Below are 113,085 nucleotides of genomic sequence, written 5' to 3'. Positions count from 1 at the left end.
TCGGCGGCTCGGCGGCTCGGCGGCTCGGCGGCTCGGCGGCTCGGCGGCTCGGCGGCTCGGCGGCTCGGCGGCTCGGCGGCTCGGCAGCTCGGCAGCTCGGCAGCTCGGCAGTTCGGCAGCTCGGCAGGTCGACGGCTCGGTACCGAGGAAGCGGCGCGCGGCACGACGACCGCCGCCGCGCCGCTCAGATATCCAGCGGATCGACCTCGACGCTCCACCGCAGCACGCCCTTCAGCGCGCGCAGTTCCGGCTGCCATGCGCGCAGCGCGTGCTGCAGCGCGGCCCGCGATGCGCTTTCGAGCAGCAGCTGCGCGCGGTGGACGTTCGCGACCTTCACGATCGTCATCGGCACCGCGTCGTACACGGTCACGCGATCGGCACCCGGCAGCCCCGGCAACGCAGCCGCGGCCTGCAGCAGGAACGCGAGCGCCGCGTCGAGCGTGCGCCCCTCGGCGCGCAGCAGCGCCTGGTAGACGAACGGCGGCAGGTGCGCGTCGCGGCGCTCGCCGAGCGTCGAATTCGCGAAGCCGACGTAATCCTGCCGGCCGAGCGCGTGATACAGCGCGTGACGCGGATAACGCGTCTGCACCAGCACCTCGCCCGGCAGCCCCGCGCGCCCCGCGCGGCCGCTCACCTGCATCAGCTGCGCGAACAGCCGCTCGCTCGCGCGGAAGTCGTGCGAGAACAGCGCGGTGTCGGCATTGAGCACGCCGACGAGCGACACGCGCTGGAAGTCGTGCCCCTTCGCGATCATCTGCGTGCCGACCAGGATGTCGACTTCACCGGCGTGCACATCCGAGAACAGCGCCTGCGCACTGCCCTTGCGCCGCGTGCTGTCCGCGTCGATCCGCAGGATCCGTGCGCCCGGCACGGCCTCGGCGAGCGCCTCCTCGATGCGCTGCGTGCCGCGCCCGAGCGGCGCGATGTCGACGTTCCCGCATTCCGGGCACGAACGCGGAATGCGCGCTTCCCAGCCGCAGTGATGGCAGCGCAACGCGTGCTCGGGTTTGTGCAGCACGACATAGGCGCTGCAGCGCGGGCAACCGGCGACCCAGCCGCACGCGTCGCACGCAAGCTGCGGTGCGTAGCCGCGCCGGTTCAGGAACACGAGGCTCTGCTCGCCGCGCTCGAGCCGCGCCTTCAGCGCCGCGACGAGCGGCCCCGACAGCCCGCCCATCGACGCGCGCCCGCGCCGCCGCTCCTCTTCGAGATCGATCAGCCGCACGGTCGGCAGCGTCGCGTCGGCCACCGCGCGGCGCGACAGCGTGAGCCGCGTGTAGCGCCCCTGCTCGGCCTGCCACCAGGTCTCGAGCGAGGGCGTCGCCGAACCGAGCACGACCGGAATGCCGAGATGCTTCGCGCGCCACACCGCGAGATCGCGCGCCGAATAGCGCAGCCCTTCCTGCTGCTTGTACGCGGGCTCGTGCTCCTCGTCGACGACGATCAGCGCGAGCGTCGGCAGCGACGCGAGCACCGCGAGCCGCGTGCCGAGCACGATCCGCGCGCGGCCCGTATGTGCGGCGAGCCAGTTGCGCGCCCGTTCGCCTTCGGCGAGCCCGCTGTGCAGCGTGACGATCGCGTCGTCGGCGAGCGTGCCTGCGAAGCGCGCGCGAAACGCGGCCTCGAACTGCGGCGTCAGGTTGATTTCGGGCACGAGCACGAGCGCCTGCGCGTCGGGCCGCGCATCGAGCAGCGCGGCGAGCGCATGCAGATACACCTCGGTCTTGCCGCTGCCGGTCACGCCATGCAGCAGGAACGGCGCGAAGCCCTGCGCGGCGCGGATCGCGTCGAGCGCCTCGACCTGCTGGTCGGTGAGCGCCGGCGGCACAGTTCGTCCACCGGTTGTCGACAGGTTATCCACAGCTTTGGGCACAGGCGCGTCGGCCCAGCCGATTTCCTCGATCGCGACCCAGCCGCGCGCCGCCCAGTCGTCGAGCGTGGCCGCCGCCTTCGGGTGCAATGCGCGCGCATCGGGCAGCGTCAGCGAATCGGTGTCGGCGAGTGCCTGCGCGAGCCGCCGCAGCGCGGCCCCGCGCGCGGGCAGTGCGTCGGGGAGCGCCGCGCGGCCGGCTTCGGTCAGCCGGTGACGCACTTCGGGCGCCAGCAGCCGCCCCCAGCGCTCCGCGTCGCGCAGCGCCTGCGGCAACGCCGGCAGCGCGACTTCACCGCGACCGCGCTGGTAGTAGTCGGCCGCGAAGGAGACGAGCGCAAGCCAGTCCGGCGCCAGCGGCGGCAGCTCGGTACAGATCGCGTCGATTGCCCGCAAGCGGGACGGCGGCACGTCGGTGTGAGTCGTCACTTCGCAGACGAGGCCGACGACCTGCCGCTTGCCGAACGGCACCTGCACCAGGGTGCCTGGCTCGGGCGCCGGCTGGACGTCGCAGCGGTAGTCGAACAGGGTGGCGAGCGGATGGTCGAGGGCGACCCGCAGGTAGGTGCCGTCCATCACCGCGCTCCGGCGGCAGCGCACAGCGCACGGACGACTTGCATCCGAGTCCGCATCACGGTGACGGACTTAAAGTAAAACTTCAGATTCGGCGCTAAGTTTTGGATTCGCATTAGGAATCGCCGTATACCCTGACCAGCCTGTGGATAACTTTGTTGAGAACTCCCCGTCCAATCGCCGCAAAGCGCGCGGGGCCGTGCTTTCCGCTGTTTCCGGCCGCCGTGTGCCGCGCCCCGCGGAGCCTTATTCCATAAGGCTGCTATTCAAATTACCCAACCATAGCGAGACAATTCGACCGATGCAGGGCTCTACCGCGCTGCAACGTGGAAAATGTGCATAAGTCAAGTCTTGACAAGCGATGGATCGGCAACCGGGGCGGGGTTGCGCCCTGTTTAGCGCCGACAGCGAAACGCCGTCATCCCGCAGCGCAGCATGACAACGCTTGCGCTCAGCCCGCCGCTCCGCTACGAATCTTGCGGCTGTGCGTGTGCACTTCGTCGACGAGTTCGGCGACGTGGTCGGGCGACGTGAACTGCGAGATGCCGTGGCCGAGGTTGAATACGTGGCCGGGATGATTGCCGTAGCTGTCGAGTACCGCGCGGGCCTGCTCGCGCACCGCGGCCGGCGGCGCAAACAGGATCGTCGGGTCGAGGTTGCCCTGCAGCGCAACGCGCCCCGCGACACGCTCGCGTGCGGCGCCGAGGTTGACCGTCCAGTCGAGCCCGACCGCGTCGACGCCGGTCGCCGCGATTTCCTCGAGCCACAGCCCGCCGCCCTTCGTGAACGTGATCACCGGCACGCGCTCGCCGTCGTGCTCGCGCTTCAGTTGCGCGACCACCCGGCGGATGTAGTCGAGCGAGAAGCGCTGGTATGCGCCGTCCGCCAGCGCGCCGCCCCACGTATCGAAGATCATCACGGCCTGCGCGCCGGCTTCGATCTGCGCGTTCAGGTATGCGGCCACGGCCTGCGCGTTCACGTCGAGGATGCGGTGCATCAGGTCGGGGCGCGAATACGCCATCGACTTCACCGTGCGGAAGTCGTCCGACCCGCCGCCTTCGACCATGTAGCACGCGAGCGTCCACGGGCTGCCCGAGAAGCCGATCAGCGGCACGCGCTGGCGGCCCTGGCCGTCGGTCAGCGCGCGGCGAATCTCGCGCACGGCGCCCGTCACGTAGCCGAGCGTTTCCTCGATGTCGGGCACCGCGAGCTTCGCGACATCGGCCTCGGTGCGCACCGGATGCGCGAACTTCGGCCCTTCGCCGACCTGGAAGTCGAGGCCGAGGCCCATCGCGTCGGGAATCGTCAGGATGTCCGAGAACAGGATCGCGGCGTCGAGCGGGAAGCGCTCGAGCGGCTGCAGCGTCACTTCGGTCGCGTAATCGGGATTCTTCGCAAGGCCGAGGAAGCTGCCGGCGCGCGCGCGCGTCGCGTTGTACTCGGGCAGGTAGCGGCCAGCCTGGCGCATCAGCCAGATCGGCGTGTAGTCGGTCGGCTCGCGCAGAAGCGCACGCAGGAAGGTGTCGTTGAGCAGGGTATGGGCCACGGTAGGAGCGACGATGCGAAGGCAAAGCGGCATTTTACCGGAGCGGGGCCGCACGGCTGCGTATGTCGATGCGATGGCGGCCATATGACGCGCGCGATGGCTCCGTTATGATCGGACGCTGATATCGAACCGATCCACGGAGGAGACCGATGAAGACATTTGCCACGCGCGCCGCGCTCGCCGCCGCCACCCTGCTTTGCTGCGCCGCCGCGCACGCGCAGGGTACGACCGCACCGTCGTCCGCGGCCGCGGCCGGCTCGCGGCTCGACGACGTGCTCGCACGCGGCACGCTGCGCGTGTGCACGACGGGCGACTACAAGCCGTATTCGTACTACCGGAGCGACAGCCGCTTCGAGGGCATCGACATCGACATGGCCGAGTCGCTCGCGAAATCGCTCGGCGTGAAGGCCGACTTCGTGAAGACGAGCTGGTCGAACCTCACCAACGACTTCGTCGCGAAGTGCGATATCGCGGTCGGCGGCGTATCGACGACGCTCGAGCGCCAGAAGCGCGTGTTCTTCACGCAGCCGTACGTGGTCGACGGCAAGACGCCGATCGTGCGCTGCGCGGACGCCGACAAGTACCAGACCGTCGCACAGATCGACCGACCCGAGACACGCGTGATCGTGAACCCGGGCGGCACCAACGAGCGCTTCGCGAAGCAGTTCTTCACGCACGCGAACCTGACCGTCTACCCTGACAACGTGACGATCTTCAAGCAGATCATCGCGGGCAAGGCGGACGTCATGGTGACGGACGCATCCGAGACGCTGCTGCAGCAAAAGCTGAATCCGGGCCTGTGCTCGGTGCATCCGGACAAGCCGTTCCAGTTCGGCGAAAAGGCGTACATGGTGCCGCGCGGCGACGTCGTGTTCCAGCAGTATGTCGACCAGTGGCTGCACCTCGCGCTGTCGACCGGCGAATACCAGGCGATCGCCGACAAGTGGCTGAAGTAAGCACGATCGCGGCGGCGACGGCGGCCGATAGCAGACACGACCCCGCTATCGCAGCAGGCGAACGGGGCGCGGGCGGCAGCATGGCCGTCCGCCGCCCCCGTTACACACGGCGCAGGGGGCTGAAGACGTAAAACCGCGAAAATTGGCCGAATAGCCGACTACCGCGCGCGCCGATCACGTTTCAAAATCTTTCTGACGAATGAATCGTCATATGCGATATGTGCCGCGCGATGCACATTCGGGCGTGTAAATCGGCCATTCACCGATGTTGATACGCATGAAAAACGCATTATGTGCAACCGCTGAAAACTCTGCGGAAAAGATGGGTAAATATGACCTTTTTCAGGACCCCGAAAACAGCAAAAAATCCCGGAAAGCCTTATCTGGCGGGCGTTACAACCTGAAACACTTTGTTACCGCGAGGGGTGAGCAATTCGCCCACAATGGCCTCAACGGTTTCAACACGGATGCGGTCTCGTGTGCCAAGTGTGAGCGGACGCGAAGCGCTGCGAGCCAGTCGGTCACGTACCGAAGCCCTTCCGAGGGGCATCCCTGTTGGAGTCGTTTCCGGCCCCCCGCCGGATCCGGTTTCATCTTTGGTCTCCTCGCGCTAACCCCGTAGCGTGTGGTTTTTAGCGGGCTAATAAGCCCGCTTTTTTTCGTCCATCGAAAATGCAAGGCCCGCAGGCCGCCGCGTTTTTCCTGCCGCCGGCCAACCGGCCTCTCACGCGGTCTTCTGCACGTCCAGCTTCAGTTCCTCGATCATCCGGTCGCGCATCACGAACTTCTGCACCTTGCCCGTCACCGTCATCGGCAGCTCGTCGACGAAGCGGATGTAGCGCGGAATCTTGTAGTGCGCGATCTGGCCGCTGCAGAACGCGCGCACGTCGTCCTCGGTCATCTGCTCGTCCGCGCGCAGCACGATCCACGCGCACAGCTCCTCGCCGTATTTCGGATCCGGCACGCCGAACACCTGCGCGCTCTGAATCTTCGGATGCCTGAACAGGAATTCCTCGATCTCGCGCGGATACACGTTCTCGCCACCGCGGATCACCATGTCCTTCAGCCGACCGACGATGTTGCAGTAGCCGTCCGCGTCGAGCGTCGCGAGGTCGCCCGTATGCATCCAGCCGTCGACCAGCACCTCGCGCGTCTTCGCGTCGTCGTCCCAATAGCCGAGCATCACCGAATAGCCCTTCGTGCACAGCTCGCCCGTCGCGCCGACCGGCACGATCTCGCCGTTCGGATCGACGATCTTCACCTCCAGGTGCGGCTGGATGCGCCCGACCGTCGTCGTGCGCTTCTCGAGCGGATCGTCGGTCGAACTCTGGAACGACACGGGGCTCGTCTCCGTCATCCCGTACGCGATCGTGATCTCGCGCAAATGCATCTGCGACACGACGCGCTTCATCGTCTCGATCGGGCACGGCGAGCCGGCCATGATGCCGGTGCGCAGCGTCGACAGGTCGAACTTCGAGAAGTCCGGATGATCGAGTTCCGCGATGAACATCGTCGGCACGCCGTGCAGCGCGGTACAGCGTTCGTCGGCCACGGCCGCGAGCGTCGCGACCGGATCGAATGCCTCGCCGGGGAACACCATCGCCGCGCCCTTCGACACGCACGCGAGCACGGCCAGCACCATCCCGAAGCAGTGATACAACGGCACCGGGATGCAGAGCGAATCCTGTTCGGTGAAGCGCATCGCCGCCGCGATCGAGCGTGCGTTGTTGACGACGTTGCGGTGCGTGAGCGTCGCGCCCTTCGGGCTGCCGGTCGTGCCGCTCGTGAACTGGATGTTGATCGGCTCGGTGGCCACGAGCGTCGCGCCGATCGCGTCGAGCCGAGCGACATCGAGCGTGTCGCGGCCGCGCGCCATCACGTCCGCGAAGCGGAACATGCCGGCCGGCGCCGCCTCGCCCATCGAAACGATCGTTCGCAGGCTCGGCACGCGCGCCGCATGCAGGTCGCCCGGCGTCGCGCTCGCGAGCTCAGGCGCGATGGTCTGCAGCATCTCGACGTACGCGGACGTCTTGAAGCGCTCGGCCGCGATCACGGCCTTGCAGCCCACCTTGTTCAGCGCGTATTCGAGTTCCGCGAGCCGGTAGGCCGGGTTGATGTTGACGAGCACCGCGCCGATGCGCGCGGTCGCGAACTGCGTGAGCAGCCATTCGCTGCGGTTCGGCGACCAGATGCCGACGCAGTCGCCCTTCACGATCCCGAGCGCGGCGAGGCCCGCCGCGAGCACGTCGACCTCGCGTGCGAATTCGCGCCAGGTCCAGCGCACCTGCTGTTCGCGGAACACGACGGCCGGACGATCGGGAAAGCGGCCGGCCGTGTCGAGCAGGAACCGGCTGATCGTCGCTTCGGATAGCGGCACGTCGGTCGCGCCGCGCACGTACGACAGTCCGTTTTCGGGCGCGATCAGCGCCCCCTTGCCAAGGTCTGCTGCCATCGATGTCTCCGTCCGTTTTTGTCTGATCGGGCCGGCGCGCGGCTCGCGCGCCTGCCTGCTCCGCCACGATCGCGGCGGACTGCCTCTGCCGGATGATGCCGCGCTCTGCTGACGACACTCTGACATCAAATCGCGGCGGACGGATGAAATAGCACGACCGGACGATACGATCCGGCCCGCAAAAAAAACAGACGAAAAACGACGGGCGAAAAAAAAGCAGCCCGAAGGCTGCTTTCTTTCGCGGGATACGCGCGCGCGGCTCAGTGCCGGCTGCGGATCTTCGCCAGACGCTGGATCGCTTCGAGCTGCGCCATCGCGGTCGCGAGCTCGGATTGCGCCTTTGCGAGGTCGAGGTCCGACTTCGCGTTCTGCAGCGTTTCCTCGGCACGCTTGCGCGCTTCCTCGGCTTTCGCCGCGTCGAGGTCCTTGCCGCGGATCGCGGTATCGGCGAGCACCGTCACGGCGCCCGGCTGCACTTCGAGAATGCCGCCTGCGACGAACACGAATTCGTCGTTGCCGCCCTCGACTTCGATGCGCACCGCACCCGGACGAATCCGGGTGATGAGCGGCGTGTGGCCCGGCAGAATGCCCAGCTCACCCGTTTCGCCCGGCAGCGCGACGAATTTCGCCTCGCCCGAGAAGATCTGCTCTTCCGCGCTGACGACGTCTACTTTGATGGTTGCCATATCGACTCCAATCTCATCCACGGGTTGAGCGTATTGCGTCCGGCGCGAGCAGCCGGAACAAAGTCATCGCTGACTGATTGCTCCGGCCGCCACACGCCGGCTTGCGACTCACTCAAGCCGTTACTGGATCTTCTTGGCCTTTTCGAAGGCTTCGTCGATCGTGCCGACCATGTAGAACGCCTGTTCCGGCAGGTGGTCGCACTCGCCGTCGACGATCATCTTGAAGCCACGGATCGTTTCCTTCAGCGGCACGTACTTGCCCGGCGAGCCCGTGAACACTTCAGCGACGTGGAACGGCTGCGACAGGAAACGCTGGATCTTACGCGCACGTGCGACCGACAGCTTGTCTTCCGGCGACAGTTCGTCCATGCCCAGAATCGCGATGATGTCGCGCAGTTCCTTGTAGCGCTGCAGCGTCTGCTGAACGCGACGGGTGATCGAGTAGTGCTCTTCACCGATCACGTTCGGGTCGATCTGGCGCGACGTCGAGTCGAGCGGGTCGACCGCCGGGTAGATACCCAGCGAAGCGATGTCACGCGACAGAACGACAGTTGCGTCCAGGTGGCCGAAGGTGGTTGCCGGCGACGGGTCGGTCAAGTCGTCCGCAGGGACGTACACGGCCTGGACCGACGTAATCGAGCCCTTCTTGGTCGACGTGATGCGCTCTTGCAGCTTGCCCATTTCTTCAGCCAGCGTCGGCTGATAGCCCACTGCCGACGGCATACGGCCGAGCAGTGCCGACACTTCGGTACCGGCCAGCGTGAAACGGTAGATGTTGTCGACGAAGAACAGCACGTCGAGGCCTTCGTCACGGAAGTGCTCGGCCATCGTCAGGCCGGTCAGCGCGACGCGCAGACGGTTGCCCGGCGGCTCGTTCATCTGGCCGTACACCAGCGCGACCTTGTCGAGAACGTTCGAGTCCTTCATTTCGTGGTAGAAGTCGTTCCCTTCACGGGTACGCTCGCCCACGCCCGCGAACACGGAGTAACCGCCGTGTTCCTTCGCGATGTTGTTGATGAGCTCCATCATGTTGACGGTCTTGCCCACGCCAGCACCGCCGAACAGGCCAACCTTGCCGCCCTTCGCGAACGGGCAGATCAGGTCGATGACCTTGATACCCGTTTCGAGCAGTTCGGTCGACGGCGACAGTTCGTCGAACGCCGGAGCCTTCTGGTGGATCGAACGCGTCGTTTCGCTTTCGATCGGGCCGGCTTCGTCGATCGGACGGCCGAGCACGTCCATGATACGACCGAGGGTCGGCTTGCCGACCGGAACCGAAATCGGCTTGCTCGTGTTCTTCACGGTCAGGCCGCGGCGCAGGCCGTCGGATGCACCCAGACAGATGGTACGGACCACGCCGTCGCCCAGCTGCTGCTGGACTTCGAGCGTCAGTTCCGAGCCATCGAGAATGAGCGCGTCGTAGATCTTCGGCATGCTGTCGCGCGGGAATTCCACGTCGATAACGGCGCCGATGCACTGTACGATCTTGCCTTCTACCAAAGCAGCAGTACTCATCGCTTTTCCTTTAAATACCTGATTCTTTACTCGCGCAAGGGCGCAGTTGTCGTCCGTGGCGCGCGCTTAAACAGCGGCTGCGCCGCCGACGATCTCCGACAGTTCTTTCGTAATCGCGGCCTGGCGGCTCTTGTTGTACACGAGCTGCAGTTCGCTGATCACCGTCTTCGCGTTGTCGGACGCGGCCTTCATCGCGACCATCCGCGCCGATTGCTCGGACGCCATGTTCTCCGCGACGGCCTGGTACACCAGCGCCTCGACGTAACGCACGAGCAGTTCGTCGACGACTGCCTGCGCGTCCGGCTCGTAGATGTAGTCCCACGACGTGGCCGGCGTACCGTCATCGGCTTCGAAGTGTTCCGACGACAGCGGCAGCAGCTGCTCGATCACGGCTTCCTGCTTCATCGTGTTGACGAAGCGCGTGTAAGCGATATAGACCGCCGACAGCTTGCCTTCCGAGTACAGATCGAGCTGCGTCTTCACGGCGCCGATCAGCTTGTCCAGATGCGGGGTGTCGCCGAGGTGCACGACCTGCGACATCACCTTCGCGCCGAAGCGGTTCAGGAACCCGAGGCCCTTGCCGCCGATCGCGGTGGCTTCGACCTTCTGGCCCTTCTCTTCCAGCTCCTTGAACTTCTGCACCGTCGCACGCAGCACGTTGGTGTTCAGACCGCCGCAAAGACCCTTGTCCGTCGTGACGAGGATGATGCCGGCCGTCTGCGCGCCGTCGTTTGCCACCATGAACGGGTGGCGGTACTCCGGGTTCGCACGGCTCATGTGCGCGGCGATGGCACGGACCTTGTCTGCATACGGACGAGCGGCGCGCATGCGTTCCTGCGCGCGACGCATCTTCGATGCAGCCACCATCTCCATCGCCTTCGTGATCTTGCGCGTGTTCTGCACGCTCTTGATCTTGCCGCGAATTTCCTTCATTCCAGCCATAGCTTGCTCCTTGACCGAAGCGGCGCGGGCGCATCAGCACCCGCGCGGCCTCAGTGTGTCACTCGCGGATCAATAGGCACCGGACTTCTTGAAGGATTCGATCGCCGAGCGCAGTGCGCCTTCGTCGTCCTTCGAGAGATCCTTGGTGTCTTCGATGCGCTTGATGAGGTCAGCGTGGCTGGTCTTCAGGTTGTCGCGCAGGCCCTTCTCGAACGACAGCACTTGCTTGACGTCGAGATCGTCGAGGTAGCCGTTGTTCGCGGCGTACAGCGACACGGCCAGTTCCCAGACCTGCAGCGGCTGGTACTGCGGCTGCTTCAGCAGTTCCGTCACGCGGCGGCCGCGCTCGAGCTGCTTGCGGGTCGCTTCGTCGAGGTCCGATGCGAACTGCGCGAATGCAGCCAGTTCACGGTACTGCGCGAGGTCGGTACGGATACCGCCCGACAGCTTCTTCACGACCTTCGTCTGAGCGGCGCCACCGACTCGCGACACCGACACGCCGGCGTTGATTGCCGGGCGGATGCCTGCGTTGAACAGGTCGGTTTCCAGGAAGATCTGGCCGTCGGTAATCGAGATCACGTTCGTCGGAACGAACGCGGTCACGTCGCCAGCCTGCGTTTCGATGACCGGCAGTGCCGTCAGCGAGCCGCTCTTGCCCTTCACTTCGCCGTTCGTGAACTTCTCGACGTACTCTTCCGACACGCGAGCAGCACGCTCGAGCAGACGCGAGTGCAGATAGAACACGTCGCCCGGGTATGCTTCACGGCCCGGCGGGCGGCGCAGCAGCAGCGAGATCTGACGGTATGCCCAAGCCTGCTTGGTCAAGTCGTCATAGATGATCAGCGCGTCTTGGCCGCGGTCGCGGAAGTATTCGCCCATCGTGCAGCCGGCGTACGGCGCGAGGTACTGCATCGCTGCCGAATCCGAAGCCGAAGCGGCGACGACGATCGTGTATTCCATCGCGCCCGTTTCTTCGAGCTTGCGAACCACGTTCATGATCGACGAAGCCTTCTGGCCGATCGCGACGTAGATACAGATCAGGTCCTTGCCCTTCTGGTTGATGATCGCGTCGAGCGCCACGGCGGTCTTGCCGCACTGACGGTCGCCGATGATCAGCTCACGCTGGCCACGGCCGATCGGCACCATCGCGTCGATCGACTTGATGCCCGTCTGCACCGGCTGCGACACCGACTTACGCCAGATCACGCCCGGGGCGATCTTTTCGATCGCGTCGGTCAGCTTCGCGTTGACCGGGCCCTTGCCGTCGATCGGGTTGCCGAGCGCGTCGACCACGCGGCCGACGAGTTCCGGACCAACCGGGACTTCGAGAATGCGGCCCGTCGTCTTGACGATGTCGCCTTCCGAGATGTGTTCGTATTCGCCGAGAATCACCGCGCCGACCGAGTCGCGCTCGAGGTTCAGCGCGAGGCCGAACGTGTTGCCCGGAAACTCGAGCATTTCGCCCTGCATCACGTCCGACAGGCCGTGGATGCGCACGATACCGTCGGTCACGGAGATCACGGTGCCCTGGTTGCGAACGTCTGCGCTCGCTTCAAGGCCCTGGATCCGGCTCTTGATCAGCTCGCTGATCTCAGAGGGATTGAGTTGCATTATTCGCTCCTGATAGTCAATTCTGTTGCGTGCCGGCGTGGCGCTCAGGCGGTCAAGGCAGCCTGCATCGATGCGAGGCGCGCGCGAACCGAGGTGTCGAGCACTTCGTCGCCGACCGTCACGCGCACGCCGCCGATCAGCGACGAATCGACTTCGACCGTCGGCTTCAGCTTGCGCTTGAACTTGCGTTCGAGGCCAGAGACGAGGCTTTCGAGATCCGCGCCGTTCAGCGGGAACGCGCTCACGATCTCGGCGTCGGCTGCACCTTCACGTTCGTTCTTGAGCGCCTCGAACTGCTCGGCGATTTCCGGCAGCAGCGCGATGCGATGATTGTCGACCAGCATCTGCACGAAGTTCTTCGCTTCGGCGCCGGCCGCGACCGGCGACTTCACCGCAGCAAGCAGCAACTCGGCTACTTGCGTGCGCGTCACCTTCGGGCTCGACGCGACCGACAGCACTTCCGGCAGACGCGCAACCTGGGCCAGCTCTTGCACGAGCGTGGACCAGGCGGCGATGTCACCTCCCTCGGCCACGCGGAACAGCGCTTCTGCGTAAGGGCGGGCGATGGTTGCAAGTTCGGCCATGATCAGAGCTCGGCTTTCAGTTGATTCAGCAGTTGGGCGTGGGCCGTTTGATCGACTTCGCGCTTCAGGATCTGCTCGGCGCCCTTCACGGCCAGCGCGGCGACTTCGCCACGCAGCGCTTCGCGCGCCTTCACGATTTGCTGTTCTGCTTCCGCTTTCGCCTGGGCGACGATGCGGGCGGCTTCAGCCTGGGCGTTGGCCTTGATTTCCTCGGCGACCGCCTGGGCACGCTTTTCAGCGTCGGCGATGCGCTGCTGGCCGTCGTTGCGGGCCTGCGCGAGTTCCTGGTCCACGCGCTTGTGCGCTGCGTCGAGTTCCGCCTTGCCCTTCTCCGCGGCTGCGAGGCCGTCGGCGATCTTCTTCGAACGTTCGTCGAGGGCGTTGATCAACGGCGGCCACACGAACTTCATCGTGAACCACGCGAGGACCAGGAACACGACCATTTGCGCAAACAGAGTTGCGTTGAGATTCACGGTGTTTCCTTATCTGCTATTCCGGAAAAATGAAACGGTAAGGCGCTCATCGAGTTGCATTCGATCAGCGCCCCAAGTCTCCGTTCCGCCCTGCGCCGGCTCACGCCGGTCGCATATTTCCGAGGAACCTTAGCCTGCGACGAGCTTCGACAGGAGCGGGTTCGCGAACGCGAACAGCATTGCGACACCAACGCCGATCAGGAATGCAGCGTCGATCAGGCCGGCCAGCAGGAACATCTTCGTTTGCAGCGGGTTGATGAGTTCCGGCTGACGTGCGCAGGCTTCGATGTACTTGCCACCCATCAGCGCGATACCGATACAGGCGCCGATTGCACCCAGGCCGATGATGATGCCGATACCGATGGCGGTCAGACCCTGGATGTTGGCGATGTAAGCTTGCATGATCACTCCTTTGTGAAAAGACTTGGAACTGAGATTTAAAAAACTAAAACGGAAACTCTTTTTTGCACGCCGCGCTTAGTGCTTGTCGTGCGCTTGGCCGAGATACACCAGCGTCAGCATCATGAAGATGAATGCCTGCAACAGAACAATCAGGATGTGGAAGATTGCCCAGACGCTACCCGCGATCACGTGACCAACGAAGCCGAGGAACGTTGCGTCGCCACCGAAGCTCCACATGCTGCCGAGCAGGGCGATCAACAGGAACAACAGCTCACCCGCGTACATGTTGCCGAACAGCCGCATGCCGAGGGAGACGGTCTTCGCGAGATATTCGACGATGTTGAGCGCGAGGTTAGGGATCCACAGCAGCGGGTGGGCACCGAACGGGGCCGACAGCAGCTCATGCACGAAGCCGCCCGCGCCCTTGATCTTGATGCTGTAGTAGATCATCAGGACGAACACGCCGAGCGCGATGCCGAGCGTGCCGTTCAGGTCGGCCGTCGGGACGATGCGATGGTGGGAAATCACGTCCGACAGACCGAGCAGGCCGATCACGCGGCCCGGCAGGTCGACGGGGAGGAAGTCGAGGGAGTTCATCAGCGCGACCCACACGAACACCGTGAGGGCGAGCGGAGCGATGAAGGTGCGGTTGCCGTGGACGATGGCCTTCGATTGATCCTCGACCATTTCGACGAGCATCTCGATCGCGCACTGGAAACGGCCCGGCACGCCCGACGTCGCCTTGCGGGCGGCCAGACGCAGCAGGAGGATCGTCACGATGCCGCACACGATCGACCAGAACAGCGTGTCGAGGTTCCAGACGTGGATGTCGAAAATCGACGTCTGATGCGAGGTGGAGAAATTCTGCAAGTGGTGCGCAATGTACTCGGACGGATCCGGACCGCGCGTGCCTTCGCTAGCTGCCATATCGTTAATGCCACCCAAATTGTCGAAAATCGTTTTGCCCCGTTCCGCAATACGCTATTGCCGCGATTGCGGGAACGGGCCGGTGCGATTCGTTGTCGAAACCGCACGCTGCTTGTTGCTTACCGCCAGGCCAGCGCGATCCAGTACGTCTTCAGCACGACGAGGTAGGTGACGAGGAGTGCCGGCCAGTGCACGCCGGCGTAGCCGTACGCCACTGCGGCGAACATCCCGATCGTCACACCGAGCTTCAGGGCTTCGCCCATCACCCAGCTCATCACGGTGGCCGAGCCACCTGCCTTCAGTCGTGCCACGAACAACGCGCTTGGCACCCAGCCGATCGCCCCGCCCAGAAACGCGGATTGCGCAGCGGCACCCGGCGACTTTGAAAACAGCCACCACGCCAGCGTTGCAACCAGGGACAAGACCACCTGCGCGATCACCACCTTGTAGGGGGTCACGCGCGACGGCTTGCTCACGTCCGGACCGAACAACCTCTCGGCTTCCGTCCGCGTGAGCGGAACGATGTTGTTATCTTGCTGCTCGGCATCCCAGTCGTCGTCGGACTCGCGCCGCTCGCCGGCCGCTGAAGCGGTGCGTTGCGCTCGGTGATCATCGTGCCCGTCGTTCGGCGCCTGACCCGCCATCGCAATCTTCCGCAAAATCCTTGAACCCGGCCCCTGCTTTCCGAAAGCTTTCAGGGGTGCCTAGCTAACAAATCCGGGCGATTGTAAGCGATAGTTGCAAGTGATTCAAGGCTTTAGACGCGACAAAAACCTGCGTAAAACGACGCCTCATCATGTGAAAAACGCGCGAATCCACGACGTACGATGACAGTTGTAAGGTCGCTTTTTTGCACGGGTATTTCTTGCCCGAAAAAGTCCGGCGACGAGGCAATGACGTGGCATCGACGCCTGGTGCGGGCGACACCGGCGCGACGCGTTTGCAACAGGAATTCCGCTGTGACGCGATCACGGAAAATGATCGGGCGCAGCGATGCGAAGGAGAGGAAATACTGTGACCACCGCGACGAGCGCGATGCGCGAAATACGCTCGCACGCGAGCGCGTCGATGCCTGCAATCAGTTGTTGTGCCGCCACAGTCGATCGACTGTGGATCGCCGCACTTATCAACAGCCCCGGCTTCTCACCCACTGCGAATGCTGTGCCCCACCCCGCCAAGCTTGCAGCGCGCCTGCACCGCAGGCGGCCGCATCGCTTAACCGCGCACGAGCAACCATGCACCCAATGCCGCGCTCACGAGCGCGAACGGGATCGACACGAGGTGAAACGGCAGCCACATGCGCGGCTCCTTCGCGAGACGCACCGCGATCAGGTTCGCGAGCGAACCGATCGCGAAACCGAAACCGCCGACCGATACGCCGAACGCGAGCGCCCGCCAGTCGTGCGTGAATTCCGACAGCAGGATCGCCGCCGGCACGTTGCTGATGCCCTGTGACAGCACCGCGCCTGCCGCGAACACGCGCAGCGGCGAATCGAGGTGAGTCCGCGCGATCGCGTCGTGCACGACGGGCAGCGCGGCCGCGCTGCGCAGCACGACGAACATCAGCACGAAGATCAGCAGCAGCAGCCAGTCGATCTTCAGGACTGCATCACGTCTCGCCACCACCAGCGCGATCACGACGGCAATCAGGCCCGGCACGGGATGGTGCGCATCGGCGAGCAGCACGAACGCACCGAACAGCACCGCCGCGAGCAACGCATGCAGGCGCTGGACGGGGACGGCCTGAACGTCTCCCGACAGATCGAGCGGCTTCGCGCGAAACGCACACGCCGTCAGCACGAGCAGCAGCGCCATCAGCGCCAGCGCGAGCGGCCCGAGCGTGACGACGAAGCGGCCGAACGACACGCCGCTCAATTGCCACAGGAACAGGTTCTGGGGATTGCCGAGCGGTGTCGCGACGGACCCCGCATTGACGGCCAGCGCGACCACGATCACGAGCCGCCGGAAAGGCAGCGGCGTCAGCAGGCGCAGCGACACCATCAGCGGCACGACGACGAACAGCGCGACATCGTTGGTGAGCCACATCGCGAGCGCCGCCGCGAACACGACGAGCAGCATCGCCAGCCCGCGCTCGGAATGCACGTGATGCACGATGCGATGCGCGAGCCACATCAGGCACCCGGACAGCTCGAGCGCCTTGGTCAGCATCAGCAGACCCGCGAGCGTCGCGACGGTCTGCCAGTCGACGAGACCGGCCAATGTGGCAATTGGTTGCGGACGCAACCATTGAAGAATAATCAGTGCAAGCGCCAGTACCGCCAGCACCGGCTCCTGCATCAGCCATCCGAGCCATCGGCGCGGCGCTGCCGCGCCCATGTTCTCCGTCAATCGCACCTCGTTACTCTTCCGTCGCGACGTTGCCGCGAAGGCGCGCGAGAATGCCCTCGAGCGCGTCGAGGTTGCCGAAGTCGATCAGCACCTGCCCTCGCCCGCGGCGGCCGAGCTTGATCTTCACCGTCGACGCGAGCAGGTCGGACAACTCCTCCTCGAGACGGCGCGTGTCGCGGCCGCCGTCATCCTTCGCACGCGCCTTCACCGCCGGCGCTTCCTTCGTCGTGTGCGCGACCAGCTTCTCGGTCTCGCGCACCGACATGCGCTTGTTCACGACCTGATGCGCGAGCGTGATCTGCGTCGCGGCGTCGACCGCGAGCAGCGCACGCGCGTGCCCCATGTCGAGATCGCCGGCCAGCAGCATCGTCTGCACCGGCGAAGCAAGGTTCAGCAGGCGCAGCAGGTTCGATACCGCGCTGCGCGAACGGCCGACCGATTCGGCCGCCTGTTCGTGCGTGAAACCGAACTCGTCGAGCAAACGCTGGATGCCGTGCGCCTCTTCCAGCGGGTTCAGGTCCTCGCGCTGGATGTTCTCGATCAGCGCCATCGCCGCGGCGGCCTGATCGGACACGTCCTTCACGAGCACCGGCACTTCGTCGAGGCCAGCCAGGCGTGCCGCGCGGAAACGCCGCTCGCCTGCGATGATCTCGTATTTGTCAGACGAAATGGGCCGTACCAGGATCGGCTGCATCACGCCTTGCGCGCGAATGCTGGCCGCCAGCTCCTGCAGGCTGCCTTCGTCCATCCGCGTCCGCGGCTGGTACTTGCCGGCCTGCAGCTTGCCGAGCGCGAGCGTGTTCGGTGCCCCTTCGATCTTCACCGCTTCGGTGATGTCCGCACTGCCGCCGAGCAGCGCTTCGAGGCCACGTCCCAAGCCCTTCTTCTTTGGTACCGCGTTCATGTCTTTCTTCCTCGCTTCGCTCATGTCCGGATCACGACACCTCGAACGCGCGCACGCGATCGATCATCTCGGCACCGAACTGGAGATACGCCTGCGCACCGCGCGAATTGCGGTCGAACACGACGCCCGGCAACCCGTAACTCGGCGCTTCCGCGAGGCGCACGTTGCGCGGAATCACCGCGTCGAACACCTTGTCGCCGAAGTGCGCTTTCAGTTGATCGGAGACTTGCTGCTGCAGCGTGATGCGCGGATCGAACATCACACGCAACAAGCCGATGATCTTCAGGTCGCGGTTCATGTTCGCGTGAACCTGCTTGATCGTGTTGACGAGATCCGACAACCCTTCCAGCGCGAAGTACTCGCACTGCATCGGGATCACGACGCCATGCGCCGCGCACAGCCCGTTCAGCGTCAGCAGCGACAGCGTCGGCGGGCAATCGATCAGCACGAAGTCGTAGTCGTCGGCCACATGCTCGAGCGCGGCCTTCAACCGACGCTCGCGGTTGTCGATGCTGATCAGTTCGATCTCGGCACCCGACAGCTCGCGGTTGGCCGGCAGCACGTCGTACGTGACACCCTCCGGACGCACGCGTGCGTCCGTCACCGAGACGCCGTCAACCAGCACTTCGTACACAGTCGACTCGCAGGCGGCCTTGTCGATCCCGCTACCCATCGTCGCGTTGCCCTGCGGGTCGAGATCGATCAGCAGGACTCGTTGCTCCTGCGCTGCAAGGCTTGCGGCGAGATTGACCGATGTCGTCGTCTTGCCGACGCCCCCCTTCTGGTTCGCAACGCAGAAGATCTTTGCCATCGTTGGTGTGTTCCCTTTACCTTCAAACAAACAGCGCGCTACCGCGCGCCTTCAATTCGCCTCGTCGACGGTGACCTCGATCAGATGCCGTTCGGCATCGAGCATCGGTACCGCCAGCCGCATCGTCTGCTTTACGCGACTGCCTTCCGGCAGCCGTGCAATTTCGTCGTCCGGGTGGACACCCTTCATCGCCCAGATCGATCCGCCGGGCGCGACGAGATGTCGAGCAAGTTTAACGAAGTCGGATAGATCCGCGAAGGCGCGGGATACGATCATGTCGAATTTTTCCGGCACTTCGACACCCGGCTGCAGCGATTCGACCCGCCCGGTGACGACCGACAGGTTCGCGAGCTTCAGCTCCGCACGCATCTGAGTCTGGAATGCAGACTTCTTCTGCACGATATCGTTCAGCGTCACTTGCCAGTCCGGCCGGACGATCGCCAGCACGATACCGGGCAACCCGCCGCCCGAACCCACGTCGAGCACGCGCGCCGATGCACGGTCGCGCAGATGCGGAACGATGGAGAGTGAATCAAGAATGTGCTGGATCAGCATCTGCTTCGGGTCGCGGATCGCGGTCAGGTTGTAGACCGCGTTCCACTTGCCGAGCAGCGAGACGTAATCGAGCAGCTGGTTGCGTTGCGTATCCGTCAATGCGATGTCGAGCGCAGCCGTGCCGTCGACGAGCATTTGTTCAAGTACGTCCCGATTAACCGCCGGCGCGCGACGCGCCGTCATTGTTGCGTCGGGACGGTGCCGTCCCCCTGCTCGGTCGCCTCTGCGGCAGTGCCATTACGACGGCCGAGGCCACGGCGCTTCAGGTGCACCATCAGCAGCGAGATCGCAGCCGGCGTGACGCCCGAGATCCGCGATGCCTGGCCGATCGTTTCCGGCCGGAACTCGTTGAGCTTCTGGCTCACTTCGAACGACAGGCCGCGCACCTCGCGATAGTCGATACCGTCCGGCAGGCGCGTGTTCTCGTTCGCATCGTTGCGCTCGATCTCGCTCGCCTGGCGTTCGATATAGCCCTGATATTTGATACCGATCTCGACCTGCTCCTTGATCTGCTCGAGCAGCACTGGATCGTCGGCCAACGGCTCCGCCGGACCGCATTCGCCGCCCTTCAGGCCGCACACGCCGTCGTAGCTGATACCCGGGCGACGCAGCAGCTCCGCGAGGCTGTACTCGTGATCGATCGCCTTGCCGAGCAGCGCGGTCGCCTCTTCCGGCGGCAGCGTCTTCGGCGTGACCCATGTCGACTTCAGTCGTTCGGTTTCACGTGAAACAGCGTCGCGCTTCCGGCTGAATGCATCCCAGCGCACATCGTCGACCAGCCCCAGCTCGCGGCCGATCTCGGTCAGGCGCATGTCCGCATTGTCTTCACGCAGGCTCAGACGATACTCCGCACGGCTCGTGAACATCCGGTACGGCTCGGCCACACCACGCGTAACGAGGTCGTCGACTAGAACCCCAAGGTACGCCTGGTCGCGACGCGGGCACCATGCGTCCTTCTCCTGTACGTAACGGCCTGCGTTCAGACCGGCCAGCAGGCCTTGAGCGGCCGCTTCTTCATAGCCCGTCGTGCCGTTGATCTGGCCCGCAAAGAACAGCCCGTTGATCGCCTTCGTCTCGAGCGATGCCTTCAGCGCGCGCGGGTCGAAGTAGTCGTATTCGATCGCATAGCCGGGGCGCAGGATGTGCGCATTCTCGAGGCCGCGCATCGAGTGCACGAGTTCGAGCTGCACGTCGAACGGCAGGCTCGTCGAAATCCCGTTCGGATAGAACTCGTTGGTCGTCAGCCCTTCCGGCTCGAGGAAGATCTGGTGCGATTCCTTCGACGCGAACCGGTGGATCTTGTCCTCGATCGACGGGCAGTAACGCGGGCCGACACCTTCGATCACGCCTGTATACATGGGCGACCGGTCGAGGCCGCCGCGAATGATGTCGTGCGTGCGCTCGTTCGTATGCGTGACCCAGCACGGCAACTGCTGCGGATGTTGCTCCGCACGGCCCAGGAACGAGAACACCGGGATCGGATCGAGGTCGCCCGGCTGCTCGTCCAGCTTCGAAAAGTCGATCGAGCGGCCGTCGATACGCGGCGGCGTACCGGTCTTCAGGCGGCCCTGCGGCAGCTTCAGTTCCTTCAGACGCGCCGACAGCGACACGGCCGCCGGATCGCCCGCGCGACCGCCCGTGTAATTGTTCAGGCCGACGTGGATCTTGCCGTCGAGGAAGGTACCCGCCGTCAGCACCACCGCACGTGCGCGGAATCGGATGCCGATCTGAGTGACGGCGCCCACCACGCGGTCGCCTTCGACCATCAGATCGTCGACGGCCTGCTGGAACAGCCACAGGTTCGGCTGGTTCTCGAGCCGATGGCGGATCGCAGCCTTGTACAGGATACGGTCGGCCTGCGCACGCGTCGCGCGCACGGCCGGGCCTTTCGACGAATTCAGGATCCGGAACTGAATACCGCTCTCGTCCGTCGCAGCGGCCATCGCGCCGCCGAGCGCATCGACTTCCTTGACCAGATGGCCCTTGCCAATACCGCCGATCGACGGATTGCAGCTCATCTGCCCGAGCGTTTCGATGTTATGGGTCAGCAGCAGCGTCTTCGCACCCATACGGGCCGATGCCAACGCGGCCTCCGTGCCGGCGTGCCCGCCGCCGACGACGATGACGTCAAATTCTGTGGGAAAAAGCATGGTGGATTCCGCGCGCAGGACTGCGCACGAACCTATCTGAGAAATGTATGGGCCGAATTATAGCGGGTTCGCTTTTCACCCGAAGGCCGTCCGAATGGTAGGGACCGTTCATTTAGCCGGTTTTTTTCGGCCGATCGGCCGAGCTGTGCCGCCTAGCCGGCCTTGGCGGCGCTGGCGCGACCTCACCGCACATCGCCAAGCTGTGCAAAACCGAGGACCCGGTAGCGGCTCGTGAACCGACATCACCGTGACATCACAGTATTTCCGGTCAATCGCCCGGCACTTATCCCCTGTGGCGACCGACCACCGTCAACGCTCATTCCCTGTGCAACCCGACGCGATGAGCCCGCACTCTCGTCACAGTGCTTCCGCTGGTTGCTCCGGCACTTATCCCCACACTCGATTCACCGTCACGTCGTCCTCCCCCGAAACAAAAACGGCGTGTTTCACGTGAAACACGCCGCCCGTTTCCCGCCAACCGCCTCACCCATCAAGCCGTTTTCTTCGCAAGCCCCAGATACGTTTCGATTACCTGCGGATTCTGTGCCAACTCGGCAGCCGGCCCTTCCAGCGCAAACTCGCCGGTCTCCAGCACATAGCCGTAGTCCGAGATCTGTAGCGCGGCCCGCGCGTTCTGCTCGATCAGCAGCGTCGCGACGCCCGTGCCACGCAACGCGCTGATGATATGAAAAATCTCTTTCACGATCAGCGGCGCCAGCCCGAGGCTCGGCTCGTCCAGCATCAGCAGGTCGGGCTTACCCATCAGCGCGCGGCCCACCGCAAGCATCTGCCGTTCGCCGCCCGACAGCGTGCCGGCCGCCTGCTTGCGCCGCTCCTTGAGCCGCGGAAACAGCGCGAACACATGATCGAGCTGGTCGAGGAAGTTCGACTCACCCGCGACCTTGCGGCGATACGCGCCCAGCACGAGGTTGTCCTCGACGGTCATCGTGCTGAACAGCTCGCGCTTTTCCGGCACAAGGCACATCCCGCGCGCGACGCGCTGCTCGACGGGCAATGCGCCTACGTCGCTACCGCGGTAAACGATCGCGCCCGACGCGTGCCCGGTCACCGGCAACGCGCCCATGATCGCGTTCAGCAGCGTCGACTTACCGGCTCCGTTCGGGCCGATCACGCTGACGATCTGCCCTGCGCCGACCTTGATCGCCGCACCGTGCAGCGCCTCGACCTTTCCGTACCGCACCGCCAGCCCGCGTACCTCGAGAATCGGCATCGTCGTGTCCGTCATCACTCCACCCCGCCCAGATACGCTTCGAGCACCGCCGGATCCTGCTGCACGTCCTGCGGCAGCCCTTCCGCGATCCGCGTGCCGAATTCCATCACCACCAGCCGGTCGGTGAGGTTCATCACGAAATCCATGTCATGTTCCACGAGCAACACGCTCATCCCTTCGGCCTTCAGGCGCCGCAGCAAGTCCGCGAGCTGCTGCTTCTCCTGGTAGCGCAGCCCGGCCGCCGGCTCGTCGAGCAACAGCAGCGTCGGATCGCAGCACAGCGCGCGCGCGATTTCGAGAATCCGCTGCTGGCCAAGCGCGAGGCTGCCCGCTTCGTCGTACATGTGCTTCTCCAGCCCGACGCGGCGGATCTGTCGTGCCGCTTCAGCCAGCAGCTGCGCTTCCTCACGGGCATTGAGCCGCGCGATGCTGCGCCAGACGCCCGTATGGCCGCGCAAATGCGCGCCGATCGCGACGTTCTCGAGCACCGTCATCGTCGGCAGTAGCTTCACGTGCTGGAACGTCCGGCCGATCCCGCGGCGGACGATCTGGCGCGACGTGAGCCCGTTGATCCGCTCGCCGCGGAACGTGATCGTGCCGCCGGTCGGCTGCAGCACGCCGGTCACGAGGTTGAACGTGGTCGACTTGCCCGCGCCGTTCGGGCCGATCAGGCCGACGATCTGCCCCGCTTTCACGTCGAAACTGACGTCGTTGACGGCCACCAGCCCGCCGAACTGCTTGCGCGCGTTGTCGACCACGAGCAGCGGCTCGCCCGCCACCGGCTTCGCGCGCTGCGGCAGCGGGTCGGCATGGCCGGGCACATGTGCGCGCGGCCCGCGTGGAAACAGCTTCGCGACGAACGGCCATACGCCCTGGCGCGCGTACTGCAGCAACAGCACCATCAGCACGCCGAACACGATGATCTCGAAGTTGCCTTCCGAGCCGAGTAGCTTCGGCAACAGCGTCTGCAGGTAGTCCTGCAGCACGGTGAGGATCGCCGCACCGAGCACCGCGCCCCATACGTGCGACACGCCCCCGACCACGGCCATGAACAGGAATTCGATCCCGTGGTTCAGGCCGAACGGGGTCGGGTTCACCGCGCGCTGCAGGTGCGCGTACAGGAAGCCCGATACCGCGGCGAGCACGGCCGCGTAGGTGAAGATCACGACGCGCATCCACGCGGTGTTCACGCCCATCGCTTCGGCCATCACGCCGCCGCCGCGCAGCGCGCGGATCGCGCGGCCGGGCCGGCTGTTGAGCAGGTTCTGCACCGACACGATCGCGGCCAGCACGACGGCCCAGATCAGGAAGTACAGGCTGCGGCCGCTGCCGAGCTCGATGCCGAACAGGTTCAGTGCCGGAATCCCGTTGATCCCGTCGTACTTGCCGAGCAGCTCGAGGTTGCCGAACAGATAGAACAGCGCGAGCCCCCAAGCGATCGTGCCGAGCGGCAGGAAATGCCCGGACAGGCGCATCGTGACCGCGCCCAGTACCAGCGCGACGAGCGCCGTCAGCACGACGCCGACGATCAGCGCGAGCCACGGCGACACGCCGTATCGCGTGGTCAGGAATGCGGTCGCATACGCGCCGATGCCGACGAACGCGGCCTGCCCGAAGCTCGTCATCCCGCCGACGCCCGTCAGCAGCACGAGCCCGATCGCGACAATCGCGTAGAGGCCGATGTAGTTCAGCAGCGTGATCCAGTATTCGGGCACCTGCAGCGCGCCGGGCAGCACCGGCAGCGCGAAGAGCACCACGAGAAACACCCAGAAGGTCTTGTTGCGTACCATCGTCTTCATCGCGTCACTCCTCTTCCTCTTCCGCATGCGGCGCCGCGAAACTGCGCCACAGCAGCACCGGGATGATCAGCGTGAACACGATCACTTCCTTGTACGCGCTCGCCCAGAACGACGAATACGATTCGAGCACGCCGACCAGCAGCGAGCCGGCGGCCGCGAGCGGATAACTGACCAGCCCGCCGATGATCGCGCCCACGAAACCCTTCAGGCCGATCAGGAAGCCGGAGTCGTAATAGATCGTCGTCAACGGACCGACGAGGATGCCGGACAGCACACCGAGCCCGGCCGCCAGCGTGAATGCGAGCCGCCCTGCTTCGGTCGTGCCGATGCCGACCAGCCGCGCGCCGAGCCGGTTCACCGACGTCGCGCGCAGCGCCTTGCCGGCGATCGTGCGGCCGAAGTACACGTAGAGCGCGCCGATCAGCACCAGCGCGGTCACGACCACGAGGATGCTCTGCACCGACACCGTCATGCTGCCGACCGACAGCGACGCATCCGCGAAGCCGTTGGTACGCGAGCCTTCTGCGCCGAACATCACGAGCCCGAGGCCGACCATCGCGAAATGGACGGCGACCGACACGATCAGCAACAGCAGCGTCGTGCCTTCGGCGATCGGCTGGTAGACGAGCCGGTAGACGAACGGCCCCATCGGCACGACGATCGCGAGCGTCAACGCGATCTGCGCAAGCATCGGCAGCGGCTGCGCGGCAAAGCTGCGCGTGATCGCGAACACCGCGAGCGGCAGCAGCACGTAGCGGCTGCCGAGCGTCGCGAGCGTGCGGCCGAGTTGATGGCGGCGTTCGCGATGGCGGACCAGGCCGCCGACTTCCAGCAGGAAGCACGCGATGCCCATCACGAACAGCAGCCAGCAGGTGGCGGGAAATTTCTGCGCCTGCAACGCCGCAAGCGTGAGCGCACCGTAGGCGACGAATTCGCCCTGGGGAATGAAGATCACCCGCGTGACGGAAAACACCAGCACGAGCGCCAGCGACAGCAATGCATAAATGGCGCCGGTCGTGATGCCGTCTTGCGCGAGGATCGCCGCAATCGAGAGATCCATACGTTTCGTGTATCGAGAATGCTGCGGAGAAACGGCGACGGGAACGGCCCGCGCGCGGACGGCAAGACCGGCGGTCAGGCGTCGCGTTGCGGGCTTCCCGGCATTCCATGCGGCGCGAGCACGGATCGCCGCGCCGCCGACGGCGCGCACGGCGCCGTTCGCGCCGCGCCCGCCGGTTTCACGTGGTGCTTACTCGGCCTGCAGCTTCCACTTGCCGTCGACGATCTGCACCATCACGCGCGCCCGCGTGTCGAAGCCGTTGTGATCGGTCGCCGTCGTGTTGATCACGCCGTGCGACACGGGCAGGTCCTTCACGCTCTCGAGCGATGCGCGCAGCGCCTCGCGGAACGCCTCGGTGCCCGGCTGGCCCTTCTTCAGCGCATCGGGAATCGCACGCTGCAGCAGCAGGCCCGCATCCCATGCATGGCCGCCGAAGGTCGCCAGCGAACCGGCCCCGTACGCCTTTTCGTATGCGGCCTTGTAGCCGAGCGCCGGCTTCTTCACCGGATTCGAATCGGGCAGCTGGTCGGTCACGAGCACCGGGCCGGCCGGCAGGATCTCCCCTTCGCAATCCTTGCCGCACACGCGCAGGAAGTCGTTGTTCGCGACGCCGTGCGTCTGGTACACCTTGCCCTTGTAGCCGCGCTCCTTCAGCGTCTTGGCCGGCAGCGCGGCCGGCGTGCCCGAACCGGCGATCAGCACCGCGTCGGGATTCGAGCCCAACAGCTTCAGCACCTGCCCCATCACCGACGCGTCGGTGCGGTTGAAGCGCTCGTTCGACACGAGCTTCAGGCCGCTCTTCTCGGCCGCCGCGCTGAACGTCTTGTACCAGCTGTCGCCGTACGCATCGGCGAAGCCGATGAAGCCGACCGTCTTCACGCCATGCTTCGCCATGTAGCCGGCGATCGCGTCGGCCATCAGCTGGTCGTTCTGCGGCACCTTGAACATCCATGCGCGCTTCGCGTCCATCGGCGAGATGATCTGCGCGCTCGCCGCGAGCGAGATCGTCGGCGTCTTGCCCTGCGACACCGGATCGAGCATCGCGAGCGAGTTCGGCGTGACGGACGAGCCGATGATCGCGTCGACGTGATCCTCGTCGATCAGCTTGCGCACGTTCTGCACCGCGCGGCTCGTGTCGGACGCATCGTCGAGCACGATGTACTGGACACTCTTGCCCGCGATTTCCTTCGGCAGCAGCGCGATCGTGTTCTTTTCCGGAATCCCGAGCGAGGCGGCCGGCCCGGTGGCCGACAGCGTCACGCCGATCTTCACCTGCGCCGACGCCGTGGCCGCCGCACCCACGAGGCCCGCGGCAAGCAGAACCTCCATCCATCGATTCATCTTCATTTACGTTGTCTCCAAACGCTGCTCGAAAAATCCGTGGGTCGCTCGGGCGGCTCCCGGTCCTCAAACAAGTTAATAAATTAACTATCTCGCCGTACCGCGTCTACGCTCGTTTTCCCGTGAAACGCCGGCGTCGCAATCGAGCCCCGGCGATCGCACGCACGCGCCGCGGCGCGTTCCGAAACGGTCGTTCGACCGCCACGATGCGCGGCAGCAATGTCGCCAGGATGAAGGGAACGGAGAAACGCAGCGTTGCGCGAGACGCGATCGATGCGAATGCAACGATCGCGGGAAGGTCGGCCGGCCGAGCCTGGTTCGGCTCCGCAAGCGCGCGGCACACGATCGGAAAACCGGCGGTTCATGCGCATCCGAACGACGCGTCGGATGCGAACGCAACGACCGGAGAAGCCGCCGTGCCGGGCAATCGCTCCAGAACGCGCATACCGTCCGCAGGACGGCTCGTGAAAGCCCGGGCATACCGATGCACCGCCGCCCCCGAACGAGCGGCGCCAGCCGCCCGTCGCACCCCGATCCATCGTCCCGCGCTTCTCATCCAACCGCACTCCCTCTTCTGCATTTTGCTTGTAGGAGAACTGCCGAGTATTTTCCCGACCGCACGGTCGGCGAAAGCTGAGTGTAACGGACGCTTTTTGCGCACGCCAACCGGGTAAGCCCGGACGGCATGCGCGTGGCTGCGCGCCAGCGGCGATCGACCGGCAGGAGTGGACGAAAACGGGGGGACGGGATGAAACGCGAGCGATGCGAGATGAGGTGAGGCAGAAACGGGCGGGAAACGCGGCGCCACTCGCCTGCACCATCAATGGAAATTCGCGCACACAAATGAAAAAGCGCTGTTGGATTCCGTCCAACAGCGCTTTGGGGTCCGGGCACTTTGTGCCTCGATTGTCTCCTCGTTCTCCACCTGCAAATTCGTTTCGCGGTGCATCAGAACTGAAACGAAGATTAAAGGACCTTTCACTCTGCGACAACTTAGCATTTACCCCTATGGTGCATCGCCGCACGAAAATGGGGCACCAGCCTTGCCGCGCGGCACCGTCCCGAGGCCGCCGCGACGCCCTTCCCGGCCGCGCCGGATGGTGCTTCGCATCAACGCGTCGCCACGCCGCGGCGCGCTGCAATCAGGACGGCCTGAGCGTCTTGACCCGTGCGACCATCTCGCCGACGATCCCGCGCCGGAACGCAAGCACGCATGCGATGAAGATCAGCCCGGTGACGATCGTCGCCGATTCGCCGAGCGAGTGGAACCAGCCGATGCCCGTCATCGACGCGAGCCATTCGCCGATGTCGCCGAGCCGGTCCTCCAGCGCGACGATCAGCGCCGCGCCGAGCAGCGGCCCGAACAGCGTGCCCATCCCGCCGACGAGCGTCATCAGCACGACGAGGCCCGACATCGTCCAGTACGCGTCGGACAGCGTCTCGAAGCCGAGCACCAGCACCTTCAGCGAACCGGCCAGCCCCGCGAGCCCGGCCGACAGGATGAACGCGAGCAGCTTGAAACGGTCGGTGTCGTAGCCGAGCGAGATCGCGCGCGCCTCGTTTTCCTTGATCGCGACGAGCACCTGGCCGAACGGCGAGTGCACGATGCGCACGATGAACGCGCACGCCGCGACGATCACCGCGAGCACGACGTAGTAGAGCGCGACGTCGTTGGACAGGTCGACGACCCCGAACAGATGCCCGCGCGGCACGCCCTGCAGGCCGTCCTCGCCGTGCGTGAACGGCGCCTGCAGGTAGATGAAATAGACCATCTGCGCGAACGCGAGCGTGATCATCGCAAAGTAGATGCCCTGCCGGCGGATCGCGAACAGGCCGACGACGAGCCCGAGCAGCGTCGCGGCGAAGGTGCCGACGAGCACGCCGAGCTCCGGCGTGAAGCCGAGCGTCTGGATCGTATAGCCGGTCGCGTAGCCGGCGGTCGCGAGGAACATCGCATGGCCGAACGACAGCAGCCCCGTATAGCCGATCAGCAGGTTGAACGCGGCCGCGAACAGCGCGAACGTGAGCACCTTCATCACGAACACCGGATACGCGCCGATGAAGGGGGCTGCGAGCAGTGCGGCGAGCAGCACGCCGTAGAGCACTTTTCTCTGCATCATTTTTCCTTGCCGAACAGGCCAGCCGGGCGGATCAGCAGCACGATCGCCATGATCACGAACACCACCGTGGCCGACGCTTCCGGATAGAACACGCGCGTGAAGCCCTCGATCACGCCGAGCATCAGCCCGGTGATGATCGAGCCGAGGATCGAGCCCATCCCGCCGATCACGACCACCGCGAACACGGTGATGATCATCGGCTGGCCCATCAGCGGCGACACCTGGATCACCGGCGCCGCGAGCACGCCCGCGAATGCCGCGAGCGCGACGCCGAAGCCGTAGGTGAGCGTGATCATCATCGGCACGTTCACGCCGAACGCCTCGACGAGCTTCGGGTTCTCGGTGCCCGCGCGCAGATAGGCGCCCAGGCGCGTCTTCTCGATCACGAACCAGGTCGCGAGACACACCGCGAGCGACGCGACGACCACCCACGCGCGGTAGTTCGGCAGGAACATGAAGCCGAGATTGGTCGCGCCGGACAGCTGCGACGGCACGTCGTACGGCTGGCCGGACGACCCGTAGATCGAGCGGAACACGCCTTCGACGACGAGCGTGAGGCCGAACGTGAGCAGCAGCCCGTACAGGTGATCGAGCTTGTACAGCCAGCGCAGCATCGAGCGCTCGACCAGGATCCCGAACGCGCCGACGATCAGCGGCGCGAGCGCGAGCATCGCCCAGTACGGCAACCCGAAATACGACAGCCCCATCCACGCGAGCATCGCGCCCAGCATGAACAGCGCGCCGTGCGCGAAGTTGATCACGTTGAGCAGCCCGAAGATCACCGCCAGCCCGAGGCTCAGGATCGCGTAGAACGAGCCGTTGACGAGCCCGAGCAGCAACTGGCTCAGCATCGCCGGCAACGGAATGCCAAAGATTTCCATCGACTTAGCCGTCCGAATGAGTTTCGTTGCGTGCGCAACCGTCATGCCGTCGTGCACGCGGGCGGTGCAGCGGCCACATCGCTGCGGCCGCGCCCGCGCTTACTTCCATGCCGCGCAGCGCGTCTCCTGCTTGGTCGTGAACGCCTGCTCGCCCGGAATCGTCGCGAGCACCTTGTAGTAGTCCCACGGCTCCTTCGATTCCGACGGCTTCTTCACTTCCATCAGGTACATGTCGTGAATCATGCTGCCGTCCTGGCGGATGTAGCCCTTCGCGTAGAAGTCGTTGATCTTCGCCTTCTTCAGCTCGGCCATCACCTTGTCGGAGTCGGTCGTGCCGGCCGCCTGGACCGCCTTCAGGTAGGTCGTCACCGACGAGTAGTCGGCCGCCTGCAGGCTCGACGGCATCTTCTTCATCTTGCCGAAGTAGCGCTGCGCCCACTGGCGCGCCGTCGCGTCGCGGTTCCAGTACCAGCTGTCGGTCAGCACGAGGCCCTGCGTCGTCTCGAGGCCGAGGCTGTGCACGTCGTTGATGAACATCAGCAGCGCGGCGATTTTCATCGTCTTCGTGATGCCGAACTCCTTCGCGGCCTTGATCGAGTTGATCGTGTCGCCGCCCGCGTTCGCGAGGCCGAGGATCTGCGCCTTGGACGACTGCGCCTGCAGCAGGAACGACGAGAAGTCCGACGCCGACAGCGGGTGCCGCACCGTGCCGAGCACCTGGCCGCCGCTCGCCTTCACGACGTCCGACGTGTTCTTCTCGAGCGCCTTGCCGAATGCGTAGTCGGCGGTCAGGAAGAACCAGCTCTTGCCGCCCTGCTTCACCACCGCCGAGCCGGTGCCCTTCGCGAGTGCCATCGTGTCGTATGCGTAGTGGACCGTGTACGGCGTGCACTGCTCGTTGGTCAGCGTGTCGGCGCCCGCGCCGATGTTGATGTAGACCTTCTTCTTCTCGGCCGCGACCTGGTTCATCGACAGCGCGGTCGCGGAGTTCGTGCCGCCGACCAGCAGGTCGAGCCCACCGCGGTCCATCCATTCGCGCGCCTTCGACGCGGCGATGTCCGCCTTGTTCTGGTGATCGGCATAGACGACCTCGATCGGCTTGCCGAGCACCTTGCCGCCAAAGTCGGCGACCGCCATCCGGATCGCCTCGAGGCCGCCCTGCCCGTCGATGTCCGCGTACAGCCCCGACATGTCGGTGATGAAGCCGATCTTCACGCTATCCGCGGCGTGTGCGGCGCCGGCGGTGAACGCTGCGGTCGCGACCGCCAGACACGCGTGTGCGAGGGTCTTCATTTTCATTGACGTCTCCTGTTGTTCTGATGCGTTGTGGTTGTTCGTAGGCCGCCACGGCTAGCGGCAAGGGAAACGGGGCGGCGTCACACCCCGAGCAGGTCGTGAAGGATCGGCATCTTGCCTTCCAGTTCGGATGAGCGGAAATGCTCGACGATGCGGCCATGTTCCATCACGTAGAAGCGGTCGGCGAGCGGCGCGGCGAAGCGGAAATTCTGTTCGACCATCACGACCGTGTAGCCGCGCGCCTTCAGCGCGACGATCATGCGCGCGAGCGCCTGCACGATCACCGGCGCGAGGCCTTCGGAAATTTCATCGAGCAGCAGCAGGTTCGCGCCGGTGCGCAGGATCCGCGCCACCGCGAGCATCTGCTGCTCGCCGCCGGACAGCCGCGTGCCCTGGCTCTGCCGGCGCGACGCGAGGTTCGGGAACATCGTGTAGATCTCGTCGAGCGACATCGCGTGCTCGCGCGGGCCGATCGGCGGCGGCAGCATCAGGTTCTCCTCGCACGACAGGCTCGAGAAGATTCCGCGCTCCTCCGGGCAATAGCCGACGCCGAAATGCGCGATGCGGTGCGTCGCGAGGCCGATCGTCTCGTTGCCCGAAACCTTGATCGAGCCGCTGCGGCGGCCGGTGAGGCCCATGATCGCGCGCAGCGTCGTGGTGCGGCCCGCGCCGTTGCGGCCGAGCAGCGTGACGACCTCGCCGCGATGAACGCTCAGGTCGACACCGTGCAATATGTGGGATTCCCCGTACCAGGCCTCGAGGCCCGTGATCTCCAGCGCGGGCGTGCCGCTCTCGACGCCGCTCAATTCGCGTTCCTCCCGTTCGCTGTGCTTCATGCGTGCGCCCCCGCGAGCGCCGCATCGGCGCTGCCCATGTAGGCCTCGATCACCAGCGGATTCTTCGACACTTCCGCATACGAGCCCTCGGCCAGCACTTCGCCGCGTTGCAGGACGGTGATCGTGTCGGAGATGCCCGCGATCACGTTCATGTTGTGCTCGACCATCAGGATCGTGCGGCCGCTCGCCACCTTCTTGATCAGCGCGGTCACGCGATCGACGTCCTCGTGGCCCATCCCTTGCGTGGGCTCGTCGAGCAGCATCAGTTCGGGTTCCATCGCGAGCGTCGTCGCGATCTCGAGCGCGCGCTTGCGGCCGTATGCGAGTTCGACCGTCGGCACGTGCGCGAAATCGGTGAGGCCGACCTGCGTGAGGAGATCCATCGCGCGATCGTCGAGGCGCCGCAACGTGCGCTCGCTGCGCCAGAAGTGGAATTCAGTCCCGAGCGCGCGCTGCAGACCGATGCGCACGTTCTGCAACGCGGTCAGGTGCGGGAATACCGCCGAGATCTGGAAGGAACGAATGATGCCGCGCCGCGCGACCTGCGCGGGCCGCTCGTCGGTGATGTCGATGCCGTTGAAGACGATCTGGCCGGCCGTCGGTGTCAGGAACTTGGTCAGCAGGTTGAAGCAGGTGGTCTTGCCCGCGCCGTTCGGTCCGATCAACGCATGGATCGCGCCGCGCCGCACACGCAGGTTGACACCGTTCACGGCGGTGAAGCCCCTGAATTCCTTCGTCAGTCCGCGTGTTTCGAGAATCGTGTCGCCGAGAATCATGTTCCCTTCCGTACGAAGTCAGGCGAAGCACCGGGAGGATTCGCGCAAGCGACCGCGAACAAGTCCGCGGATCAGCGGGCTGCCCCCGGGGCGCCGTATTACGCCTCGAGGGTGGTCTCCCGCGCCGACGCGTATGCACACTGCGCAACATTGTCGCGCCGTTGGTGCAGTGCAATCATCGGGATTTGCACTTATAGGGCGGGCTGCCATATCGGGCGCGGCTGAGCGAGAATTTTCGACGCGCTATTTTGACGCGCGCATCATCAAGGTGCGCATGCTCGCATCGGACGTGCCTGATTGAACGCATGCATGTGACGCTGCGCGTCATGTCGTCGCGCAAAAAAAAGCCGCGTGACATAAGCGATAAGCGGGTGCGCGAAGCAATTGCCGTGCGCATCGCCGGCCCGTGTCATTGTGATGCTCGCGCGTCACCTTTGCTTCGCATAGCGAAACAGCGGGCGCTCGGATGACAGCCCGCTGTCGCGCGTGTCAGCGTGGCGTCACGCAGCCGTCATCGTCGCGTCCATTCGCACCTGCGTCGCGTCGTGCGCCGCGCGTCGATCGGCGCGAATCATGTCGCTTGCGCGCTCGGCGATCATCAGCGTCGGCGAATTCGTGTTGCCCGACGTGATGAACGGCATCACCGATGCGTCGACGATCCGCAGCCCGGCGATGCCGCGCACGCGCAGCCGGCTGTCGACGACGGCACGCGCGTCGTCCGCGCGCCCCATCCGGCACGTACCGACCGGATGGAAGATCGTCGTGCCGACCGCGCCCGCCGCTTCGATCAGTTCGGCTTCGGTCCGGTATCGCTCGCCCGGCAGGATCTCCTCCGGACGGTAGCGCGCGAGCGCCGGCGCGGATGCGATGCGGCGCGTGAGGCGCAGCGCGTTCGCGGCGACCTGGCGATCGTGGTCGGTCGACAGATAGTTCGGTGCGATCGACGGCGCCACGCCGGCATCGGGGCTCGCGATATGCACGCTGCCGCGCGAACTCGGCCGCAGATGGCAGACGGACGCCGTAAAGGCGTTGAAGCTGTGCAGCGGCTCGCCGAAGCGCTCGAGCGACAGCGGCTGCACGTGATATTCGAGATCGGGGCGCGTGAGCGCGGGATCGTCGGGATCGGATTTTGCGAACGCGCCGAGCTGGGACGGCGCCATCGACATCGGCCCGCGTTGCAGCAGCGCGTATTCGGCACCGATCATCAGCTTGCCCCACCAGTGCGCGGACAGCGTGTTCAACGTGCGGACGCCTTCGACGCGAAATGCCATCCGCAGCTGCAGGTGATCCTGCAGGTTCTCGCCGACGCCCGGCAGGTCCTGCACGACGTCGATGCCGAGCGCCTGCAGCCGTGCGCCCGCACCGATGCCCGACAGTTCGAGCAGCTGCGGCGAATTCACCGCGCCGGCGGTCAGCAGCACTTCGGCGCGTGCGTGCGCGACGTAGTCGGTGCCGCCGCCGCGATACTCGACGCCGACCGCGCGCCGCCCGTCGACGATCACGCGCTGCGCATGCGCGCCGGTTATCACGGTCAGGTTCGGGCGCGTCATCGCGGGCCGCAGGAACGCCTTCGACGTATTCCAGCGCACGCCGCGCTTCTGGTTCACCTCGAAATAGCCGACCCCGCTGTTGTCGCCGCGGTTGAAATCGTCGGTCGCCGGGATGCCCGTCTGCTGCGCGGCCTGCGCGAACGATTCGAGGATCTCCCAGCGCAGCCGCTGCTTCTCGACGCGCCAGTAGCCGCCTGCGCCGTGTGCGTCGCTCGCACCCGCGTGGTGGTCCTCGCTGCGCTTGAAGATGGGCAGCACGCTGTCCCACGACCAGCCCGCGTCGCCGGTTTCCTGCGCCCAGCTGTCGTAATCCTCGCGCTGGCCGCGCATGTAGATCATCCCGTTGATCGACGAGCAGCCGCCGAGCACGCGACCGCGCGGATACGACAGTGCGCGGCCGTTGAGCGCCGCCTCCGGCTGTGTCTTGTACAGCCAGTCCGTGCGTGGATTGCCGATGCAGTACAGATAGCCGACCGGGATGTGGATCCAGTGATAGTCGTCCTTGCCGCCCGCTTCGAGCAGCAGCACGCGGATCTCGGGATCCTCGGTCAGGCGGTTCGCGAGCACGCAGCCTGCGGTGCCCGCGCCGACGATCACGTAATCGAATTCGTCCTCGAGCGTGCGTTGAGTCGTCACGACGTGTCTCCTGTCGACCCGAGTTAGCGCTTCAGCGCTTACTCGGGTCCCATGGCGTGGCTGGATGGAGTTGGCGCTTCAGCGCTTACTCCATCCCCACGGCGGTCGACTCGAGTTAGCGCTTTAGCGCTTACTCGGGTCCCATGCTTTGCGGTCGACCCGAGTTGGCGCTTTAGCGCTTACTCGTGCCCCGTGCTTTGCGGTCGACCCGAGTTAGCACTTCATCGCTTACTCGTGCCCCATGCAAAGCGCATTGTTGTGTCCCGCGCGGCGCAATCCCGCGCGTCGTTTTCAGCATAGTGCGTCGCAGGCGACGCGATCGATGAAGCGTACTCCGCCTGCCATCCGCCGATCCAATGAGTTATGCTGAACTGCGTTATAAGCTGCGCTCATATCACGACGATGGATCTCACCCTGCTCCGTGCGTTCGCGACGGTCGCCCGCGAAGGCAACCTGACGCGCGCCGCCGTGCAGTTGCACCTGACGCAGCCGGCCGTCAGCCTGCAGATCAAGCATCTGCAGGAAACGCTCGGCGTCACGCTGTTCACGCGCACGTCGCGCGGGCTCGCGCTCACACGCGACGGCCAGACGCTGCTGCCGCATGCGGAGCGCGCGCTGGCCGCAGCCGCCGACGTGCAGCGCGCCGCTGCCGCGCTGCGGCACGAGGTGCGCGGCCAGTTGCGGATCGGCACGATCCTCGACCCCGGTTTCCTGCGGCTCGGCGGCTTCCTGCGCGCGCTGGTCGAAACCCATCCGCAGATAGAAACCGCGCTGCGGCACGGGATGTCCGGCTGGGTGCTCGAGCAGGTGCGCGCGCGGGCGCTCGACGTCGGCTACTACATCGGCCGGCCCGGCGAGGACGAGCCGCGCGACGACACGCTGTTCCACACGGTCACGCTCACGCGTTTCCAGTACCGCGTGCTCGCGCCGGCCGGCTGGAAGGAGCGCGTGCAGCGCGCGCACGACTGGCGCGCGCTCGCCGCGCTGCCGTGGATCTGGACGCCGCCGGCGTCCGCCCATCACCGGCTGCTGTCGCGGCTGTTCGCGGCGGCCGGCGCGCAGCCGGTGAAGGTCGCCGAGGTCGACCAGGAGCAGTCGATGCTCGATCTCGTGAAATCGGGGATCGGGTTGACGCTCGCGCGGGACTCGACCGCGCTGGCCGAAGCGCACGCGCACGCGCTGACGATCGTCGAACGCGTAACGGTGCCGACCGAGCTGACATTCGTGGCGCTCGTCGAACGGCGCGACGAACCGGCAATCGCGGCCGCGCTGCGACTGATCGAGACGCAGTGGGCGATATGAGCGTGGCTGATGTCGGTGTGACGGGTCGTGCAGTGGACTTTTGCGGCTGACTTGCGGATCTTGCGGATCTTGCGGATCTTTCAAATCGCCAACTCGCCCGCGCATGACCGGCGAAAATCACATACGAGCCCCAATCGCCCGCTCCGCGTCGCGTTGCCGCGCGCCGGTCGCTCGTCACGCCACCATCGCAGGCTTTTTGCTAGATTGTCCGTTCGCACACCGCGAGACCCCTGATTGAAGGAGACCCGCATGGCCCGCAACATCGAGATCAAAGCCCGCGCCCGCGAATTCGACCAGCTGCGCGAACGCGCCGCGACGCTCGCAACCGAAGCACCGCTCTTCTACCGCCAGCAGGATTTCTTCTACGACGTGCCGCGCGGCCGGCTGAAGCTGCGCCGCTTCGAAGACGGCACGCCGGCCGAACTGATCTTCTACCAGCGCGACGATCGCGACGGTCCGAAAGCGTCGTACTACACGCGCAGCCCGGTCACGAACCCGGACGCGATGCACTCGCTGCTCGCGACCGCGCTGACCACGCGCGGCATCGTGACGAAGGAACGGCACGTGTACCTCGTCGGCCGCACGCGGATCCACCTCGACCGCGTCGACGGCCTCGGCGACTTCATCGAACTGGAAGTGGTGCTCGGCCCCGACGACGACGAAGCCGGGGGCGAAGCCGAGGCGCATGACGTGTTCGAGAAGCTCGGCGTGGCGCACGAGGATCTCGTCGCGGTCGCGTACGTCGACCTGCTGAACGCCGACGCGCAATCCGCAGCGGCCTGATCGAGCCCTATCCGCGGCGCCGCCTTGCGCCCCGCCGCCAGCCCTGCCGCCGCGTCACGCGGCGCCGGGCGCCAGGTGCGCGAGCGGCAGCGCGCCATTGCGCTTGAACGTCGTCAGTACGATGTTCGAGCGCACGCTGTCGACGCCCGGCACGCGCATCAGCTTCTTCATCACGAACTGCGACAGCGCGTTGAGATCCGGCGCGACGATCCGCAGCAGATAGTCGGCATCGCCAACCACTGCATGGCATTCGAGCACCTCGGGCAGCACGTCGATCTGCTGCTGGAACTGCTCGATGATCGAATCGCCGTGGTGCTTGAGCTTCAGGCTCGTGAACGCGGTGACGCCGAGCCCGAGCTTTTCGGGGCGCAACATCACGCGATAGCCTTCGATCACGCCGGCCGCCTCGAGCCGCTGCAGCCGACGGCCGATCTGCGACGGCGACAGCGGCACCTCCTCGCCGAGCTGCTGGTGCGTCGCGCGGCCGAAGCGCTGCAGCACGTCGAGAAGCGCGAGATCGAAGTGATCGAGTTCCAGCATGAGCATTCTCCGCATTGATTCCTGTTTTGATGCGCGATTATCGCATCATCAAGCGAATCAACGCCATCTTTGCGCCCATTCCGCATGTCCCCCGCTCTACACTTGCATGGTTCCCATCACAGCGTGCAGAGCCTCACCATGTCCACCGTCGTCACCGCGAAACTGCAGGAGCAGTTCGATGCGGGCCTCGAAACCCGCGCCGATTTCACCATCGACCAGCCGCTCGAACGTTACGGCCAGGTCGACCACGCGGTGTGGCAGCAGCTCTATGCGCGCCAGTCGGCGCTGCTGCGCGGTCGCGCGTGCGACGCGTTCGTCGCCGGGCTCGGGAAGATCGACCTGCCGGCCGATCGCGTGCCGTCGTTCGCCGACGTGAATCGCCAGCTGAAGCCGGTCACCGGCTGGGAAATCGTCGCGGTGCCGGGCCTCGTGCCCGATCGCGTGTTCTTCGAGCACCTCGCGAACCGGCGGTTTCCGGTCACCTGGTGGATGCGCCGCCCGGACCAGCTCGACTACCTGCAGGAACCCGACTGCTTCCACGACCTGTTCGGCCACGTGCCGTTGCTGATCGAGCAAGTGTTCGCCGACTACATGCAGGCCTACGGCCGCACCGCGCTCGCGGTCGCGGACGACGAAGCGGCGCTCGCGCGCCTGGCACGCCTCTACTGGTATACGGTGGAATTCGGCCTGATCCGCGACCCGCACGGCATGAACGGGCTGTCGATCTATGGCGCCGGGATCGTGTCGAGCAAGGGCGAGAGCCTCTACAGTCTCGAAAGCGCGGCGCCGAACCGGCTCGGTTTCGACCTCGAGCGCGTGATGCGCACGCGGTACCGGATCGACACGTTCCAGAAGACCTACTTCGTGATCGACGATTTCGCGCAGCTGTTCGCGCTGGCCGACGTCGACGGCCGCGCGCTGGCCGACCGGCTGGCCGCGCTGCCCGAATTCGCGGCCGGCGCGGTATGCGATGGCGATCTCGTGCTGCATCGCGGCACGGGAGAAGGCTGGCCGGACGACGCGGACGCGTAAGGCCGCGGGCCACGCCGGCGTGATTCGTGCACCGGCGCCCGCCTTCCGATGCCCGTCACCGAATGCCCGTCGCCCAACTATGAAACAATGACCGGTACCGGCTTTGCCGCGTGGCCTTTGCCCGCGTGCGGGCGCCGTTACCGAACGAGGTGCAACATGATCCACAAGCTCACATCAGAAGAACGCAAGACCCGGCTCGAAGGCCTGCCGCACTGGACGGCCGTGCCGGGCCGCGACGCGATCCAGCGCAGCCTGCGCTTCGCCGATTTCAACGAGGCCTTCGGCTTCATGACGCGCGTCGCGATCAAGGCGCAGGAAATGAACCACCATCCGGAATGGTTCAACGTATACAACCGCGTCGACGTGACGCTGTCGACCCACGATGCGGACGGCCTGACCGAGCGCGACATCGCGCTCGCGACGTTCATCGACCAGGTGTGCGCACATACCCAACCGGCCGCCTGAGGTCGTCCTCTACCGCCGCGCGTCTTTCGACGCGCGGCGCGTCAACTTTTCATTTCGATGAACGTTTTCTAGGATGTACTCAGCGAAAGCCTTCAACTTTCCAAGCCATCCTTAAGGCGCACGTAAGTCTCGTACGCTTTCCGCGCCCTGGGGTCCAAACCTTCCAGTTGCAGCGCGCTTGCGCGCTGTACAATCAGCAGCGCATACGGCTTGGAGAGCGCGCTGGCCTCTTCGCAGAGTTTGAGTTCGTCGCCGCTCGACGGCGAGCGGGCGCGCCAGAAATTGATCGCGGCTTCGAGGTCGTGGATCGAAATATCGGACATGATTGGATTTAATCGTTCGCTGGCCGCCATGCTTGATGTCAGGCGATGCGGCGCCCCTGTGGAAACGGCGTCGTGCTGTCCGCGTGCCTGAACCGCCAACCCATTGTACTTGAGCGAACTTCATGCGACTCCTTCTGATCGAAGACGACCGCCCCATCGCACGCGGTATCCAGAGCAGCCTCGAGCAGGCTGGCTTCACCGTCGACATGGTGCATGACGGCATCTTTGCCGAACAGGCGCTGGCACAGAACCGCCACGAACTCGTGATCCTCGACCTCGGCCTGCCGGGCATCGACGGGATGACGCTGCTCACGCGTTTCCGCCAGACCAACCGCCACACGCCGGTCATCGTGCTGACCGCGCGCGACGAACTGAACGACCGGATCCAGGGCCTGAACTCCGGCGCCGACGACTACATGCTCAAGCCGTTCGAGCCGGCCGAGCTCGAAGCGCGCATCCGCGCGGTGATGCGCCGCAGCGGCCCGCACAGCGACATGCCGCGTCCGGAAGTGTCGCTCGGCGGCGTCCGCCTGTCGGGCGTCGATCGCCGCATCTTCAACGACGACAAGCCGCTCGAACTGTCGCCGCGCGAATTCGCGGTGCTGGAAATGCTGCTGCTGCGTCACGGCCGCGTCGTCAGCAAGGCCCAGCTGCAGGATCACCTCACGCACTTCGGCGGCGATCTCGGCGACACCGCAATCGAAGTCTACGTGCATCGCGTGCGCAAGAAACTCGAGCAGTGCCGCGTCGAAATCGTCACGGTGCGCGGCTTCGGCTATCTGCTGCAGGAAATCCGCCAGACCGCGAGCGTCTGAGCGGCGCCGCACGCCGGCCGGCCGCGTGCCGCCGGCGAGCCGCCCTGCCCGCGTCGCCGTCCGGCGCACGTCCGCGCCGCTCCCCGTGAGCGGCGCTTATCCATTTGCCCGTCGAAATGTCTTCTGATCCGGCTGTGACCACCAGCCTGCGCCGCTCGCTGCTTCGGCGCCTCGCCGCGCCGCTGTCGATGCTCGCGCTGATGAGCGGCCTGATCGCCTACTGGCTCGCGTGGCAATACACGCAACACGTGATCGACCGCTCGCTCGCCGACCTCGCGACCGCCATCTCCAAACAGATCCAGATCGCCGGCCCCGACGCGCCGTTCACGGTGCCGCCGCTCGCGCAGGCGATGTTCTCCGATCCGGCCGAGGCGCTGATCTACCGGATCAGCGACGGCGAGCAGGAACTCGCCGGCGATCCGAAACTGCCGCTGCGGGGCATCAACGTGCGCCGCATGCATCACGCGTACGTGTTCGAGGCCGAGTACGACAACCGCGCGGTGCGGGTCGCGCAGGTGCGCGTCGAGGAAGTCGACGGCGGCCGGCCGATGGTGGTCGAGGTCGCGCAGCCGGTGCGGCACCGTTACCGGATCGCGGCCGAATTCCTCGTCGCGATCATGATGCCGCTGCTGCTGCTGCTGCTCGCGGGCTGGGGCATCGTGTGGCGCGTCGTCAACCAGCAGCTCGGCCCGCTCACGCATCTCGCCGATTCGCTGAACCGGCAGACCCACACGTCGCTGGAGCCGGTCGACGAAACCGACGTGCCGCTCGAGATCCGGCCGCTGACGAGCGCGATGAACGCGCTGCTCGGCCGCCTGAAGACCGCGCTCGACGCGCAGCGCAAGTTCATCGCCGATGCCGCGCACCAGCTGCGCACGCCGCTCACGGCCGTGAAGCTGCATGCCGAGCAGGCCGCCGTCGCGCGCGACCCGCAGCAGACCTATGCCGCGGTGCGCGAACTGCGCGCGGCCGCCGACCGCGCGGTGCGGCTGTCGAACCAGCTGCTGTCGCTCGCACGCGCGGAGCCGGGCGAACAGGCCGCGCGTTTCGTCGACGTCGACCTGGCCGCGATGGCGTTCGAGACGGGTGCCGAATGGGTGCCGCGCGCGCTCGCGTCGCATGTCGACCTCGGCTTCCAGCGCAGCGACGATCCCGGCGAAGACGAAACGCTGAACGTGCGCGGCAACCCCGTGCTGCTGCGCGAGGTGATCGCGAACCTGCTCGACAATGCGTTGAAATACGTGCCGCTCGCCCGGCCGCACGGGGCGCGGATCACGGTGAACGTCGCCCGCGGCGCGCTCGAGACCGGCGAACCGGCCGCCGAGATCGTCGTCGAGGACAACGGCCCGGGCGTGCCGGCCAATCAGCAGGCCGACCTGTTCAAGCGCTTCTTCCGTGGCGACGCGCAAAGCGGCAACGGCGTCGAGACGGGCGCCGGGCTCGGGCTCGCGATCGTGCACGACATCATCGCGATGCACGGCGGCACGGTGTCGTACGAGGATGCATCGGAAGGCGGTTCGCGCTTCGTGGTGCGGGTGCCGCTCGCCAGGCGCACCGGGAAGCCGGCGAGCGAGACGCCGGCCGCCGCGCCGACTCACTGAGGCGCGCGCGGCGAACCCTCATCAGGCTGGATGGACGGCCGCGCGGCGGCCGTCCGGCGGTGAAGCAGCCGCGCGCGATGCGCGGCCTCACCGGTCACTTCTTCTTTTTCTTGTCCTTCGCGCCGGACTCGGACTTGCCGTCCTTCCTGTCCTTCTTCTTTTTCTTCTTGCCGTCGTCGTCCGGCGTGGCGAGCAGCGTGCCGCGGCATGCGGTCGCGCCGCAATGGCACGCGTATTCCCGCTTGAGTTTCTTCGTCAGCTTCTCGTCGATCACGAGGCCGTAGTCGTAGAACAGCTCTTCTTCCGGCCCGATGTCGCGCAGTGCGTGGATGAACACGCGGCCCTTGATCTCCTCGGCCTCACAGTTCGGCGCGCACGAATGATTGATCCAGCGCGCGCTGTTGCCGTCGATCTTGCCGTCGATCACCCCGCCCTCTTCCAGTGCGAAGTAGAACGTATGGTTCGGCTCGTTCGGGTCGTGCGGATGGCGGCGCAGCGCTTCCTTCCACGAAATTCGCTCGCCCTTGTATTCCACTACGCGTTCGCCGGCCTTGATCGGCTCCACCGCGAACACGCCCTTGCCGTGAACTCCCGAGCGGCGTACCGCGATCCTGCGTGAACTCATCGAACGAATCCTTTGAAGACGACTTGAATGGAAGACGGCCGCGCTGTCGTTTTGCGCGGCCCTGCGTCGCGCAAAACGAAAACGCGGCACCGGTCGGTGCCGCGTCGGGACATGCGGCGAATCACCCGCATCCTACACGTTCAAGATTGCTTCGCTCAACATCGCGCGCAATATTGCGCGCATGACGCTCAGCGCTGGCCGAATGCGATGTCGCCGAACAACGCCTTGTGCTCGCGCGGCTGCGAACGCCAGTACTGCGGCGGCGCCGACACCTGCGCGCCGAGCTCGGCAGCCGCATGCCACGGCCAGCGCGGGTCGTACAGCATCGCGCGCGCCATCGCGACGAAATCGGCGTCGCCCGACTCGATCAGCCGGTTCGCATGCGCGGGATCGTTGATCAGGCCGACCGCGATCGTCGGCATCCCGACCGCCCGCTTCACCGCCTGCGCGAACGGCACCTGGTAACCGGGCGACAGCGGAATCTTCTGTAGCGGCGACACGCCGCCGGACGACACGTCGATCCAGTCGCAGCCGCGCTGCTTCAGCTCGTGCGCAAACGCGATCGTGTCCTCGAGTTCCCAGCCGCCCTCGACCCAGTCGGTCGCCGACACGCGCACGCCGACCGGCCGGTCCGCCGGAAACGCCGCGCGCACGATCTCGAAGATCTCGAGCGGAAAGCGCATCCGGTTTTCGCGCGAGCCGCCGTATTCGTCGGTACGCTGGTTCGCAAGCGGCGACAGGAACTGATGCAGCAGGTAGCCGTGCGCCGCGTGCACCTCGATCGCATCGATGCCGAGGCGCGCGGCACGCTTCGCGCTCGCCGCGAACGCGTCGCGGATCCGGTTCAGGCCGGCCGCGTCGAGCGCGAGCGGCGGCGTCTCGCCGTCCTTGTGCGGCAGGGCCGACGGCGCATGCGGCAGCCAGCCGCCATCGGCGACGGACACGAGCTGGCCGCCCTTCCACGGCACCTCGCTCGACGCCTTGCGCCCCGCGTGCGACAGCTGCATCGCGATGCGGACCGGCGAATGCTTGCGGATCGCCGCCAGCACGGGCTTGAGCGCTGCTTCGGTCGCGTCGTCCCACAAACCGAGGTCGCCGGCCGTGATGCGCCCGTCGGGTTCGACCGCGGTCGCTTCGATGCAGAGCAGGCCCGCGCCGGACAGCGCGAGATGGCCCAGGTGAATCATGTGCCAGTCGGTCGCCTCGCCGCGCTCGGCCGAGTACTGGCACATCGGGGAGATCACGATCCGGTTCGGAAGGGTCACGCCGCGCAGCGTGAACGGGGAAAACAGCGCAGTCATGGAGGCCGCTCGCCAGGAAAGGGAAACAGCGGACGAGCGTAGCATGCGGGCTCGAAGCCTGCTGGCGGCCGGTTCGGCAGTAAGCGGATGGTCAGGTACCGCCGGCAGCGATGCCGCGCGCACACGGCATGCAGCGGTGCGCCGGCCGGCAAGGCCTGCGGGCCGGTCACGCGCGGTGCCGCTCGCTCGGGATCAAAGCCCGACGCTGTCGAGCCACTCCGCGAACATGCGTCGCGCGGCCGCCTCCAGCGCGGGACCGTGCTGCACGGTGTCGGCGCGCAGCTGGCGTGCGTCGATGCCGGGCGTCGACGCGATTTCGCCGGCGTTGCCGATCAGCCAGGGTTCGAAGCGGTCGGCACGGATTTCGGGATGGCATTGCAGCGCCAGCACGTGCTGCCCCCACGCGAACGCCTGGTGGCGGCAGGCCGGTGTCGAGGCCAGATGGATCGCGCCGCCCGGCAGGTCGAACGTATCGCCGTGCCAGTGCAGCATCGAGGTCGCCGCGCCGTCGAGATGGCGCAGCGGCGACGCGCGGCCCGCGTCGGTGAGCGTCAGCGGCGCCCAGCCGAGTTCCTTCTGCGCAGCCGGATAGACGCGCGCACCGAGCGCGCGGGCGATGAACTGCGCGCCAAGGCAGATGCCGAGGATCGGCAGCCCGGCGTCGATGCGCTGGCGCACGAGCGCCGTGAGCGGCGCGATCGACGGATACTGCGCGTCTTCGTACACGCTGAGTGGCCCGCCGAGCATCACGAGCAGCGCCGGCTTGAGCGCGTCGAGCACCTCGACGCGCGACGCGCCGACGTCGACGTAGCGCACCCGCCGCCCGCGCGCCCCGAGCACCTGCTCGAAGCTGCCGAGGTCCTCGAAATGCACGTGGCGGATCGCCACCACTTCAGCGTTCATCATCGGCCTCCCGGTCGATCGACGGACGTCAGCCGGCGAACACCTTCCAGGTCTTCTTTTGCGTTGCCGCGTCGGCTTCTTCGTGCACCGAACAGTCGAGACGCAGATCGCTGTCGGCCATCGACAGGTCGAGCGCCGCGCAGTGATGCACGGTCTTCTTCGACTGCTTGCCCGGCTGGAAATGCGTGCACGTCAGGCACATGCGCTGCGGCGGCGTCGCGCCGGCCACCTGCAGTTCGCGCAGCGTCTTCAGCAGCGCGCGGTACAGCGCGCCCTGCTCGTCCGCGCCGAGCTTGCCGACCGCCTTCGTCAGGAATTCCGGCCATTGCAGCGCCTTCTTCGCCGCGGTACGGCCGCGCGCCGACAGGCGCACGGCAAGCGCGCGGCCGTCGTCCAGCGCGCGGCGCTTCTCGACGAGCCCCTTCGTCTCGAGCGTGCTGACCGCATCGCTGGTGGTCGCAGCCGTGAGCTGCGTCTCGCGCGCGATCTCGCCGAGCCGCATCGGGCCCTTGCGTTGCAGCAGCAGCACGAGGATCTCGCCCTGCGTCGGCGTGAGGCCCGCGCCTTCCGCCCAATCCCATGCCTGGCTTCGCATGGCCGTACTCAACCGCAGCAAGCTGTGGGTCACACGTCCCGAAGCCTGATTCCCGTAAACGCCTTCGCTCATAGTCTTTTCGCTTTGCCGCCGCCCGGATTGCCGAGCAGCCGTAGTGTGGAGATCGAATGTCTATCTCAAAACAGACGCTCATCGAGGAGCGTCGACACGGCCGTCGCGAGGCACACGCGGCGGTCGCGTTCGCGGCGACCGGTGAGACACAGGTCATTCCGGTGTCCGCAAAGCCGACATTCTAAGCGAGAGCGGAAAATCGCACAGCTAAGTTATCCCCTTCATTCTGTGGAAAATCGCTGGATAACCGGATTTTTTCGTTGTGCCGGCAATCCCTGCCGGCCTCACGGCGCAACGCGCAAACATTTTCCTGTTCGAATCGGCCATCGTGCGGCTGGTGGCGATCCACCGGGTTATCCATACCGCAGTGCGTTGACTTTGCAGCGGAATATCCAGTTATCCACAGATTTTCAGGAGGACTGGCGACGCGGAACGCCCGAATCGGCGTCGACCGGCATTCAGCGAATCGCCGCGCGGTCGAGCCTGTAATCTGCAAAACATTTTTTCATTCACGCCAGCGCAGGCACTGCTGGCGGACCGTCTCGTTCAGCGATTTTTCCTGTTTGAAAACGGTTCTCAACCACGATGCGTCATTCACGCGCGCCTTCGCGAGCGCACCGATCTCGTCGAGTGCCGCGCGCGAGCCGAGCGCGGCCGCATGCGGCGCGATCCGGTCGAGCGTGTCGAGGATGTCTTCCGCGATCGTGCGGCGCTCACCTGTCTGAGGATTGACGCAGGTGCCCTCGAGCCCGAAGCGGCAGGCTTCGAAACGGTTGAATGTGTAGACGAGATAGTCGTCCTCCGACAGCTTCAGCGGCCGGTCGGTCAGCAGGTAGCGCGCGAGCGTCTGGATGTAGCACGCGATCGCGGCCGCGCGGTCGACCGACAGCGGCGTGTCCATCACGCGCACCTCGATCGTCCCGTAGCCGGGCTTCGGCCGGATGTCCCAGTAAAAGTCCTTCATCGAGTTGACGACGCCCGTGTTGACCATCTTCGTGAAGTACTCCTCGAAGCTGTCCCAGGTCAGCACGAACGGCGCGCGGCCCGACAGCGGGAACGCGAACACCGAATTCAGGCGCGCCGAATGGAAGCCGGTGTCGACGTTCTGCACGAACGGCGACGACGCGGACAGCGCGATGAAGTGCGGAATGAAGCGCGACATCGAGTGCAGCAGGAACAGCGCGCTGTCCGGATCGGGACAGCCGATGTGCACGTGCTGGCCGAACACGGTGAACTGCTTCGCGAGATAGCCGTACAGCTCGGAGATGTACTGGAAGCGCGGCGCGTCGTAGATCTGCCGGTCGCTCCATTGCTGGAACGCGTGCGTGCCGCCGCCGGCGAGCCCGACGTTGAGCTGGTCGGCCGCCTTCACCAGCACGTCGCGGATCGCGTGCAGCTCGGAGACCGCCTGCTCGTGCGAATGGCAGATGCCGGTCGACAGCTCGATCATGCTCTCGGTGATTTCAGGCGTGATGTTGCCGGGGAAGGTCTCGCCCTGGATCAGGCGCATCAGGTCGGATGCAGCCTTGGTGAGGTCGTAGTTGTGCGTGTTGACGACCTGGATCTCCAGTTCGACGCCGAACGTGAACGGTTCGGAATTGACGAAGGTTTCGAGTGCCATGGCAGGTTCCGGAATCAGTTTCTGTCGCTGCGTTCGCTGACCGCTGACAGGCAGCGGTAGACGACGAACGGGCTGACGAGCTGCAGGATCACGATCGTGCACATCACGATCGCGCGCAGGTGCGGGTCGAAATTCGGATAGAGCTGGTAGGTGTCGTCGACGAGCAGGTACGACAGCGCGGACATCGGCGTCAGCGCGATGCCGAGCGCGACGCCCTGCTTCATCCCGAGCCCGCTCGGCTTCGCGAACGCGACGACGCCGGCGAGCTTGGCGGCGAGCCGCGTGACGATCAGCGCGATCGCGAGCAGGCCGCCGAGCGCGATGTCGCCCCACGTGAACGACGTGAGCGTCAGCACGAACAGGATCACCGTCAGCAGCCAGCCGGCCGTGCCGAAATGCTCGGGCCACAGCTGCGGCCGCGCTTCGAGGTTCTTCACGATGATGCCGGCGAGCAGCAGCGTGAGCAGTGTCGACAGCTTCAGCGCCTGCGCGACCGCGATCGCGAGCATCACGAGCCCGAACAGCGCGACGAACGAATGCTCGTCGCGCATCGTCGCGGTCATGTGACGGAACAGGTAATTGCACGCCCGCGCGACCAGGTACGCGACGATGAACGAACCGGCGATCAGGTAGGCGGGTTGCAGGATCGTCGCGAAAACGTTCCCGTACGCTTCCTGGTGGAGCCAGCTCGTGACGAGCTTGGTCAGCACGATCGCGTACACGCTGTTCAGCGCGGTCAGCGTGATGAGGCGCTGCGACACCTGCCCTTCCGCGCGCAGCTCGGTCTTGAGCTGGATCACCATCGACGGCGACGTCGCGATTGCGATCGCCGACAACACGAGCGCGACCATGCCCGACACGCCGAGCGCGAGCATCACGAACAGCACGAGCACGAACGTCAGCGTCGCCTCGGCCAGGCTCGACGCAATGAGCCACGGATTGCGGCGGATCCATTTCAGGTCGAGGCGGCTGCCGAGCTCGAACAGCAGCAGGCCGAGCGCGACGTCGATCAGCAGCCGCGAGGTTTCGTCGGTGCTCGCGTCGATCACGCCGAATCCGAACGAACCGGCGATGAGACCGATCACCGCATACCCGGTGATGCGCGGCAGCCGCCATGCGCGATAGCACAGCTCGCCACACAGACCGGCCGCGAACAACGCGAGCCCGGCCCAGAACACGGCATCCGGCGCGAGCGGCCAATTGGGCAGGAATGAGAACGCCGACTTCATCGTGGTGACTTCTCCTTTGGAAGCAATCGCCAGCGGCGCGGGGTCAAGCGTCAGAAATGAGATGCGCGCCGGCTGGGTATCGCCCCGAGTGTGAATGTTGTGGTCGACGACGGCGGGACATGGGATCCGCCTCTTTCCGCCATCCGGCGGAACTGTCGTTCAGGCTGCCGATCTGGATTGTCGGCCTGGTGTGTGAACGGACTGCGCAGTCTCGATGATTCAGATTCGAAATCGAGCCGACCGTTCCATTGAAGCATGTCCGGCGCTTGGCCGAACGAACGCGAAGGAAACCGATTGTGCCACAGCTTTTTCGCTCCGGAACCGATTGAATCGACTCGCGGCGCTGTGAGGCGCCACAGGTCTTTGGTTTCAATGGTTTACTTGTATATATACGTAGTAGAAGTTAACAAGGCGCTCACAGTTCTGTGGATAACTTCGGTTTACGCAACAAGATCAAGGCGTTGGCGCGGCCATAAGTCGTTGCACAGGCTGTTTGCTCACAGAGGTTTGAGTTGGGCAACTTTCGGGCCGTTTCACAGCTGTGCCGAGTTGCCCAGTTTACGTCCACTGTGATTGCACACGAAGTGCGTGCGGATTTCGCGCGGTTATCCACAGCGTCGCGTGGATAACCTTGCGCGAAAAAATCGAAGGACTGTGAGGATTCGGCTGACGAGATCAGCCGATCTGGCGGCCGCGCAGCGCGCGGATCAGGAACCGGGCCGGGTCGACGGCATCGGCGAGTTCGCGCTCGAGCGGCAGCGGCTCACCTTCCAGTTGCGACGCGATCAGTTCGGCGCCGAGCGCGGCCCACACGAGGCCGCGGGAACCGTAGCCGAATGCGCCGTACAGGCCCGCGGTGCGCGGCAGGTCGCGCGCCCTCGCACCGCTCAGCGCGCGTGCGTTCGCGACGGCCTGCGCTTCGTCGGCGAGCGGGCCGATCACCGGCACGCGGTCGGCGACGACCCAGCGAAACGCGACGCGCCCGCGCAGCGTATCGACGTCCGGCAACTCGCCGATCAGGCCGGGCAGCAGATGCCGGACGCGCTCGATATTTTCGATATGCCCGGCGCCGCGCATCGCCGGATCGAGGTCGTCGGGTTCGAACGTCGCACCGATCAGCAGCGTGCCGTCGTCGAGCGGTACCGCATAGCCGTCGCCGATCGCGGGGCACGGCAGCGGTGCCGTGCTGCCGGGCGGCAGCAGCGTGAGCTGGCCGCGCACCGGCTGCAGCGCGACGTGTCGCAGGCCCGCGAGACGCACGGCGTCGCCGGCGTTCGCGAGCACGACGACCGGCGCCTCGGCGAGCGTCGCGCCTGCCGCGTCGACGGCGCGCCACGTGTCGCCATCGCGCTCGATTCGCGCGACTTCGGTGCCGGCGAGCAGTGTCACGCGTTCACCGGCCGCCGCGACTTGTGCGGCGCAGACCCCGGCCGGCCAGACGGCGCCGCCGTGCGGAAACAGCAGGCCGCCATGTGCGACCGGCAGGTTCAGATGCGCGCGCGCGGCGTCCGTGTCGAGCAGCGACACGTAGTCGGACGGTGCGCCGAGCGCGTCGAACGCGTCGCGCATCCGCACGAAATCGTCGGCCGATTCCGCGAGATGGATCATCCCGCGCGTGCTGCGCGCGAACGCATGACCCGCATGCTCGAGCGCGCGCCAGCGTGTCAGTGCATGCAGGAAACCGCTGCGCGTGAGGCGGCTCGCGACGTTGTCGTCGCGCGTCATCAGTGGATGGAATACGCCGGCCGGATTGCCCGATGCGTCGCTCGCGATCCGCGCGTGCCGCTCGATCAGCGTGACGTTCCAGCCGCGCGCGGCGAGCCGTTCGACGACCGCGCAGCCGGCCAGCCCCGCGCCGATCACGATCGCGTCACGCGCGGCAACCGGCAAGGCGCGCGGCGGTTCGTGCCGGCGCATCCGCCAGCGCGGTGCGTATTCGCCCGCGAGCATCGCGAACTTGCCGGCCAGCCCGGCCATCTTGCGATACGTGAAACCCGCTTCGAGGAGCGCTTGTTTCACCACGCCCGCGCTCGAATAAGTCGCAAAGGTCGCCTTCTCGGCGGCGATACGTGCGAGCGCGCGGAACACGTCGGCCGACCAGAGATCCGGGTTTTTCGCGGGCGCGAAACCGTCCAGATAGAACGCATCGGCGCGTGCGACCAGTTTCGGCAGCATCTCGCACGCGTCGCCCAGCGCGAGCGTGAGCACGACCCGGCCAGCGTCGAATTCGAGGCGATGAAAACCGGGAACGAGCATCGGCCACGCATCGGCGAGCATTTCTGCTTCCGTCGATATCGTTGTGTTCGCAACCATATGGGACAGTGCCCGGCGCAGGTCATCGCGCGAAAACGGATGCTTCTCGAACGACACGAAATGCAGCCGTTCGCAGCGCGCGGGATCGTCGCGCCAGGCGGCCCAGGTCGCGAGGAAGTTGACGCCGGCGCCGAACCCCGTCTCGACGATCGTGAACGTGCGCCGGCCTTGCCAGCGCCCGGGCAGCGCGTTGCCCGCGATGAACACGTAGTTCGCCTGCGCGAGCGCGCCCGCGACGTTGTGATAGATGTCGCCGTACGCGGGCGAGATGAGGGTGCCGTCGTCGCGGAACGCGAGCGTGGCGGGAACGAGTCGGTCGGGCATGCGAAACAAAAAACGTGGCAGCCAAGCCTGGCAAGGGATTGCGCGGAGGCGTCCGGCGGGTCGTTGGCAAAAACCAACGGCGTTGCGCGGCGGCGGACCCGGCTGCGTATCCCGTCCGGTTGGCGCAGGTCAAAAAACGGGCAATCGACGATTCATTCGGCGAAATACCGATGAAAATCTTTGAAACCCTTGTCGTTATTGGGTTTGCGCTGCGCTATCATAGCAACGCCGTACCGCGGGGTGGCCTTCCGGCAAACCGGACGGCACGTCGCGCGGGCCAGGATTCGGCGCTGTGCCGTCGAAGTCTGACTCTCGACGGCACGGTTCGCGCACGTATAATCGGCGCGTTCGCGCTGTTCGTGTCAAACCTAACCTGAAAAAGGAACCTTAATGAACAAACAGGAACTGATCGACGCCGTCGCCGCCCAAACGGGCGCCAGCAAGGCTCAAACCGGCGAAACGCTGGACACGCTGCTCGAAGTCATCAAGAAGGCCGTGTCGAAGGGTGATGCGGTTCAGCTGATCGGCTTCGGCAGCTTCGGTTCGGGCAAGCGCGCAGCACGTACGGGCCGCAACCCGAAGACCGGCGAAACCATCAAGATCCCGGCAGCCAAGACGGTCAAGTTCACGGCTGGCAAGGCGTTCAAGGACGCCGTCAACAAGCGTTAATCCAGCGCCTGTTCCAGGAAAAAAACCCGCCGTTCGGCGGGTTTTTTGTTGGGCGCGCGCGGCATTTTCGCCACAGTTCGCGCCCCTCTTGCAAGATTTAACGGTTGCCTGTCGCAGGCTGTTTTTACCGCGTATTACGCGTGCACGATCTGCGTGTCGCCGGGATCGTCGTCGTCGTGCGCATCGACATCCCACACCGGGAACGGATCGTCGAACGCGCTCCATTGCGCCGCACCGAGCGCGAATTCCGCGTCGGTGAGCAGGCATGCGTCGAGTTTTGCGCGCCATGCGTCGGCATCGAGCCCGATGCCGATCAGCACCAGTTCCTGACGGCGATCGCCGACCGAGCGGTCGTCGAGGTCGCCCTGCCACTCCGTGCGAATTTCGGCGAGCAACTCGTCGTCGTCCGGCCATTCCGCGCGATCCTGCGCGGCCCACCAGAGGCCCGCCGGGCCATGCCGGCACACGCCGCCCGCCTGCGACAGCGAGCCCGCGATGTCGTTGCGCGTCGCGAGCCAGAAGAAGCCCTTGCTGCGCAGCACGCCCGGCCACTCCTGATGCAGCAGCGCCCAGAGCCGTGCCGGATGAAACGGCCGGCGCGCGCGGTAAACAAAATTGCCGATGCCGAATTCGTCGGCTTCGCCATGCACGTGCGCATGATGCGGATCGTGGCACTCGGGATCGTCGCAATGCGTGTGATCGTGATCGAGCGACGCGAGCCAGCCCGGCGCGTTCGCGGCCTCGTCGAAATCGAAGCGGCCGGTGTTCAGCACTTCCTCGAGCGGCACGTTGCCGAACGTCGACACGACCTGGTGCGCGCGCGGGTTGAGCCGCGCGAGGATGTGCTGCAGACGCGCGAGTGCTTCCGCGCCGACGAGGTCGGTCTTGTTGATCACGAGCACGTCGCAGAACTCGATCTGCTCGATCAGCAGCTCGACGAGCGTGCGATCGTCTTCGTCCGATGCGGCGATGCCGCGCGTCGCGAGCGCGTCGTCGGAACCGTAGTCGCGCAGGAAATTGTAGGCGTCGACCACGGTGACGAGCGTGTCGAGCCGCGCGACGTTCGACAGCGATGTGCCGTCGTCGTCGACGAACGTGAAGGTTTCGGCGATCGGCATCGGCTCCGCGATGCCGGTCGATTCGATCACGATCGCGTCGAAGCGGCCATCCGCCGCGAGATTGCGGATCTCGACGAGCAGGTCGTCGCGCAGCGTGCAGCAGATGCAGCCGTTCGACATCTCGACCAGGCGTTCCTCGACATGCGACAGCGCCTGCGCATCGCGTACGAGCGACGCATCGATGTTGACCGCCGCGAGATCGTTGACGATCACGGCGACTTTCAGGCCTGCGCGGTTCGCGAGGATGTGATTGAGCAGCGTGGTCTTGCCGGCGCCGAGGAAACCGGACAGCACGGTGACGGGCAACGGCTGGTTCATTGCCGGATTCATAACGATTTGCACCAACGGAAAAAAGGGAAAAGCGGCCGCGGCGCCCTGACGGGGCGCGATCGGCCCGGAGCCGGTCGCCCGGGCCGGTCGAAACCGCGGCGTGAGATCCGCATTGTGCATCAAACGCGCGCCGGCCGAGCGGCACGGCGTCGGCAAGCGCCGCGGCGTCACTGCTCGGGCGGCATCAGCTTCCACTGCGTCAGGATCCCGGCGATCTGCCGCGCATACTTGTCGCGCAGCGACGGCGTTTCCGAATGATAGGCGCCGACGGCCTGCCATGTGTTGCCGTAGCGATTCATCTTCTGGCGCAGGTGCCACGCGGCGATGTAGACGTTCTTGCACGGCTGCATCAGCGTGTCGCGGCCGATGCCGTAGCGCGACAGCGCCGGCAGGTGGATCGAATTGATCTGCATCAGGCCGTAGTCGACCGAGCCGTTCGTATTCTTGTTCAGCGCGTCGGGCCGGTTGTGCGACTCCTGCCACGCGATCGCGCGCAGGATCAGCGGATTGACCTTCTGGTAGCGGGCGGCCTCGTCGAAACAATCCGCGCGTGCGCTTCCGCAGGCGAACCACACGCCGGCGGCGATCAACGCGATCGAAGCGAACCGTCTGTTCATGGTGCGGAAAACGAAAGAAATGGGCGCAAGGATCGGGAAAACCCGTGTCCGTTATTCGTGCGACTGGAAACGTGCCGCCCGTATCATACCGAGAGTCCGTCACGTGGCGGCATGCGAACGACGGCTGCCCGTTTATACCGCATTTTCGTGTCGATTCATCGCAAAAACGACGGCGATGAACGGCACGCCGGGGCGGCGCCGAAATCTTACATATTGCATACGGTGCGCCGGATACATGTCGTATGTGAGACAGTCCTCGGCTCAATGTGATATTCCGGACATGAAAAGCTGCTAATGTCGCCTCTTTCGGACCTGGATCCCAGCACTACCGCCGGAAGTGGCCTGAGCCGGCATCGACCCATTCATCCATGACAAGAAATCGCTTCGTTATGCGGCGCATCGCGACGACCCTGATCGTCGCCGGCATCATCGTCTCGCAGGCCGCCTACGCTCAGGTCACGCTCAATTTCGTGAATGCGGACATCGACCAGGTCGCCAAGGCGATCGGTGCCGCAACCGGCAAGACCATCATCGTCGACCCCCGCGTGAAGGGGCAGCTCAATCTCGTGGCCGAACGGCCGGTGCCGGAAGACCAGGCGCTGAAGACGCTGCAGTCGGCGCTGCGCATGCAGGGCTTCGCGCTCGTGCAGGATCACGGGGTGCTGAAGGTCGTGCCGGAAGCCGACGCGAAGCTGCAGGGCGTGCCGACCTATGTCGGCAATGCGCCGCAGGCGCGCGGTGACCAGGTCATCACGCAGGTGTTCGAGCTGCGCAACGAATCGGCGAACAACCTGCTGCCGGTGCTGCGGCCGCTGATCTCGCCGAACAACACGGTCACCGCCTACCCGGCGAACAATACGATCGTCGTCACCGACTACGCGGACAACGTGCGCCGCATCGCGCAGATCATCTCGGGCGTCGACAGCGCCGCGGGCGCGCAGGTCCAGGTCGTGCCGCTGCGCAATGCGAACGCGATCGACCTCGCCGCGCAGCTGCAGAAGATGCTCGACCCGGGCGCGATCGGCAACAGCGACGCGACGCTGAAGGTGTCGGTCACCGCCGACCCGCGCACCAACTCGCTGATGCTGCGCGCGTCCAGCGCGTCGCGCCTCGCGGCCGCGAAGCGCCTCGTGCAGCAGCTCGACGCGCCGAGCGCGGTGCCCGGCAACATGCATGTCGTGCCGCTGCGCAACGCCGATGCGGTGAAGCTCGCGAAGACGCTGCGCGGGATGCTTGGCAAGAGCAGCAGCGACAGCGGCTCGTCGGCGTCGTCCAACGATGCGAACAGCTTCAACCAGAGCGGCGGCTCGTCGTCGAGCGGCAACTTCTCGACCGGCACGTCGGGCACCCCGCCGCTGCCGTCGGGCGGCCTGGGCGGTTCGTCTTCGTCGTCGTACGGCGGTGGTTCGTCCAGCGGCGGCGGTCTCGGCACGGGCGGCCTGCTCGGCGGCGACAAGGACAAGAGCGGCGACGACAACCAGCCGGGCGGGATGATCCAGGCCGACGCGGCCACCAACTCGCTGATCATCACCGCGTCCGATCCCGTTTACCGCAACCTGCGCTCGGTGATCGACCAGCTCGACGCACGGCGTGCGCAGGTCTATATCGAAGCGCTGATCGTCGAGCTGAACTCGAATACGTCCGGCAACCTCGGCATCCAGTGGCAGATCGCCCAGGGCCAGTTTCTCGGCGGCACGAACTTCAGCGCCCCCGGTACGCCCAGCGGCAACATCCTCGGGGTGTCGGGCGCGGTTGCCGCCGGTGGTACGGCGGGGCTTGGCGCGCTGGGGCAGACGCTCCTGCCGGGCCTGAACGTCGGCTGGCTGCACAACATGTTCGGCGTGCAGGGCCTTGGCGCGCTGCTGAATTATTTCGCGGGCGTGAGCGACGCGAACGTGCTGTCGACGCCGAACCTCATCACGCTCGACAACGAAGAGGCGAAGATCGTCGTCGGCCAGAACGTGCCGATTCCGACGGGGTCGTATTCGAACCTGACGAGCGGCAACACGAACAACGCATTCAATACCTACGATCGCCGCGATGTCGGCCTCACGCTGCACGTGAAGCCGCAGATCACCGACGGCGGCATCCTGAAGCTGCAGCTCTACACCGAGGATTCGGCGGTCGTCACCAGCACGTTGACCGCCACGACCGGCCCGACCTTCACCAAGCGCTCGATCCAGTCGACGATCCTGGCGGACAACGGCGAAATCATCGTGCTCGGCGGCCTGATGCAGGACAACTACAACGTGTCGAACAGCAAGGTGCCGCTGCTGGGCGACATCCCGTGGATCGGCCAGCTGTTCCGCTCGGAATCGAAGAACCGACAGAAGACCAACCTGATGGTGTTCCTGCGCCCGGTGATCATCACCGACCGGCAGACCGCGCAGGCGGTGTCGGCGAACCGCTACGACTATATCCAGGGCGTCACGGGCTCGTATAAGTCTGACAACAACGTCATGCGTGACAAGGACGATCCGACCGTTCCGCCGATGCCGCTCGGCCCGAGCGAAGGCGGCTCGGCACTGAACCTGTTCGACCTGACGAAGATTCGCCGCCAGCAGCAGGGCCCGCAGCCGGCGCAGCAGGCGCAACCGGCCGTCCAGCCGCAAGCCGTGCCGCAGCAGCAGATGCAGCAACAGCCGCTGACGGTGCCGTCGGGAGCCTCGCAGTGACCGACGTGCTCGCGTCCTCCGCCCACGACGGCGCGCCGGGCGAACGGCAGCCGCCGTCGCCGCTCGCCGCGCGCCTGTTGCCGTACGGCTTCGCGAAGAGCGGCCAGGTGCTGATCGCGCACCAGCTCGACGACACGCTCGAGGTGTGGATCAGCGAACGCACGAACGATGCGGCGCTCGCCGAAATCGCGCGCAACTTCGGCTCGATCTCCGTGCATCGCGTGCCGGCCGACGAGCTCGCGCAGGCGATCAACCAGGCCTACGCGCGCCAGGACGGCAGCGCGGCGCAGATCGTCGGCGAGGTCGAAGGCGAAGTCGACCTGTCGCGGCTGATGCAGGACATCCCCGAAGTCGAGGATCTGCTCGAATCGGAAGACGATGCGCCGATCATCCGGATGATCAACGCGCTGCTCACGCAAGCGGCGCGCGAACAGGCGTCGGACATTCACATCGAGCCGTTCGAGAATGCATCGGTCGTGCGGTTTCGCGTCGACGGCACGCTGCGCGACGTCGTGCGCCCGAAGAAGGCGCTGCACGGCGCGCTGATCTCGCGGATCAAGATCATGGCGCAGCTCGACATCGCCGAGAAACGCCTGCCGCAGGACGGCCGCATCACGCTGCGCGTCGGCGGCCGGCCGGTCGACGTGCGGGTGTCGACGCTGCCGACCGGGCACGGCGAGCGCGCGGTGCTGCGTCTGCTGGAAAAGGATGCGCAGCGCCTGAACCTCGAAGCGCTCGGGATGGGCCGCGACACGCTCGTCCAGTTCGACAAGCTGATCGCGCGACCGCACGGCATCGTGCTCGTCACGGGCCCGACGGGCTCGGGCAAGACGACGACGCTGTATGCGTCGATGTCGCGGCTCGAAACGGCGACGACCAACATCATGACCGTCGAGGACCCGATCGAATACGACCTGTCCGGCATCGGCCAGACGCAGGTGAACGAGCGGATCGGGATGACCTTCGCCCGCGCGCTGCGTTCGATCCTGCGCCAGGATCCGGACGTGATCATGATCGGCGAAATCCGCGACCTCGAAACCGCGCAGATCGCGGTGCAGGCGTCGCTCACGGGCCACCTCGTGCTCGCGACGCTGCACACCAACGATGCGGCGTCCGCCGTCACGCGCCTGACCGACATGGGCGTCGAGCCGTATCTGCTCGCGTCGTCGCTGCTCGGCGTGCTCGCGCAGCGCCTGGTGCGGCAGCTGTGCCCGGTCTGCAAGGAAGAGCGGCAGGAGGAAGGCCGCACCGTGTGGCATCCGGTCGGCTGCGACAAGTGCGGGCATTCGGGCTACACGGGCCGGCGTGGCGTATACGAACTGCTGGTGGTCGACGATTCGATCCGTACGCTGATCCACCGCAACGCGGCCGATGCGGAGATTCTCGCCGCGGGCCGCGCGGAAGGGATGCGCACGCTGCGCGACGACGCCGAGCGTTGGCTCGCGGCCGGTGCGACGTCGCTCGAGGAAGTGCTGCGCGTGACGGGAGGCGCATAGCGCGATGTCGGCATTCCGTTTCGAAGCAATCGATTCGGCCGGGCGCGCGCAGAAGGGCGTGATCGATGCCGACAGCGCGCGCGCCGCGCGCGGCCAGCTGCGCACGCAGGGGCTCACGCCGCTGGTGGTCGAGCCGGCCGCCAGCGCGAGCCGCGGCGCGCGCTCGCAGCGCCTCGCGTTCGGCCGCAAGCTGTCGCAGCGCGAACAGGCGATCCTCACGCGCCAGCTCGCGAGCCTGCTGATCGCGGGGCTGCCGCTCGACGAGGCGCTCGGCGTGCTCACCGAGCAGGCCGAGCGCGACTACATCCGCGAACTGATGGCCTCGATCCGCGCGGAGGTGCTCGGCGGCCACTCGCTCGCGAATGCGCTGGGCCAGCATCCGCGCGACTTCCCGGAAATCTATCGCGCGCTCGTCGCGGCGGGCGAGCACACCGGCAAGCTCGGCATCGTGCTGTCGCGCCTGGCCGACTACATCGAACAGAGCAACGCGCTGAAGCAGAAGATCCTGCTCGCGTTCACGTATCCGGGGATCGTCACGCTGATCGCTTTCGGCATCGTCACGTTCCTGCTGAGCTACGTCGTGCCGCAGGTCGTCAACGTGTTCGCGAGCACGAAGCAGCAGTTGCCGATCCTCACGGTCGTGATGATGGCGCTGTCGGATTTCGTGCGGCACTGGTGGTGGGCGATCCTGATCGCGGCCTCGCTCGTCGTGTGGGTCGTGAAGGCGACGCTGTCGCGCGACGGGCCCAGGCTCGCGTTCGACCGCTGGGTGCTGACCGCGCCGCTCGCGGGCAAGCTCGTGCGCGGCTACAACACGGTGCGCTTCGCGAGCACGCTCGGCATCCTGACCGCGGCCGGCGTGCCGATCCTGCGCGCGCTGCAGGCGGCCGGCGAGACGCTGTCGAACCGCGCGATGCGCGCGAACATCGACGACGCGATCGTGCGCGTGCGCGAAGGCTCCGCGCTGTCGCGCGCGCTGAACAACGTGAAGACGTTTCCGCCGGTGCTCGTGCACCTGATCCGCTCCGGCGAGGCGACGGGCGACGTGACGACGATGCTGGATCGCGCGGCGGAAGGTGAGGCACGCGAGCTCGAACGCCGCACGATGTTCCTGACGAGCCTGCTCGAGCCGCTCTTGATCCTGGCGATGGGCGGGATCGTGCTCGTGATCGTGCTGGCCGTGATGCTGCCGATCATCGAGCTGAACAACATGGTGCAGTGACGGCCTGACCGCCGGTCAGGCCACCGCCGTTCAACGCATGTAGATCGCGGGCGACGGCGTGTTCGCGGGGAGCTGGACTTCGGCGCGCGCGCCGTTGCGGTCGACGATGATCGAGCGGTTGCGCACTTCGGCGAGCTTCGCGCCGGGCGCGAGCTCCGCGCCGAGCGACACGGCGCGCGGCGGCTCGCCGCCGATGCCGACGATCGCGGCGCCGCCATGATCGAGCGCGAGAATGCCGAACAGGTGGATGTCCTGCACGGGATTCTTGTCGAGCTGGCCGCCGAAGAGCGCGGCGGCGTCCTCGGTGCGGATCGGCAACCGCGCGGCGGCGGCGGGCAGCGGCGCTTCGCGGGCCGACAGCGTGACGACCCAGTAGGTGGCCGTCGCGCACAAACCCGCGAAGAGGGCTAGGGAGAGGATCCGGATCGAGAGCGCGTTCATGCGCGCTATTGTACGGATGTATATGAAATTTGCGTTGGGTGAAAGCCCTCGGCAGTGCGCGCCTTACAATGCGTGCTCCGCGCCCGGGGGAAACGGAAGCTGGCCGTCAGGCAAACGTCCGGAATGCGCCGGGTGCGTCACTTAATCGACGACATTTTTTGGAAGAGGTAGTCAGTCATGCAAACGTGGATCACTCGCCGTAATGCGGCCGTGCGCCGTCAGCGCGGTTTCACGCTGATCGAGATCATGGTGGTGGTCGCGATCCTCGGGATCCTGGCGGCACTGATCGTGCCGAAGATCATGAGCCGTCCCGACGAGGCGCGCCGTATCGCCGCGAAGCAGGACATCGGCACGATCATGCAGGCGCTCAAGCTGTACCGGCTCGACAACGGCCGCTATCCGACCCAGGAACAGGGCCTGAACGCGCTGATCCAGAAGCCGACCACCGATCCGATCCCGAACAACTGGAAGGACGGCGGCTATCTCGAGCGCCTGCCGAACGATCCGTGGGGCAACGGGTACAAGTACCTGAACCCGGGCGTGCACGGCGAGATCGACGTGTTCAGCTACGGCGCCGACGGCAAGGAAGGCGGCGAGAGCAACGATTCCGACATCGGTTCGTGGCAGTAAGCCTGCGCTGACCGTCCCGACGTTCTCCCCGTTCTTCACTCCATGCCCGCCCCTCGCACGCCCTTGCGCTCCGCTCGCGCTCGCCGCGACGGCCGCGTGCGGCGCGGCGCGGCCGTGACCGTGGCACGCGCACGCGGCTTCACGCTGCTCGAGATGCTGGTCGTGCTCGTGATCGCGGGCCTGCTGGTGTCGCTCGCGTCGCTGTCGCTGACGCGCAATCCGCGCACCGACCTGCGCGAGGAAGCGCAGCGCATCGCGCTGCTGTTCGAGACGGCCGGCGACGAAGCACAGGTGCGCGCGCGCCCGGTCGCGTGGCAGCCGACCGCGCACGGTTTCCGCTTCGACGTGAGCTCGCCCGACGGCTGGCACACGCTGCGCGACGACGTGCTGCGCCCGCGCGACTGGGACGGCGGCGTCACGGGCGCCGATATCGACTATCCCGGTTCGGACACGCGCGCGAGCCGCGTCGTGTTCGGCACGGAAAGCATCGACACGCCGGTGCGCGTGACGCTGCATTCGGCGGTCGGCAGCGCGACGATCGTCGGCACCGGCAACGGCCGCTACGAGGTGCAATGACGATGCGTCGTCGCCTGCCCTTTCCGGCCGCTTCCCGCCCCCCAAGGGGACTCCCTTCGGGGCACCCCAGGCGTACTTCCTCCGGAGACCGGCCTGCGGCCGGCCTCGTCGGGGCGCGCGGCTTCACGATGATCGAGGTGCTGGTCGCGCTCGCGATCATCGCGGTCGCGCTCGCCGCGTCGATCCGCGCGGTCGGCACGATGGCGACCAATGCATCCGATCTCCACCGCCGGCTGCTCGCCGGCTGGAGTGCCGACAACGCGCTCGCGCAACTGCGCCTCACGCATGCGTGGCCGGAGGTCGGCGAACAGAGCTTCGACTGTTCGCAGGGCAACCTGCAGCTGGTCTGCACGCAGCGCGTGAGCACGACGCCGAACCCGGTGTTCCGGCGCGTGCAGATGTCGGTGAGCATGCCGGGGCGCGCCGGCGTGCTCGCGCAAATGGTGACGGTGGTCGCGAATGAAACCAGCCGTCCGCTCTGACGCGCCGATGCCGCGCCGGCCGCTGCGCGCCGCCGGCTCGCGCCGCGTGCGCGGCTTCACGCTGATCGAACTGATGATCGCGATCGCGATCCTCGCGGTGGTCGCGATCCTGTCGTGGCGCGGGCTCGACCAGATCATGCGCGGCCGCGACAAGGTCGCGGCCGCGATGGAAGACGAGCGCGTGTTCGCGCAGATGTTCGACCAGATGCGCATCGACGCGCGGCTCGCCGCGACCGACGACGAAGCCGGCCAGCCGGCGATCGGCGTCGCCGGCAACACGCTGCAGATCGTCCGCGAGCTCGACGTGCCGGGCGCCGCGCCGCGGCTGCAGGTGGTCCGCTACCGGATCGCCGGCGGGCGCGTCGTGCGCTATGCATCGCCGCCGCTCGACGACGCGAACCGCCTGCGCGACGTGCTGAAGGACAGCAGCGTCGACGGCTGGAGCTGGGTCGCGCTGATGGGCGGCGTCGGTGCGATCGACGCGAAGCTGTACGTGCCGCGCGTCGGCTGGACCACCAACCTGCAGACGGCCAACGACGCGCTCGCGCAGAACAACGACGCGCTGAAGGTGCCGCAGATCGGCAACGCGCCGCCGGCGCGCGCGGTGACGGGGCTGCAGGTCAGCATCGGCGCGACCTCGCTGCGCGTGCCCGTCACGCGCATCTTCCTCGTCGGGGAATGACGATGCGCGCGCGCCCTCACCGTTCCCGGTTCGCCGCTCGTGGCGCCGCACGCGCCCGCCGCGAGCGCGGCGCGGCGATCATCACCGCGCTGCTCGTCGTCGCGCTGTCGGCGATCCTCGTGTCGGGGATGCTGTGGCGCCAGCAGGTGCAGATTCGCCGCATCGAGAACCAGCGCGTGATCGCGCAGGCGCAGTGGGTCGCGCGCGGCGCGCTCGACTGGACGCGCATGATCCTGCGCTCCGAGGGCGACACGGCGCCCGGCATCACCTATCTCGGCGGGATCTGGGCCGTGCCGATCGCGAAGACGAAGCTGTCGGATTTCCTCGGCCGGATCGGCGCGCCGAACGACAACGGCGGCGAAGACACCTACATCTCCGGATCGATCGAGGACGCGCAGGCGAAGTACAACCTGCGCAACCTCGTGTCGTCGCCGGCGCCCGGCGTGCTGCAGCTCAACGCGATGCAGCTCAAGGCGTTCCAGCGGCTGTTGACGACCCTCGGCTACGACGGCGCGCTCGCGAAGCGCATCGCACTGCAGATGCGCGCGGGCCTGATGCACTCGGCGACGCGTTTCCAGACGCCGACGCTGCCCGGCGCCGGAACGGCCGCGACCGCGCCGGTGCCCGGCGGCGACACGGCCGGCAACTTCACCGACGAGCCGGGGATGTCCGACGGCGACCGCGGGCCCGCGCCGCTCGTGATGACCGGCGTCGACAGCCTGCTCGACGTCGACGGCGTCACGCCCGAAATGGTCGCGCGGCTGCGCCCGTTCGTCACCGTGCTGCCGACCACGACGCCGGTGAACATGAACACCGCGCCGGCCGAGGTGATCGCGGCGCTGATGCCGGGGATGAGCGTGTCGTCCGCGCAGGCGCTCGTAGCGCGGCGCGAGACCGTGTTTTTCCGCAACGTCGGCGACGTGCAGCTCGCGCTGCGCGGTGCCGGCGCGCCGAACGTGACGATCGACTCGAGCCTCGTCGACGTCAATTCGAGTTACTTCATCGTGCATGGCCGGATTCAGCACGATCGCGCGGAGGTCGATCGCACCTCGCTCGTGTATCGTGATCCGACCACGCACTCGACGCGGGTCGTGCGCATCCGCGACCAGCTATAACGACGCCATCCGGGAGAGGAGCTCTTGAGCACGCTGATTGTTTCTTTGCCGCCGCGCGAGCCGGCCGTGCCGTTGCAGGAATGGCAGTGGCCCGAGCTGCCGTTCACGCTCGTGGACAAGGCCGGCCAGGTGCAGCGCGCGGGCCGCGCCGCGCTCGCGCTGCTGCCGCGCGCGAACGCGACGGTGCTGATCGTCGCCGCGCGCGACGTGCTGCTGCTGGCCGCGACCGTGCCGCCGCTCAAGGGGCCGAAGCTGCGCCAGGCGCTGCCGAACATCGTCGAGGATCAGCTGATCCAGGATCCGCTCGGCTGCCATGTCGCGCTCGATCCGGTCGCGCTGCCCGACGGCCGCCGCGTGCTGGCCGTCGTCGACCGCGCGTGGTTCCGCGCGATCTGTGATGCCTTCACCGCGGCCGGCCACCGGCACCTGAGCGCGGTGCCCGCGACGCGCTGCCTGCCCGCACCGCGCGCGCCGGCGGCGGAAGCTGCACCGGATGCGCATGCCGACGGTGAGGCCACCCAAGCCGACGCGCTCACGGATGCGGTCGAGCCGCCTGCGCGCCCGACCGCGGTCGCCGCGGTGCTCGGCCTCACGACGGCGATCGAGCCGGTGCTCGTGGAAGCCGGCGCGCAGCCGGCCGCGGCCGGTGCGCCGCGTCTCGAGTTCGCGGTCGCGCGCGGCGCGCTCGGCGAAGGGTTCGCGGCGCCTGCGTCGCGCGCGGCCGGCACGCTCGCCGCGCTCGCGGGCGGCGGCGACGTCGAACTGTACGAACTCGGCGAACCGGGCGCGGAGCCGCGCCTCGCGTCGGTCGGACGCGCCGACGGCCCGCTGCTGCCGGGCGCGCAACCGCTGCCGTTCGATGCGTTCGCGCGGCGTGCGCTGACCGAGCGCTTCGATCTGTGCCAGTTCGAATTCGAATCGCAGCCGTGGCGCTTCGACCGCGCGACGCTGAAGCGCCTGCGCGTGCCGATCGCACTCGCCGCGGCCACGCTCGGCGTCGCGGTGATCGGGATGAACCTGCACTGGTGGAAGCTGTCGCGCGAGCGCGACGCGCTGTCCGCGCAGATCACCGAGACGCTGCTGTCGGCCTTCCCCAAGACGACGACGGTGCTCGATCCGCCCGCGCAGATGCAGCGACAGCTCGACCAGCTGCGCCTCGCGGCGGGCGAGCTGTCGCCGAACGATTTCCTCGCGCTGTCGAGCGGGCTGTCGCGTTCGATGGGCGCGCTGCCGCTGAACGGTATCGCGTCGCTCGATTATCACGACCGGCGGCTCGACGTCGGCTTCAAGCCGGAGGTCAAGGTCGACCCCGATTTCCCGCAGCGTCTCGCGCGCAACGGGCTGGCCGGCGAAGTCGACAGCAGCACCGGCAAATGGACGATCCGGAGCCGCTCATGAAGACGGAACAACTGACCCAGACGCTGGCCCAGTTCTGGGGCGAGCGCACGCCGCGCGAGCGGACGCTGCTCGGCTGGGGCGGCGCCGTGCTGGCCGTCGCGATCGCGTATTCGGTGCTGTGGTCGCCCGCGGAGGAAGGCCGCGCGCGGATCCGGCGCGAGCTGCCGACGATGCGCCAGGAACTCGCGCAGATGACCGCGCAGGCCAACGAGGCGAAGTCGTTGACGGCCGCCGCGCAAGGCGTCGCGCCGACCGGTCTTGCGCTGAAGGACGCGCTCGCCGCGTCGCTGTCCGATCACGGGCTGCAGGGCGCGCAGGTGCAGGTCGTCGGCAACGGTGTGCAGATCCAGATGAAGAACGCCTCGTTTCCGGTGTGGACGCAGTGGCTCGACGACGCGCGCCGGCAGTTCAAGGTGCAGGTCGGCGAAGCGCACGTGACCGGACTGAAGGAAGACGGCCAGGTCGACCTGACGGCCGTGATGCAACCCTCGACGCAGAAATGACGCAGTGGATGAAACCAGCGACGGTCGGCCGATGAGGCCAGGGATCAGGCGGCTCGTCGCCGCATTGCCGTGGGTGGTGGCGGGCGGGTTCGCGACGGCGCTGACGCTCGTCGCGCTCGCGCCGGCCGCGTGGATCGCGCCGCAGTTCGCGCGCGCGAGCGGCGGCCACGTGAACCTCGTCGATCCGGACGGATCGCTGTGGCACGGGTCGGGCACGCTGATGCTCGCACCGGGCGCGGACCAGAGCGCGGCAACGCTGCTGCCGGGGCGGGTCGAATGGACCACGGGCTTCTGGCCGCTCCTGACCGGGCGCGTGCGGATGCGCATGCGGCAGACCGAGGCGATGCCCGACGCCGTCACGCTCGACGCGACGTGGCGCGGCGCCGTGCTGTCGGCGGGCACGATGGCCGTGCCCGCGTCGCTGCTTGCCGGGCTCGGCACGCCGTTCAACACGCTCGACCTGCAGGGCGACGTGCGGCTCGGCTGGACCGACTGGCGGATGATCGGCAACAGCGCGTTCGGCCAGCTGACGGTGACGATCGATTCGATGAGTTCGCGCGTGTCGCGCGTGAAGCCGCTCGGGTCGTATCGCGCAGTGCTGCAGGCGAAGGGCTCGGGCGCCGATCTCGACCTGTCGACGACGCAGGGCCCGCTGTTCCTCGACGGACACGGCAGCTTCGGCCCCGGCCAGGGTTCGTTTCGCGGCACCGCGCATGCGGCGCCCGAACAGCAGGCGAACCTCGCGGGGCTGCTGAACCTGCTCGGCCATCCGATCGGCAACAACGAAGTGTCGCTGATCTTCGGCGACGCGACGCGCTGACGCGCGCGCCACCCTCTCCTTTCCGTCTTACTTCTGCGCGAGCGGCACGGCGGCCGACGGCGCGGTCGCGGCCGGCGCCACCGCACCGGATGCCGGCGCCGGTGCCGCCATGTCACCCGTTTCGCGCGCGATGTCCGACGCATCCCAGCCGCCGCCGAGCGCCTTCACGAGCCCGACCGACGACACCATTCGCTGGCCGGCGATCGTCGCGAGCTTCTGCTGCGCGGTGAACGCGGTGGTCTGCGCGGTCAGCACGTTCAGGTAGGCGACCGTGCCGGCCTTGTACTGGTTCGTGACGATCGCGAGCGCGTGCTGGGCGCTGTCGACGGCCTGCCGCTGCACGTCGACTTCCTGAGCGAGGATGCGCTGCGACGCGAGGTTGTCCTCGACGTCCTGGAACGCGGTGAGCACCGCGAGGCGGTACGCGGCGACGTCCTGGTCGTAGGTCGCGCGCGCAGCATCCGTTTGCGCGGCGCGCAGGCCGGCGTCGAACAGCGTCGCCGCGAGCTGCGGGCCGACCGTCCAGAACCGCGCGGGCAGCGTGAACAGTTGCGACCACACCGAGCTCTGGAAGCCGCCGGTGGCCGACAGGGTGAGCGTCGGGAAGAACGCGGCGATCGCGACGCCGATCTGCTCGTTCGCGGCCGCCGCGCGGCGCTCGGCCGCCGCGATGTCGGGCCGGCGCTCGAGCAGCGCGGACGGCACGTCGACCGGCGTGATCGGCGGCTCCGCCGCGAGCGGGTTCGGCGCCAGCGAGAACGTCGATGCCGGTTCGCCGATCAGTGTCGCGATCGCATGCTCGTACTGCGCGCGCGCGACGCCGTTGTCGATCGACGCGGCCTGCGCGCTCTGCAACTGCGTCTGCGCCTGGATCACGTCCGCGCGCGCGGCGACGCCCTGCGCGTACTGGTTCTGCGTGAGCTTCAGCGATTCGCCGTACGACTTCACGGTGTCGTCGAGCAGCTTCTGCAGCGCGTCGGACGTGCGCAGCTGGAAGTAGGTCTGCGCGAGCAGCGCCTGCTGCGAGAGCCGCGCGTTCGCGAGATCGGCCGCGGCGGCCGCTTCGCCGGCGCGCTGCGCGCTGACGGTGCGACTCACCTTGCCCCACAGGTCGGGTTCCCAGCTCGCGTCGAGGCCGACGCTGTAGCTGTTGCTGATCGACGAACTGCTGCCGAAGCTCGACGAAGACGACGTACGCCCCGTCCGGGAGCGCGAGCCCGAGGCGGTCAGCCCGACGGTCGGGAAGTACGCGGCACGCGCTTCGGCGACGAGCGCGCGGGCCTGCCGGTACGCGGCGGCCGATTGCGCGATGGTCTGGTTCGATGCGTTGAGCTTGCCGACCAGCGCGTCGAGCTGCGGGTCGTTGTAGACGCTCCACCACGGACCGCGGTCGGCGCGGTCGGCGGGCTGCGCGACTTTCCAGCCGGCCGGCGCTTCCTTGAAGGCGGCGGGGATCGACGTGTCGGGCCGGTGATAGTCGGGCCCGACGGCGCAGCCGGCGAGCAGCACGGCCGTCGCGACGGCGACGGCGGCGCTCAGCGGGCGAAGGGCGCGCGGGAGGGGAGCGTACGGCATGGTGGTTTTCCTGTCGGGATGCTGCGGCCGGCGAGCGGCGTCGCGCGATGCGGTCGTCGTGCCGCTGGCGGACAAATGGTAACTGACGGCGGGAAAGCCGCGCAGCCCTAAGGGTACGGTGCGCGGCGGCACGAATGTGTTACCGGCGCGGCCGGCCGGTTTACCGGTCATTACGGATCGCTTGCGCTCGAGGCAGGCGACGAATGCGGCGCAGACGAAGCCGGGCCGCGGGGTGCGGCCGGCATTCGGTCGGGATGACGGGAGCCGGCGGTGTCAGTGACAGCGCGCGGGCACCGGGACGGGATCGGCGGCGGACCGCCATGTCGACGGCTCCGTGGCCGCCGGCCGGCTCGTGCGGCGGGCGGCGCCCTTCGCGTTGCGCTGCCGGCGGTGATCGAACCAGGCAAACCCGAGCGCCGCGAGCGACCCGCCCGGCACCACCAGCATCGTCACGTACAGCGCGATCTTCCAGCCGCGGTGCGGCCCGGAGAACACATGATGAGCGGTATCGGTCAGGTTGCGGCGCAGCGCGCCGGCGGCATTTTTCAGGAACAGCATTGCGAACATCCTCGGGTGCCCGGCAGCGCGGGCTGAGCGGTCAGAACATCGTCTCCGGCAGTGCGGCATGCACGTCGTAACTGGTTGCCTGAAATAATATTGACTAAGCAATCATTTTTCAAGATACTGGGCGCGTTTTGACCTGAAACGCACTGTTGCTGCGCGCGCAATTCGCATGAACGGCGGCCTCTACGATCCCGACACCATCGCACTGGAAACGAGCCTCGGTTATTACCTGACCAAGGCCCGGCAGGCGCTCGTCGAGCGAATGGACCGCGCACTCGAGCCGTACGACCTCACCGCGCAGCAGATCGGCGTGATCCTGCTGCTGTCGCGCGGTTATGCGCGCACGCCGTTCGAGCTGTCGCGCAAGATGTCGTACGACAGCGGTTCGATGACCCGGATGCTCGACCGCCTCGAGCGCAAGGGCCTGGTCGCGCGCTCGCGCAGCGAACAGGACCGCCGCGTGATCGAGCTGACGCTGACCGAGCGCGGCGCCGACGCGGCCCGCGCGCTGCCGTCGCTGATCGCGACCGCGTTGAACGCGCAGCTCGCCGGTTTCTCGGCCGACGAACTCGCGCTGCTCACCGGCCTGCTGCAGCGGTTCATCGCCAACGGGCCCGGCGACGCCGGCTGCCCGAAGCCCGACGAACCGGATTGCTGAGCGCGGGAGGCCCGATGTCTAGGTTAAGTATTCGCTTATTTCTCTGTCTGGGCAGAAGATGACGAGGCACGTGCTCCATCTCTCCCCTCACCCGTTCCACCCGTCCGGGCCGCGCGATAGGGTGCGCCCGTGTGTTGTGCCGGCGCGCTGCGCGCGTCGCGTCTAGGAGATTCCGATGTCCGCCACCACGGCATCCGCCGCGCCACCTGCCGCCCAGCCCGCGCCGCTCACCGGCGGCGCGCTCGCGCTCCTCACCGTCGGGCTCGCGCTCGGCACCTTCATGGAAGTGCTCGACACGTCGATCGCGAACGTCGCGGTGCCGACCATCTCGGGCAGCCTCGGCGTCGCGACGAGCGAAGGCACGTGGGTGATCTCGTCGTATTCGGTCGCGTCCGCGATCGCGGTGCCGCTGACCGGCTGGCTCGCACGGCGGGTCGGCGAGGTGCGCCTGTTCACGCTGTCGGTGCTCGCGTTCACGATCGCGTCGGCGCTGTGCGGCCTCGCGGAGAACTTCGAGACGCTGATCGCGTTCCGGCTGCTGCAGGGCCTCGTGTCCGGGCCGATGGTGCCGCTGTCGCAGACGATCCTGATGCGCAGCTATCCGCCCGCGAAGCGCGGGCTCGCGCTCGGGCTATGGGCGATGACGGTGATCGTCGCGCCGATCTTCGGCCCGTTGCTGGGCGGCTGGATCAGCGACAACTACACGTGGCCGTGGATCTTCTACATCAACCTGCCGATCGGCATCTTCTCGGCGGCCTGCGCATACTTCCTGCTGCGCGGCCGCGAGACGAAGACGACGAAGCAGCGGATCGACGCGATCGGCCTCGCGCTGCTCGTGATCGGCGTATCGTGCCTGCAGATGATGCTGGACCTCGGCAAGGACCGCGACTGGTTCAACTCGAGCTTCATCGTCGCGCTCGCGCTGATCGCGGTCGTGTCGCTCGCGTTCATGCTCGTGTGGGAGGCGACCGAGAAGGAACCGGTGGTCGACCTGTCGCTGTTCAAGGACCGCAACTTCGCGCTCGGCGCGCTGATCATCTCGTTCGGCTTCATGGCGTTCTTCGGCTCGGTCGTGATCTTCCCGCTGTGGCTGCAGACGGTGATGGGCTACACGGCCGGCAAGGCCGGCCTCGCGACCGCGCCGGTCGGGCTGCTCGCGCTGGTGCTGTCGCCGCTGATCGGGCGCAACATGCACCGGCTCGACCTGCGGATGGTCGCGAGCTTCGCGTTCATCGTGTTCGCGGGTGTATCGGTCTGGAATTCGACGTTCACGCTCGACGTGCCGTTCAACCACGTGATCCTGCCGCGGCTCGTGCAGGGGATCGGCGTCGCCTGCTTCTTCGTGCCGATGACGACGATCACGCTGTCGAGCATCTCCGACGAGCGGCTCGCGAGCGCGTCCGGGCTGTCGAACTTCCTGCGCACGCTGTCGGGCGCGATCGGCACCGCGGCCAGCTCGACGTTCTGGGAGAACGATGCGATCTATCACCACGCGCGGCTGTCGGAATCGGTGAGCATCTACGCGCAGAGCACGACCGACTACCAGGGCGCGCTCGCGCAGCTCGGGATCGTCGGGCAGACGGCCAACGCGCAGCTCAACCAGCTCGTCACGCAGCAGGGCTTCATGATGGCGACCAACGACTTCTTCCATCTGTCGGCGGGCGTGTTCATCGCGCTCGCGGCGCTCGTGTGGATCACGAAGCCGAGGAAAGGCGCGGGGCCGGCGATGGGGCATTGAACGCGCGGCGGGCCGCGCCGGCCTCCGCCCGTTCGTCGTATCGCTGCGCCGCCCGCGCCGCGCGCCTCACTCCCGCGCCCGCAACCCGCCGAAGGCCAGATCGTCGCCCGACGCGATCGGCAGCGTCGCCCGCGCGACGTCGAGCCACGCCCGCGCCGCGTGCGACAGGTAACCCTTCTTCAGCCAGCCGAGCGCGATCGCCCAGGTGATCTCCGGCTCGACGATCGGTCGGCACGTGAACTGCCGCGCATCGAGCCGCCGGCAGTACGGCTCCGGCAACAGCGCGATGCCGACCCCCGCGTGCACCAGCGCGGCCATGAAATCCCAATGACCGCTGCGGCTCACGATCGACGGCGTGAAGCCGGCCTGGCGGCACGCGTCGAGCACCGCGTCGTGCAGCGCGAGGCTTTCCGCGTAGAACACGAACGACTCGCGCGCCAGATCGGCGAGCGGCACGGCCGTGTGATCCTCCCAGCGCGACTCGCGCGGCGCGACCAGCCACAGCGGCGCGCGCACCATCGGCAGTCGCTCGAACGTGGCCGGATCGACCGGCTCCAGCAGCCCGCCGAGCTCGAGCTCGCCCGACATCAGCGCGGCCTCGATCATCCGCGCGCCCTGCTCGAACAGCTTCAGCTCGATGTTCGGATAACGCTGCTTGTACGCGGCGATGATCGGCGTGAACAGCGATCCGCCGAGCGGCGGAATGCCGATCGTCAGCTCGCCGCGCCCGAGCGTGCCCAGATCCTTCAGCTCCGACTGCAGCTGCGCCTGCGCGGCGAGCACGTCCTGGCCGCGCTGGAACACGATCCGCCCCGCGTCGGTCAGCACCATCTGCCGGCCGTCGCGCAGCAACAGCGGCGAGCCGATCTCGTCCTCGAGCGCCTTCACCATCTTGCTGATGGTCGGCTGCGTGACGAACAACCGGTCGGCGGCCGCCGTGAAGCTCTGCTGACGGACCACCTCGACGAAGTACCGCAGCGCGCGCAATTCCATCGATGACTCCCCAAGTTGGTGCAACGAACCAAGCTGAATTCCGAATTGGAATGACAAGGATAGAGACAAGTCATTTTATTTATGGTTAGGGGAAACCCTATACTCACACCATCAACGCAACATCTGTATGGAGCCCGCCATGACCAAGCCGACCGCCACTGCCGCCGCCCGCCCCGCCGCTGCGGGCAACGTTGCGCGTACGGGCCGGATCGTGCTGCAGGCCACCGCGCTCGGCGTGCTGTGGATGGCGGTCGACTGGGCCGTGCGCGCGGTCGGGCTGCCGGTGCCGTCCGGCGTCGTCGGCCTCGCGGTGCTGCTCGCGCTGCTGTTCTCGGGCCGGGTCGCGCCCGCGTGGGTGAAGGACGGCGCGAACTGGCTCCTGTCCGACATGCTGCTGTTCTTCGTGCCGGCCGCTGTCGCGGCCGTCCAGTATGGCGGGCTGTTCCGCGAGGACGGCTGGCGCATCGCGCTGGTCATGCTCGCCGGCACCGCGTTCGTGATGGTCGCGGTGGCGGTGGCGGTCGACCTCGCCGCGAAGCTCGAGCGCCGGCTCGCCGCGCAGCGCGTGTTCGCCGAGCGCCGCCGTGCGCGCCTCGCGACCGCGTCGGCCCACTGAGCCGGAGCCTGCGATGCTTGCGCTGCTGTCGAACCTGTCCGCCGACCGCGTGAATACCGCGATCTCCGTCGGCTGCTTCGTGCTGACGGTCGTCCTGTATTTCGTGTCGAAGCGGCTCTACGCATACAGGAAGACGCTGCTGTTCTCGCCGCTCGTGTTCGTGCCGGGCGTGCTGGCGCTGCTCGTCGTGCTGACCGGCATCCCGTATTCGGTCTACTTCCGCGACACGCGCTGGCTGATGTGGCTGCTCGGCCCGGCGACGATCGCGTTCGCGGTGCCGATCTACGAGTATCGCGACCTGATCCGCCGCCACTGGCTGTCGCTGTCGGTCGGCGTCGCGGTCGGGATCGGTGCCGGCGTGTGCGGATCGCTGCTGCTCGCGAAGCTGCTGCACCTGTCGCCCGAGCTGCAGCGCTCGCTGATGACGCGCTCGGTGTCGACCCCGTTCGCGCTCGCCGTTTCCGACAAGATCCATGCGCCGAAGGATCTCACCGCGCTGTTCGTGATCGCGACCGGCATCTGCGGGATGCTGCTCGGCGAGATCGTGCTCGCGCTGGTGCCGATGCGCACGCGGCTCGCGCGCGGCGCGCTGTTCGGCGCGGCCGCCCACGGCGTGGGCACGGCGAAGGCGCGCGAGATCGGCAGCGAGGAAGGCGTCGTGTCGAGCCTCACGATGATGATCGCGGGCGTGGCGATGGTGCTGATCGCGCCGCTGCTGTCGCTGCTGCCGATCTGACGATGCCGGGCGGGTGCCGCCGCCCGCCCTTCCCGCCTGAAGGCCCGGATGCCCGCCGGTCGCCTGCCTCACCGCTCGCAGACGCCGTTTTCCCGCCGCTCGTACCCTGCATCGAGCCGACACCCTGCCGACAATCGGCTGAGATAGCCGCAATTCCCCCCTCTTTTCCGCCCATCGGGCTCGGCCCGGATGCCGAACAATGCATGCTACGAGACATCACGCACGCATTCACATGGCCTCCACGACCGCAAACCCGACTGCCGACAAGCCGGCCTCGTCCGGCAAGTTCAAGCGCATCGCGCTCATCGCCGTCATCGCGCTGGGCGCAGCGGCCGCCGCCGCGGGCGGCATGTACGTGTTCCTGAGCAAGACCGGCGTCGGCCATGCGAGCGCGCCCGCCGAACCGGCGCCGCTGGCAGCCCCGGTGTTCTTCCCGCTCGACCCGCTGACCGTCAACCTGCAGTCGGACGACGGCGTGCAGCACTACCTGCGCGTCGGCCTGTCGCTGAAGCTCACCGACCCGAAGGCACAGGAGCAGCTGACCGCGCGCATGCCGGAGACCCGCAGCCGGATCCTGCTCGCGCTGTCGAACAAGCATCCCGAGGATCTCGCGACGCCGGACGGCAAGCGTTCGCTCGCGAAGGAGCTGCGCGAGCTGATCGAACAGCCGACGCAGCCGGGCAACCAGCGCGCGAAGGTCGACGACGTGCTGTTCACCGAATTCGTCGTCCAGTAACGCGGCCGGAAAAGGAGCGCGCATGGGCCACCAGGAGTTCATGTCCCAGGAGGAGGTCGATGCCCTCCTCAAGGGCGTCACGGGCGAAACCGACGCAATCGACGAGCAGCGCGATACGTCGGGCGTCCGCCCCTACAACATCGCGACGCAGGAGCGGATCGTCCGCGGCCGGATGCCCGGCCTCGAGATCATCAACGACCGCTTCGCGCGCCTCTTGCGGATCGGCATCTTCAACTTCATGCGGCGCACGGCGGAAATCTCCGTGAGCCAGGTGAAGGTGCAGAAGTACAGCGAGTTCACCCGCAACCTGCCGATCCCGACGAACCTGAACCTGGTGCACGTGAAGCCGCTGCGCGGCACGTCGCTGTTCGTGTTCGACCCGAACCTCGTGTTCTTCGTCGTCGACAACCTGTTCGGCGGCGACGGGCGTTTCCACACGCGCGTCGAGGGCCGCGACTTCACGGCCACCGAGCAGCGGATCATCGGCAAGCTGCTGAACCTCGTGTTCGAGCACTACACGACCGCGTGGAAGAGCGTGCGGCCGCTGCAGTTCGAATTCGTGCGCTCGGAGATGCACACGCAGTTCGCGAACGTCGCGACGCCGAACGAGATCGTGATCGTCACGCAGTTCTCGATCGAGTTCGGACCGACGGGCGGCACGCTGCATATCTGCATGCCGTACTCGATGGTCGAGCCGATCCGCGACGTGCTCGCGTCGCCGATCCAGGGCGAGGCGCTCGAAGTCGACCGCCGCTGGGTGCGCGTGCTGTCGCAGCAGGTGCAGTCGGCCGAGGTCGAGCTGAGCGCTGATCTCGCCGAGATCCCGTCGACGTTCGAGAAGATCCTGAACCTGCGCGCGGGCGACGTGCTGCCGCTGGAGATCGCGGACACGATCACCGCGAAGGTCGACGGCGTGCCGGTGATGGAGTGCGGCTACGGCATTTTCAATGGTCAATATGCGTTGCGCGTACAGAAGATGATCAGCGCGGGCGACACGATGAAGGAAGGTGGATATGAGTGAGCTGAACCCGACGACCGAACTCGACCCGCAGGCACTCGCCGACGCGGCCCTCGCGGAATCGGCCGCGGCCGTGCAGGCAGCACCCGCCGCCGCGGAAGAGGATTCGGGCATTGACGACTGGGCTGCCGCGCTCGCCGAGCAGAACCAGCAGCCGGTGCAGGCGGGCGCGACCGGCGCCGGCGTGTTCCAGCCGCTGTCGAAGGCCGCGGCCAGCTCGACGCACAACGACATCGAGATGATTCTCGACATCCCGGTCAAGATGACCGTGGAGCTCGGCCGCACCAAGATCGCGATCCGCAACCTGCTGCAGCTCGCGCAGGGGTCGGTCGTCGAGCTCGACGGCCTCGCCGGCGAGCCGATGGACGTGCTCGTGAACGGCTGCCTGATCGCGCAGGGCGAGGTCGTGGTGGTCAACGACAAGTTCGGCATCCGGCTGACCGACATCATCACGCCGGCCGAACGGATCCGGAAGCTGAATCGATGAAAGTCGTGACGTCCGGCCGCCGCGCGCGCCTGTTCGCGATCGCGGCGGCGGCTGCCGTTGCCGCGTCGCTTGCGTGCGCGCCGGCCGGCGCCGCCGACATGAACGCGGTGAACAACGCCGGCGCCATCGCATCGAGCGTGACGGTCGGCTCGGCCGTGCCGTCGCTCGGCGTCGGCGCGGTGCTGCAGACGCTCGTCGGGCTCGCGGTCGTGATCGGCCTCGTGTTCGGCTGCGCGTGGCTCGCGCGCCGCTTCGGGTTCCAGCCCGCGCGGCGCGGCGGCCCGCTGAAGGTCGTGTCGAGCGTCGCGCTCGGCGCGAAGGAAAGCGCGACGATCGTCGAGATCGGCGACACCTGGCTCGTGCTCGGCGTCGCGCCGGGCAACGTGCGGCTGCTGCATACGCTGCCGGCCGGCTCGGCGGCGGCCACCGCGACGGTCGAGGCACCTGCCGGCGGCACCGCATCCGGCGGCGGCCAGCCCGGCACGTTCGGCGCGCGGTTTCGCGACGCGCTCGCGGGCGAAGCCGCGAAGCGCTTCGGACGCGGCAAGGACCGCTGACATGGCGTCGCGCCCTCTTTCCGTACTCGCATTCCGATGAAACACGAATTCCTGCGTCGCGCGGCGCGCTTCGCGCCCGTGCTGATCCTCTGCGCCGCCCCGGCGCTCGCGTGCGCGCAGGCGGCCGGCCTGCCCGCGTTCAACACGAGCCCGGGCCCGAACGGCGGCACCACCTATTCGCTGAGCGTGCAGACGATGCTGCTGCTCACGATGCTGTCGTTCCTGCCGGCGATGCTGCTGATGATGACGAGCTTCACGCGCATCATCATCGTGCTGTCGCTGCTGCGCCAGGCGCTCGGCACCGCGACGACGCCGCCGAACCAGGTGCTGGTCGGCCTCGCGATGTTCCTCACCTTCTTCGTGATGTCGCCGGTGCTCGACCGCGCGTACGCCGACGGCTACAAGCCGTTTTCCGACGGCTCGATGCCGATGGAGCAGGCCGTGCAGCGCGGCGTCGCGCCGTTCAAGACCTTCATGCTGAAGCAGACCCGCGAGACCGATCTCGCGCTGTTCGCGAAGATCTCGAAGGCCGCGCCGATGCAGGGCCCGGAAGACGTGCCGCTGTCGCTGCTGGTGCCCGCGTTCGTCACGAGCGAGCTGAAGACCGGCTTCCAGATCGGCTTCACGATCTTCATCCCGTTCCTGATCATCGACATGGTCGTCGCGAGCGTGCTGATGTCGATGGGGATGATGATGGTGTCGCCGTCCACCGTGTCGCTGCCGTTCAAGCTGATGCTGTTCGTGCTGGTCGACGGCTGGCAGCTGCTGATCGGCTCGCTCGCGCAGAGCTTCACGTAAGCGGAGGACGCGCACGATGACACCCGAACAGGTGATGACGCTGGCGCACCAGGCGATGATGGTCGGCCTGCTGCTGGCCGCCCCGCTGCTGCTGGTCGCGCTCGCGGTCGGCCTCGTCGTGAGCCTGTTCCAGGCCGCGACGCAGATCAACGAATCGACGCTGTCGTTCATCCCGAAGCTGCTCGCGGTGGCCGCGACGCTCGTGATCGCCGGCCCGTGGATGCTGACGACGATGCTCGACTACCTGCGGCAGACGCTGCTGCACGTCGCGACGCTCGGCGCCGGCTGAGCGGCGCGTCCGGCTTTCGTTCCCCGCCGATGTTCTCGGTTACCTACGCGCAGCTCAACGGCTGGCTGACGGCCTTCCTGTGGCCGTTCGTGCGGATGCTCGCGCTCGTCGCGACGGCACCCGTGGTCGGCCATGCGGCCGTGCCGGTGCGCGTGAAGATCGGCATCGCCGCGTTCCTGGCGCTGGTCGTCGCGCCGACGCTCGGCGCGATGCCGGGCGTCACGGTGTTCTCCGCGCAGGGCATCTGGATCGTCGTCACGCAGTTCCTGATCGGCGTCGCGATGGGCTTCACGATGCAGATCGTGTTCGCGGCCGTCGAGGCGGCCGGCGACTTCATCGGCCTGTCGATGGGGCTCGGTTTCGCGACCTTCTTCGACCCGCATTCGAACGGCGCGACGCCGGCGATGGGCCGCTTCCTGAATGCGATCGCGATGCTCGCGTTTCTCGCGGTGGACGGCCACCTGCAGGTGTTCGCGGCGCTGGCAGCGTCGTTCCAGACGCTGCCGGTGTCGGCCGACCTGCTTCACGCGCCCGGCTGGCGCACGCTGGCCGCGTTCGGCGCGACCGTGTTCGAGATGGGGCTGCTGCTCGCGCTGCCGGTCGTCGCGGCGCTGCTGATCGCGAACCTCGCGCTCGGGATCCTGAACCGCGCGGCGCCGCAGATCGGCATCTTCCAGATCGGCTTTCCGGTCACGATGCTGGTCGGGCTGTTGCTCGTGCAACTGATGATCCCGAACCTCGTGCCGTTCGTGTCGCATCTGTTCGACATGGGGCTGGATGCGATGGGGCGGGTTTTGGGAGGATGGCGGTGATGTGCGGATCATTCATTCAGGTCGGGTCGCCGCCTTGGCCAATTCGTCAGGATTTAGGCTGGATTCAAGGTTTCTTCATCCATGTATGCGAAGACCCAAGTCAGAAACGCCGAAGCGAGTACAGAACTATGTGAATCATGCCGTTATCGGAACAATCTGTCATTGCAATTCGCCACCTCACATTTGACGCTTTCGCGATGCATCATGGCCACGGTTCGCGCGACCGACCGTCAGACAGTGGCGCTTACAGGCAGATGATCTCGGCGCGATTTTTCCGGCCAGTAATGCTTGTGGTGCGTCGACGGAATAGACGTCAGCTGCTTCCGCTGCCTGTCCTGAAGGTCATCTTGTGTTGAGAGGCCGGTAGACTAAGCAGCGTTGCGAGAATCGTGTCTGCAGCCTTTACTTGAGTGGCATCATCTACATCGATGGTTCCTTTCGCGGATAAAACACTGCAACCGTAGATCTTGCAGTTCAGGTTTTGATGATTTTCGGGTCGAAATCGACATTAGATTATTTTTTATTGGAGAATTTCTTTACATATTCTGTTATTCCTATGTCGCTTGCCGAGACAGTCTCCGAATTCACGTCTTCGATATATTCAAGGAAATTTTGGGGGCTCCTGATTTCCTGATTTATATCCTCAATCATCTGTTCAATGTTGAGATCTTTTATGTCATGGAAGGGTAGCGAGGTTCGCAAAAAATCCCTGTTCTTTAGTTTTCTTTTGGTTATCCAGTCGATGTAATCCAAGTATTTATTCGTATGGATGCCGGCAGCAATATGGAACGTTGGTTCATCAAGGGCGGTTGCTGAGTGCCACCATCCACGAGGAATGTATACGATATCCCCTTCTTCCAGGATGAAGTCCAGTTCTGGGCGAATCGGGCGAAGGTGTTTTTGATCCTTGCTCGTTTGTCCTTCAATTGGTAGCTTGAATGTCGGGTTGTAGATTTTCCATTTTTTTCTTCCTATTAATTGCACAGCAAAAACATCGTGAGTATCCCAATGGTCGCCAAAAGATCCCCTTCTCCCGAATGAGAGATAGCCATTTGCCACGACTGTCATCGCCAAAAAATCAGAAATATGTTGGCATAGTTTTCTGATTTTAAGCGATAGCGATTCAATTCTATTGAAAACCAGTGTGGATCCATTGTCTAGCTGGCGATGAATCTCGGTAGAGTTAAGCTGACTTTTTAGAACGCCAACTTCAAGGCACTTCCATTCGTAATTCTCGGGTTCGAGAAAACTGCTTCCGGAGTGCATCTTGATTTTTAGTGGGCTAGATTGACTAGCATATATTGACTCATCGACATCAAGCCAATCAAATTTTTTCCCTGAAGCTGCGCCTCGAAATAGTGCCGGCTTTTTTCAAAGAAATTCTGGAAAAACTCTTCTTTGCTGATAGGGAAATGGATCATGACGCAAGGAATTTTAGATTGATGAGACACCGGACCCGTTATCTTGATCCGGTGTATTGATGTGTTGGGGATTGATTAGCCGTCGCCATCTTCACCAAAATTGGGGTACATGGTTGACGATGAGGAGCCCGGGGCCCAGCAGGTTCCATTCGCGTCAACCCACCCGTTCTTCTGCGTGCCTCTCAAGTCAATCACGTTGCTCGACTCTTCTTCTCCGGACAAATCAAGTCCCCCAGAAATTTCTGCGGCCTCGGATTTGGAAATGATTTTCATAAGTCATATTCCTCAGTTGCATCCAAATTTATTAATTCGATAAAGAACGTCAGAAATACTTTCTCTCGATAAGATATCTCCTTTCATGATTGATACTTTGAGTGAGGATGAGAATGTATTTTTGTATTTTATAAATGATCGATGGTCGATTTCTCTCAAGCCGCACATGGCATACATTTTTGATTCAAGGGTTGCATCTTTGGACTCCAATATCTTGACGAAATATGATTTTGCCCCCGCGGTTTGTTTTATTTTTCTGTACATCTTTTCTTGCGGGCTGATGTGCCCGACAAACCCCACCAATCCCAGAGAAAAGACGTTAATATCTTTAAATTCCTCCTTTGGAATTTCCATTGAATTTACCGAAACTGGGATTGACATTTGGATGACCATCAAAATTCCGATGATTTTATTTTTTATCTTGCCCGTGAGGCGGAATTGCCAGCCGCTTCGATGCAAATTATTTGCAATAAATTTCACGAAATTCGGCGAGATAAAAATTATTTCAAATAATGATCCGAATAATATTGATGCGTAATCTTTGAATGGGAAAGATCGGAAAGTTGTGACCCTATGCACGGTTTTTCTCCCTTTTTTGATTGCACATGCAGGTGAATGTGCTGAGTTGCGACTGACATGTCAACTTCAAAATCCATCCGATTCCGGAATGTGTTGCATTGCTTGCCCGTTGTCAATCGATCTGAATTACTCAATGCGACGCAATATCAAAATGCTAGGTGATCTGCTGCGCGGGGAAAATCGCGAATTGTCTCGAGCACGCAGCATGATCATTGGCTGTGCCGGCTGCATGAATGGTGATGCGATTGTCGATATGGTGAATATGATGCGTCACTAATTAATATGCGATGTTTGTCGACGGATGGAAAAGCGCGCATGAATCGTTGCAGACTGTCACGCATTGGATCCTACTGATTGCGTATCCGCTTTCGATTGCCGGCATGAGCGTATCGAGCATCGCGTGGTCGCTGCCGTGTACTTACCTTGTCGGCCCCGAAAATCACATGTGCACGGTCATTCGGCACACACCGAAATCCGCATCGGCGAGCAAGTCACGGCGTTCGGAGTCGCAATATCAACGTCGATTGCGAGTCGACGGTATCTGCAACGACCTGAAATTGGACAAACGACGATATCTTGTCGTCTTATCTGACTGAACAATCTTCTGCTTTACGGTGCTACTTCGCCGTGGCTCTTGCGACCGTTAGGCAGCGGCACATACAGACAGATGATTTCGACACGACTCTTCCTTCTGGTGGCCTTCCTCGGATGGCTCGATGTGACATGGCCGGCGCGCGCGGCCAACCTGCTTGACGCGGTGAACGCGGCGCAGCACTTCGATGCGAGTATCGGCGCGGCGCGCAACGCTCGGCTCTCCGGCCGCGAGAAACGCTGGCAAGGTCTCGCCGGCCTGCTGCCGCGCGTGGAGCTCAACGGTCACTACACGAAGCAAGATCAACCCACCGTGGCGTACGCGGCAGCGGTCCGCCGTCACAGTGCCTCAGCAATCGTTACCCAGCCGCTCTTCGATGTGTCTCGCTTCGCCGATTTCCAGCGTGGCGGCACACAGGCCGACCAGGCCGACATCGAGTACGAAAAGGCCTGGCAAACACTAATCAACGAGGTTGCCAACGCCTATTTCGACGTTCTGTACGGGCGCGAGGTGTTGCAAGCCGCCGAAGCCGCGCAGCAGGCGTTCCACGCGCAGTTCGACCAGTCGCTGGCTGCGCTGCGGATCGGCGACGGCACACGGACTGACGTCGACGAGGCGCGTGCGAATCTCGACGAAGCTCGCGCGCGTACGGTTGGCGCGCAAACGGACCTGGCGGTCGCGAACGGTACACTGCAGCGGCTGACCGGCCTGAGTGACGCCGAGCTTGAGCCAATCGCGTGGTCATGCGCACAGCAGGCTGCATCGTCCGATCTCGTGGCCGCGATGGACGACGCAGCCCGCGACAACGTCGACGTGCTGATCGCCGGCAAGCAGCTGGACCAGTCGCAGGCCGACATCGTCGCCGCGGCGGGCGCACACCTGCCGGTCGTGAATCTGCAGGCGAGCTACGGCACGAACTGGAGCCGCGGCGCCAACGAGAACGGGCTCGACACGGTGTTCGGCACGACGTCGAAAACGCGTTCGTCGATGATCGGCGTGACGGTCACGATCCCGCTGTTCGCCGGCGGCGGCCCGCTATCGGCGAGCCGCGAAGCCTATCGGCGGCGCGACCAGGCGCGCGACGCGCTCGAGGATGCGCGCCGCAAGGCGCGCGAGCGCGCCCGTGCCGCCTATCTCGGCATCACCAACGGCCTCGCACTGATTCGCGCACGGGAACGTGCGCTCGCGTCGGCCGGCAGCAAAGTGAAGTCGACGCGTCTCGGGCGCGAAGTCGGGCTGCGCACGCAGATCGACGAGCTGAATGCGCAGCAACGCTATTTCGAAGCGATCCGCGATCTCGCCGACGCACGCTACCGTTACCTGCGCGCACGGCTGCAACTGTCCGCTGCGCTCGGCACGCTCGGCGACGATGACGTGGCCGGCATTGTCTGCCGCGGTGGCGACCGCGCGGCGGCCTCACGCACCCGCCCGGCGAATGCCGTGGAGCGCCGCTTATGACCGATTCCCTGTTCCGCCCGGAAGCGCTCGACGCGACCAAGCACAAGCTGATGGGCACCGTCAGCCTTTATTCTCCGCCGTACCGCTGGCTGACGATCGGAGTCTCGACCGCGCTGGCGCTCGCGGTCGTCGCGCTCTTCGTATTCGGCACTTATACGAAGCGCGAGCGTGTCGCCGGCCAGCTCTTACCGGAGAAAGGGCTGCTGACGGTGGCGCCGCCGCTGACGGGCACCGTGATCGGCATGCGCGTGCGTGAAGGGCAGCCGGTTGTGGCGGGCGCGGAACTGCTCGCGATCTCCGCCGAAGTGGCCACCGAGCTCGGCGGCACACGCGAGACGGTCGCGCGGCAACTCAAGTTTCAGCGTTCGCACCTGGAAACCGATCTCGCGAGCCAGTCGCAATTGAATGGCGAGGCCCGGCGCGGCCTGCGGGCACGCGAGGCGGCCTTGCAGGACCAGCTTGCACAGATCGTGTTGCAGTCCACACAGCGGACGCGGCAGGCCGAGCTTGCGCAACGGCAGCTCGACAAGCTGCAGTCGATGCGCGAACAGGGCTATGTATCGAACAGCCAGGTCGAGCAGCAGGAAGGCGTGCTGCTCGACGCGCAAGCGCGGTTGCGGGATCTTGCCCGCCAGCGGCTCGATGTCGGGCAGCAGCTCGAGCAAGCCCGCCAGCAACTGCGCGAACTGCCGCTCAACGACCGGAACCGTCGAAACGAGATCGAACGCAAGCTCGCGGACATCGACCAGTCGCTCGCCGAAAACGAGGCGCGTCGCGCAGTGATCCTGCGTGCGCCGCAGGCGGGCGTCGTGGCGGCGCTGCTCGCGAAGCCCGGGCAGCTCGTCAGCGCGGGCCAGTCGGCAGTCTCGCTGTTGCCGCAAGGCGAGCGGCTCGAAGCACAGCTGATGGTGCCGAGCCGCGCGATCGGCTTCGTGCGGCCCGGCGCGCGCGTCGTGCTGCGCTACGAGGCTTATCCGTTCCAGAAATTCGGCCAGCAGTTCGGGCGCGTGACCGAGGTGTCGCGTACCGCGCTGTCGCCACAGGAAGTCGCGAACCTGACCGGGCGCACCAACGTGCCGGAGCAGCTCTACCGGGTCGTCGTCGCACTCGATCGCCAGGACATCGTCGCGTATGGCAGGCACGAGGCGCTGCGCCCCGGCACGGCGCTCGAGGCCGACGTACTGATCGACCGGCGCAGGCTGATCGAATGGGTGCTCGAACCGCTGTACGCGCTCGGTCGCCGCGCGTCGACATGATGCGCGCGACGAACGCATTCGTTACGGAGCCATGTGAATCATGAAATGGATCGATGCGTTGCAATTCGGCTGGCGCCGCCGCCTGCCGGTGATCCTGCAGACGCAGGCGGCCGAGTGCGGGCTCGCGTGCGTCGGCATGATCGCCAGCTATCACGGCCACGATCTCGACCTCGTCAGCCTGCGCCGGCGCTTCAGCCCGTCGTTGAAGGGGGCGACGCTGAACGACGTGATGCTGATCGCGTACCGGCTCGGCCTCGCATCGCGTGCGCTGCGACTCGACCTCGACGAACTCGGCAAATTGCGTCGTCCGTGCATCCTGCATTGGGACATGAATCATTTCGTCGTACTGAAATCAGTGTCGCGCGGCAAGATCACGATTCACGATCCGGCGCGCGGGTGTCGCGACGTGCCGCTTGCCGAAGTGTCCCGGCATTTCACGGGCGTCGCGCTTGAGCTGATGCCGTCGCCGTCGTTCGAGCGCGCGCAGGCGCGCGAGGCGATCTCGATGGCGAAGCTGGTCGGCGGCGTGACGGGCGTCCGGGCGGCGTTCGCGCAGGTACTGCTGCTGTCGGCGGCGCTCGAAGTGTTCGGCATCGTCACGCCGCTCTACATGCAATGGGTGATGGACCAGGTGCTGGTGTCGGCCGATGCCGACCTGCTGACGTTGCTCGGCATCGGCTTCCTGCTCGTCGTGCTGTTCCAGAACGCAGTGTCGGCACTGCGTTCGTGGGTGGTGACCTGGTTTTCGAGCCTGCTGGGCGTGCAGTGGACGGCGAACGTATGCGCCCGCCTGCTCAGGCTGCCGATGGCGTACTTCGAGCAGCGGCACATCGGCGACGTGGTGTCGCGATTCGGCGCGATCAATACGATCCAGAGCACGCTGACCACGCAGTTCGTCGGCGCGCTGCTCGACGGCGCGATGGCGATCGCGACGCTCGCGATGCTGTTCGTCTACAGCCCCCCGCTTACGTGGCTTGTGCTCGGTCTGTTCGCCGCGTATGGCGCGATTCGCTGGGTCGCGTACCGGCCGTTCCGGCAGGCGAACGAGGAACAGATCGTGTATGCGGCGCGCGCGCAGTCGAACCTGCTCGAATCGATTCGCGGCGTGCAGGCGATCAAGCTGGCGAACCAGCAGGAAGCGCGCGTCGCGACCTATGCGAACGCCGTCGTCGAGACGACCAACAAGCACGTCGCGATCCAGCGGCTGTCGATCGTCTTTTCGACATTGCAGGGCGCGATCTCCGGTGCCGGCAGGGTCGTGCTCGTCTGGCTCGCGGCGAAACAGGTGCTCGACGGGCAGTTTTCAGCCGGGATGCTGGTCGCATTCGTCAGCTTCGCCGATCAGTTCATGGCGCGCGGTGCCGGCCTGATCGGCACGGCGATCGATTTCCGCATGCTGCGCCTGCATGGCGAGCGTCTTGCCGACATCGTATTGACCGACGTCGAATCCGATGTGGACGCGAAGGTCGCGCGCGCACCGATGTCCGCCGACAGTACGGCCGCGCCTGCGATCGACGTGCGCGGCGTGAGCTTCCGCTACGCGGAGACCGAGCCCTGGATATTCGAAGACTGTTCGTTCTCGATCGCGCCCGGCGAATCGATCGCGCTGGTCGGCCCGTCGGGCCAGGGCAAGACGACGATGGCGAAAGTGCTGCTCGGGCTGCTGTCGCCGGAGCATGGCGGCGTGTATGTCGACGGCGTCGATATCCGCAAGCTCGGGCTGCATCAATATCGAGGGCTGATCGGCTGCGTGATGCAGGACGACATCCTGTTCGCCGGATCGATCGCCGACAACATCTGCTTTTTCGATCCGCAACCCGACCAGGCGCGTGTCGACGCCGCCGCGCGGCGCGCGCAGATCCACGACGACATCGTTGCGATGCCGATGGGCTACCAGAGCCTCGTCGGCGACATGGGCTCGTCGTTGTCGGGCGGGCAGCGCCAGCGGGTTCTGCTCGCGCGGGCGTTCTACCGCCAACCGTCGATTCTTGTGCTCGACGAGGCGACGAGCCATCTCGACGTGCAGCGCGAGCATCTGATCAACGATGCCGTGCGCGCGATGAACGTCACGCGAATCATCATCGCTCACCGCCCGGAGACGATCCGCAGCGCGGACAGGGTCATCGCACTCGCACAGGGGCGCGTGCGGGAATTCGACGGCGGTGCGATTTCTACGCCTGCGGCGGCCTGACGGCGCAGCGGGAAGGCCGATGCCGATCCGGCCTGTCACGATCGGCGATACGCAACCTCAAGGAGAAGTGAAAATGCGTGAATTGACCATGATGGAACTCGACGAAGTCAGCGGTGGCAGTTTCGTCAGCCGGTGCGGCGCGTCGGTGCTGGGCGCCGTCGGCGGCTCGATCTCGGGTGCCTGGAAAGGCGCGGCGACGGGCGGCAGCTCGGGCGGCATCCTCGGCGCCGGCATCGCCGCCGCCGGTGTGGGCGTGCTGGTCGGCGGTGCCCTGGGGATCATCGGCGGTGCGCTTTATGGTCTCGTGAACGACATGGCGCAAACGACCAGGGTCTTCAACGACATCATGGACAAGCTGTTCGACTTCAATGAGCCGGCGCCGAAGGCCTGGTAAAGGCGGCGACCACCCGGCAACGTATCTCACGTGTCAGACCAGCCCACTTTCGTACGCGTAGCGGATCAGGTCGATATTCGTATCGGCCTGCAGCTTTTGCATTGCCGTCTGCTTTTGCGTCGACACGGTACTGACCGAGCGGCCGAGCCGTATTGCAATGCTTGCAAGCGGATGACCCAATGCGAACAGGCGCACGACGTCAAGCTCCCTCTGGGTCAGCGGCGGGGGGGCGTCGCGGCCACTCGCGCCGGCACGTTCGACGATCGCGCGGATCGTGGGCGAAAAGTACCGCGTGCGGCCGGCGCGCACGTGTCGGCATGCGCGGACGATCTCGTCGATCTGGTCGTCCTTGCTGACGATGGCCTTCACGCCCAGTCGCAGCGCGGCGGCGGCGACGCTCGGATTCTTTTGCGCGGTCAGCATGATGCATTGAGTGCTCGGTGCGACGTCGCGCAGCTTGCGCAGCAGCCTCAGGCCGTCGATCGGTTTGTCACCCCGATTCATCGAATAGTCGACGACGACGAGATCGACCGGGGAGCGCGTCAATGCGTCGATCAGCCCCGCCCCGCTATTGCAGCAATGCGAGATGAGGAAATCCGGTTCCCATTGCGGCAGGCGCTTCAGCATTTCGATCACGACTGGATGGTCGTCGGCAATGGCGATGGTGGTTAGACTCATTGAATCGTCGAAATGAAATATCAAGTCAGAAGGTGCCCCGAATAGATTGAATTGCGAAAAATCGGAGTCGGCACGTTGCACAACGCGATGCGTCCCCGGCGACCAACGATTTTGTCGTGATGTCATGCTTCCGTAGAGGAGCTCGGCGCAATGGATGATTCTCTTTGTGCTTGCCAAAGCGTAATGGAGAGAAATCAGCGTTGATAGGCCTGTTGCCATTCCAACCCGCGGCACGATCCGGCTGGGGGGCGCTCTTCGAGCATGCGCGCCGGATTCGTGGAAAACCCCTAACGATTCCGCCCCCCCGCGAAAGGTGGCAGAAGGTTTCGCCTCCCTATACTCGTCGCAACGATGCAGCAAGCATCGCGCCATGCGAATAACGACCGGAGACGACCCGATGCGACCCACCCTGCGTACCCTCGCCGTTGCAGCCAGCCTGACCTGCGCGTTCGCCGCTCACCCCGCCTTCGCCGACGACGGCGGCAAGATCACGATCATGGTCGGCGGGATCGCGAAGCTGATCTACCTGCCCGCGCGGCTCACGCAGGAACTCGGCTACTTCAAGGCCGAAGGGCTCGACGTCGAGCTGCTGTCGCAGCCGGCCGGCGTCGACGCCGAGAACGAGCTGCTCGCGGGCGCCGTGCAGGGCGTCGTCGGCTTCTACGACCACACGGTCGACCTGCAGAGCAAGGGCAAGGACGTGAAGGCGATCGCCGTGTTGTGCCAGGTGCCGGGCGAAGTCGAGATGGTGTCGACCAAGGCCGCGCCGACGTTCAAGTCGATGGCCGACGCGAAAGGCAAGACGCTCGGCGTGACGGGCCTCGGATCGTCGACGAGCTTCCTCACGCAATTCCTCGCGCTGCAGCATGGCGTGCAGTCGACGCAGTACACGATGCTGCCGGTCGGTGCAGACGCGAGCTTCATCGCCGCGATCAAGCAGGGCCGGATCGAGGCCGGGATGACGACCGAGCCGACGGTGTCCGCGCTCGAGAAGATGGGCGACGCGAAGGTGCTGGTCGACCTGCGCACGCTGGAAGGTACGCGCGCGGCGCTCGGCGGCACCTACCCGGCCGCGAGCCTGTACGTGCAGTCGGCCTGGGCCGATTCGCACAAGGCGGAAGCGACCAAGCTCGCGCACGCGTTCGCGAAGACGATGCAGTTCATCCACACGCACAGCGCCGACGAGATCGCCGCGAAGATGCCGGCCGACTACCAGAAGGACAAGGCGCTGTACGTGTCCGCGCTGAAGGCGTCGCTGCCGATGTACACGGCCGACGCGAAGATGCCGGCCGACGGCCCGGCGACCGTGCTGAAGGTGCTGTCGGCGTTCAACCCGTCGGTGAAGGGCAAGCACATCGACCTCGCGCGCACCTTCACGAACGATTTCGTGAACGCGAAGTAAGCAGCGGCGCCGGCGGCGGCGATCCCGCCGCCGTGCGCTCCCCCGTCCCGGTCCGGCTGGCCGGCCCGGCGTCGCCACGATGCGACGCGCTCTTCACCCGCAGGATCCATGCGATGAACCAGGCAGTCTCCCCGAGCACACCGGCGATCGAGTTTCGCAACGTGTCGTGCCGCTTCATTTCGCCGGAAGGCAAGGCCACCGTCGCGTTGCGCGACTTCAGCATGAGCGTCGCGCGCGGCGAGTTCATCGCGATCGTCGGGCCGACCGGCTGCGGCAAGTCGACCACGCTGAACCTGATCACCGGGCTGTTGAAGCCGGCTTCCGGCGAGGTGCGCGTGATGGGCCGCCCGGTCGACGGCATCGATCCGCGGATCGGCTTCGTGTTCCAGGCCGACGCGGTGTTCCCGTGGCGCAACGTGATCGACAACGTCGCGGCGGGCCCGCTGTTTCGCGGCCGCTCGAAGGACGTCGCCTACGCGCAGGCCGAGGAATGGATCCGCAAGGTCGGCCTCGACAAGTTCACGAAACACTACCCGCACCAGCTCTCCGGCGGGATGCGCAAGCGCGTCGCGCTCGCGCAGACCTTCATCAACCAGCCGGAAATCCTGCTGATGGACGAGCCGTTCTCCGCGCTCGACATGCAGACGCGCACGCTGATGCAGGACGAACTGCTGCAGCTGTGGTCCGCGAACAAGGGCTCGGTCGTGTTCGTCACGCACGATCTCGAGGAGGCGATCGCGCTCGCCGACCGCGTGTTCGTGCTGACCGCGCGGCCCGCGACGCTCAAGCGCGTGTACGAGATCGACCTGCCGCGCCCGCGCGTCACGTCGGAGATCCGCTACGACACGCGCTTCATCGAAATTTCCAAGGACATCTGGCACGACCTGCGCGAAGAAGTGCAGATCGGCTGACAGCAGCAAGGACAGGACAGGAGCATGACCGACATGACGCTTCCCCCCACCGCCATTCCGGCACCGTCGCTCGAGGACGAGTCGCGTGCCGCTCAAACCCGGCTGCGCCGCCGCCGGCAACTGATCATCGGCCTGCGGATCGCCGTGCTCGTCGTCGTGCTGGGCGGCTGGGAACTCGCCGCGCGCCTGAAGTGGATCGATCCGTTCTTCTTCTCGCAGCCGACGCTGATCTTCGCGCAGCTCCAGGACTGGTTCGCGAACGGCACGTCGCAAGGGCCGCTGCTTACGCAGGTCTGGGTGACGCTCGAGGAAACCACGATCGGCTTCCTGATCGGCTCGGTCGCCGGCGTGCTCTGCGGGATCGTGCTCGGCCGCAACAAGCTGATGTCCGACGTGTTCGGCCTCTATATCCAGATCGCGAACTCGATCCCGCGCGTCGTGCTCGGCTCGATTTTCGTGATCGCGCTCGGCCTCGGCATGGCGTCGAAGATCGCGCTGGCCGTCGTGATGGTGTTCTTCGTCGTGTTCGGCAACGCGTTCCAGGGCGTGCGCGAAGCCGACCGCTACCTGATCGCGAACGCGCAGATCCTCGGCGCGTCGCGCCGGCAGATCACCACGTCGGTCGTGATTCCGTCCGCGCTCAGCTGGATTCTCGCGAGCCTGCACGTGAGCTTCGGCTTCGCGCTGGTCGGTGCGGTCGTCGGCGAATTCCTGGGTTCCAAGCAGGGCATCGGCCTGCTAATCTCCACCGCCCAGGGCGCGTTCAACGCGAGCGGCGTGTTCGCGGCGATGATCGTGCTGGCCGTGGTCGCGCTGGCCGCCGACTACCTGCTGACCTGGCTCGAGAAGCGCTTGCTCAAGTGGCGCCCCGCCGCGTTCTGAGCAACGCACGCATCATCGAATGACACGCCCGAACCGCGCCGGTTACCCCGGCGCGGTTCGGCATTGAGGAGACGGAATGGCGCACAGCCTGCGCGGGCGGCTCTTGTGGTGGCTGCTGCTGCCGCTCGCGGCTTTCGTGCTGATCGCGGGCGCGATGTCGTACGACACCGCGCGGCGCACGGCCGGGCTCGTGCAGGACAGCGCGCTCGTCGCGTCCGCGCGCACGATCGGCGAGGACGTCGAATGGCGCAACGGGCGGCCGGCGGCCGACGTGCCGCCGGCCGCGCTGGAGATCTTCGAATCGCCGTCGGGCGATTCGGTGTTCTACAAGGTGATCGACGGCCACGACCGGCTGCTCGCGGGCAACCCGGCGCTCGCGCTGCCCGGGCGGCACGGGGTCGAGCCGACGCTGTACGACACGTCGCTCGACGGCGTGCGGCTGCGCGCGGCCGCCTACGACCGCCAGCTGTACGACGAGGGGCAGATCGAGACGGTCACGGTGATCGTCGCGAAGACGACGCGCTCGTACGACGCGATGGTCGCGACGATCTGGCGGCCGCAGCTCGTGCGCCTGTCGCTGATGCTGGTGCTCGCGATCGTGCTCGTCTATCTCGGCCTCACGCTCGAGCTGCGCCCGCTGATGAAGCTGAAGGACGACGTCGCCGACCGCGGGCCGATGGAACTGGAGCCGATCCGCCCGGAGCGGCTGCAGCACGAGCTGCGGCCGATCGTCGACGCGATCAACCAGTGCATCGCGCGGCTCAATACGCACACGGCCACGCAGCGCCGCTTCATTGCCGACGCCGCGCACCAGCTGCGCACGCCGATCGCGGTGCTCGACACGCAGATCCAGTATGCGCAGCAGCGCGACCATGACGATCGCGAGCTGGCGTCGGTGCTCGACAGCATGCAGCGCAGCAGCCGCAAGATGGCCGACGTGACCGACAAGCTGCTGCTGCTCGCGCACGCGGAAGCGACGCCGTCGACGCTGCTCACGCATCGCGTCGATCTCGCGGCCGTCGTGTCGAGCGTGCTCGAGGAAACGATCGTGCTCGCGCAGCAGCGCGACATCGACCTCGGCGCCGATCTCGGCGAACGGCTCGACGTCGCGGGCAGCGACAGCCTGCTGACCGCGCTGGTGATGAACCTCGTCGACAACGCCGTGCGCTATACGCAGCCGGGCGGCTGCGTGACGGTCGCGGCACGGCGCGACGGCGCCGCGGTCGTGCTGGAGGTGGTCGACAACGGCCCCGGCATTCCGGCCGAAGCGCGGCCGCACGTGTTCAAGCGGTTCTACCGCGTGTCGGCCGACACCGAAGGCTCGGGCCTGGGCCTCGCGATCGTCCGCGAGATCGCGCAGGCGCACGGCGGCAGCGCGTCGCTCGCGCCGGGCCCCGGCAATCGCGGTATCGTCGTGACCGTGCGGCTGCCCGCGTACGATTGAAGCGTGCGCCCAAAACCGGTCGCTGCGCGCCAGGCCCCCCAAGGGGACCATCACCCAAGGGGACTTCCGGCGGGGCGGGAAACTTGGGGCGGCCCGGCGTTTCCTTGAAGAGATGAAGTCGCCATGAAACTCCTGCTGGTCGAAGACAACGCCGAACTCGCGCACTGGATCGTGAACCTGCTGCGCGGCGAGGATTTCGCGGTCGACTGCGTCGGCGACGGCGAGCGCGCCGATACCGTGCTGAAGACCGAGCGCTACGACGCGGTGCTGCTCGACATGCGGCTGCCTGGCATCAGCGGCAAGGAAGTGCTCGCGCGATTGCGGCGCCGCAACGACAACGTGCCGGTGCTGATGCTGACCGCGCACGGCTCGGTCGACGACAAGGTCGACTGCTTCGGCGCGGGTGCCGACGACTACGTGGTCAAGCCGTTCGAATCGCGCGAGCTGGTCGCGCGGATCCGCGCGCTGATCCGCCGGCAGGCCGGCGTCGGCACGACGCAGCTCGTGTGCGGCGATCTCGTCTATGCGTTCGGCACGCGTGAATTCCGCTGCGGCGACACGGTGCTCGCGCTGCGCCGCCGCGAGCATGCGATTCTCGAAACGCTGATGCTGCAGCAGAACAAGACGGTATCGAAGGCGCGGCTGATGGACAGCGTGTTCGCGCTCGACGACGAGCCGAGCGCGGATGCGATCGACATCTACATCCACCGGCTGCGCAAGCATCTCGCGCTCAGCACGGCCGAGATCATCACGCTGCGCGGGCTCGGCTATATCCTGCGCGCGAAGACCGCGCAGGACTGACGGCGCGGCCCGCGGCATCGATTCGCAGCACGTAACGTTGTTTTGGCAGCCCGCGGGCTGCCCGCCTGCCCGATTCCCGATTATTGCGATTTCGGTGTTTTCACCGATCCGATTCTTTCCTCCGGGAAAGCGGCGTGAAGGATTGCCCCCTCTACGATGCTATGCGTCGACCCTCTCGCTGTGGTCGGCAACAATCGGCATACATTACGTACTGCCAACAAACAGATTTCAATGCGGCAGCTCGGAGGAGACGATCTTGAAACGAAAAACCCTTGCCCTTTCCATCGCGGCGGCAGGCCTGTGCGCCGGCACCCAGGCGCAGGCGCAGTCGAGCGTGCAGCTTTACGGCCTGATGGACCTGAGCTTTCCGACCTACCGGACCCACGCCGACGCCAACGGCAACCATGTGATCGGCATGGGCAACGAAGGCGAGCCGTGGTTCAGCGGCAGCCGCTGGGGCCTGAAAGGCGCCGAGGACATCGGTGGCGGCACGAAGATCATCTTCCGCCTCGAAAGCGAATTCGTGGTCGCGAACGGCCAGATGGAAGACGAGGGCCAGATCTTCGACCGTGACGCCTGGGTCGGCGTCGAGGACGAGCGCTTCGGCAAGCTGACGGCCGGCTTCCAGAACACGATCGCGCGCGACGCGTCGGCGATCTACGGCGACGCGTACGGCTCCGCGAAGCTGACGACCGAGGAAGGCGGCTGGACCAACTCGAACAACTTCAAGCAGATGATCTTCTACGCGGCCGGCCCGACCGGCACGCGCTACAACAACGGCGTCGCGTGGAAGAAGCTGTTCAGCAACGGCATCTTCGCGAGCGCCGGCTACCAGTTCAGCAACTCGACCTCGTTCGCGACCGGCTCCGCATACCAGGTCGCGCTCGGCTACAACGGCGGGCCGTTCGCCGTGTCGGGCTTCTACAACCACGTGAACCACAACGGCTTCAGGAACCAGACGTTCTCGGTCGGCGGCGACTACGCGTTCAGCATCGTGCGCCTGAACGCCGGCTACTTCCGCTACAACGGCGACCAGGGCGCGCTCGGCCAGCGCCACGACGATTCGTGGACCGTGTCGATGAAGATCGCGCCGAAGGGCGCGCTCGACTACGAGCTCGGTTATCAGCAGATGCGCATCAAGAACGCCGCGTACAACGCCGACGGCTTCACGCCGAACGCGAACCTCGGCGCGTTCAGCCTGACCAACGGCGTCGGCAACGGCTTCAAGGAGACGATCTACGGGTCGGTGTTCTACCACCTGAGCAAGCGCACCGAGGTGTATCTGGCCGGCGACTACATGAAGCTGCATGGCGGCTACAAGGTGTCGTCGACGTTCGGCGCGAAGAACCAGCTCGAACTGACGTCGGGCATTCGCACGCGCTTCTGACCCGAGGGCCGGTCATTCGGGCGGGGCCCGCCGGGCTCCGCCACACCCTCCATCCGGGATTCTCCATGCTGGCACGGCGGCGCATCGCGCTGACCGTGCCCTTTTTTTCGCCGTTTTTTCGTCGATTTTGGCCCGCGCAGCGCCCCCGGGGAACGCCGGTCGGCCGCCGCCGCGACCACCGGCCCGAAGCCGCTTGCGGCCCGTCGGGCGGGCGATCGCGGCCGATGCGCGCACGATCGCCTCACATCGGTGCTTGACCTGCGCCGACCGACTCGCTAGCGTTTCGGGTTTGCCCGGGTGGCCATTGCCGCCGGTGCCGTGAGTGCGCCCGACGTCCTGGCGCACGCGGCCGGGCTCCGATGGAAAAAACGATGCAGAAACTCGATGCGGCGAGCCCGCAGGCGATGTCGACGGATTTCACCGCCGACAACGTCGCGCGCCTGAAGGCGCTGTTCCCCGAACTCGTGACCGAAGGCCCGGACGGCGCGTCGGTCGACGTCGACGTGCTCAAGGCGCTGGTCGGCGAGCGCACCGTCGGCGACGCCGACGAGCGCTACGGCTTCCACTGGCACGGCAAGCGCAGCGCGCGCCAGGCCGCGCTCACGCCGTCGACGGGCACGCTGCGTCCGTGCCCTGCCGACAGCGTCGCATGGGACGACACGCGCCACCTCGTGATCGAGGGCGACAACCTCGACGTGATGAAGCTGCTGCACAAGAGCTACGCGGGCAAGGTGAAGCTCGTCTACATCGACCCGCCGTACAACACCGGCAGCGATTTCGTCTATCCGGACGACTTCAGCGACAGCATCCGCCACTACCTGGCGATGACGGGCCAGACCGAAGGCGGCGTGAAGCGCAGCACCAACACCGAGGCGAACGGCCGGTTCCACACCGACTGGCTGAACATGATGTATCCGCGCCTGAAGCTCGCGCACGCGCTGCTGTCGGACGAAGGGCTGATTGCCGTGCACATCGACGAGCACGAGGTGCATGCGCTCGTGCTGATGCTGCGCGAGATCTTCGGCGAGGAGAACGAGCTCGGCGTCGCCGTGTGGGACAAGCGCAACCCGAAGGGCGATGCGCGCGGCGTCGCGTACCAGCACGAATCGCTGGTGCTGTTCGCGCGCAACGCCGAGACGCTGCTCGAGCAGGCGCCGCTGAAGCGCCCGAAGCGCAACGCGCAGCGCATGCTGGATGCCGCGCACGACGCGGTGTACCGCAGCGGCAACGCGAAGGACGCGCAGAAGGCCTACCGCGCGTGGATGAAGGCGCAGACCAACCTGTCGGGCGGCGAGGTGATGTACGACCGGCTGTCGGCCGACGGGCGTGTGTACCGCCTCGTGTCGATGGCGTGGCCGAACAAGAAGAAGGCACCGGACGAGTATTTCACGCCGCTGATCCACCCGGTCACCGGCAAGCCGTGCGCGATGCCGGCGCGCGGCTGGCGCAACCCGCCCGCGACGATGCAGGCGCTGATCGAGCGCGGCCAGATCGAATTCGGTCCGGATGAAACCACGCAGCCGCAGCGGATCTACTACCTCGACGAGAACATGTACGAGAACGTGCCGTCGGTGCTGCCGTTCGCCGGCTCCGACGACGCGCTGCTGAAGACGCTCGGCATCCCGTTCGACCAGCCGAAGCCGGTCGATTTCGCGGCGGCCGTGATCGGCTGGTGCACGCGCGGCGACGACATCGTGCTCGACTGCTTCGCCGGCTCCGGCTCGACCGGCCATGCGGTGATGCAGGTGAACGCGACCGACGGCGGCGCGCGCCGCTACATCCTCGTGCAACTGCCCGAGGCGCTCGACCGCCGCGACAAAACACAGCTCGCGGCCGCCGATTTCTGCGCGAAGCTGAAGAAGCCGCTGACGCTCGCGGAAATCACGAAGGAACGCCTGCGCCGCGCCGCGCAGCAGGTCGCACGCGACTACCCGGAAAGCTATGGCGACCTCGGTTTCCGCGTGTACCGGCTCGATACGACCAACGTGATCGAATGGGATCCGCGCCGCGACGACTTCGACCACGCGCTGTTCGCCTCCGTCGAGCACGTGAAGACCGGCCGCAGCGAGGACGACCTGCTCGCCGAACTCACGTTGAAGCTCGGCCTCGATCTGTGCACGCCGGTCGAGCATCACCCGGTCGCGGGCAAGACCGTGCACCTGATCGGCCGCTCGATCGTCGCGTGCTTCGACGCGCGCATCGCGCGCGACGACGCGGGCCCGCTCGCCGACGGCATCGTCGAGCTGCTCGACGCGACGGGTGCCACGCGCGACGTCACGTGCCTGTTCCGCGACAGCGGCTTCGTCGACGACGTCGCGAAGCTCAATCTCGCCGCGCTGCTCGAACAGCACGGCGTGAAGCGCGTGCGGAGCCTGTGATGCGGCTGCATTTCGAAGCGGATCTCGACTACCAGCGCGAGGCGATCGACGCCGTCTGCGACCTGTTTCGCGGCCAGGAATCGTATCGCGGCGACTTCAGCGTGCTCGCGAACGCCGCGCCCGGCACGACGGCCGCGGCGCAAGGCTCGCTCGGCTTCGCGGTGTCGGAGCAAGGTGTCGGCAACCGGCTGTCGCTGACCGACGACGCGCTCGCGCGCAATCTCGCCGACGTCCAGCTGCGCGGCGGGCTGCCGCCGTCCGGCCAGCCCGGCTCGCGCGACTTCACCGTCGAGATGGAGACCGGCACGGGCAAGACCTACGTGTACCTGCGCACGATCTTCGAGCTGAACCGCCGCTACGGCTTCACGAAGTTCGTGATCGTCGTGCCGTCGATCGCGATCAAGGAAGGTGTGCACAAGACGCTCTCGATCACCGAGGATCATTTCCGCGCGCTGTACGCGGGCGTGCCGTACGACTACTTCCTGTACGACTCCGCGAAGCTCGGCCAGGTGCGCCACTTCGCGGCGAGCGCGGCGATCCAGATCATGGTGATGACGGTCGCCGCGATCAACAAGAAAGAGATCAACAACCTCTATAAAGACAGCGAGAAGACCGGCGGCGAGAAGCCGATCGACCTGATCCGCGCGACGCGGCCGATCGTGATCGTCGACGAGCCGCAAAGTGTCGACGGCGGGCTCGAGGGGCGCGGGCGCGAAGCGCTCGCCGCGATGGCGCCGCTCTGCACGCTGCGCTATTCGGCCACGCACGTCGACCGCCACCACATGGTGTACCGGCTCGATGCGGTCGACGCGTACGAACGCAAGCTCGTCAAGCAGATCGAGATCGCGTCGGCGATCGTCGAGGATGCGCACAACAAGCCTTACGTGCGGCTCGTCGGCGTGTCGAACCGGCGCGGCGCGATCAGCGCGCGCATCGAGCTCGACGTCGCGACCGCGGCCGGCGTGAAGCGCCAGATCGTGACGGCCACCGACGGCGACGATCTCGAGCGCCTGACCAGGCGCGCGTTGTACGCGGGGCTGCGGATCGGTGAAGTGCATGCGGTGAAGGGCGCCGAGTACGTCGAGCTGCGCCATCCGGAAGGCGAGGCGTTCCTGTCGCTCGGCGAGGCATTCGGCGACATCGACACGCTCGCCGTGCAGCGCGAGATGATCCGCCGCACGATCCGCGAGCATCTCGACAAGGAATTGCGCCTGGCCGAGCGCGGCGTGAAGGTGCTGTCGCTGTTCTTCGTCGATTCGGTCGAACGCTATCGCCGCTACGACGAGAACGGGATGCCGGTGAAGGGCGACTACGCGCTGATCTTCGAAGAGGAATATGCGCGCGCGGCGCGTGTGCCGGCCTATCGTGCGCTGTTCGACGGCGTCGACGTCGCGCTCGAAGTCGAGCGCGCGCACAACGGTTACTTCTCGATCGACCGCAAGGGCGGCTGGACCGACACGAGCGAAAGCAGCGCCGCGGCCCGCGAGAACGCGGAGCGCGCGTACGGCCTCATCATGCGCGAGAAGGAAGCGCTGCTGTCGTTCGACACGCCGCTGAAGTTCATCTTCTCGCACTCGGCGCTGAAGGAAGGCTGGGACAACCCGAACGTGTTCCAGATCTGCACGCTGCGCGACATCCAGACCGAGCGCGAGCGTCGCCAGACGCTCGGCCGCGGGCTGCGCCTCGCCGTCGACCAGGACGGCGAACGCGTGCGCGATCCGGGCGTAAACACGCTCACCGTGATCGCGACCGAGCGCTACGAGTCGTTCGCGGAGAACCTGCAGAAGGAAATCGAGGCCGATACGGGCATCCGTTTCGGGATCGTCGAGGAACACCAGTTCGCGGCGCTGCCGGTGCAGGAAGGCGACGGGCCCGCGCATGCGCTCGGCATCGAGCTGTCGCGCGTGCTGTGGACCCATCTGCACGAGCAGGGCTACGTCGACGCGCAGGGCAAGGTGCTCGACCGGCTGAAGGATGCGCTGCGCCAGAGCGCGCTCGTGCTGCCCGCGGCGTTCGAGACGCTGCGCGCGCCGATCGTCGCGACGCTGCGCAAGCTGTCGGGCCGCTTCGCGGTGCGCAATGCGGACGAGCGGCGCGCGATCGCGTTGCGGCGCGACGCGTCGGGCAAGGCCGTCGTGTTCGGCGACGACTTCCGCGCGCTGTGGGACCGCATCCGCCATCGCACCGTGTACAGCGTCGAGTTCGACAACGCGAAGCTCGTGCGCGACTGCACGGCCGCGCTGCGCGACGCGCCGGACATCGCGCGCGCGCGGCTGCAGTGGCGCAAGGCCGAGATCGACATCGGCAAGGCCGGCATCGAGGCGATCGAGGTGGCCGGCGCCGGCACGGTGCTGATCGACGAAGGCGAGCTGCCGCTGCCCGACCTGCTCACCGAACTGCAGGACCGCACGCAGCTCACGCGCCGCTCGCTCGCGACGATCCTGGCCGACAGCGGCCGGCTCGACGATTTCCGCGTGAATCCGCAGCAGTTCATCGCGCTGGCCGCCGATGCGATCAACCGCTGCAAGCGGCTCGCGCTGGTTGCCGGCATCGCGTACCGGAAGCTCGGCGAACGCCACGTGCATGCGCTCGAGTCGTTCGAGAGCGAGGCGCTGACCGGTTATCTGCGCAACCTGCGGCCGGATGCGCGGAAGTCGATCCACGAGGCCGTCGTGTGCGAGACCGACGCCGAGCGCGCGTTCGCCGATGCGCTCGAAGCACACGACGGCGTGAAGCTGTACGCGAAGCTGCCCGCATGGTTCCGCGTGCCGACGCCGCTCGGCAGCTATCACCCCGACTGGGCCGTGCTCGCGGAGCAGGATGGCGGCGAGCGGCTGTACTTCGTCGTCGATACGCCGAATGCCGACGGCGACGTGACGAGCGAGCACGAGCGCGCGAAGCTCGCGTGCGGCGAAGCGCATTTCCGGGCGCTGGTGGACGGCGGGGCGGCCGCGCGGTTCGTGCGCGTCAGGCAGGCCGACGCGTTGTTCGAGCCTGTTGCAGCCGTCGCGCCGCTGGCGGGCGCGGGGCGCTGAAACGAAGGGCGGCGACGAGCCGCCCTTTTTTCATGGCGCGGGCCGCGGCGCTGCTGCGATGCCCGCGTATGGGGAGCGAATCCGCCTGTCATTCGCGTGAAAGCGGTTCGTATTCTGGCGCGTTCGTGCGTGCGGTTACGGCTGGTTGCAAATCGGGGTCGATGCGCGACGAGCAACGCGACACACCGCGGCGCCCCTTGGTCCGCTGGCAATGAAAAAGGGCGCCGAAGCGCCCTCCTGCCGCATGCGTGCGCCGCGCTTACAGCGTGTGACCGAATGCGTTCCGATGCGCGTGGCGCGTGGACTTCGATGCATGGGCGGTGTGCCCGTGCGAGCGCCCGTGACCGCTGCCCGGCTGCGCGCCGGCACGATCGGCGATCGAATCGGAGCGGTCGGCTGCGCGCGACAGGCCCTTGTCGCGGTCGCCCGCGTGCATGCCGTTCGAGTTGCTCAGCGCTTCACCGCTCATGTGGCCGGCGGACATGCCGCCCGCATTGGCACCCATGCCGCCCATCCCGCCGGCACCATGGCCGCCGCCGTTGCCACCACCACCGCCACCACCATTGCCGCCGCCCGCCGCCTGCGCGGAAACGGCGCCGAGTGCGAGCAGCGCAGCTGCGAGCACGGACAGATATCGTTGCGTTTTCATTGTTTGCTCCCTGGAGCGCGTTCGAGTGACTGCATTCTAGGTACGCGCGCGCTTCGTGCGGCGCGGCGTTGTAAATGATCGTAACGGCGCGCGCGGCGCGGTTTCGTCGGATCAATCCGGCGGCGTTCGGCACGCTTGATGAACCGGCCGGTCGGCCGCCAGCCGACAAGGGAAATGAAAGGCGGAGACGGCGCGATCGCGCCGTTCCGCCGGTGGCTACGCTTACTGCGCCGGCTGCACGCCCTGCGCTGCGGCCTTGCGCTGCGCGGCCAGTTCCTGCTCGTGTTTCTTCGCCATGTGGCGGCCCACGATACAGCCGCCGACCGCGCCGACCACGGCGTGATGTCCCGCGTAGTGGCCGGCGACGCCGCCCACCACCGCGCCCTTCATGCAGCCCGCCGCGTGCGCGCTGCCGATCGTTGCGAGCGCGACGACGGCGGCCGCCACGCTATACCTGATGTGTCGAATGGGCATCATGCGATCACACTCCTCTCGTCGTCGTGCTCGGTGTCCTCATGAACCGGTGGCCCGGTTCAGTTCCAGCGGCCGCGCCAGCCGTCGCCGTCACGCCAGCCGCGCTCGCGCCACTCGTGCTCGCGCCATTCACGACGGCGCCATTCATGTTCGCGCCATTGACGCTCACGCCAGTCGTCATCGCGATAGTAGCCAACCGGCGCGTACGTCACCGGCGGCGGCGCGACGTAGACCGGCGCCGGCGCTGCATAGACGCCCGGCACGCCGATGCCGACCGCCAGGTCGACGTGGGCCGATGCGACGCCCGAAGCTGCCAGCGCCGCTACGCCGAGAACTGCACCGAGAATAAGTTTCTTGCTCATTTCGCGACTCCCTGCACGTGTCGTGCGTCATGTGACTACGGTTCGGAGTCTAGGCACCACGGGCGGACACAGGTGAAACCGGTGTGCGAGACCGGTAACGGACGTTTACGGAGGGGCGGGAAGCCTTGCGGGACAAGGGCGACGAGCGATTCGACACGCCGTTGCAACGACGCATCGAATCGGGAGAGTCGGGAAATTGTGCCGGCGCGCGGGCCGGCGACGCAGACCGCATGCGTCCCGCGCGCACGCCGTGCGAGCGGTTCGCGACGACTCGCGACGACGTTACGCGCGGATATCGTCGACGCTGCGCAGCCAGTGCACGCTGAACAGGTGGTCCGCGTCGGTCCACACGGTGTCGGGCTCGAAGCCCGCACGCCGCGCGATCGCCTGGAAGCCGTCGATCGTGAACTTGTACGAGTTCTCCGTGTGGATGCGTTCGCCGGCCTCGAAGCGGAACGCGTGGCCGCGCACGTGCACCGTCTGCGCGATATCGCTAACGAGATGCATCTCGATGCGCTGCAGCTCACGGTCGTAGAACGCGCAATGCGAGAACGCGTCGAGATCGAAATCCGCGCCGAGTTCCGCGTTCGCGCGGGCGAGCAGGTTCAGGTTGAACTGGGCGGTCACGCCCTGCGCGTCGTTGTACGCGTGATGCAGCGTGCGTTCGTCCTTCACGAGATCCGCACCGACCAGCAGGCCGCCGCCGCGCAACAGCCGCGCGGCGTCGCGCAGGAACGTATCGGCTTCCTCCGGCGAGAAGTTGCCGATCGTCGAGCCGGGAAAGAAGCCGATGCGCCGGCGTGGCGTGCCGGTCAGCTCGGCGAGCTGCTCGGCCTTCGTGTAGTCGGCCGCGAGCGGCGCGACGTCGAGCCACGGATACGCGGCACGCAGCCGCGCGGCCGCGCCGTGCAGGTAGTCGGCCGAGATGTCGATCGGCACGTAGCGCGCCGGCGCGTTCGCGTAGTTGTCCGCGCACGCGTCGAGCAGCACGCGGATCTTCTCGAGCGAGCCCGCGCCGAATTCGACGATGTCCGCATGCGGGCCGACGCGCCGCACGATCTCGGCCGCGCGATCGCGCAGGATCCCGAGTTCGGTACGCGTCGGGTAATACTCCGGCAGTTCGCAGATGCGATCGAACAGCGCGGAGCCGGCCGCATCGTAGAAGTATTTCGGCGGAATGCTGCGCGGCGTGCGCGACAGCCCGTCGATCAGGTCGCGCTCGAACGCGCTCGGCCGCGCATCGCGGGCGGGTTGCAGGCCACCGCTCGTGGCCGTCAGATCAGACGTCTCGCGCAAGTCGCACTCCCGTGAATTGCCAGCGCGCGGCCGGCGGAAAGAAATTGCGGTACGTCGGCCGTTCGTGCCCCGGCGGGGTCGCGATGCTGCTGCCGCGCAGGACCTGCTGGCCGACCATGAACTTGCCGTTGTATTCCGCGGCGACGCCTGCGAGCGGCCGAAAGCCCGGATACGGCTCGTAGGACGAACGCGTCCACTGCCATACGTGCCCGAGCATCTGCGCGATGCCATCCGCGCCGAACGCGGCCTCCCATTCGAATTCCGTCGGCAGGCGTGCGCCGGCCCATTCCGCATACGCCGCCGCCTCGTAGAAGCTCACGTGACACACGGGCGCATCGGGCGCGAGTGGCTCCACGCCGTGCAGGCCGAACGCGCGCCAGGCGTGTGCGGCTGCCGGATCACCGTCGTCGCCGGGAATCCAGTACGCGGGCCCTTGCCACCCTTCCCGCTGCACCGTCGCCCAGCCGTCGGACAGCCAGTATTCGGGGCGTGCATAGCCGCCGTCCGCGATGAAGGCCGCGAAATCGGCGTTCGTCACGAGGCGGTTCGCGATCTCGCACGGACGCACGAGCGCCGTATGGCGCGGCCGTTCGTTGTCGAACGAGAACGCGGCGCCATCGTGGCCGATCTCGACGAGCCCGCCCGGCTGATGCAGCCAGCGCAACGGGCCGGCATCGCCCGCGGCCAGGGCGGCGTGCCCGGCGTGCCCGGCGTGAGCATTGGCGCCGCTGCGCGGCCGGAACGCGGGCTTCAGCGGGTTGCACGAGAACGCATGCAGCATGTCCGTGACGATCAGTTCCTGATGCTGCTGTTCGTGATGCAGGCCGAGCTCGATCTCGGGCGCGATCGTGGCGAGCAACGCCGGATCGGCACCGTCGAGCGCGCGCAGCATCGCATCGTCGACGTACTGCCGGTACGCGTGCACCTCATCGAGCGACGGACGCGTGAGCAGCCCGCGCTGCGGCCGCGGATGGCGGGGGCCGAGCGCTTCGTAATAGGAATTGAAGAGGAACTGGAACGCGTCGTCGAACGGCGCGTAGCCGCGCACGCGGCGCATCAGTACGACGGTTTCGAAAAACCAGGTCGTATGCGCGAGATGCCATTTCACCGGACTCGCGTCGGGCATCGACTGCACGGCCTGGTCTTCGGCGGACAGCGTCGCGGTCAACGCGATGCTATGGGCGCGCACGTCCTGGTAACGGCGCTGAAGCTGGGATGCAAGGAGGCTCATCGGTTTACCGTTCACGTCGCGATTCGCTGCGTTGCGTTGCCGGAAAAAGGAAAGCCTTGCGCTGGGATGCGCGCGGCTGACGTGCGACCTTCATTGCTGCGTCGTCGGGCAGCCGGCGCGCGAGCCGGGCCGCTGGTGCGGCGTGACTTCATCTACCCGTGCAGAACAGTATGGGCCAGAAATGTGAACGTCGCGAATCGGATTTCGGGTGAAACGAGCGCGAAAGAAAAATGAAAGCATCGACCATGCGCGGAGCGGCGGCGTGACGAACCGTCGATGCCCGTCATGAGGGGGGCTCGGAGGGTGAACGCAATGTGCATGCCCGCGGGTTCGCCATGCCGACGCCTCATGACATCCACACCGGCGTCATGAAAGAACGGATGACACGGGTTCGCCACGCGAGCGGCGCCATGGAATCGAAATCGGCACGGGTCCGCGCGGCGGTGTCGCGGACCTCGACACCGCCGTTCAACCGCTCTGCCCTTCGCGCGCTTCCCGGCTTTTGAAAATTTTTTTGCGTCGATGTCACAGGCGCGCAGGGCTCGCTCGTCATATCGCCGGAACCCACACGAAAGGAGAAGGAACCATGACTGCGAAACTCAATCCGTTCGCCGCCGCGCCCGCAATGATGAAGAACTGGATGGCCGTCTCGGTCGCCGCTGCCGGGAGCCTCGAGCCGACGCTGATCGAGCTGGTCAAGATCCGCGCGTCGCAAATCAATGCGTGCGCAAACTGCCTTAACATGCACACCGTCGAGGCGCGCGAGCAAGGCGAGACCGAGCAGCGCATCAACCTGCTGGCCGCATGGCGTGAAGCGCCCTGCTACACCGACCGCGAACGCGCGGCGCTCGGCTGGACCGACGCGCTCACGCGGCTGTCGGAAGGCCACGGCGCGCACGAGGCCGCGTATGCGGCGCTGAACGACCACTTCAGCCAGGAGGAACAGGTGAAACTCACGGTGATGATCAACGTGATCAACGGCTGGAACCGGCTGGCCGTCGGCTTCGGGCTGTGGATCGATCCGGCCGACGCGAAGGCCGCCGCCGCGAAGATGGTGGCGTGATGACCCACCTCGATCCGGCCGCCGGCAGCGCCGCTGAACGCGCCGACGCAGCGGCGAGCTTCGACCCGCTGCGTCGCACGCTGATGCGCGTCGCGTACCGGATGCTCGGTTCCGTCGCCGACGCCGAGGACATGGTGCAGGAGGCGTTCATCCGCTGGATGGACGTCGATCGCACCGAGGTGCGCGTGCCCGAGGCGTTCCTGCGCCGCATGGTGATGCGCATGTGCCTCGACCAGCTCAAGTCCGCGCGGCACCAGCGCGAGACCTACATCGGCCCGTGGCTGCCCGAGCCGGTCGTCGAGGAAGATGAACAGGAGGACGTCACGCTGCCGCTGATGCTCGCGCTCGAACGGTTGTCGCCGCTCGAACGTGCGGCGTTCCTGCTGCACGACGTGTTCGGCCTCGCGTTCGACGAGATCGCGACGACGATCCAGCGCGACCCGGCCGCCTGCCGGCAGCTCGCCGCGCGGGCGCGCACGCATGTGCGCGAGGCGCGGCCGAGGTTTCATGTCGAGAAGCAGCGCGGGATCGAGCTGGCCGAGGCGTTTTTCGCGGCGTCGCGCAGCGGCGACATGCGCGCGCTCGGCGCGATGCTCGCCGAGGACGTGAGCCTGCATTCGGACGGCGGCGGCAAGCGCACGGCCGCGGTCAAGCCGGTGTTCGGCTTCGAGCGCGTGATGAAGGTGCACGCGTACCTCGCCGAGCTGTTCGCCACGCATGCGTCGAAGCTCGTGCGCGCGGGGTTCGTCAACGGGCTGCCGGGGTTCGTCACACTGGAAGCGGATGGCGAGCTGCAGACGACGGCTCTCGAGATCGAGGGCGGGAAGGTCGTCGCGATCTATGTCGTGCGGAATCCTGACAAGTTGAGGCATCTGCATTGAGGGGTGGCGGATGGGCGCTTTGCGCCCGCTTCCCCTGCTCTGCGTTCTGCTTTGCCGGCTGCCGGCTGCCGGCTGCTTGTTGCGCGTGGATCGCACACGCTGCATCGGCACGCGCATGCGAAGTTTCGGCCGCAAAAAGAAAAACGCCACGCGATGTTGCCGCGTGGCGTTTGTATGTTGGCGAGCCGGATTGCCTGTAGGCAATGCGAGCTGCCAGACCCCTTCATTTTGTTCGTTGGTAGGCTCGATTGGATTCGAACCAACGACCCCCACCATGTCAAGGTGGTGCTCTAACCAACTGAGCTACGAGCCTAAGAAGCCGCGAATTATAGAGAGGGTTTTGGAGGTGCGCAAGCCCCTTCGTGAAAATTTTTTGAATCGGGGAGGATGCGTTGGGGGATCGTCCGGCGCTCGAGCGCAGACCGCAATCGCATCCGGGTTCATCCTCACTGCGACGTCTCACCGGGCCCGGGTACGTTCCGTCATAATGGATTCGTCGCGAATCCGGGGCCGGGGGTTGCGAACGACAATCAAGAGCAGGAACCGGCCCGATCCGGTCACGGGGAACAGGCGCGCGCGATGCACGATCCGCGCGCCACCTTGCATGAACCAGTAGCACCTCGTGACGACGGCAGACCGCAACGTACGCGTAACGATATCGGGGTGGGTATGGTCGCGCTCAATCTGGTAATTCCCTGCTTCAACGAAGAAGCCGTGTTGCCGGAAACCGTACGCCGGCTCACGATCCTGCTTGATCAGCTTACCCGCGACGGCATCATTGACGGCGCGAGCGGCGTGACCTTCGTCGACGACGGTTCGCACGACCGGACCTGGTCCCTCATCGAAGGCTTCCATGCCGCTGATCCACGTATCCACGGCCTCAAGCTGTCGCGCAACCACGGGCACCAGAACGCATTGCTTGCCGGGCTCATGAGAGTCAACGGCGACGTGCTGATCAGTCTCGACGCCGATCTCCAGGACGACCTCGACGCGATTCCGCGCATGCTGCGCGAATACCAGTCCGGCGCCGAGATCGTATTCGGCGTGCGGCAGCGTCGTGACAGCGACGGCTTCTTCAAGCGCGTCAGCGCGCGCGGCTACTACCGGCTGCTGCGCCGCTTCGGCGTCGACATCTTGCCGGATCACGCGGACTTCCGCCTGATGAGCCGCCGGGCGATCGAAGAATTGCGCGGCTTCCGCGAGGTCAACCTGTTCCTGCGCGGCATCGTGCCGCTGCTGGGCTTCCGTACCGCGATCGTCCGGTACGACCGGCAGCCGCGCTTCGCCGGCGAAAGCAAGTACCCATTGGCGAGGATGATCCTGCTCGCGTCGGACGGTGTCGCGTCGTTTTCGACGAAGCCGCTGCAATGGAGCGCGTACGTTGGCGCGCTGCTCGCGCTGGCCTCGACCGTGTTCGGCATCTGGGCGCTGTCGATCCGGCTGTTCACCGACCGTTCGGTGCCCGGTTGGGCGTCCACCGTGATCCCGATGTACTTTCTCGGCGGCCTGCAGTTGCTGTTCCTCGGCGTAATCGGCGGCTATGTCGCGAAGATCTATTCGGAGACGAAGCAGCGCCCGCGCTTCATCGTCGAGAAGACGCTATGACGGGCCATCGGTCCTGTCGCGCAACGACCCGGTGCCAGGCCGGCGGCGGTCTCTCACGCGGGGGCTCGTGCAATGGATGACAGCACGGTAAGCGGCCGCTTGCCGCGTGCGTGGCCATATCGCACAGCCGATCGCACGTTGCGCGCATTGTTCGTTGCGACGGTCGCCGCCGCCGGCCTGCTGTTCTGGCTCGCGCCGCACCCGCCGATGGTCGATCTTCCGCAGCATGCGGCGCAGGTCGCCACGCTGCGCGACCTGCTGCGCGGCCAGTCGCCATGGGCGCCATTGCTGCGGATCAATCTGTTTACGCCCTACCTGCTCGGCTATGGCGCGGCAGCGCTGCTTTCGTTCGTGATGCCCGTCGCGGCTGCGTTCAAGGTCATGCTGACCCTGTCGTTCTATGGTTTCGTCGCCGCGTACCTCGCGCTGCGCCGGCGTCTCGGTACGGACCCGCGCCTCGACTGGCTGTGCGTGCCCGGATTCTTCGGCTTCGCGTACGAGTTCGGTTTCTACTCGTACCTCGTCGCCGTACCGGTCGCGATGATTTTCCTGGCGCTCGCGCTCGACTATGCCGGGCGGCCGACAGCCCGTCGCGGCGCAATGCTGGTGCTCGTGAATCTCGCGCTGTTTTTCTCGCACGGACTACTCTTCGTGTTCGCGAACGCGATCGGCGTGCTGTTCCTGCTCGTGCGCCTGCGCACGACCAGCATGTTGCCGCGCGTGCTGCTCGCCTCGTGGCCGTATGCGATCCTCGCCTCCGTCACCGTGCTGTACGCGGCGTTGCATCGTGACGTCGATCTGACGCCGATGTATCCGTTTACCGTGATGTGGGGGATCAGCCCGGTCGTGCGCGTGTTCGCGGCCGTGCTCTATCCGTGGGGTGTCGCCGGCGACAGCCGTTCGCTGCTGGCATTCCTGCTGATCGCTGCCGCACCGTTCGTGATGGCATCGAAACCGAACCGGCAGGTCGCCGCCTATGTACCGGCAATCATCGTGACCATCGTCTGGTTTACCGTGCCGCTGTTCGCGATCAACACGTTTTTCCTGTATCCGCGCTTTGCGCTGTTCCTGTTTCCATTTTATGCGCTGATGTTCCGCGCGCCCGCACCAATGGAACCCGGCCGGCGAATGCCGCAGCTCGCGCTGATGACGCAGCTGCTCCTTGCCGTGGTCTGCGCCGGTTTCATCGTTCAGCAAGGTGTCCGCGCGCTGCGCTTCGCCGACGAGAGCGCTGATTTCGACGTGGTTGCCAACGCGATCGAACCCGCACAGCGCGGCCTTGCGATCATCGTCGACAGGACGAGCCCGGGTGCCGGCAACCCGTATGCCTACGAGAACTTCGCGCTCTGGTATCAGGCCGAGCACCGCGGATTCGTCGATTTCAATGCCGCGCGGTTCCCGCCGCAGATCGTCCGCTTTCGGCTCGACCGGCTGCCCGGTGTCGGGCCGTCCGACGTCTCGCCGCTGCCGCTGTACCGGCACTTCGACTGGCAGCGGCACCAAGGGCGCCTGTACCGGTATTTCTTCGTTCGCGCCGAGACACCGCTTCCGGACACGTTTTTCGCCAATCCGGACTGTTGCGTCGTGCGCGTGAAGACGGCGGGCGAATGGTCGGTGTACGAGAAACAGGCTTGTCGAGGCGATTGATTGCACTGCGTCGCATGCGGTGCGATGCGTCGCGCCACGTCGTGCACCGATCGCGCCATCGGGAGATTGCGATGTCACCTGGATTCATCGCGGACGATACGCCGCGCTCGTATGACGAGATCTTCTACCGATACCAGCGCGAGGGATCGGCGCGGTCGGCGCATGGCGTGCTGCCCGGCGTCAACGCGCTGCTGAAGCCTGCGAGTATCCTCGACGTCGGTTGCGGTGCCGGAGCATGGCTCAGCGTGCATCGCCAGCTCGGCGTGCAGGACATCACCGGCATCGACGGCGACTATGTCGATCGTTCGATGCTGATGGTCGACCCCGCCGATTTCGTACCGGCCGATATTTCGAAGCGCTTCGATCTCGGGCGATCGTTCGATCTCGTCCAGTGCCTCGAAGTCGGCGAGCACGTGCCAAAGGCATCCAGCGAGGCACTCGTCGACAATCTCGTCCGGCACGGCAAGCGCGTGCTGTTTTCCGCCGCCGTGCCTGGCCAGGGCGGCGAGAACCACATCAACGAACAGCGCTACGAATTCTGGCGCGACCTGTTCGCGCGCCACGGCTACCAGCTGTTCGATTTCGTCCGGCCGATGATCGCCACGGACATGCGCATCGAGCCGTGGTACCGCTACAACCTGCTCTTTTTCGCTGCCGCCGACGAAGCGGAGCGGCTGCCGGACGCGATCGGACAACACCGCGTCGACAGCCGTTCGGGCATACCGGACGTGTCGCCGCCCGGCTACAAGGTGCGCAAGTTGCTGCTGCGCTGGTTGCCGGTGCGCGTGAAAACCGGCATCGCCATGCTGAAGAGCCGGATGGTCGCCAACCAATTGAAGCGCCACGAGGAACACCGGTGAAACTGTCCGTCTACGTGCTCATTCTGGCCGGCGTGTTCCTCGCGGCAACCGGCCAGGTCGCGTTCAAGATCGGTGCCGACGGCCGCCATGCATTGACTGAATTCATCAATGCGTGGGTCGCGCTCGGGTTGCTCTGCTACGGCGCAGGCACGGTGCTCTGGATCTTCGCTTTGAGCAAGACCGGGCTCACCGTCGTGTATCCGTTTACCGCGCTTACGTTCGTGCTCGTCTTTCTGGCCGGAATCGTGTTCTTCGGCGAGCGTGTGTCGTACGCGCAATGGGGAGGCGTCGCGATGATCCTCGGCGGGCTGTATCTGATCGCCATGGTTCGATAGCGGGCGGACTGATGCCGCAACTTATCCACAGCGCGCTATGGATAACCGTCCGGCAAGCCTCTGGATTCACAGTGGAACGTTTGAGGATATGTCGACGCGACTGTGAATCGACGGAAAGTTGTTCTGTGATGCACAGCGATTTTCCTGTGCATCGCCTGTGGTTATGCATTCCACTTCATGCTGAAAATTCAGGGCGTTACGGAAGTTATCCACTGTGAGGCCGCGGGCTTGTTAACTATCACTACGTATATATACGAACTCTGTTAACACCTTTGGATAAGCACAGTCCGCCGACTGTGATCCGGGCGGGATATGCACTGCGTGCGGTGGATGGATCAAGCGAAGCCGAAGCCGGTGACCGCTCGAACGCTCGTATCGGTAGAATCGCCAGGGTTCGGGATCGTTGTCGGTTCAAGGGCGAGCGATTCAACGTGAAGTTCGATCCCGACGATCGATGAACGCTCCCGTCAATGAGATGCTGGTGATGGATATTGCTGGCTGCGTCGTGGGTGCTCATGACCGATGCGGCTGCACAAGGATCCGTTATGACAACCACGCCACCGTCGTACGACATGACGGACGACACGACGCTGGAGTCCGTGCGGCCGTGGCGCCCGATTGTCGCGTGTGGACAACCGGCACGCAAAACAATCAGGAACGCTGTGTGCCCCCTCGGGAACACATTGATTCGAAGCGCTCACGCGCATGCGAACAACCCGTGAGCGGCCGAATCGAAATCCTGTGTACCAGCTCGACGAGGGCGATGTGGATATCGCGACCCAAAGACACTCGAAATGCTGTGCGGGCCGAAGGTGAGTGATTCAACCAGAGACGGCATGCCGAGCCGCTGGGGCCGATGCGGATATCCTGCGTCCAGAAGACGCCAAACCCTGTGACGTCGGAACCGAAGAGGGTCTACCCATCCGGGAACGCACCGCGACGAGGTTCGCGGTGTGGACAACCACCACGAAAGCGAATTTAAACGCTGTGGCCCCGAACGGTGAACGTGCGTGCTTTCAGGCTTGTCGAACCGCATCGGACGGACCGCAGTCAGCGCACAACGGCCACCAACGGAGAGCGTATCGTCCAGCTCAAATCTGCTGATCGAGCGCTTTCACGACCGCGTGCTCACCAAGACTATCCACAGGCCCGACCACCGCATAGTTGAGCCCATTCACCGACCCATACCGCGCCAGTAACGACCCATCCACGCGTTGCCCGGCCGGCAGCAGCCGATGTTGCGATTCCGCGGGCCGGAGATAGAAGCTCAGCGTCCGCCCGGCGTCGTCCTCATAGAGCACCATCGCGGCCGTGGCCCCACTGTCCGTCGTAAACAACCGCCCGCCGACCGGCCTGAACCCCGCCGCACTCAAATCCGGCAGCCTGGCCGATGCCCCCACGCGCCGGGTGAGCCACGTCTGCAAATCCTTCGCACCCGTCGGCCGGAAATCCACCTTCGCGGCCTGATCGACCACCATCATCCGGTAAGCCTCGACCGCATCGCTCATCGGCGCAATCGGCGGCGCCGCGTTCCACCCACGCGCCTGCCACCCGCCAAACGTCCCGAGCCCGATACAGAACACGAACGACGCCGCCATCGCGAACCGCACCCGCGAGCGCTCCGCACGCTTCGCACGAATCGCCGCCGGATCCAGCGCAGGATTCTCGCCGGGCATCCGCACGCCTTCGAGCGCGGCCCGCAACCGCTGCGCATCCTGCTGCCAGTGCTTCACCTGTTCCGCGCTCTCCGGATGCAGCGCGAGATATCGCTCGACCGCGGCGCGCGCATCGTCGTCGAGCTGGCCGTCGACATAGGCCTGGAGATCGTGTTCGTCGGGACGGAGCGTATTCATTTCATCAAACGGAGAGAAGGAGCGGGAAGCTCGCCGTCGCTGAGCTGGCGCAGCGCCTGGCGGGCGCGGGAGAGTCGCGACATCACGGTGCCGATCGGCACATCGAGCAGGTCGGCGACTTCCCGATACGTGAAGCCCTCGACCGCGACGAGCAGCAGCAGGCTGCGCTGCTCGTCGGACAAACGGCCGAACGCTTCGAGCGTCGCGCGCGCGGCCACCTCGCGTTCGGCGGACGGCCAGTGCGCTTCGTCGTCGTCGCGAATGCGGCCGAGCAGCCACGCATAGCGCTTCGCGCTGCGTTTGCCGTCGAGAAACTGCCGGTAAAGGATCGTGAAGAGCCAGCTGCGCAGCGACGCGTCGTCGCGGCGGCTCGCCCAGCGCGACAGCGCACGCTCGAGCGTCGACTGGACGAGATCGTCGGCCGCGTGGACATCACGTGCCAGCCAGAGCGCGAAGCGTCGCAGCCTGGGGATGAGTTCGCGTAATGCGTCGTCGTCGGGGGCGTTTGAGGGCATGGCCGGGGGCGCGAGCCGATAAGCGTGGAGATGCCGCGTAGGACGCCGGTCGGCGCCGCTTATTCCGTCAGCATACGAAAAATTTCTTCATGGAATAAAGCGGCGCGGGTGGCGTCCTACACGCGTTCGACAATGATCTGACGATCGGGAGTGCATCCATGAAGCAATCATCCTCTTCTTCACCGCCGCGCGAGCCTGGGCGCGGATGGTGGCGCTGGGCCGTGATCGGCGGCGCGGTGGCCGGCGTGGCCGTGGCGTTCGGGTATGTCGGCGGCTGGCTCGCGCCGGCGCGTCTGACCCCGCACCGGCTCGTCGACGCGCTGCAGACGGCCGGCGGCGAGCATCCGGGTTTCCGGCGCAATCACGCGAAGGGCGTGTGCGTGACCGGTTACTTCGAAGGTAACGGCGCCGCGAGCGCATATTCGGTCGCGCCGTTCTTCAAGGCGGTGCGCACGCCGGTGGTCGGCCGCTTTGCGCTGCCGGGCGGGAATCCGTATGCGCCCGACAGCAGCGTGCCGATCCGCAGTCTCGCGCTGAAGCTCACCGCACCGGACGGCCAGCAATGGCGGACCGGGATGAACGCGATGCCGGTGTTTCCGGTGGCGACGCCGAAGGCGTTCTACGCGCAACTGCTCGCGACGCAACCGGATCCGGCGACGGGCAAGCCCGATCCGGCAAAGGTGAAGGCGTTTTTCGGCGCACATCCGGAGACGGCCGCGTTCCGCGCCTGGGTGAAGGGTGCGAAGCCGAGCGCGAGCTACGTCACCGAAAGCTATTACGGGCTGAACGCGTTCTACTTCGTCGACGCGGCCGGCAAGCGCCAGGCGGTGCGGTGGCGCGTCGTGCCGGAGCAGACGGCGGGCGCCGGGGACGTCGCGACGGCCGCGGATCCGAACGTGTTGCAGCAGGACCTGACGCGGCGCATCGCGGACGGCGCGCAGAAGTGGAAGCTGCTGGTCACGCTGGCGGAACCCGGCGACCCGGTGGACGACGCGACGAAGACCTGGCCTGCGCAGCGGATGACGATCGACGCGGGCACGCTCGTGCTCGATCGCGTGGAGCCGCAGGACAGCGGGCCGTGCCGGGACGTGAATTACGACCCGACGGTGCTGCCGCAGGGGATTCAGGTGTCGGGGGATCCGTTGCTGGCGGCGCGGTCGGCGGCTTATGCGGATTCGTATCTGCGCAGGACGAGTGAAGAGGCCGGCGTGGCCGGCGCGGCGCGATTGAGTGCGGAGGGACGATGATGAAGGCTGCTACGACGTTTGGCTTGCCGGCGAGGCTGCTGCATTGGGTGATGGCCGCGATGATCCTCGCGATGCTGTTCATCGGGGTAGGGATGGTGGCGTCGGTTTCCGGGCGGCACGATTTCCTGGTGGCGTTGCACAAGCCGCTGGGGATTGCCGTGCTGGTGCTGGTGTGTGTGCGGATCGTGGTGCGGCTGTCGTCGAAGCCGCCGGCGTTGCCTGAGGATTTGCCTTGGTGGCAGAAGGTTGCCGCGCATGGGTCGCATCTGGTGCTGTATGCGCTGATGCTGGCGATGCCGCTGATCGGGTGGGCGATGCTGTCGGCTGGCGGGTATCCGGTGACCTTGGGCGGCGGCGTGCAGTTGCCGGCGATCGTTGCGGCTGATCCGGTTGCGTTCGCCTGGCTCCGGGTCGCGCATCGCGTGCTGGCCTATCTGTTCTTCTTGACGTTCCTCGCGCACTTCGCGGCGGCGCTGTATCACGGACTGATTCGACGGGACGGCGTGGTGAGGGCGATGGTTGGGCGGTAATCGACGGAAGGTTGAGTTCGCTGCGGCGGGGCGGTTCACGGGCGACCGAGGCTGCTCTTGCCGTGCCGCTTATATATAACCAATGGGGAGGCTCACCGGTCCTCGGCACTGCACGTCAAAAATATTTCACAAAAGGGGTTGCGGAGACCGGGGCAGGTGCTTAGAATCACGCCTCTTTCGCGCTAACGGAAACGCAGCGCGGGGGAAGAAGGGAAGCGGTGCTGTTGAAGTCGGTTTTATCGACTCCAGTGCATACGAAATTAAACCGCAGTCGTCGCAACGAAGAAAAAGTTGTTGACGAGTTTTAAAAAACGGTTGATAATCTCGCTTCTCTGCTGCTGAAAACGCAGTGCTGCTGAGAAAGCCTCCGGGTCCTCGCAGAAATGCTCTTTAAAAATTAACAGCCGATAAGTGTGGGCGCTTGATGG

Annotated in this window: 105 protein-coding genes and 1 tRNA gene; 51 read left to right on the top strand and 55 right to left on the bottom strand. The window is 66.1% G+C overall.

Annotated features, from left to right (window positions below):
- Nucleotides 1-184: 184 nt before the first annotated feature.
- Nucleotides 185-2,446, bottom strand: coding sequence for a primosomal protein N' (locus DID99_RS21660; protein WP_124486826.1), 2,262 nt, complete (start codon nucleotides 2,444-2,446; stop codon nucleotides 185-187).
- A 448-nt stretch (nucleotides 2,447-2,894) separates the two neighbouring features.
- Nucleotides 2,895-3,989: a uroporphyrinogen decarboxylase gene (gene hemE / locus DID99_RS21655; protein ID WP_311766328.1), complete on the bottom strand. Its 1,095-nt coding sequence runs from the start codon at nucleotides 3,987-3,989 to the stop codon at nucleotides 2,895-2,897.
- A gap of 149 nt (nucleotides 3,990-4,138) precedes the next feature.
- Between hemE and DID99_RS21650 the strand changes: the two genes are divergently transcribed.
- Complete coding sequence (locus tag DID99_RS21650; RefSeq protein ID WP_124486824.1) at nucleotides 4,139-4,945, top strand: transporter substrate-binding domain-containing protein; 807 nt, start codon at nucleotides 4,139-4,141, stop codon at nucleotides 4,943-4,945.
- A gap of 724 nt (nucleotides 4,946-5,669) precedes the next feature.
- Here the strand turns inward: DID99_RS21650 and DID99_RS21640 are convergent.
- From DID99_RS21640 to DID99_RS21515, 26 genes are all read right to left on the bottom strand, one after another.
- Nucleotides 5,670-7,397 carry an AMP-binding protein gene (locus DID99_RS21640; protein ID WP_124667530.1) on the bottom strand — a complete coding sequence of 576 codons (1,728 nt, stop codon included), beginning with the start codon at nucleotides 7,395-7,397 and terminating at the stop codon, nucleotides 5,670-5,672.
- 260 nt (nucleotides 7,398-7,657) lie between these two features.
- Nucleotides 7,658-8,083 carry a F0F1 ATP synthase subunit epsilon gene (locus DID99_RS21635; protein WP_006477288.1) on the bottom strand — a complete coding sequence of 142 codons (426 nt, stop codon included), beginning with the start codon at nucleotides 8,081-8,083 and terminating at the stop codon, nucleotides 7,658-7,660.
- Between the two features lie 120 nt (nucleotides 8,084-8,203).
- On the bottom strand, nucleotides 8,204-9,598 hold the full coding sequence (gene atpD, locus DID99_RS21630) for a F0F1 ATP synthase subunit beta (RefSeq protein WP_044845237.1): 1,395 nt from the start codon (nucleotides 9,596-9,598) through the stop codon (nucleotides 8,204-8,206).
- A 66-nt stretch (nucleotides 9,599-9,664) separates the two neighbouring features.
- On the bottom strand, nucleotides 9,665-10,540 hold the full coding sequence (gene atpG, locus DID99_RS21625; RefSeq protein ID WP_034209645.1) for a F0F1 ATP synthase subunit gamma: 876 nt from the start codon (nucleotides 10,538-10,540) through the stop codon (nucleotides 9,665-9,667).
- A 69-nt stretch (nucleotides 10,541-10,609) separates the two neighbouring features.
- Nucleotides 10,610-12,151 carry a F0F1 ATP synthase subunit alpha gene (atpA, locus tag DID99_RS21620; RefSeq protein WP_014895499.1) on the bottom strand — a complete coding sequence of 514 codons (1,542 nt, stop codon included), beginning with the start codon at nucleotides 12,149-12,151 and terminating at the stop codon, nucleotides 10,610-10,612.
- A gap of 44 nt (nucleotides 12,152-12,195) precedes the next feature.
- Nucleotides 12,196-12,735: a F0F1 ATP synthase subunit delta gene (locus tag DID99_RS21615; protein ID WP_014895498.1), complete on the bottom strand. Its 540-nt coding sequence runs from the start codon at nucleotides 12,733-12,735 to the stop codon at nucleotides 12,196-12,198.
- Between the two features lie 2 nt (nucleotides 12,736-12,737).
- Nucleotides 12,738-13,208: a F0F1 ATP synthase subunit B gene (locus DID99_RS21610; RefSeq protein WP_006477283.1), complete on the bottom strand. Its 471-nt coding sequence runs from the start codon at nucleotides 13,206-13,208 to the stop codon at nucleotides 12,738-12,740.
- A 129-nt stretch (nucleotides 13,209-13,337) separates the two neighbouring features.
- Nucleotides 13,338-13,610 (bottom strand): F0F1 ATP synthase subunit C, encoded by a 273-nt coding sequence (gene atpE, locus DID99_RS21605; RefSeq protein ID WP_021160442.1) that lies wholly within the window; start codon nucleotides 13,608-13,610, stop codon nucleotides 13,338-13,340.
- A 75-nt stretch (nucleotides 13,611-13,685) separates the two neighbouring features.
- Nucleotides 13,686-14,537: a F0F1 ATP synthase subunit A gene (gene atpB / locus DID99_RS21600; protein WP_039351439.1), complete on the bottom strand. Its 852-nt coding sequence runs from the start codon at nucleotides 14,535-14,537 to the stop codon at nucleotides 13,686-13,688.
- 119 nt (nucleotides 14,538-14,656) lie between these two features.
- Nucleotides 14,657-15,181 (bottom strand): ATP synthase subunit I, encoded by a 525-nt coding sequence (locus tag DID99_RS21595; RefSeq protein ID WP_124486822.1) that lies wholly within the window; start codon nucleotides 15,179-15,181, stop codon nucleotides 14,657-14,659.
- Nucleotides 15,182-15,505: 324 nt separating this feature from the next.
- Nucleotides 15,506-15,688 carry a hypothetical protein gene (locus DID99_RS21590; protein ID WP_124486821.1) on the bottom strand — a complete coding sequence of 61 codons (183 nt, stop codon included), beginning with the start codon at nucleotides 15,686-15,688 and terminating at the stop codon, nucleotides 15,506-15,508.
- A 64-nt stretch (nucleotides 15,689-15,752) separates the two neighbouring features.
- The gene (locus tag DID99_RS21585) at nucleotides 15,753-16,874 is read right to left on the bottom strand and encodes an SLC13 family permease (protein ID WP_124486888.1); all 1,122 of its coding nucleotides are present in this window, start codon (nucleotides 16,872-16,874) and stop codon (nucleotides 15,753-15,755) included.
- A gap of 22 nt (nucleotides 16,875-16,896) precedes the next feature.
- A complete protein-coding gene (locus DID99_RS21580) occupies nucleotides 16,897-17,790 on the bottom strand; it encodes a ParB/RepB/Spo0J family partition protein (protein ID WP_006482728.1) in 894 nt (297 codons plus the stop codon).
- A gap of 31 nt (nucleotides 17,791-17,821) precedes the next feature.
- A complete protein-coding gene (locus DID99_RS21575) occupies nucleotides 17,822-18,601 on the bottom strand; it encodes a ParA family protein (protein WP_044845234.1) in 780 nt (259 codons plus the stop codon).
- Nucleotides 18,602-18,652: 51 nt separating this feature from the next.
- On the bottom strand, nucleotides 18,653-19,339 hold the full coding sequence (gene rsmG, locus DID99_RS21570) for a 16S rRNA (guanine(527)-N(7))-methyltransferase RsmG (RefSeq protein WP_124667529.1): 687 nt from the start codon (nucleotides 19,337-19,339) through the stop codon (nucleotides 18,653-18,655).
- Entirely contained in the window at nucleotides 19,336-21,306 is a 1,971-nt protein-coding gene (mnmG, locus tag DID99_RS21565; protein WP_044845232.1) for a tRNA uridine-5-carboxymethylaminomethyl(34) synthesis enzyme MnmG, read from the bottom strand. The genes rsmG and mnmG overlap by 4 nt, the downstream gene beginning before the upstream one ends.
- Before the next feature lie 490 nt (nucleotides 21,307-21,796).
- A complete protein-coding gene (locus DID99_RS21560) occupies nucleotides 21,797-22,552 on the bottom strand; it encodes an ABC transporter ATP-binding protein (protein ID WP_124667528.1) in 756 nt (251 codons plus the stop codon).
- Complete coding sequence (locus tag DID99_RS21555) at nucleotides 22,552-24,336, bottom strand: ATP-binding cassette domain-containing protein (RefSeq protein WP_124667527.1); 1,785 nt, start codon at nucleotides 24,334-24,336, stop codon at nucleotides 22,552-22,554. Before DID99_RS21555 ends, DID99_RS21560 begins: the two co-directional genes overlap by 1 nt.
- 4 nt (nucleotides 24,337-24,340) lie before the next feature.
- Nucleotides 24,341-25,396 carry a branched-chain amino acid ABC transporter permease gene (locus DID99_RS21550; RefSeq protein ID WP_124520445.1) on the bottom strand — a complete coding sequence of 352 codons (1,056 nt, stop codon included), beginning with the start codon at nucleotides 25,394-25,396 and terminating at the stop codon, nucleotides 24,341-24,343.
- A 189-nt stretch (nucleotides 25,397-25,585) separates the two neighbouring features.
- Nucleotides 25,586-26,743 carry an ABC transporter substrate-binding protein gene (locus DID99_RS21545; RefSeq protein ID WP_124667526.1) on the bottom strand — a complete coding sequence of 386 codons (1,158 nt, stop codon included), beginning with the start codon at nucleotides 26,741-26,743 and terminating at the stop codon, nucleotides 25,586-25,588.
- Nucleotides 26,744-27,879: 1,136 nt separating this feature from the next.
- Complete coding sequence (locus tag DID99_RS21540) at nucleotides 27,880-28,854, bottom strand: branched-chain amino acid ABC transporter permease (protein ID WP_044845249.1); 975 nt, start codon at nucleotides 28,852-28,854, stop codon at nucleotides 27,880-27,882.
- The gene (locus tag DID99_RS21535; RefSeq protein ID WP_124571494.1) at nucleotides 28,854-29,738 is read right to left on the bottom strand and encodes a branched-chain amino acid ABC transporter permease; all 885 of its coding nucleotides are present in this window, start codon (nucleotides 29,736-29,738) and stop codon (nucleotides 28,854-28,856) included. Before DID99_RS21535 ends, DID99_RS21540 begins: the two co-directional genes overlap by 1 nt.
- Before the next feature lie 99 nt (nucleotides 29,739-29,837).
- Nucleotides 29,838-31,037: an ABC transporter substrate-binding protein gene (locus DID99_RS21530; RefSeq protein WP_044845227.1), complete on the bottom strand. Its 1,200-nt coding sequence runs from the start codon at nucleotides 31,035-31,037 to the stop codon at nucleotides 29,838-29,840.
- A gap of 77 nt (nucleotides 31,038-31,114) precedes the next feature.
- Nucleotides 31,115-31,870 (bottom strand): ABC transporter ATP-binding protein, encoded by a 756-nt coding sequence (locus tag DID99_RS21525; RefSeq protein ID WP_124486816.1) that lies wholly within the window; start codon nucleotides 31,868-31,870, stop codon nucleotides 31,115-31,117.
- Nucleotides 31,867-32,646, bottom strand: coding sequence for an ABC transporter ATP-binding protein (locus DID99_RS21520; protein ID WP_040142748.1), 780 nt, complete (start codon nucleotides 32,644-32,646; stop codon nucleotides 31,867-31,869). Before DID99_RS21520 ends, DID99_RS21525 begins: the two co-directional genes overlap by 4 nt.
- Nucleotides 32,647-33,146: 500 nt before the next feature.
- A complete protein-coding gene (locus DID99_RS21515) occupies nucleotides 33,147-34,832 on the bottom strand; it encodes a GMC family oxidoreductase (RefSeq protein WP_124667525.1) in 1,686 nt (561 codons plus the stop codon).
- 402 nt (nucleotides 34,833-35,234) lie between these two features.
- On the opposite strand from DID99_RS21515, the gene DID99_RS21505 reads away from it, so the two are divergent.
- Both DID99_RS21505 and DID99_RS21500 read left to right on the top strand, forming a co-directional pair.
- Nucleotides 35,235-36,134, top strand: coding sequence for a LysR family transcriptional regulator (locus DID99_RS21505; protein ID WP_124667524.1), 900 nt, complete (start codon nucleotides 35,235-35,237; stop codon nucleotides 36,132-36,134).
- 249 nt (nucleotides 36,135-36,383) lie between these two features.
- A complete protein-coding gene (locus DID99_RS21500) occupies nucleotides 36,384-36,917 on the top strand; it encodes a class IV adenylate cyclase (RefSeq protein ID WP_124571496.1) in 534 nt (177 codons plus the stop codon).
- 54 nt (nucleotides 36,918-36,971) lie between these two features.
- On the opposite strand, the gene DID99_RS21495 is transcribed toward DID99_RS21500, so the two are convergent.
- Nucleotides 36,972-37,457 (bottom strand): Lrp/AsnC family transcriptional regulator, encoded by a 486-nt coding sequence (locus DID99_RS21495; RefSeq protein ID WP_006408082.1) that lies wholly within the window; start codon nucleotides 37,455-37,457, stop codon nucleotides 36,972-36,974.
- Between the two features lie 138 nt (nucleotides 37,458-37,595).
- On the opposite strand from DID99_RS21495, the gene phhA reads away from it, so the two are divergent.
- Nucleotides 37,596-38,489, top strand: a complete 894-nt coding sequence (gene phhA / locus DID99_RS21490; RefSeq protein WP_221623058.1) for a phenylalanine 4-monooxygenase — start codon at nucleotides 37,596-37,598, stop codon at nucleotides 38,487-38,489.
- Nucleotides 38,490-38,645: 156 nt separating this feature from the next.
- Nucleotides 38,646-38,954, top strand: a complete 309-nt coding sequence (locus DID99_RS21485) for a 4a-hydroxytetrahydrobiopterin dehydratase (RefSeq protein ID WP_044845221.1) — start codon at nucleotides 38,646-38,648, stop codon at nucleotides 38,952-38,954.
- Nucleotides 38,955-39,046: 92 nt separating this feature from the next.
- On the opposite strand, the gene DID99_RS21480 is transcribed toward DID99_RS21485, so the two are convergent.
- The gene (locus tag DID99_RS21480; protein ID WP_044845220.1) at nucleotides 39,047-39,277 is read right to left on the bottom strand and encodes a DUF3717 domain-containing protein; all 231 of its coding nucleotides are present in this window, start codon (nucleotides 39,275-39,277) and stop codon (nucleotides 39,047-39,049) included.
- Between the two features lie 122 nt (nucleotides 39,278-39,399).
- Between DID99_RS21480 and DID99_RS21475 the strand changes: the two genes are divergently transcribed.
- Nucleotides 39,400-40,092, top strand: a complete 693-nt coding sequence (locus DID99_RS21475; protein ID WP_006401494.1) for a response regulator transcription factor — start codon at nucleotides 39,400-39,402, stop codon at nucleotides 40,090-40,092.
- A 116-nt stretch (nucleotides 40,093-40,208) separates the two neighbouring features.
- On the top strand, nucleotides 40,209-41,693 hold the full coding sequence (locus DID99_RS21470) for a sensor histidine kinase (protein WP_124486812.1): 1,485 nt from the start codon (nucleotides 40,209-40,211) through the stop codon (nucleotides 41,691-41,693).
- Nucleotides 41,694-41,787: 94 nt separating this feature from the next.
- Here DID99_RS21470 and DID99_RS21465 read toward each other — a convergent pair whose 3' ends face one another.
- From DID99_RS21465 to mnmC, 7 genes are all read right to left on the bottom strand, one after another.
- Nucleotides 41,788-42,318, bottom strand: coding sequence for an SET domain-containing protein (locus DID99_RS21465; protein ID WP_124486811.1), 531 nt, complete (start codon nucleotides 42,316-42,318; stop codon nucleotides 41,788-41,790).
- Between the two features lie 188 nt (nucleotides 42,319-42,506).
- Nucleotides 42,507-43,619, bottom strand: coding sequence for an NADH:flavin oxidoreductase/NADH oxidase (locus tag DID99_RS21460; RefSeq protein ID WP_124667522.1), 1,113 nt, complete (start codon nucleotides 43,617-43,619; stop codon nucleotides 42,507-42,509).
- Between the two features lie 192 nt (nucleotides 43,620-43,811).
- Nucleotides 43,812-44,522: a glutamine amidotransferase gene (locus DID99_RS21455; RefSeq protein WP_124520510.1), complete on the bottom strand. Its 711-nt coding sequence runs from the start codon at nucleotides 44,520-44,522 to the stop codon at nucleotides 43,812-43,814.
- Nucleotides 44,523-44,550: 28 nt separating this feature from the next.
- Nucleotides 44,551-45,189 carry a MarR family winged helix-turn-helix transcriptional regulator gene (locus DID99_RS21450; RefSeq protein WP_044845216.1) on the bottom strand — a complete coding sequence of 213 codons (639 nt, stop codon included), beginning with the start codon at nucleotides 45,187-45,189 and terminating at the stop codon, nucleotides 44,551-44,553.
- 505 nt (nucleotides 45,190-45,694) lie between these two features.
- The gene (locus tag DID99_RS21445; RefSeq protein WP_006490006.1) at nucleotides 45,695-46,810 is read right to left on the bottom strand and encodes a YbdK family carboxylate-amine ligase; all 1,116 of its coding nucleotides are present in this window, start codon (nucleotides 46,808-46,810) and stop codon (nucleotides 45,695-45,697) included.
- Nucleotides 46,811-46,824: 14 nt separating this feature from the next.
- On the bottom strand, nucleotides 46,825-48,039 hold the full coding sequence (locus tag DID99_RS21440; RefSeq protein ID WP_044845215.1) for a cation:proton antiporter: 1,215 nt from the start codon (nucleotides 48,037-48,039) through the stop codon (nucleotides 46,825-46,827).
- A 675-nt stretch (nucleotides 48,040-48,714) separates the two neighbouring features.
- A complete protein-coding gene (gene mnmC, locus DID99_RS21425; RefSeq protein ID WP_124667521.1) occupies nucleotides 48,715-50,676 on the bottom strand; it encodes a bifunctional tRNA (5-methylaminomethyl-2-thiouridine)(34)-methyltransferase MnmD/FAD-dependent 5-carboxymethylaminomethyl-2-thiouridine(34) oxidoreductase MnmC in 1,962 nt (653 codons plus the stop codon).
- Nucleotides 50,677-50,690: 14 nt separating this feature from the next.
- Here mnmC and DID99_RS21420 point away from each other — a divergent pair, with 14 nt between their 5' ends.
- A complete protein-coding gene (locus DID99_RS21420; RefSeq protein ID WP_124486807.1) occupies nucleotides 50,691-51,053 on the top strand; it encodes a hypothetical protein in 363 nt (120 codons plus the stop codon).
- A 13-nt stretch (nucleotides 51,054-51,066) separates the two neighbouring features.
- Nucleotides 51,067-51,345 (top strand): HU family DNA-binding protein, encoded by a 279-nt coding sequence (locus DID99_RS21415; protein WP_006401505.1) that lies wholly within the window; start codon nucleotides 51,067-51,069, stop codon nucleotides 51,343-51,345.
- A 134-nt stretch (nucleotides 51,346-51,479) separates the two neighbouring features.
- On the opposite strand, the gene DID99_RS21410 is transcribed toward DID99_RS21415, so the two are convergent.
- Complete coding sequence (locus tag DID99_RS21410) at nucleotides 51,480-52,793, bottom strand: GTP-binding protein (RefSeq protein ID WP_124667520.1); 1,314 nt, start codon at nucleotides 52,791-52,793, stop codon at nucleotides 51,480-51,482.
- Between the two features lie 167 nt (nucleotides 52,794-52,960).
- Complete coding sequence (locus tag DID99_RS21405; RefSeq protein ID WP_044845212.1) at nucleotides 52,961-53,410, bottom strand: lytic transglycosylase domain-containing protein; 450 nt, start codon at nucleotides 53,408-53,410, stop codon at nucleotides 52,961-52,963.
- Between the two features lie 368 nt (nucleotides 53,411-53,778).
- On the opposite strand from DID99_RS21405, the gene gspD reads away from it, so the two are divergent.
- From gspD to gspF, 3 genes are read left to right on the top strand one after another with little or no spacing between them, the layout of a single operon-like run.
- On the top strand, nucleotides 53,779-56,085 hold the full coding sequence (gspD, locus tag DID99_RS21400) for a type II secretion system secretin GspD (RefSeq protein WP_124571502.1): 2,307 nt from the start codon (nucleotides 53,779-53,781) through the stop codon (nucleotides 56,083-56,085).
- Nucleotides 56,082-57,581 (top strand): type II secretion system ATPase GspE, encoded by a 1,500-nt coding sequence (gspE, locus tag DID99_RS21395; RefSeq protein WP_124486804.1) that lies wholly within the window; start codon nucleotides 56,082-56,084, stop codon nucleotides 57,579-57,581. Before gspD ends, gspE begins: the two co-directional genes overlap by 4 nt.
- A gap of 4 nt (nucleotides 57,582-57,585) precedes the next feature.
- Nucleotides 57,586-58,803 carry a type II secretion system inner membrane protein GspF gene (gspF, locus tag DID99_RS21390; RefSeq protein ID WP_124571503.1) on the top strand — a complete coding sequence of 406 codons (1,218 nt, stop codon included), beginning with the start codon at nucleotides 57,586-57,588 and terminating at the stop codon, nucleotides 58,801-58,803.
- Between the two features lie 30 nt (nucleotides 58,804-58,833).
- Here gspF and DID99_RS21385 read toward each other — a convergent pair whose 3' ends face one another.
- Nucleotides 58,834-59,244 (bottom strand): hypothetical protein, encoded by a 411-nt coding sequence (locus tag DID99_RS21385; RefSeq protein ID WP_044845208.1) that lies wholly within the window; start codon nucleotides 59,242-59,244, stop codon nucleotides 58,834-58,836.
- A gap of 177 nt (nucleotides 59,245-59,421) precedes the next feature.
- Between DID99_RS21385 and gspG the strand changes: the two genes are divergently transcribed.
- The 8 genes from gspG to DID99_RS21345 are packed head-to-tail and all read left to right on the top strand — an operon-like array spanning nucleotide 59,422 to nucleotide 65,450.
- The gene (gene gspG, locus DID99_RS21380; RefSeq protein WP_027783126.1) at nucleotides 59,422-59,874 is read left to right on the top strand and encodes a type II secretion system major pseudopilin GspG; all 453 of its coding nucleotides are present in this window, start codon (nucleotides 59,422-59,424) and stop codon (nucleotides 59,872-59,874) included.
- Nucleotides 59,875-59,916: 42 nt separating this feature from the next.
- On the top strand, nucleotides 59,917-60,450 hold the full coding sequence (locus DID99_RS21375) for a GspH/FimT family pseudopilin (protein WP_124520436.1): 534 nt from the start codon (nucleotides 59,917-59,919) through the stop codon (nucleotides 60,448-60,450).
- A 2-nt stretch (nucleotides 60,451-60,452) separates the two neighbouring features.
- Complete coding sequence (gene gspI, locus DID99_RS21370; protein WP_409333448.1) at nucleotides 60,453-60,932, top strand: type II secretion system minor pseudopilin GspI; 480 nt, start codon at nucleotides 60,453-60,455, stop codon at nucleotides 60,930-60,932.
- A complete protein-coding gene (locus DID99_RS21365) occupies nucleotides 60,910-61,614 on the top strand; it encodes a type II secretion system protein J (RefSeq protein WP_124486801.1) in 705 nt (234 codons plus the stop codon). Before gspI ends, DID99_RS21365 begins: the two co-directional genes overlap by 23 nt.
- A gap of 2 nt (nucleotides 61,615-61,616) precedes the next feature.
- On the top strand, nucleotides 61,617-62,729 hold the full coding sequence (gspK, locus tag DID99_RS21360; RefSeq protein ID WP_124571504.1) for a type II secretion system minor pseudopilin GspK: 1,113 nt from the start codon (nucleotides 61,617-61,619) through the stop codon (nucleotides 62,727-62,729).
- Between the two features lie 24 nt (nucleotides 62,730-62,753).
- Complete coding sequence (gspL, locus tag DID99_RS21355) at nucleotides 62,754-64,127, top strand: type II secretion system protein GspL (protein ID WP_124486799.1); 1,374 nt, start codon at nucleotides 62,754-62,756, stop codon at nucleotides 64,125-64,127.
- Nucleotides 64,124-64,630, top strand: coding sequence for a type II secretion system protein GspM (gene gspM / locus DID99_RS21350; protein ID WP_124667519.1), 507 nt, complete (start codon nucleotides 64,124-64,126; stop codon nucleotides 64,628-64,630). The genes gspL and gspM overlap by 4 nt, the downstream gene beginning before the upstream one ends.
- A gap of 31 nt (nucleotides 64,631-64,661) precedes the next feature.
- Nucleotides 64,662-65,450, top strand: coding sequence for a type II secretion system protein N (locus DID99_RS21345; RefSeq protein ID WP_044845203.1), 789 nt, complete (start codon nucleotides 64,662-64,664; stop codon nucleotides 65,448-65,450).
- A 27-nt stretch (nucleotides 65,451-65,477) separates the two neighbouring features.
- Here DID99_RS21345 and DID99_RS21340 read toward each other — a convergent pair whose 3' ends face one another.
- Entirely contained in the window at nucleotides 65,478-67,025 is a 1,548-nt protein-coding gene (locus tag DID99_RS21340) for an efflux transporter outer membrane subunit (RefSeq protein ID WP_124667518.1), read from the bottom strand.
- A gap of 273 nt (nucleotides 67,026-67,298) precedes the next feature.
- On the bottom strand, nucleotides 67,299-67,583 hold the full coding sequence (locus DID99_RS21335) for a multidrug ABC transporter ATPase (protein WP_082088525.1): 285 nt from the start codon (nucleotides 67,581-67,583) through the stop codon (nucleotides 67,299-67,301).
- A gap of 175 nt (nucleotides 67,584-67,758) precedes the next feature.
- Between DID99_RS21335 and DID99_RS21330 the strand changes: the two genes are divergently transcribed.
- Together DID99_RS21330 and DID99_RS21325 are read left to right on the top strand one after the other, a co-directional pair.
- Nucleotides 67,759-68,247 carry a MarR family winged helix-turn-helix transcriptional regulator gene (locus DID99_RS21330; protein WP_124486795.1) on the top strand — a complete coding sequence of 163 codons (489 nt, stop codon included), beginning with the start codon at nucleotides 67,759-67,761 and terminating at the stop codon, nucleotides 68,245-68,247.
- A 175-nt stretch (nucleotides 68,248-68,422) separates the two neighbouring features.
- Complete coding sequence (locus DID99_RS21325) at nucleotides 68,423-69,985, top strand: DHA2 family efflux MFS transporter permease subunit (RefSeq protein WP_124486794.1); 1,563 nt, start codon at nucleotides 68,423-68,425, stop codon at nucleotides 69,983-69,985.
- Nucleotides 69,986-70,051: 66 nt separating this feature from the next.
- Here the strand turns inward: DID99_RS21325 and DID99_RS21320 are convergent, their stop codons facing one another.
- Nucleotides 70,052-70,978 carry a LysR family transcriptional regulator gene (locus tag DID99_RS21320; protein WP_044845196.1) on the bottom strand — a complete coding sequence of 309 codons (927 nt, stop codon included), beginning with the start codon at nucleotides 70,976-70,978 and terminating at the stop codon, nucleotides 70,052-70,054.
- Nucleotides 70,979-71,117: 139 nt separating this feature from the next.
- Here DID99_RS21320 and DID99_RS21315 point away from each other — a divergent pair, with 139 nt between their 5' ends.
- From DID99_RS21315 to fliR, 9 genes are all read left to right on the top strand, one after another.
- Nucleotides 71,118-71,594, top strand: coding sequence for a CidA/LrgA family protein (locus DID99_RS21315; RefSeq protein WP_044845195.1), 477 nt, complete (start codon nucleotides 71,118-71,120; stop codon nucleotides 71,592-71,594).
- 13 nt (nucleotides 71,595-71,607) lie between these two features.
- Nucleotides 71,608-72,330: an LrgB family protein gene (locus DID99_RS21310; RefSeq protein ID WP_044845194.1), complete on the top strand. Its 723-nt coding sequence runs from the start codon at nucleotides 71,608-71,610 to the stop codon at nucleotides 72,328-72,330.
- Between the two features lie 199 nt (nucleotides 72,331-72,529).
- A complete protein-coding gene (gene fliL, locus DID99_RS21305) occupies nucleotides 72,530-73,066 on the top strand; it encodes a flagellar basal body-associated protein FliL (RefSeq protein ID WP_124486793.1) in 537 nt (178 codons plus the stop codon).
- Between the two features lie 22 nt (nucleotides 73,067-73,088).
- A complete protein-coding gene (gene fliM / locus DID99_RS21300) occupies nucleotides 73,089-74,087 on the top strand; it encodes a flagellar motor switch protein FliM (protein ID WP_124486792.1) in 999 nt (332 codons plus the stop codon).
- Nucleotides 74,080-74,571, top strand: coding sequence for a flagellar motor switch protein FliN (fliN, locus tag DID99_RS21295; protein ID WP_124486791.1), 492 nt, complete (start codon nucleotides 74,080-74,082; stop codon nucleotides 74,569-74,571). The genes fliM and fliN overlap by 8 nt, the downstream gene beginning before the upstream one ends.
- Nucleotides 74,568-75,128, top strand: coding sequence for a flagellar biosynthetic protein FliO (fliO, locus tag DID99_RS21290; protein ID WP_124486790.1), 561 nt, complete (start codon nucleotides 74,568-74,570; stop codon nucleotides 75,126-75,128). The genes fliN and fliO overlap by 4 nt, the downstream gene beginning before the upstream one ends.
- A 36-nt stretch (nucleotides 75,129-75,164) precedes the next feature.
- Nucleotides 75,165-75,926: a flagellar type III secretion system pore protein FliP gene (fliP, locus tag DID99_RS21285; protein ID WP_124520430.1), complete on the top strand. Its 762-nt coding sequence runs from the start codon at nucleotides 75,165-75,167 to the stop codon at nucleotides 75,924-75,926.
- A 16-nt stretch (nucleotides 75,927-75,942) separates the two neighbouring features.
- Nucleotides 75,943-76,215, top strand: a complete 273-nt coding sequence (gene fliQ / locus DID99_RS21280; RefSeq protein ID WP_006750427.1) for a flagellar biosynthesis protein FliQ — start codon at nucleotides 75,943-75,945, stop codon at nucleotides 76,213-76,215.
- 29 nt (nucleotides 76,216-76,244) lie between these two features.
- Nucleotides 76,245-77,027 carry a flagellar biosynthetic protein FliR gene (gene fliR / locus DID99_RS21275; RefSeq protein ID WP_124667517.1) on the top strand — a complete coding sequence of 261 codons (783 nt, stop codon included), beginning with the start codon at nucleotides 76,245-76,247 and terminating at the stop codon, nucleotides 77,025-77,027.
- A 513-nt stretch (nucleotides 77,028-77,540) separates the two neighbouring features.
- Here the strand turns inward: fliR and DID99_RS21270 are convergent.
- The 3 genes from DID99_RS21270 to mchS3 all read right to left on the bottom strand — a co-directional run bounded on the left by DID99_RS21270 (nucleotide 77,541) and on the right by mchS3 (nucleotide 79,201).
- Nucleotides 77,541-78,293, bottom strand: coding sequence for a JmjC domain-containing protein (locus DID99_RS21270; protein WP_124667516.1), 753 nt, complete (start codon nucleotides 78,291-78,293; stop codon nucleotides 77,541-77,543).
- A 230-nt stretch (nucleotides 78,294-78,523) separates the two neighbouring features.
- Nucleotides 78,524-78,721 carry a hypothetical protein gene (locus DID99_RS21265; RefSeq protein WP_124571508.1) on the bottom strand — a complete coding sequence of 66 codons (198 nt, stop codon included), beginning with the start codon at nucleotides 78,719-78,721 and terminating at the stop codon, nucleotides 78,524-78,526.
- A 12-nt stretch (nucleotides 78,722-78,733) separates the two neighbouring features.
- Complete coding sequence (mchS3, locus tag DID99_RS21260) at nucleotides 78,734-79,201, bottom strand: MchS3 family protein (RefSeq protein ID WP_124667515.1); 468 nt, start codon at nucleotides 79,199-79,201, stop codon at nucleotides 78,734-78,736.
- Between the two features lie 766 nt (nucleotides 79,202-79,967).
- Here mchS3 and DID99_RS21255 point away from each other — a divergent pair.
- From DID99_RS21255 to DID99_RS21240, 4 genes are all read left to right on the top strand, one after another.
- Nucleotides 79,968-81,350, top strand: coding sequence for a TolC family outer membrane protein (locus tag DID99_RS21255; RefSeq protein WP_124667514.1), 1,383 nt, complete (start codon nucleotides 79,968-79,970; stop codon nucleotides 81,348-81,350).
- Nucleotides 81,347-82,606 carry an HlyD family secretion protein gene (locus DID99_RS21250; RefSeq protein WP_124571511.1) on the top strand — a complete coding sequence of 420 codons (1,260 nt, stop codon included), beginning with the start codon at nucleotides 81,347-81,349 and terminating at the stop codon, nucleotides 82,604-82,606. Before DID99_RS21255 ends, DID99_RS21250 begins: the two co-directional genes overlap by 4 nt.
- 40 nt (nucleotides 82,607-82,646) lie before the next feature.
- Complete coding sequence (locus DID99_RS21245) at nucleotides 82,647-84,797, top strand: peptidase domain-containing ABC transporter (protein ID WP_124571512.1); 2,151 nt, start codon at nucleotides 82,647-82,649, stop codon at nucleotides 84,795-84,797.
- Nucleotides 84,798-84,870: 73 nt separating this feature from the next.
- Nucleotides 84,871-85,191, top strand: coding sequence for a hypothetical protein (locus DID99_RS21240; RefSeq protein WP_124571513.1), 321 nt, complete (start codon nucleotides 84,871-84,873; stop codon nucleotides 85,189-85,191).
- A gap of 33 nt (nucleotides 85,192-85,224) precedes the next feature.
- On the opposite strand, the gene DID99_RS21235 is transcribed toward DID99_RS21240, so the two are convergent.
- A complete protein-coding gene (locus DID99_RS21235) occupies nucleotides 85,225-85,950 on the bottom strand; it encodes a response regulator transcription factor (RefSeq protein ID WP_260428107.1) in 726 nt (241 codons plus the stop codon).
- A gap of 316 nt (nucleotides 85,951-86,266) precedes the next feature.
- Here DID99_RS21235 and DID99_RS21230 point away from each other — a divergent pair, with 316 nt between their 5' ends.
- The 8 genes from DID99_RS21230 (at nucleotide 86,267) to DID99_RS21195 (ending at nucleotide 98,109) form a co-directional block, all read left to right on the top strand.
- Nucleotides 86,267-87,271, top strand: coding sequence for an ABC transporter substrate-binding protein (locus DID99_RS21230; protein WP_124571514.1), 1,005 nt, complete (start codon nucleotides 86,267-86,269; stop codon nucleotides 87,269-87,271).
- Between the two features lie 113 nt (nucleotides 87,272-87,384).
- A complete protein-coding gene (locus tag DID99_RS21225) occupies nucleotides 87,385-88,182 on the top strand; it encodes an ABC transporter ATP-binding protein (RefSeq protein WP_027788757.1) in 798 nt (265 codons plus the stop codon).
- Nucleotides 88,183-88,206: 24 nt separating this feature from the next.
- Nucleotides 88,207-89,064, top strand: a complete 858-nt coding sequence (locus DID99_RS21220; RefSeq protein WP_124486786.1) for an ABC transporter permease — start codon at nucleotides 88,207-88,209, stop codon at nucleotides 89,062-89,064.
- Between the two features lie 76 nt (nucleotides 89,065-89,140).
- Nucleotides 89,141-90,508, top strand: a complete 1,368-nt coding sequence (locus DID99_RS21215) for a sensor histidine kinase (RefSeq protein WP_124667513.1) — start codon at nucleotides 89,141-89,143, stop codon at nucleotides 90,506-90,508.
- A 123-nt stretch (nucleotides 90,509-90,631) separates the two neighbouring features.
- Nucleotides 90,632-91,309 carry a response regulator gene (locus DID99_RS21210; protein WP_044845185.1) on the top strand — a complete coding sequence of 226 codons (678 nt, stop codon included), beginning with the start codon at nucleotides 90,632-90,634 and terminating at the stop codon, nucleotides 91,307-91,309.
- Between the two features lie 256 nt (nucleotides 91,310-91,565).
- Complete coding sequence (locus DID99_RS21205) at nucleotides 91,566-92,696, top strand: porin (RefSeq protein ID WP_124486784.1); 1,131 nt, start codon at nucleotides 91,566-91,568, stop codon at nucleotides 92,694-92,696.
- A gap of 359 nt (nucleotides 92,697-93,055) precedes the next feature.
- Nucleotides 93,056-95,074, top strand: coding sequence for a site-specific DNA-methyltransferase (locus DID99_RS21200; RefSeq protein WP_124667512.1), 2,019 nt, complete (start codon nucleotides 93,056-93,058; stop codon nucleotides 95,072-95,074).
- Nucleotides 95,074-98,109 (top strand): type III restriction-modification system endonuclease, encoded by a 3,036-nt coding sequence (locus DID99_RS21195; RefSeq protein WP_124486780.1) that lies wholly within the window; start codon nucleotides 95,074-95,076, stop codon nucleotides 98,107-98,109. Before DID99_RS21200 ends, DID99_RS21195 begins: the two co-directional genes overlap by 1 nt.
- A gap of 259 nt (nucleotides 98,110-98,368) precedes the next feature.
- Here the strand turns inward: DID99_RS21195 and DID99_RS21190 are convergent, their stop codons facing one another.
- The 5 genes from DID99_RS21190 to egtB all read right to left on the bottom strand — a co-directional run bounded on the left by DID99_RS21190 (nucleotide 98,369) and on the right by egtB (nucleotide 102,121).
- Complete coding sequence (locus tag DID99_RS21190; protein ID WP_124667511.1) at nucleotides 98,369-98,758, bottom strand: hypothetical protein; 390 nt, start codon at nucleotides 98,756-98,758, stop codon at nucleotides 98,369-98,371.
- 222 nt (nucleotides 98,759-98,980) lie between these two features.
- Complete coding sequence (locus DID99_RS21185; RefSeq protein WP_124667510.1) at nucleotides 98,981-99,235, bottom strand: hypothetical protein; 255 nt, start codon at nucleotides 99,233-99,235, stop codon at nucleotides 98,981-98,983.
- 56 nt (nucleotides 99,236-99,291) lie between these two features.
- On the bottom strand, nucleotides 99,292-99,594 hold the full coding sequence (locus DID99_RS21180) for a hypothetical protein (RefSeq protein ID WP_124667509.1): 303 nt from the start codon (nucleotides 99,592-99,594) through the stop codon (nucleotides 99,292-99,294).
- A 282-nt stretch (nucleotides 99,595-99,876) separates the two neighbouring features.
- Nucleotides 99,877-100,890, bottom strand: coding sequence for an L-histidine N(alpha)-methyltransferase (egtD, locus tag DID99_RS21175; protein WP_124667508.1), 1,014 nt, complete (start codon nucleotides 100,888-100,890; stop codon nucleotides 99,877-99,879).
- Nucleotides 100,874-102,121, bottom strand: coding sequence for an ergothioneine biosynthesis protein EgtB (egtB, locus tag DID99_RS21170; protein WP_124667507.1), 1,248 nt, complete (start codon nucleotides 102,119-102,121; stop codon nucleotides 100,874-100,876). The genes egtD and egtB overlap by 17 nt, the downstream gene beginning before the upstream one ends.
- Before the next feature lie 586 nt (nucleotides 102,122-102,707).
- Between egtB and DID99_RS21165 the strand changes: the two genes are divergently transcribed.
- Both DID99_RS21165 and DID99_RS21160 read left to right on the top strand, forming a co-directional pair.
- Nucleotides 102,708-103,184, top strand: coding sequence for a carboxymuconolactone decarboxylase family protein (locus tag DID99_RS21165; protein ID WP_124667506.1), 477 nt, complete (start codon nucleotides 102,708-102,710; stop codon nucleotides 103,182-103,184).
- Nucleotides 103,184-104,065 carry a sigma-70 family RNA polymerase sigma factor gene (locus DID99_RS21160; protein ID WP_124667505.1) on the top strand — a complete coding sequence of 294 codons (882 nt, stop codon included), beginning with the start codon at nucleotides 103,184-103,186 and terminating at the stop codon, nucleotides 104,063-104,065. Before DID99_RS21165 ends, DID99_RS21160 begins: the two co-directional genes overlap by 1 nt.
- A gap of 236 nt (nucleotides 104,066-104,301) precedes the next feature.
- Here the strand turns inward: DID99_RS21160 and DID99_RS21155 are convergent.
- A tRNA-Val gene (locus DID99_RS21155) sits at nucleotides 104,302-104,378 on the bottom strand.
- A 356-nt stretch (nucleotides 104,379-104,734) separates the two neighbouring features.
- Between DID99_RS21155 and DID99_RS21150 the strand changes: the two genes are divergently transcribed.
- The 4 genes from DID99_RS21150 (at nucleotide 104,735) to DID99_RS21135 (ending at nucleotide 108,512) form a co-directional block, all read left to right on the top strand.
- A complete protein-coding gene (locus DID99_RS21150) occupies nucleotides 104,735-105,670 on the top strand; it encodes a glycosyltransferase family 2 protein (protein WP_044845175.1) in 936 nt (311 codons plus the stop codon).
- Between the two features lie 138 nt (nucleotides 105,671-105,808).
- Nucleotides 105,809-107,317 (top strand): hypothetical protein, encoded by a 1,509-nt coding sequence (locus DID99_RS21145; RefSeq protein WP_260428108.1) that lies wholly within the window; start codon nucleotides 105,809-105,811, stop codon nucleotides 107,315-107,317.
- A 71-nt stretch (nucleotides 107,318-107,388) separates the two neighbouring features.
- The gene (locus tag DID99_RS21140) at nucleotides 107,389-108,177 is read left to right on the top strand and encodes a bifunctional 2-polyprenyl-6-hydroxyphenol methylase/3-demethylubiquinol 3-O-methyltransferase UbiG (protein WP_124571523.1); all 789 of its coding nucleotides are present in this window, start codon (nucleotides 107,389-107,391) and stop codon (nucleotides 108,175-108,177) included.
- The gene (locus DID99_RS21135) at nucleotides 108,174-108,512 is read left to right on the top strand and encodes an EamA family transporter (RefSeq protein ID WP_124486771.1); all 339 of its coding nucleotides are present in this window, start codon (nucleotides 108,174-108,176) and stop codon (nucleotides 108,510-108,512) included. The genes DID99_RS21140 and DID99_RS21135 overlap by 4 nt, the downstream gene beginning before the upstream one ends.
- 1,091 nt (nucleotides 108,513-109,603) lie before the next feature.
- Here the strand turns inward: DID99_RS21135 and DID99_RS21130 are convergent.
- Nucleotides 109,604-110,365, bottom strand: coding sequence for an anti-sigma factor (locus DID99_RS21130; protein ID WP_124571524.1), 762 nt, complete (start codon nucleotides 110,363-110,365; stop codon nucleotides 109,604-109,606).
- On the bottom strand, nucleotides 110,362-110,880 hold the full coding sequence (locus DID99_RS21125; RefSeq protein WP_124520413.1) for a sigma-70 family RNA polymerase sigma factor: 519 nt from the start codon (nucleotides 110,878-110,880) through the stop codon (nucleotides 110,362-110,364). Before DID99_RS21125 ends, DID99_RS21130 begins: the two co-directional genes overlap by 4 nt.
- 158 nt (nucleotides 110,881-111,038) lie before the next feature.
- Between DID99_RS21125 and DID99_RS21120 the strand changes: the two genes are divergently transcribed.
- Complete coding sequence (locus DID99_RS21120; protein ID WP_124667504.1) at nucleotides 111,039-112,127, top strand: catalase family peroxidase; 1,089 nt, start codon at nucleotides 111,039-111,041, stop codon at nucleotides 112,125-112,127.
- Entirely contained in the window at nucleotides 112,124-112,657 is a 534-nt protein-coding gene (locus DID99_RS21115) for a cytochrome b (protein WP_124486767.1), read from the top strand. Before DID99_RS21120 ends, DID99_RS21115 begins: the two co-directional genes overlap by 4 nt.
- Nucleotides 112,658-113,085 lie beyond the last annotated feature (428 nt).

The sequence above is a fragment of the Burkholderia sp. Bp8986 genome (assembly GCF_003854225.1).
In the GTDB taxonomy this organism is placed as follows: domain Bacteria; phylum Pseudomonadota; class Gammaproteobacteria; order Burkholderiales; family Burkholderiaceae; genus Burkholderia.
Note: the sequence above shows the minus strand (reverse complement) of the source record. Positions and strands in the feature narration are given on the sequence as shown.

Bases quoted from the DNA above. Each gene is read 5' to 3' on its own strand.
- mnmC (WP_124667521.1), bottom strand. From the start codon at position 50,676: ATGCCCGACCGACTCGTTCCCGCCACGCTCGCGTTCCGCGACGACGGC.
- DID99_RS21505 (WP_124667524.1), top strand. From the start codon at position 35,235: ATGGATCTCACCCTGCTCCGTGCGTTCGCGACGGTCGCCCGCGAAGGC.
- DID99_RS21535 (WP_124571494.1), bottom strand. From the start codon at position 29,738: ATGGAAATCTTTGGCATTCCGTTGCCGGCGATGCTGAGCCAGTTGCTG.
- DID99_RS21160 (WP_124667505.1), top strand. From the start codon at position 103,184: ATGACCCACCTCGATCCGGCCGCCGGCAGCGCCGCTGAACGCGCCGAC.
- DID99_RS21460 (WP_124667522.1), bottom strand. From the start codon at position 43,619: ATGACTGCGCTGTTTTCCCCGTTCACGCTGCGCGGCGTGACCCTTCCG.
- DID99_RS21330 (WP_124486795.1), top strand. From the start codon at position 67,759: ATGAACGGCGGCCTCTACGATCCCGACACCATCGCACTGGAAACGAGC.
- DID99_RS21130 (WP_124571524.1), bottom strand. From the start codon at position 110,365: ATGAATACGCTCCGTCCCGACGAACACGATCTCCAGGCCTATGTCGAC.
- DID99_RS21660 (WP_124486826.1), bottom strand. From the start codon at position 2,446: ATGGACGGCACCTACCTGCGGGTCGCCCTCGACCATCCGCTCGCCACC.
- DID99_RS21475 (WP_006401494.1), top strand. From the start codon at position 39,400: ATGCGACTCCTTCTGATCGAAGACGACCGCCCCATCGCACGCGGTATC.
- rsmG (WP_124667529.1), bottom strand. From the start codon at position 19,339: ATGACGGCGCGTCGCGCGCCGGCGGTTAATCGGGACGTACTTGAACAA.
- gspI (WP_409333448.1), top strand. From the start codon at position 60,453: ATGCGTCGTCGCCTGCCCTTTCCGGCCGCTTCCCGCCCCCCAAGGGGA.
- DID99_RS21580 (WP_006482728.1), bottom strand. From the start codon at position 17,790: ATGAACGCGGTACCAAAGAAGAAGGGCTTGGGACGTGGCCTCGAAGCG.
- DID99_RS21650 (WP_124486824.1), top strand. From the start codon at position 4,139: ATGAAGACATTTGCCACGCGCGCCGCGCTCGCCGCCGCCACCCTGCTT.
- DID99_RS21530 (WP_044845227.1), bottom strand. From the start codon at position 31,037: ATGAAAATGAAGACCCTCGCACACGCGTGTCTGGCGGTCGCGACCGCA.
- DID99_RS21185 (WP_124667510.1), bottom strand. From the start codon at position 99,235: ATGATGCCCATTCGACACATCAGGTATAGCGTGGCGGCCGCCGTCGTC.
- DID99_RS21310 (WP_044845194.1), top strand. From the start codon at position 71,608: ATGCTTGCGCTGCTGTCGAACCTGTCCGCCGACCGCGTGAATACCGCG.
- DID99_RS21165 (WP_124667506.1), top strand. From the start codon at position 102,708: ATGACTGCGAAACTCAATCCGTTCGCCGCCGCGCCCGCAATGATGAAG.
- fliP (WP_124520430.1), top strand. From the start codon at position 75,165: ATGAAACACGAATTCCTGCGTCGCGCGGCGCGCTTCGCGCCCGTGCTG.
- DID99_RS21385 (WP_044845208.1), bottom strand. From the start codon at position 59,244: ATGAACGCGCTCTCGATCCGGATCCTCTCCCTAGCCCTCTTCGCGGGT.
- DID99_RS21595 (WP_124486822.1), bottom strand. From the start codon at position 15,181: ATGGCGGGTCAGGCGCCGAACGACGGGCACGATGATCACCGAGCGCAA.
- DID99_RS21230 (WP_124571514.1), top strand. From the start codon at position 86,267: ATGCGACCCACCCTGCGTACCCTCGCCGTTGCAGCCAGCCTGACCTGC.
- DID99_RS21445 (WP_006490006.1), bottom strand. From the start codon at position 46,810: ATGGCACTCGAAACCTTCGTCAATTCCGAACCGTTCACGTTCGGCGTC.
- DID99_RS21485 (WP_044845221.1), top strand. From the start codon at position 38,646: ATGATCCACAAGCTCACATCAGAAGAACGCAAGACCCGGCTCGAAGGC.
- DID99_RS21640 (WP_124667530.1), bottom strand. From the start codon at position 7,397: ATGGCAGCAGACCTTGGCAAGGGGGCGCTGATCGCGCCCGAAAACGGA.
- fliQ (WP_006750427.1), top strand. From the start codon at position 75,943: ATGACACCCGAACAGGTGATGACGCTGGCGCACCAGGCGATGATGGTC.
- DID99_RS21215 (WP_124667513.1), top strand. From the start codon at position 89,141: ATGGCGCACAGCCTGCGCGGGCGGCTCTTGTGGTGGCTGCTGCTGCCG.
- DID99_RS21550 (WP_124520445.1), bottom strand. From the start codon at position 25,396: ATGGATCTCTCGATTGCGGCGATCCTCGCGCAAGACGGCATCACGACC.
- DID99_RS21180 (WP_124667509.1), bottom strand. From the start codon at position 99,594: ATGAGCAAGAAACTTATTCTCGGTGCAGTTCTCGGCGTAGCGGCGCTG.
- DID99_RS21455 (WP_124520510.1), bottom strand. From the start codon at position 44,522: ATGAACGCTGAAGTGGTGGCGATCCGCCACGTGCATTTCGAGGACCTC.
- DID99_RS21265 (WP_124571508.1), bottom strand. From the start codon at position 78,721: ATGAAAATCATTTCCAAATCCGAGGCCGCAGAAATTTCTGGGGGACTT.
- DID99_RS21545 (WP_124667526.1), bottom strand. From the start codon at position 26,743: ATGAAGATGAATCGATGGATGGAGGTTCTGCTTGCCGCGGGCCTCGTG.
- DID99_RS21140 (WP_124571523.1), top strand. From the start codon at position 107,389: ATGTCACCTGGATTCATCGCGGACGATACGCCGCGCTCGTATGACGAG.
- gspM (WP_124667519.1), top strand. From the start codon at position 64,124: ATGAAGACGGAACAACTGACCCAGACGCTGGCCCAGTTCTGGGGCGAG.
- DID99_RS21345 (WP_044845203.1), top strand. From the start codon at position 64,662: ATGAGGCCAGGGATCAGGCGGCTCGTCGCCGCATTGCCGTGGGTGGTG.
- gspG (WP_027783126.1), top strand. From the start codon at position 59,422: ATGCAAACGTGGATCACTCGCCGTAATGCGGCCGTGCGCCGTCAGCGC.
- DID99_RS21255 (WP_124667514.1), top strand. From the start codon at position 79,968: ATGATTTCGACACGACTCTTCCTTCTGGTGGCCTTCCTCGGATGGCTC.
- DID99_RS21315 (WP_044845195.1), top strand. From the start codon at position 71,118: ATGACCAAGCCGACCGCCACTGCCGCCGCCCGCCCCGCCGCTGCGGGC.
- fliO (WP_124486790.1), top strand. From the start codon at position 74,568: ATGAAAGTCGTGACGTCCGGCCGCCGCGCGCGCCTGTTCGCGATCGCG.
- fliN (WP_124486791.1), top strand. From the start codon at position 74,080: ATGAGTGAGCTGAACCCGACGACCGAACTCGACCCGCAGGCACTCGCC.
- DID99_RS21450 (WP_044845216.1), bottom strand. From the start codon at position 45,189: ATGAGCGAAGGCGTTTACGGGAATCAGGCTTCGGGACGTGTGACCCAC.
- atpB (WP_039351439.1), bottom strand. From the start codon at position 14,537: ATGGCAGCTAGCGAAGGCACGCGCGGTCCGGATCCGTCCGAGTACATT.
- DID99_RS21220 (WP_124486786.1), top strand. From the start codon at position 88,207: ATGACCGACATGACGCTTCCCCCCACCGCCATTCCGGCACCGTCGCTC.
- phhA (WP_221623058.1), top strand. From the start codon at position 37,596: ATGTCCACCGTCGTCACCGCGAAACTGCAGGAGCAGTTCGATGCGGGC.
- DID99_RS21560 (WP_124667528.1), bottom strand. From the start codon at position 22,552: ATGACGGACACGACGATGCCGATTCTCGAGGTACGCGGGCTGGCGGTG.
- DID99_RS21405 (WP_044845212.1), bottom strand. From the start codon at position 53,410: ATGAACAGACGGTTCGCTTCGATCGCGTTGATCGCCGCCGGCGTGTGG.
- DID99_RS21115 (WP_124486767.1), top strand. From the start codon at position 112,124: ATGATGAAGGCTGCTACGACGTTTGGCTTGCCGGCGAGGCTGCTGCAT.
- DID99_RS21585 (WP_124486888.1), bottom strand. From the start codon at position 16,874: ATGGGCGCGGCAGCGCCGCGCCGATGGCTCGGATGGCTGATGCAGGAG.
- DID99_RS21500 (WP_124571496.1), top strand. From the start codon at position 36,384: ATGGCCCGCAACATCGAGATCAAAGCCCGCGCCCGCGAATTCGACCAG.
- DID99_RS21325 (WP_124486794.1), top strand. From the start codon at position 68,423: ATGTCCGCCACCACGGCATCCGCCGCGCCACCTGCCGCCCAGCCCGCG.
- fliR (WP_124667517.1), top strand. From the start codon at position 76,245: ATGTTCTCGGTTACCTACGCGCAGCTCAACGGCTGGCTGACGGCCTTC.
- atpA (WP_014895499.1), bottom strand. From the start codon at position 12,151: ATGCAACTCAATCCCTCTGAGATCAGCGAGCTGATCAAGAGCCGGATC.
- DID99_RS21250 (WP_124571511.1), top strand. From the start codon at position 81,347: ATGACCGATTCCCTGTTCCGCCCGGAAGCGCTCGACGCGACCAAGCAC.
- DID99_RS21200 (WP_124667512.1), top strand. From the start codon at position 93,056: ATGGAAAAAACGATGCAGAAACTCGATGCGGCGAGCCCGCAGGCGATG.
- DID99_RS21615 (WP_014895498.1), bottom strand. From the start codon at position 12,735: ATGGCCGAACTTGCAACCATCGCCCGCCCTTACGCAGAAGCGCTGTTC.
- DID99_RS21270 (WP_124667516.1), bottom strand. From the start codon at position 78,293: ATGCACTCCGGAAGCAGTTTTCTCGAACCCGAGAATTACGAATGGAAG.
- DID99_RS21195 (WP_124486780.1), top strand. From the start codon at position 95,074: ATGCGGCTGCATTTCGAAGCGGATCTCGACTACCAGCGCGAGGCGATC.
- DID99_RS21335 (WP_082088525.1), bottom strand. From the start codon at position 67,583: ATGCTGTTCCTGAAAAATGCCGCCGGCGCGCTGCGCCGCAACCTGACC.
- DID99_RS21440 (WP_044845215.1), bottom strand. From the start codon at position 48,039: ATGAAGTCGGCGTTCTCATTCCTGCCCAATTGGCCGCTCGCGCCGGAT.
- DID99_RS21540 (WP_044845249.1), bottom strand. From the start codon at position 28,854: ATGCAGAGAAAAGTGCTCTACGGCGTGCTGCTCGCCGCACTGCTCGCA.
- gspF (WP_124571503.1), top strand. From the start codon at position 57,586: ATGTCGGCATTCCGTTTCGAAGCAATCGATTCGGCCGGGCGCGCGCAG.
- DID99_RS21555 (WP_124667527.1), bottom strand. From the start codon at position 24,336: ATGAAGACGATGGTACGCAACAAGACCTTCTGGGTGTTTCTCGTGGTG.
- DID99_RS21125 (WP_124520413.1), bottom strand. From the start codon at position 110,880: ATGCCCTCAAACGCCCCCGACGACGACGCATTACGCGAACTCATCCCC.
- DID99_RS21320 (WP_044845196.1), bottom strand. From the start codon at position 70,978: ATGGAATTGCGCGCGCTGCGGTACTTCGTCGAGGTGGTCCGTCAGCAG.
- DID99_RS21150 (WP_044845175.1), top strand. From the start codon at position 104,735: ATGGTCGCGCTCAATCTGGTAATTCCCTGCTTCAACGAAGAAGCCGTG.
- gspD (WP_124571502.1), top strand. From the start codon at position 53,779: ATGACAAGAAATCGCTTCGTTATGCGGCGCATCGCGACGACCCTGATC.
- DID99_RS21520 (WP_040142748.1), bottom strand. From the start codon at position 32,646: ATGATTCTCGGCGACACGATTCTCGAAACACGCGGACTGACGAAGGAA.
- mnmG (WP_044845232.1), bottom strand. From the start codon at position 21,306: ATGCTTTTTCCCACAGAATTTGACGTCATCGTCGTCGGCGGCGGGCAC.
- DID99_RS21495 (WP_006408082.1), bottom strand. From the start codon at position 37,457: ATGCTGGAACTCGATCACTTCGATCTCGCGCTTCTCGACGTGCTGCAG.
- DID99_RS21525 (WP_124486816.1), bottom strand. From the start codon at position 31,870: ATGAAGCACAGCGAACGGGAGGAACGCGAATTGAGCGGCGTCGAGAGC.
- DID99_RS21225 (WP_027788757.1), top strand. From the start codon at position 87,385: ATGAACCAGGCAGTCTCCCCGAGCACACCGGCGATCGAGTTTCGCAAC.
- DID99_RS21575 (WP_044845234.1), bottom strand. From the start codon at position 18,601: ATGGCAAAGATCTTCTGCGTTGCGAACCAGAAGGGGGGCGTCGGCAAG.
- DID99_RS21470 (WP_124486812.1), top strand. From the start codon at position 40,209: ATGTCTTCTGATCCGGCTGTGACCACCAGCCTGCGCCGCTCGCTGCTT.
- atpG (WP_034209645.1), bottom strand. From the start codon at position 10,540: ATGGCTGGAATGAAGGAAATTCGCGGCAAGATCAAGAGCGTGCAGAAC.
- DID99_RS21480 (WP_044845220.1), bottom strand. From the start codon at position 39,277: ATGTCCGATATTTCGATCCACGACCTCGAAGCCGCGATCAATTTCTGG.
- DID99_RS21410 (WP_124667520.1), bottom strand. From the start codon at position 52,793: ATGAATCCGGCAATGAACCAGCCGTTGCCCGTCACCGTGCTGTCCGGT.
- fliM (WP_124486792.1), top strand. From the start codon at position 73,089: ATGGGCCACCAGGAGTTCATGTCCCAGGAGGAGGTCGATGCCCTCCTC.
- DID99_RS21210 (WP_044845185.1), top strand. From the start codon at position 90,632: ATGAAACTCCTGCTGGTCGAAGACAACGCCGAACTCGCGCACTGGATC.
- DID99_RS21340 (WP_124667518.1), bottom strand. From the start codon at position 67,025: ATGCCGTACGCTCCCCTCCCGCGCGCCCTTCGCCCGCTGAGCGCCGCC.
- DID99_RS21365 (WP_124486801.1), top strand. From the start codon at position 60,910: ATGAAACCAGCCGTCCGCTCTGACGCGCCGATGCCGCGCCGGCCGCTG.
- DID99_RS21375 (WP_124520436.1), top strand. From the start codon at position 59,917: ATGCCCGCCCCTCGCACGCCCTTGCGCTCCGCTCGCGCTCGCCGCGAC.
- DID99_RS21120 (WP_124667504.1), top strand. From the start codon at position 111,039: ATGAAGCAATCATCCTCTTCTTCACCGCCGCGCGAGCCTGGGCGCGGA.
- DID99_RS21635 (WP_006477288.1), bottom strand. From the start codon at position 8,083: ATGGCAACCATCAAAGTAGACGTCGTCAGCGCGGAAGAGCAGATCTTC.
- DID99_RS21415 (WP_006401505.1), top strand. From the start codon at position 51,067: ATGAACAAACAGGAACTGATCGACGCCGTCGCCGCCCAAACGGGCGCC.
- DID99_RS21465 (WP_124486811.1), bottom strand. From the start codon at position 42,318: ATGAGTTCACGCAGGATCGCGGTACGCCGCTCGGGAGTTCACGGCAAG.
- atpE (WP_021160442.1), bottom strand. From the start codon at position 13,610: ATGCAAGCTTACATCGCCAACATCCAGGGTCTGACCGCCATCGGTATC.
- DID99_RS21245 (WP_124571512.1), top strand. From the start codon at position 82,647: ATGAAATGGATCGATGCGTTGCAATTCGGCTGGCGCCGCCGCCTGCCG.
- egtB (WP_124667507.1), bottom strand. From the start codon at position 102,121: ATGAGCCTCCTTGCATCCCAGCTTCAGCGCCGTTACCAGGACGTGCGC.
- gspK (WP_124571504.1), top strand. From the start codon at position 61,617: ATGCGCGCGCGCCCTCACCGTTCCCGGTTCGCCGCTCGTGGCGCCGCA.
- fliL (WP_124486793.1), top strand. From the start codon at position 72,530: ATGCATGCTACGAGACATCACGCACGCATTCACATGGCCTCCACGACC.
- atpD (WP_044845237.1), bottom strand. From the start codon at position 9,598: ATGAGTACTGCTGCTTTGGTAGAAGGCAAGATCGTACAGTGCATCGGC.
- DID99_RS21240 (WP_124571513.1), top strand. From the start codon at position 84,871: ATGCGTGAATTGACCATGATGGAACTCGACGAAGTCAGCGGTGGCAGT.
- DID99_RS21190 (WP_124667511.1), bottom strand. From the start codon at position 98,758: ATGAAAACGCAACGATATCTGTCCGTGCTCGCAGCTGCGCTGCTCGCA.